Below are 115,343 nucleotides of genomic sequence, written 5' to 3'. Positions count from 1 at the left end.
CTAAAAGACTCTTTCAAAAATGGAGGGATTTCTTATTAGTAAAATAGGATTTGACTTGATAAACCTTGAGGGGAATTTTGAATTTGGATATGAAGATATAAAAAAGATTTCTATGAGATGTAAATTTTCTAACTGTTCACATACAAACGAACCAAACTGCGCGGTTAAAAGAGCTATCTCTGACGGTGCTCTTTCTGAAGAAGTAGTTAACAGTTACTATAGAGATTTTAATGAGGCACATTATGTTTCTAAACAGAAAAATAAAACAAAAGCCATTGATTATATGAAGCAATTGAAGCTTTTTACAAAACCTTAAAATTAAATAAATAGTTGTTATTTCTCATTCCTACTAAATTTAAAATTCTCCCATTATTGTATAACCATAAATTGAACCCATCCTAGATAATTTTTATACTCAAATTTAATTTCACATAAAAAACGTTTTAAACATAAAGTTTAAAACGTTTTTTTATTCAATGCTTTTGATTTTTCAATTCTGTTAAACACTCTTGCACTAAAGTTACCGCTTGACTCATCGCAGCTCCGCCAGCAAATGCTGCTGAAACACCACATGCTTCTAGAATCTCTTTATCCGAACATCCTTGATCAAGACAACCTTTTGTATGATAAATTGTACAATACTCATCTTGCGTTGCTAAACTAATTCCTAATGCAATAAGTTGTTTTTCTCTTTTTGTTAAAGAACCCTCTTGAAAACAAGCTTGCGTGAACGCATTATATGTCTCAGCGATTTCAGGAATTTGATTTGTAAAACTACCTATACCTTCTTTATAATGATGTAGAATATCATTTATCGAACTATGTTGCTCATGTTCCATCTTATTCCCTCCAGTCATATTATCCATACTTATTGTAGTATGTGATGAAATGGAGGCAATATACCTTCTTTTAAATTAAGAATTTTTAGTTAATTTAAGTTATAATTTTAAATTATCATCTACAATAACTTTTTCTTTCAACCTCTTTACTTCTTTCTTCCCAAAATGTTAATCCTTCAATCCCCACATTTTTAGGATTAAATACTGGATCTTTCCCTTCTTTTTTCTGCGTTTCATAATCTTTTAACACTTTTAATGCGGTTTTACTTAAAAGTAAGATTGCGATTAAGTTTAACCATGCCATACTACCGATTCCTAAATCTCCAAGATTCCATAAAAGCGACGCTGATTCAACGCTACCGATGTAAACCATAATTAAAAATCCAAATTTTAAAACTGGTTTTAACCAGCCATATTTCAGTTGACGATCTAAATAAGTAAGTGTCGTTTCAGCGATATAGTAATAAGCGAGTAACGTTGTAAATGCAAAAAAGAAAATCGCAATTGAAATAAATATTGGACCAAACCCTGTTATCACAGTTTCAACTGCTTGTTGTGTATAAATTGGACCAGCTTCCACATTTCCTATGTTTTGTACAATGGCGGTTTTCCCTTCAGGTATAACATTATACATACCTGTTATTAAAATCATAAGAGCTGTCGCTGTACATACGACAATTGTATCGATATATACGGAAAACGCTTGAACTAATCCTTGTTTTGCGGGATGCGATACTTCAGCAGCCGCCGAACTATACGTCGCTTCTCCGACACCAGCAACGTTTGAAAATACAGCGCGTTTTACGCCCCATGCAATAGCTGCACCAACAATTCCACCAAACATTTCATTTACACCAAATGCGCTAGAGAAAATTAAAGCAAACATCCTTGGAATCTCCGTTACATTCGCAATTAATATGATACATGTAACAATTACATAACCAATTGCCATAAATGGAACAAGCATTTGAGAAACGCCAGCAATTCTCTTTACACCACCAAAAATAATTGCTGCTAGTAACATGACTAAAAATATACCAGTTATATATTTGCTAATACCATTAGAGTTTTCAAATCCAACTGCGATACTACTAGATTGAATACCTGGTAATAACACGCCATATGAAAGTGTTACAACTACTGCTACAATGACTGCAAACCATTTCATTTTCAAACCTTTCTCAATGAAATATGGAGTACCGCCGCGATATTCATTCCCTACTTTACTTTTGTATACTTGAGATAATGTTGATTCTACAAACGCGCTCGCTGCCCCTAACAAAGCCATTACCCACATCCAAAATACAGCTCCAGGACCGCCGAAAGCAATTGCTGTCGCTACCCCTGCAATATTACCAATTCCAACTCTTCCTGATAAGGCTAAACAAAATGCCTGAAAAGATGATATTCCCGTCTCTGAACTCTTTCCTTCAAATAATAGTTTAATCATCTCTTTAAAATAACGGATTTGCAAAAAGCGTGTTGCAATCGTGAAATATACGCCTGCCCCTAATGCAAAAACAACTAAACCGATACTCCACACTTGCCCTACTAACCATTCTACTAAATTCTCCATCCAAATCCCCCTTATCATTCTTTGGAAAAGCAATTTTGTATATAAAAAAAACGGACAACTATTATCAAACTTTCTAGTTGTCCGCATCTTTCATTATTTCATCCCTCAATTTTTATCAGTAAAACGCCCTATTACTTTATATTTACCCAAACACTTTTCACTTCTGTATAATTATCAAGCGCATATGAACCTAATTCGCGGCCAATACCAGATTGTTTATATCCACCAAATGGTGTAGCTGCATTTTCCAAGTTATAATCATTAATCCACACTGTTCCTGCTTTTAATTTATTTGCTACTTGATGACCCGTTTTGATATTTTGCGTCCATACACCCGCAGCAAGGCCATAGGATGAGTTGTTCGCTCGTTCAATTACTTCTTCTGTCGAATCAAATGGAAGTACGACAACAACTGGTCCAAATATTTCTTCCTTAACGATTGTCATATTGTCTGTAACATCTGTGAATATAGTTGGCTTAACGAAATAACCTTTTTCAAGCGCACGTTCGCCACCAGCCGCAACTGTAGCACCTTCTTTCTTCCCTTGCTCAATGTAATTTAACACACGCTCTTGTTGTTTCTTAGATACGAGTGGACCCATTTCCGTTCCTTTCTCCATACCTGCTCCAAGTTTTACGTTGTTCGCCATTTTCACAAGTGCATCTACTACAGTTTCATAATGTTTACGATGAACAAATACACGTGATCCTGCGCTACAATTTTGACCGTGATTATACATAATACCTTGGAATGCACCATTTATCGCTTCTTCCAAGTCCGCATCTTCTAAAATGATATTTGGTGATTTTCCGCCAAGCTCTAACGTTACATGCTTAATCATTTCTGCAGATTGACGCATAATATACTTTCCTGTAACAGTAGATCCTGTAAAAGCAACTTTATCAATGTCATGATGATTTACAATTGCAGCCCCTGCTTCAGGACCAAAGCCTGATACAAAGTTTACAACGCCGTTTGGAAATCCAGCCTCTTTAAAGAGTTTCGCTGTATATAGTAAAGATAAAGGCGTTTGCTCTGCTGGCTTTAATACAATCGTACAACCTGTCGCCAGTGCAGCTCCCATTTTCCAAGAAGACATAACAAGCGGAAAATTCCACGGAATAATTTGTCCTACAACACCAACAGGTTCATGTCTCGTATAATTCAAGTAATCTTTTGAAATCGGGATTGTTTGCCCAATAATTTTTGTAGCCCATCCTGCGTAATAACGATAATTTTCTACAGTCGCTGAAATATCATCATCAAGTGCTACTTGATATGGCTTTCCATTATCTAAAGCTTCTAGTTGCGCTAATTCTTCTCTATGTTCTTCAATTAAATCTGCTAATTTATAAATAAGATGCGCTCTTTCAGCAGTAGCCATTTCTGCCCACGGGCCAGATTCAAATGCAGATCTTGCCGCTTTTACTGCAGCATCAATATCCTCTTCTTGCGCTTCACATACGACTGCTAGAACCTCTTCTGTTGCTGGATTGTACGTTTCAAACGTCTTTCCGCCAATAGCAGAAACAAATTCGCCATTAATAAACATTTTAATTTCTTCATTTAAAAACGCTTCCACTTTTGGTTTCAGCTCAATATTTGTCTTTAACATTATGTTCTCCTCCTTATTTAAACAGCTGCATGAGCTGCAATATTTGATAAAATCGTTTGAAGCTTTTGATTTTCTTCTACAGTTAACCCTAGTCTTGGATAGCGAGAAGGTCCTCCCGCTTGCCCATGTAATTCCATAGAACGTTTAACGATTTGAACATATTTCCCTGATCCTTCAAGAAACTCGCAAAGTGGTAAAATAGCATCGTTTATTTCCCACGCCTTTTCTAATTCACCATTTTGAAAATGCTCATACATTTTTGTAACGAGACCGGGAACGATATTTCCTGCTACTGAAACCCATCCCGAGGCACCAACTAAATATGATTCCATAACTAAATCTTCAGAACCACAGAAGACTTGGAAAGCCCCTTCACTTTGTCTTACTAAATCTCTCGCTTTTCGAATATCTCCGCTAGATTCTTTAATATGTGTAACATTTTCACACTCTTTTCCAATACGGAGCATTAGCTCTGTACTCATATCAACACCAGAAGTAAATGGATTATTGTATAACATAATTGGTATATTTACAGAGTTTGAGATTTCTTTAAAATGAAAATAAATCTCCTCTTCCTTCGGTTTACAATAGTAAGAGTTTATAATTAATGCACAATCCGCTCCGTGCGCTTCTGCATGTTTCGTATATTCAATTGTTTCTTTCGTCGTCTCTGCTGCAGTTCCAACAATAACTGGAATACGGCCATCAATTTCTTTCAACACGGTTTCTACCATTTTAAATCGTTCTTCTTTTGATAAACTTACAAATTCTCCTGTACTTCCATTAATGATGATACCTGCAACGTTTTGTTCGATAAAGTAATTTACATTTTGCTTTACCCCATCCCAATTAATTTCCTGAAATTCATCCATCGGTGTTATTAATACTGGAAATGCCCCTTTAATTTTTTGCATATTTATCTCTCCCTATCACATTTTATTTTAATAAGAAACCTGCCGGAAACGGATCCGTAGGGTCTAATAGAAATGTCTGCATCCCTGTAATAAATCCTCTACTTTCAAAACGGAAAATGTATCCTAGTTCCTCCTTCTTCACTTTCTCCACAGTTATAAAACTATTAAATATACTTTCATTTTTAAAAGGTTTATCCGCCATATAATCATTTTTAAATAACGCATGAACATAGGAAACAATAGTAGAAACAAAACCTGGCGAACGTACGATAAAGTTATCTTCATGAAATGTAATCGATTTTATATGGTTCTTTTCTTTTTGCGAAGGATCTACTAAAATAAGCCTTTTTATTAGCGACTGTTTTTGTATAGTCTGTAGTGTAGCTTCTCCCCATCTTTTCAATTCAGAAATGTTTTCCATGCGAATTTCTGGCGAATACAAACCTTTCTCTACAACTGCATATACTTTATCTGCTTGTATGAGAGAATAATTTACATTACCAACCTGTAAATTTTCCTCAATCATATAGCATAGTTTGCTTTCAAACGAAACCGATATAACTTCATCATTCTCTACATACGCATGAACTAAAAATATTCCACATAACGTTTCAATTTTATATTGATTGGACTCTCTCTTTTTTAAATAACCACTTTCGAGTAACATCGTTATTACTGCAACAATGCCTCCATAATGAAGCGGAACCGAACCTTCATGATTAAAAAATAATACAGCTGCATCCACTTCATTATGGATAGATGGAACGACAATACACCCATTCAAACCGATAAAACCACGTGGTTCATTTAATAAAAGCTTCATCTCTTCTGCTAATTCACCTGAAAATTGTTCATTTAATTGCTCCAAACTGTAGTAGTATTTGCATGGTACGTCTTTCATTACACGAAATGCCTCGCCATTTACATGTACGTCTACTGCTGTATACATTTTTTGAATGTTCATTTTATATCCTCCGTTTCATGTTCCATCGGCGGAATTAGCAAAAATCCTTCTTTAAGTGGATCCATTTCATTGTAAAAAAATCTATGCATACCCATAAGCCAAGCTGATCCCGTAATTTTCGTTATGACAGCTTCAATATTTTCAACATGTGTCGTATTCATGACATATCCTTTAAATAAAGAACCAACGATACTCTCATGAATGAACTCTTCACCAATTTCGATTTCTTTCTGAGCGTATAATACAGCTAGCTTCGCAGATGTTCCTGTACCGCATGGAGATCGATCTATTCCGCCTGGTGGTACAACAACTGTATTTTTCACATGCGCACATTCATGAGTAGGATCTGTATAAAATTCAACATGTGTTAATCCTCTTATAAACGAATACTCTGGATGAGTGATTTCAAACTTCTCATTAATTGTGTTTCTTATATGAATCGCCTTATCGATGATTGTAGATGCATTTTCTGGTACTAATTCTAGATCTACTGATTTCGCATCAATAATGGCATAAAAATTCCCTCCATACGCAATATCAGCCTCTATAGTCCCAATGTCTTTCACTTGTACAGTAATATTTTTCAATAAAAAAGCTGGTATGTTACAGAAAGATACTTCTTTTGCTTTTCCATCTTGAACAGCAATATCTACTTCAACTAAGCCAGCCGGTGTATCTAGTTTTAAAGAAGTAATCGGTTCAACTACCGGAATTAAACCTGATTCAACTAACGCTGTACATACACCGATTGTATCGTGACCACACATCGGTAAATATCCACCTGTCTCTATGTATATAACACCTATATCAGCCTCAGGATGACATGGGTCTGTTAATAATGCTCCTGACATTACATCATGACCACGCGGTTCATTCATTAACAATTTTCGAATCCAATCATACTCCTTTTTCATATGTAACATCTTCTCTGCCATCGTCTCTCCAATCAACTTTGGAAGTCCACTAATTAATGTCCTCGTTGGATTCCCACCTGTGTGTGTATCAATCGTCGTAAAGACTCTTTGTGACCTCATCCGTTTAACACCCTTTCTGTAAAACGACTCAAACGAAGTGGTTCAATAGGAATAATTGTCTCTTTTTCATTTAATAACTCTTCAATTACTTTTCCAGTAACTGCTGCAAGACTAATCCCATCACCTTCATGTCCAGCGGCAATGAAATAATTCGGAATATGTTCCACTCGTGAAATAATCGGTAAATGATCTTCTGTCCACGGACGTAAACCAGCGTAAGAACGAATTACCATCATATCTGCCATTTTCGGATAAAAACGAATTGCTCTATTTGCGATACATTTAATGACTTCATTATTTATCCTCGTATGAAATCCTACAAATTCACGACTACTACCAATTAAGAAATTTTGACTTTCAGTAGGCTCAAATACGAGCGCAACCCCGTATTTTTCAGTTAAAGCATCCACCTTTCGTTTTCCGCCAAATTTAGAAATTAAATAACCGAATTCCATTACTTTACGGCATCCTACGTGTTGTTGCCTTGAAGCTACAATAATATGCCCTTTTCTCGGTTCAATTGGTATATTTATATTTAACATCTGACCAATCTTAGGAGCCCACACACCGGCTGCATTTACAACTTGTTGTGCTGTAAAAGTTCCATTCGTAGTTTCTACAACAAATGAACCATCCGTCTCTATTTCCATACTCTTTACTTCCGTCTGCTTAAAAGCTTTTGCGCCAAACTTTTGTGCCTCTGACAGAAGCGAGAAAGCAAGGAGATATGGATTCACAGTTGAATCCGTCGCACATTCTAAACCGCCTAATAAATCATCAGCAAAAAAAGGCGACTCTTCCCTTATATCTTGCCTATCAAGCATTCGAAACGGTAATCCAGCTTCTTGTTGCCGATTTACCCATTGCTGCGCAGCTTCCATCTCTTCGTCTGACTCACATACGAGAATACTTCCTGGTGCCCTATATTCAAATGAATGCTCTAATTCTTCACTTAAATCAGTTACTAATTTTTGACTTACTAAAGACATTTGACTATCAAATCCCGGGTCTTTATCAATGGCCAAAATATTCCCATCACACCGTGAAGACGTCCCGCTGACAAATTCCCCTTTTTCAATGATTGTTACGTCTCTTCCGTATTTTGAAGTGTAATAAGCGATAGAACACCCTATTATTCCACCACCTATAATTAAAACGTCGCAGTGCCTCACAATATACTCCTCCTTTCCTAGCCCTCTCACTTTCTTTTTATGCAATTGACGTGCCAATTCTGTACATATACAATTTTTATAAATAATATTTTTATTTGTAAAAATATTTTAAATTCATAGTAAATAGGTGTATTATTTTTTTATCACTGTCAAAATTTTTATACATAACAGGAGGACATTATGGAATTCTCATTTCCGACTATACAAGAATTTTTGGAAAGCGTTTTAATCAATCATACATGTAGCCTTGATCGCATTAAGAAAATAAACGAAAGGTTTTATTACCTCCCTTCTACTACAGAAGAATATAATTGCGCAATTATTTATGTAGATGACTCATTCACTGCATTAATTGACGCTTTTTCTTATGAATTAGCTGTTATCATCCTTAACGAAAACGATGAGCCGATATGCTGTATAACTTCTCAGCAAATGATTCCATTTCTTTATAAGTCCTACAATGAACTACAGTCATTTTATGACACTGTAATACAAACAACTGACTCTTCTGTTACAGTAATTGATAGTAAAGAATGCGTTCGAACTTGGACAGATGGTGCTGAAAAAATATTTTCAGTCAACCATAATGAGATTATTGGGCAACCGATTACTCGTTTTTTTGATTATAAAGACTTGGAAATTTTACAATCTTTACATGATGGAAAAAGCATAGTCGCTCAGTTCCATCAGCCTCGTCCCGATTTATTCGTATTAATTAATTCAAATCCAGTTTATTGTAATGATGAAATTATAGGAGCAGTCGTTTCAGAAACAGATGTTACAAATCAAGTCGCTTTAAATGAAAAACTATTTAATATGTCACATGAAATGCACCGTTTAGAACAAGAAGTGGCAAAGTATAAAGATGAATCCGATCCATTCCTTGCGATGAATGGAAAAAGTCCTGTTATACAAAGAACGATACAATTAGCTAGAAAAGTTTGTTCGGTGAAATCAACTGTTTTAATACTTGGGGAAAGCGGAGTTGGAAAAGAAGTATTTGCGAAAGCAATTCATGAAGCAAGTGAAGCAGCGAAGGCGCCTTTCATTTCGATTAACTGCGGGGCAATTCCAGAAGCATTATTTGAAAGTGAATTATTCGGTTACGAGCGTGGGGCGTTTTCTGGAGCAAATAGTAAAGGAAAAAAAGGTAAAATTGAACTCGCGCAAGGCGGTACTTTATTTCTTGATGAAATAGGTGAAATGCCACTTGATATGCAAGTAAAACTGTTACGTGTACTGCAAGAGCGAAAGTATTACCGAGTTGGTGGTGAAAAAGAAATTAATATTGATTTCCGTATTATCGCTGCTACAAATCGTGATTTACAAGAAGAAATGAGAAAAGGAACTTTCCGAGAAGATTTATATTACCGCTTAAATGTAGTTAGCTTGCAGATTCCACCGCTGCGCGAAAGACGCGAGGATATTATTGAATTAACCTATTCTTTCTTAAACGATTTTTCAATCAACTATAACAGACCAATTCGTGACTTACCTTCAAGCATTATGCATGAACTGCTTCATTACAATTGGCCAGGTAATATTCGCGAACTTCGAAACGTTGTTGAACGGCTTGTGGTATTCGCAACAGACGGAATTATAAAACAAGAATATTTACCATTTCATACGACTGAAACTTTAGACAACCATACAGCCCATTCCCTATTACTCAGCAACAATAATACAATCCTTTCTTTACAAGAAGAGATGGATGAGCATGAAAAAAAAGTTATTGAAAGGGCTTTACGAATTTTAAATGGGAATAAATTAGAATGCGCAAAACAACTTGGCGTAACAAGGGCTACTTTATATAACCGTTTAAAGAAACTTGGACTTCAATAAAGAAGCAGTATGCACCGATCAGGCATTTACAGATAGCCCTCTCCTCCTCTATATTGGCATGATTTTTGCATATATAATTTGTGAAAACCGAACTAGAGGAGGAATACACATGACAAATAAAAACAACTTAATCGTTTGTCGTTGTGAAGAGGTTACATATGGGCAACTTCAATCGACAATTGCTGAATATAACTGCTCGGCAAGAGAATTAAAACTAAGAACACGTGCTGGCATGGGATTTTGCGGTGGTCGCACATGCAGAATAATGATAGATCGAATGATTGAAAATGCGAATCCTGACGTAACTCTTAATGAACTACCGTTAAAATATCAACCACCAATACGTGCAGTTACTTTTGGATCGGTAGGTGAAAGTAAATGAGTAGAATTACACATCACCCTATTTTAGGTACTTTACAAAGTAGTGAGCGTATTACCTTTCAATTTAACGGTCATCAATACGGAGCATATGAACATGAAACGATAGCTGCTGCCCTGTTAGCAAATGGAATTAGGACAGTAAGAGTTCATGAAGATAGCGGAACACCGCGAGGTATTTATTGTAATATCGGACACTGTTCCGAATGCCGCATGACAGTAAATAATCAAACAAATGTACGCGCATGCTTAACTGTTGTAGAAGAAAACATGGTTGTTGAAAGCGGGAAACAGCATCCGAATATCGTGAGAGAGATGGTGAAAAAACGATGAGTGATGTAATTATTATTGGTGCAGGGCCAGCGGGATTATCTGCTTCTATTTCTTGTGCTCGTTTCGGACTAAAAGTGCTCGTTATTGATGAATTTATGAAGCCGGGCGGGAGATTGTTAGGACAGTTGCATCAAGAGCCTACTGGAGAATGGTGGAACGGAATAAAAGAATCGAAGCGACTTCATGAAGAAGCAGAATCACTTTCAGTACATATCAGGTGCGGTGTTTCGGTCTATAATTTAGATAGAGATGAAAACAATTGGTTTGTACATACTAATATCGGTACGTTAGAAGCACCTTTCGTACTACTTGCTACTGGAGCTGCGGAATATTCTATTCCCCTTCCTGGCTGGACACTTCCAGGAGTGATGTCAATTGGAGCAGCTCAAGTTATGACAAATGTTCATCGCGTGCAAGTTGGAAAAAAAGGAATTATTATTGGTGCTAACATTTTGTCTTTCGCCATTTTAAGTGAATTGCAATTAGCGGGAATTACAGTGGATCATATTGTACTCCCTGAAAAAAGCGAGTTAAGTCAAAAAGCTGGTGAACCTGAAGAAGTTTTAAACTCTCTTTTAAATGCAGCACATCTCGCTCCTTCTGCTATTTTACGAATAGGTAGCCACTTTATGAAATATGATTGGATTCGAAAAGCTGGATTAACATTCTATCCAAACAGCGGAATGAAAATAAACGGAACGCCACTTCACCTTCGGAAAGCAGCTCTTGAAATTATCGGAACAGATCAAGTTGAAGGTGTACGTGTTGCTAATATTGACTCTAAAGGAAATGTTATTAATGGATCAGAGAAAATATATGAAGCAGATTTTGTTTGTATTGCCGGGGGATTATACCCACTTGCCGAACTTGCAGCTGTAGCTGGTTGTCCCTTCCATTACATTTCAGAATTAGGTGGACACGTTCCTCTCCATTCCGAAACAATGGAAACTCCTCTTCCTGGTTTATTTGTAGCTGGCAATATTACAGGCATTGAAAGCGGAAAAATTGCGATGGCGCAAGGAACAGTTGCAGGTCTATCTATTGCTAAATATGCAAGCAAAAAACGTGATATAGTCGACCAACAATTATATCACGCCATTCAAAACGTTCACTCTGTTCGTCAGAAAGCTGCAATTCAGTTTAATCCGATGGTAGATATCGGTAGACGAAAGATGAATGATTTATGGCATAAATTCCAAACAAATGATAAAGATTTCTATAAACAACAAGAAATTATTTAATAAGACTTATTTGTCAAAAAGCTCCCCTTATCAAAAACATAAGGAGAGCTTTTCAAATTATTTCACTTCGATTGTCCAATCACCATCAGCTTGAATAGTGAATATATGTATACCATTTTCTTTTACAGGTACTTTTTTCGTAGTATCGGCAGCACCAATTTCATTAAATATCATGCTATCGTTTAAATCCACTACAAAATTACTTTCACCATTCTTATGTACACCATGCAATTCTTTCAAACCTTTTTCAAGTTTCACAAAAACAACATCAGATCCGTGACCACTAATTGTTCCTGGAGCTGTTACTACTTTATCTATTGGAATAGACTGAGACATATTCACTTTCCAGTGACCATCTGCCATTGGATTAATAAAATATTTTCCACTCTTGTTTAATAAAACTACACGTTTTTCTTTTCCATTACCAATAAAATTCGAAAGTGAACCAGAGTCATTACCTTGTTCATCTTTTAACTCTAGAATTGCATTACTTTCTCCTGTATGTTCTACTTCCGCAATAACAAATCCGGATTTTAACTCAAAAAAATCAGAAGAATTCGCACCATCACCTTCTAACGAAACACTATGATCTTGTGATAATCTCTCCACTGCACTTTTTTCTTTTATCTCTTTAGCTTTCGGGCTAGTTGTTGCTGTTTGCTGTTCAGTATTCTTATCTTTTTTTTCATTCGCTTGTACATCTTTTGTTTGCTCCGTTGAATTACAAGCAGTTAAAGATAAACATACCGCAGCAATTGTTGCTAATAATTTCTTTTTCATAATATCCTCCTATTAACATAAAACATTCTTAATAAGAATAACATATTTTTACCAATTCATCAGTTTATTAAAAATTGAATTTTATCCTAAAATAGGAAACATACTAAAAATAGAAATTAAAATAAAAAACTGCTAGAGCATAAAGCCCTAACAGTCTTATTGTTCATCACTATTAAATTTCGCTAATGCGTAAATACCTTCTTCATCATCTAATTCAAGTTGTAATCTCGCTGCGAATGAATTGACATTATATTCTCTGTCAAGCAATAAGCGTAATGCTTCGATTAAGTTTGCTTGAATTAAAATTTGCTGGCGACCATTTACCTCTACTTCCGCAGAGAAACCGTAGTTATCGTCATACATGAGTTCAACTAACACTTCTTCTGGACCCACTTGTCTTTTTTCAGCTATATATACGCAAAGCGCATTTATTAATTCTTGTTCAGAAATTTTTATTGTTTCCATGCTACTTCATCTGCCTTCTTTTTACGTTGGTCTTTGAAGTATTTAAATGCACGAACTGCTAACATTACGATACCAGCCATTACTAACATATTTACCATAAATGCTAATACAGAACCAAGAGCTCCCATATTTGCAAATAAGCTACCCATTAGTAAACCACCAAGACCACCTAGTAATAAACCTTTCATAAAGCTTCCTTTATTACTTTTTGGTGCTGTGTTTGTTGCTTTCGTTTTTGAATCTGGAGTCGTTTTTTGAGAATTTACATTTGAGTCTTTTTTGTTTAAATCAACTTTTGACTTTTGACCTGAACTTGGTGTAAATGATTTTTTACCAGATTTGTAACTTTTCGCTGCTGCATGATCTACGAACATAAAGCTGCTAGCCCCAAAGATAACCATGAATGCTGTCATTACTGCTACAAGTTTTTTCAACATATTATATCCATTCTCCTTTTATATAGATATATGTGAAATCTATCTTTCTAGTAAATTCAGAATGATAGATTTGTTTTTAAGAACATTTTAAAGGTTCTTATGAACTTATTATATGAACTTTTGTCGAAATATGCAAGTATTATTTACTTTCAACAGTTTGGTGACAAAGGAAAAATTAAGCAAAACAGAATTGACTTTAAATGAAACAAAACATATTATAAGTTCATAAGAACTTTTTATTATTTTGGAGGTGAAAAGATGGAAACATTTCATCTCACACGAAACGAAATGGCTACCCTTCTTCTATCACTAAGAGGATGGAATACGAAAAAGCCTCTCGGTATTTTACAAGAAGCTTGGGCAAAGTCACATAAAAAAGATATTGAAAGCGGACAAAGCGTTACAGCTTTTATTACTACCGCACTTTCACCTATTTTTGAAAAACTGATTAAAATTGACGATACTGATGTCGGTTTTTCTTTAAATGAAATAGTTGCGCTTGGCAATCAGATTGAAAACACAAGTTTCTCTGTAACTGCTATGCAAAACTGGGTGAAACGAGATATAAAAGAAATGATTGGCTCTCCTCAAAAAGGGAAAAAATATTCGATTGAACAAGCAGCCTTACTGTTCATTGTCGAAGATTTAAAAACAGCACTTGATTTTGAATCAATTCGTAAGCTATTACGCCTTATCGTTAATGACCCAGCCGATCGAAGTGATGATTTAATCAATCCTGTTCATTTATATGTAGCATACTCTTCTCTATTTGAAGAACTCAATCAAGGGAATTGCTTACAACTAAATGCAACAGATACAGTTCATACAATTGAAAACATCGTAAAAGAAAAAGCTGATAAAATCGCAAGCAAGTTCGATCAAATTAATAACGAACAACGCGAAGCAATTCGTAACGCTATTATCATTGCGACCCTTTCTGTACATACCGCTTATGTACAAATGTTAGCAAAGCGTTACGTAACAGCAACTTTATTTTTACAGAACTTAGATGTGAAGCCTTAAAAAAACAAGCATCCCCCCGTCATATACCTAGGACAGGGGGATGCTTGTTTTCAATCAATATAAAATACAAAAATCATTTTACATCTAAGTTTCATTATAAAATAACTCTTGATTATGTATTATGTAAAAATCATTACTAACCTAACATTCAACAATGTTCATTTCTTTCTATTAAATTCCTATCAGATTTTCTCGATAAACTTAATTACTTCATCTTTATAATTATATTTGTCATTAATTTCTTGTAATAATTCAATATCATGCGTATGAGTTTTTCCTGTCTCTAACAGCTCACGATATAAATCAATGTAAGGAAGATTTTTATTCATGGCATTTTTATATTCCTTTTCTACATCGTAAAAAACCTTTTTAAACCTCACATCAGTAATCCCTGCCTCATCAATTTCAAGAATTGCATACTGAGCACGCAAGTCAGAGTTTAGCTTATTCCACTTGTAAAAAGGTTGTCCAACTGTTCCTGGGTTAATAATTAATTGATCATTGCTACTATAGCGCAACAATTGATGGTGGGTATGAGCGTAAATCGCAATATCATAATCACGATCAAATAGCCGATCAAACTGTTCCTGATTATTAGTGGGCCACAAATCTCCTCCGTAATTTTTATTTTGTAGATTATGACTAATACTGATTGATAAATCATTAACCTGTTTTGTTATATGTAATGGTAAATTTTTAACATGTTTAATATAGTTTTCATCCAGGTTTTCACATTGATACTGAACTAATCTAGAAACATAAATATCAGTTTCGTTATCAATATCAATATTTTTATTAAGAACGTCAAGAAAACTATCTTCCCAGTTTCCTTGTACATAAGTATCAACGTTAATACTTTCTAATATTTCAAACAAATCATTCGATCCAGGACCAGGCATAATTAAATCTCCTAAAAACCAATAATCAGTCACACCTTCTTTCATAGAATCTTCGATAACTGCTTTTAAAGCAGTTGCATTTCCATGTACATCTGCCAGTACAGCAATTTTATGTTTCATGTATTTTATTCCCTCCTCTAAATTTACGTTTCCATCTCATTCATTTTTTATTTTCGAACCAAATCAAATTGAATAGGCATATTCTTTTTTAGGCAATTTTACTATCTCTTGAATGAAATTTGATTTCTCTAAAATGTCCTCTAACTGCCCCTCACTATGGACGTAAATACCACCTGCATATGAACTGTACGCCTTTTTCTCAGTTATTATCGCTAAATTGTTATTTTCCTTTTTAAAATCACCCTCCACTCCTTTTTGAAATGATAAACTTTTAGTTGGTGAAACATAAAGTTGAATTAAAGATACTATTTCAACATCATCTGATTTTGCAAAGCACTGTATTTCATTTAAAATCATTTCATCTTGTAACGGAAGAAAGTCTTCTACTTCTAACTTCTCTCCTTTATGAAAGAAGTTTTGAAGTCCAGGAGTATAGAACGAAAGATCTTTCTCCTCTATCATTTTAAAAATTGTTTGCAGCAATATGTCTTTTCCTATCACAAACGGGTGGCCAAATCCATTATTGTAAAGCCCTTCTTTCATTTTCATTAATTGTTCAATGAAGGGGATTCCCGATTCTTCAATAACAAGTTTACCGTCAATTAAACGCATGTTAGCAATCAATTCTTCTATCCGTAAACCTTCTAATTCAAGCGATGAGTAATATATATCTCTATTCCAAAAATCTAATTGATCCATTCCTAATGAATTAAATAAGAGCTCATCTATAATTGGAAAAACTCCATCTTCTGTTAAAGCTTTCGTTACATCATCTAATAATCTAGGTGTTTGATTTAAAATCGTACGTATTTCTTCGTCCTCTTGAATGATTCGTACCGTCCACTCACCATGATCTTCACCCGATATTTGCTGAAAACAATGTGAATATGGCCCATGTCCAACATCGTGTAGAAGGGCTACAGTAGATACTAGCTTTCGTTCATATTTCGATAAATGTATGTCACCAATCTCAGTAAGATGTTCTATCACTTTATTTACTAGCACATATACACCTATCGAATGTTCTTCTCTTGTATGTATTGCGTTCTCATGTAAAAAATAAGTATGTCCTTGTTGTTTAATATGCGTCAACCTTTGAAATGCTTTTGTATCTATCAATCGAAGGATATCTCTATCACGAATAGAGATTGGTCCATAAATCGGATCTGTAATATACATACGTTCTCCTCCTATTTTTGTAAATGAAAGACCTATACCATTATACTTAATTTTCAGTCTATTATCATTGATATATGAGAAATTTTTAATAATCTTTTCATTAACCCTTCATAAAAACGCGGCTTATATCCTTTACTATAATACTTATGAGAGACATAAAAGAATTGAAATAGCAATCCCCTATGTAAATAAGGTATAATCTACATATAGTGAACCTTTTACGTAATTAAATAAAAGGTTCTTATACTCAAAAATTCATAAACTAGAAGGTGCAACAATGTTAAGTAGTTTTATTCATTCAGTATTAACGTTTTTTGAAGGATTAGGTTATTGGGGCATTATGCTTGGACTTATGATTGAGATTATCCCAAGTGAAATTGTCCTTGCTTATGCAGGATACTTAGTATTCAATGGAAGTATCTCATTTGTAGGCGCAGTTGTATTCGGTACAATTGGCGGTGTTATTGCCCAAATCTTTATTTATTGGCTTGGACGATACGGCGGACGCCCTATATTAGAACGTTATGGAAAATATATTTTCATACATAAAAAACAAATAGATGCTGCAGAAGATTGGTTTAATCGTTACGGAACTGGCGTCATTTTTACAGCACGCTTCATTCCAGTAGTGCGTCATGCGATTTCAATTCCTGCTGGTATTACAAAAATGCCTTTACTACGTTTCACTACATTAACAGCACTTGCGATTATCCCTTGGTCTATTATTTTCATTTATTTAGGTGAAAAACTAGGTGAAAATTGGGAAAATATTAACGATATTGCTAGTCCTTATGTGAAATCATTCGCAATTGGTGGCGTCGTACTTATACTTTTATACTTCGTTATAAAAAAATGGACAAAAAAGCGTAAAAATCTTGCTTAAGTATATAACAAAAACCGCTATAAATTCATTCGGAGTTATAGCGGTTTTTTATTTATATATGAATTAATCTTCAAGAATTATATAACACCTTTCCATCTACATTTACATGGATAAGCAACCGTTTGATCATTTCTTTCGTATATTATCTCAAAAAGGAGTGATTCCCCTATGCATTGGCAGCAAAAAATACCATACTTAATCAGACGCCCTATCGGTATTTCCTTCATAAATGGGCAAGGAACTTCTGGTGTATTATGTTCAGCTCATGATGGTCAATTATATGTGTATGAATACCTTTATCAATCCCAGTTCGCAATGAAACATTATGATTATAGACAGATTCAAGATATACATGCATTCCCAAATTGTCCTCACCAAAATCCTCTATACTAAAAAAATCGGAACGGCTCATAGCCATTCCGATTTCTATACTTTATTTCTCAGAATTAAATTTATGCACTGCTTCATCAAAATAAATCCAACCTTTCCAGCCCAAATGAATCGTATCTTTTAAGAAATACTTATCATATTCATGACCAGAGAAATCAACTACTGGATATCCTGCTTTCTCAACCTGTTCTCGAACTTTTTTATAATACACTTCACGGCGTTCTTTCGGGAATCCAGTATAATCATACCAAGGCCCATTTACAGGTACAGAAATAAAGAGTGGTTTGACATTTTTCTCTTTAAATAAATCTAAAATAATTTGTAAATCATCATATTCTGGTGATTCATCATATGTTTCATTTGCTCTAAAGTTTTTTAAACCTTTTAGTTTTTTCTTCAGATTATTCTTATGATAATACGGATTTTCAATTCCGAATGTATTTGTAGTAGACTCAGCTTTCCCTTCTTGTTCCGCGTGTTTACGTGCATCTTCCCAAGAAATTGAACGAAGTCCGATATTTGTTTTCTCTTTCATCGGTTCGATTTTAAATAAAGAGTTAAATAAATCTCTATGATCTAAAATATTTCGATGCATATAAGCAAGTGGTTTAGCTAAACCTGCTTTTATGTTATGTTTTGTATCATTATATACAATACCTTCTAATGAATTTTTTAATATATCATCTTCTTGAACAACTTTATAATCTAATAGCCGTTTCGCGATTTGCTTCTTCATTTCTGGATTTATCTCATCATTAAAAATAAAATGATATGCTTGTTGTTTGGAGAAATTATTAGTGAAATCCCCTTGTGAGACACCAGTCTTTGTAAACCATTGTGGTGAAAGAACAAAGACTACTTTTTTACCTTCTAATTCATCCATAGTAGATGTCATATTTAAAATATGAGCTAAGCTTTGTGTACCGCCAGTTCCAATTAAAAACGGTGTAAAACCAGCTGGATTTACTTTGAAATAATTAGACGGATGATATGCATCCATTCGTAAAAATTCTGATGAACCGTACATCGGTAAATACTGTGAATTCTCTAACATTTTTTGCTGTAAGAAAACACTTTGTAATTTCTCTTTTTGTAAAGAAGTTGCCGCATCTTCTACCTTCTTATCACTAATAAGCGATACTAAACTTTTCGATGGGATTAGAATGATAATGAAAAAAAGCACACACGCTAAAATTATAGGACCAAAAGCATGCTTCATTTTCATCTTCTGTCCCTCTTTCTATCGTTATTAAATTGTAACCCTTGTTTTTGACACGTCATCTTTTCTCTCCTTTGTCTCTATACATGTTCCATTCTATTTATCTATTATATACATGTATGTATTTCCTTCCTTGTTCTATTAAGCCCTATATAAATAGCGCAAGAAAATGTTTCCATAGAAACATGTTAATTATACAAGATTCTACATAAATTTCACACTGGAATTTTAGTAATAATTTTATTTTTTAACAATGAAAAAATATATGAAATGTCTAGAATTCTTTGGATGATGTATGGAGTTCAAAATATGATAATAAGCGCCCGCTATGATCAACTTCATGAGTATATATAAACCCGAGCTTTCGTAAAAGTTTTTTCGAGCTCTCATTTGCTACTTTAACTCTAGCAATTATTCTTGTTACATTCAAAGTCTCTATTGCATATTTAATGGAAGCCTCTGCTGCTTCTAATGCATACCCATTCCTCCAATGTTCTGGGTCAAGAAGATACATAATTTCTATTTCACCTGTTTCATCTACCTTTCTTAAACCACAATGTCCTAAAAGCTTTCCTGTTTCACTATTAAATAACAACCATACCCCGAAGTCATACTGTTCCCAATGTAAGATAAGTTGCCCAATATAATCATTTGTTTCTTCCTTCAACATTCCTCTTGATTTAGCCAGCCATTTGCCAACAGTATCTTTTTTTAATATGTTATAAAACTGATCAATATCTTCTACAATTGGTTTCCTCATAAATAATCTTTTTGTATAAATTACTTTCTCTTCTTCAAACATAGACATCATTTTCCCTCCAAATACTGTTTACAGACTAATAAATTATACCATGAACTATTTTTCTAACTTTAAATAAGAAAAAACAGACTATCACATACGTGAAGTCTGTTTCCCCATTCTTTTATTTTTGTAAATCTGCCCATTTTAAACTTGTAGCTGGACCAAATTGATGTACATATAAATCTTTCACATATGGTTTTTGTAAGTAAGATAATCCACGCTGGAATACCGGTGCAATTACTGCATCATCAAGTAGCATTTTTTCAGCATCTTGCATTGCTTTCCAGCGAGCCTTTTCATCATTACCTAATTCTGTTTTAATCTTCTTAATTAATGCATCATATTCTGGATTTGCATATTCTGTATTATTAACACTGCTTCCAGAAAGGAATACTTCTAAGTAAGTCATTGGATCTGGATAATCTGGTAACCAGCGTGATAACGACATTTCATATTCTTTCTTCTTCTCAAGTGCTAATTTTTGCGTATGCGGCTGTAATTTCACATTCACTTTTAATCCTGGTAAGTTTTTCTCAAGCTGCTCTTTAATGTACTCTCCAACTTTTTTAAAGTTTTCTAAGTCATAATTTAATAATTCTAAAGTCACTTCATTTGTACCTGTCTCTTGTTTTGCTTTCTCCCAATATTCCTTCGCCTGTTTTACATTTGTCTTATTAAACTCACCAGACGTACTTCTAAAATCTTTCTTATCTGGGCCCTTTAAAAATCCTTTTGGTACGTAATAGTTCGCTGCAACCGATCCATCATTTAAAAATGAATCTGCGAGTCCCTTCTTATCAAAAACTGTACTTAGCGCAAGACGTGCATTTTTATTTTTAAGAATCGGTACATTTTCATTAAATCGGAAGAAGTACATAACTGGATCTGTATATTGTTTTAGCTCTTTATTATTTTTATATTTATCTACGAATTCTGTAGAAATAACAGCTCTATCAACTTTATCTGTTTCATATAAATTTACCGCAGTTGAAATTTCTTTTACAATTTGATAGTTTACTTCATCTAACTTCACTTCTTTTTTATCCCAATACTTATCGTTTTTCTTCATTGTAAAGCTAGCTTCATGCTTCCACTCTGATAATGTAAACGGTCCATTATATACCGCTTTATTTGCTTCTAATCCATATTTATCACCTTGCTCTTTCGCATATTTTTCGTTAATTGGATAGAAGGATGGTAAAATTAATAATTTCGTAAAATACGGTACAGGATGTTCTAGCTCTACGACGAATGTTTTATCATCCTTCGCTTTTACTCCTAATTCATCTAGACCTAGTTTTTTTTTATTTATCTTCTCAGCATTTTTTACATCGTACGCAATGTATGCATATTGAGAAGCTGTATCTGGATTAATCAATTGCTTCCAAGCGTATACGTAATCATGGGCGGTTACTGGATCTCCGTTAGACCATTTCGCATCACGCAATTGGAATGTATATGTCTTTCCATCTTTACTCACTTCATATTTTTGTGCGCCGGCTTCAATTTCTTCATCATTTTTCGATAGACGAAATAGTCCTTCCATTACGTTATTCAAAACGTTAAACGAGACTGCATCTGTTACTTTCCCTGAATTTAACGACGGAATTTCACCCGTTTCTAGTAACTGTAATACTTTCTTCTCATCTTTCGGCTTTGTTGCAGTTTTTTCTTTTGCGCAGCCAACTAAAAATGAAGAAACTAATAGAGTACTAACTAATGAGTAACGAACAACTTTTTTCATTTAAAAACCCCCTCTATTTTTAAGGTAAGTAACGACGAGCACCAGCGTATTCTTCTATATATCCTGGTGTATTTAGCGGTATAATCTCTACCGATCTTTCAGCTCTTGGTGAGTGAATCATATTGCCATCACCAATATACATTGCGACGTGATGGACACTACCTTTCCCTTGATCATGTGCAAAGAAAATTAAATCTCCCTTTTGTAGATTTTCTTTATCAACTGCAACTCCTGCTCTTGATTGCGGTCCAGAATCTCGCGGAATTGTAATGCCGTGCGATTTATAGATCGTATGCGTGAAGCCAGAGCAATCAAATCCAAAACCACTTGTACCAGCCCATATATACGGTAAACCTAAAAACATTTTCCCTGTGTTAATTAAATCATCGGCCGCCGGAGTTGGAATATCAGTTTGGGATTGGTAAACTGTTCCATCATTTTTTCGTAGCCATGCTTTCTGACCATTTGGCAACAATACACGGTATGAAATTGTGTCTTCACTTAATAGCGGCAGTCTTGTATTATAACTGACTTCAAGTGATTTATGTTTTTCAGAAGGATTTATATATAAAATCGCAGTTGGCTTTGTTATTAACACAAAAGGTTCATTTGTTTTATCTGCAAATTCTTGATTATATGTTAATTGTTTTTCAGGCATCCAGCCCGGATAACCTTCTTCATTTCGGGGTGTTGGCTGTCCATGCACTAATACCTTCACCCATTCGCCTTTCTTATCAATAACAGTTACTTCTTGACCGAGTAACGCTTGTGTTTCTAATTTATTTGCATTTGTTAACCATAGTTTCTCGTCAAGTGTCATTGATTTCGTCCATTTCCATAGATCCACTGGATTTGTTGTACTCGGTGTATCGATTGGCCTTAATGAATCAGGTACTGTCCATAACGTTGCAGCAGATACATCTATAAATGCTTTATTATCCTTCTTTTCTTCAGCATTTGCCGATGTAAACGATGAAAATATAAATAAAGTTGTTAAAAATGCAGTTCCTACTTTTTTCATATATATCCCCCTTAAAAAAATAATTTACTAGTCTCTTTTCCTAAGACTTACTATTCACTGTCGATTGAAGGTTTACCTTTGATCCAGAATAAGTCATTCCTTCTGGCTCTTCCATTAACCAAAGCGGTGCATCAAGATCAAAATAATGTATATTAGGATGTGCTGCCGCTAAATGTGCAACAGCGCTAACGGAAAGTGAAGATTCCATCATGCTTCCCACCATACACTTCACACCAGCCGTTTCTGCGATATCTGCAATACGCCATGCTTCACGTATGCTACCACATTTCATTAATTTAATATTAATTAAGTCTGCGTATCTTCCTTGAACGAGCTTTAATGCATCACTTGCTGAAAATATACTTTCATCGGCCATAATTGGCGTTTGCACACGATCTTTGACGTACTTTAACCCATCCCAATCTTTCGCGTGTACTGGTTGTTCAATAAATTCTATATTTAAATTACGATTTTCCATCTCTTGAATGATAGAGATCGCTTCTTTTGGACTCCAACCTTGATTCGCATCTAAACGTAATGTCGTATTTCTTGGTACCACATTTCGAATTGCCTCAATACGTTCCAAATCTAAATGCGCCTCTTTACCCACTTTAATCTTTAATGTTTGAAATCCTTTTTCTACATGTTTCTTCGCTTCTTTTGCCATTAATACAGGCTCATCCACACTCACTGTAATATCGGTATGAATTTCTTTCTTCCCGCCTAACAAGGCATATAACGGCACATTTTGATATTGGCAATATACATCATATAAAGCGATATCTACCGCTGCTTTCGCACTTGAATTTCCAATACAACTCATTTGAATACCCTGTAGTAACTGCTGAAACTGAATGATATTTTGACCAATTAAACATGAACGCATCGGTCCTAAAATCGCTTCTTCCATTCCGCTGGTGAAATCCCCCGTAATAACTGGCGTTGCGGCTGCAGCCCCCTTACCAATTACTCCTTCGTCTGTATGAATATAAACATCTATACTTTCAATTTCTGTTACAGTACGAAGCGCGGTTTTAAACGGTGTATGCAGTTTTACACGTCTACGATTTACTTTTACATCTGTAATTTTCATTTTGTTCATCCTTTCATTCTCCAATGAAGTGAAATTTTAATCCACCGGAGATTTATACCCACGGATTATTAGGTAAACCCATTGGACATTTACTCTTCTATCACTCTACTTTGTTTTCGTTCACTTTTGATGTAGGACGATAATGTGAAATAAAAAAATCCAGCCATAAGAATGATTCTTACGGCTGGATTTTGTCTATGATTGAGTAGACAAAGCAGCAATCTGATTATATTTTTTCTGTGCATCTTTTAGCGCTACAAGTAACGCTTTTTGAGAAGAACCGAAATATCGGTTCTTTACTTCCATTACTAACGCCGGGTCATTTATATTTTTATGTAGAAATAAATATTTAACAAATTGAGATGTTAATGCAATTGTCGCTGAGCAGTCTACATCTACAATTTCCCCTGTATCCTTAACAAGTATAAATGCTACGAAATAGCTTTTAAACTTTTCAGTAATGGGATTATTTTGAGGTGCTTTCGCATCCCCTACGATATAAATTGTATTTGAAGCGTACACAGCTATCTTCCTTTCTTATACGAGGATAACGGGTTTCTTAATAGTCGTATGAGCGAGGAACTCAACGTTGATTAAAAAATGTATCCGCTTACCTTGTATTATAATATAATTGACAGAATTTTAACAACATTTATTTTAGTGCATATTCCATATTTATGAAAATAGCTTAAACTCTTCATTTCTACAATATGTGATTGTTCCTTGTACCATGACATTCATACATAAAAAACTGCACCCCCAATTGTTAGACGGTGTCTAACAATTGGGGGTGCAGTTCAATGGCTAACTGTTTTTATTACTTTGGCATCACAAATATAGTTTCATTTGACTTAGAAAATTGATACTCTTTTCTCGCTAACTTCAAAATTTCTTCCTCATCGTCTGTTAAATTTTCTATGTTAGTCTTTAAAGAATCTTTATCTTTCTTTAAAGATACTAATCGCTTCTTTTGATCCGTAATCGTATCTTTCTTTTTATCAATTACTTCTTGTTGTTTCGTTAAAATATATTGAACATATAGAGTAGTTGCCGCAATAAAAAGGACCATTAAAATAAGTCGCCTTAACTTCTTTTTATTTATCCTACGCTTGTCACTAGGTTGTGATAATTGCTCTGGTATATTAGGAACATTTACTCGCTCGAGTTTCCTCATTCAAATCCCCCTAACCCATATTTTCCACTACCATCGGCACGTTTTCTTACTAAACTAAATTCTATTCTTATAAAATAAACTCCTTCACAAAAATATCCCATAAATTAACCAATTAAAGATAGCATTCGACGACATTTCCATATTTACACCGATTTTTTTTATACATGCTGCTATAAAATAGTAGTTTCTGTAATTCTTTTTCTACTATTGTAGAAGAGTTTTTTCACACACAAAATTCCTTCCCCACATATCCATGTTATAACATGCTTACAAGGAGGGGGAATATGCATTACCGCACATTAGGTAAAACTGGAATAACTGTTTCTGAAATAGGTTTTGGCGCATGGGCAATCGGTGGTGATGAATGGGGACCTGTTAACGATAAACAATCTATAACCGCTATAAAAAAAGCAATTGAGTGTGGTGTGAATTTTATTGATACTGCGGATGTGTATGGTTTAGGACATAGTGAAAAGTTGGTAGCTACCGCGATTAAAGGACATCGTAATGATATTATCCTATCAACGAAAGGTGGTTTAATCGGACATCACTACGACCCTAATGGAGTTCCTGTATATGATACTCCCGAAAAAATCATCGCCGTATTCGAAACAAGTTTACAACGTCTTCAAACAGATTATATTGATCTTTATTTTTGTCATATTTGGTGGCATAATCGTAGAGAAACAGAAGCATTTCTACGTGCATTTGACATATTAAAACGTGATGGCAAAGTAAGAGCAGTCGGTGTTTCGACTCATGATTTACAATACATTCATCATTTCAATAACAACAACGAAATTGATATCGTACAACTTGATTACAATATATTAAATCGAAAACCAGAAAAAGATATATTACCATTCTTACAAGAGAAAAATCTAGGAGCTGTTATTCGTGGTCCATTAAAAATGGGCATTTTAACTGGAAAATTCACAAATAAAACAATTTTTCCAGATGGAGATTTACGCAAAGATTGGCCAAATGAAACTTGGTTTCAAGAAGACTTACAAACCGTAGAGAAACTTCGGCTGCTCTCAAATAAAAATCAGACCTTAGGGCAACTTGCACTTCGCTATGTACTCTCTCATCCGGCAGTAAGTGTTGTAATTCCTGGTGCAAAAACAGGAACACAAGCACAAGAAAATGCAAATGCATCTGTTCGCCCTATTTTGAGTGATGAAGAGCTTAACTATATTCATTCAATATAAAAAGCCCAATCCGGGCTTTTTAATTTGGCAAACTAATATCATACTCCATTCGCTTCGCTGTGTCCTCCGCAACATGCATACCTAACAAGTTTTTCACAATATGAAATGCCATATTAATTCCAGCTGAAATTCCGGCAGATGTTATAATATGTCCTTCATCTACAAACTTTACATTTTCTATAACTTCAACATTTTGAAACTCATTTTTAAACTTTTCAATACTAGCCCAATGTGTTGTTGCTTTTAAACCTTCCAGTAAACCTGCTTTCGCCAGTAATAGCGCTCCTGTACAAACTGAAGTCATCAGCTTTACTTCTTTCATTTGTTGGCGAATCCATTTTATTACTATTTCATTTTTTATTTCATATTTTCTAGCACCTAGCCCACCCGGAATTATTAAAATATCCACTGGTGGTAAATTTTCAATACTATAATCTGGCTGTACCTTCAATCCATTCCTTGCTGTAATCATTTCCCCATTCTCGCTAACTGTATAAACAGTAAATGTTTTTTCTTCATTCACCTCAGTTACAGAAAAAACTTCAAATGGCCCTGCAAAGTCTAACACTTCTACTTCATTAAATAAAAATATACCAACACTCCATTTATTCATCATAAGTTCACTTCCTGTTTCAAATGATGTAAAAGGTGATTATATCCTTTTTCTAATGCAATATCATACGCTGTTTTTCCATCATTTTTCTTAATCATCTTATTAGCTCCATTTTTAAGGAGCAACATAATTATTTCTTCATTTCCTAATAATGCTGCTTCGTGGAGTCCTGTCCAGCCACCACTTTGCATAATATTTACATCTGATCCTTTTTCAATTAAGAAAGCGACAAGTTCACTTTGCTTGTTCGCAATTGCCGCTTGCAAAGGTGTATTTTCATTTTCGTTTTTTGCTCTACTATGTATATCTGCACCGCTTTCTAAAAGAAAACTCGCTATTTCTTTCTGTCCAAAATAAGCTGCTAAATGAAGTGGTGTCCAGCCATCTTTACTACATTCGTTAACAATACTTGGACTCGCCTTTATAAACTCCACTACTTTTTCCTTATCACCACTTATAACAGCTTGTGCTATTGATTGTAAATGCTCCATAATAATCTCCCATCCTTCAAAATATTTAAGCATCTCCTTCTACATGTTCTATTAATTATTATATTTTCCTTTTAAAACCTTAAGTTTACATAATAATATTATATATCACTTTTTGTGCTTAATGCTGAATAGCAATAATGTTAAAAATACTGCCTTTAAACAATGAAGACCATGATTTCATTAGAGTTACTGAAAAAGCAAGCAAAAAACTATACACATAGTTTTCATCATATTTGTTCAGTTGCATGAACTAAAACAGGTAATGTTTATTCTGCTATTTATGCTTTCAACATATCAAATAATATTATTCCAATAAAAAAACAATCCATTTTAAAAATGGATTGTTTTTTTATTTCTGTTTTATGCGGTTTATTTTATTTTTGTATTTTCAATGATGAAATAATTACATTTACAAAAATGAAACACTACTATCTTAGCCCCTCTTATAGTAAGCTTTTCGTTTAAAAACAAAAATACACTTTCGCCTTACGATTGAAAAAACATATGTAAAAGTTTCTAAAACAGCTGCCTTATCATACTAATCTATAGCAATTCTGTCTTCTTCCCTTACCTGTTTCCTTTAACACATACGATTTTAAAACTAGCGCCGTTAATGAATCTGTTAATGTTTTATATGATAAATTTGATAATGCCAATAGATCGTTCGTATATAACATTCTATGCTTCTCTAATAATAATAGTACTAATCGTTCAGACGGTTTTAATGCCTCATCACTTTCTAGTATAAAGTCTATATTTTTCATTTCTCTAATTATTACTCCTTATATAAAAAATACTTTAGACGGTTATTTAATATAAAAATAATACATAACAAAATTATAAATATATTAAAATAGCACCATCTAAAAACACTATTATACTATAACATAGAAGTAGTGTTTCCCCAAATAGGAAATGCTTTTTTATATCGCTTATAAGATTCTTGCAAACCTACATAATATTTTGTACCATTACCCGCCAAGTTTTCTTCTAATTTCGCTGCTCATCCTGATGTATTTGTAATCAATGAAGTTCTTCTAAATTTATAAACAAATAAAAAACGGTTCGTCTATCATGCCCTAAACATGAATGACAACCGTTTTCCAGCTTCTTCTTAATTAACATGTTCTATCTTAAATATTTCTTGCAATATGCGGCTTACTGTAATGACTTGTTCCACCGCCACCAACTACTACTTTACCGCCTTTTTCGAAAATTAATAATTTACTTGAACCATCTGCAAGAAGCACTATTACTTCAGCATTATTACTTGTTGCTACATAAATTACATAACCACTCTTTGATATACAAGTTTCCCAATTTGAATCAAATTCTGATCTTACTACACGATTTGAATACACTTGATTTTCAATTCTATCTTGTTCTACGTTTTCCAAATTGATTCCTCCCACTTCACTAAAATAGCATTTATAGGAAAATAACAGCCCTATATAAAATAGTAGCCGACTTTAACATAAATAGTATATGTAATTAGTAGGAGAATGCTTGGACAACGAAAACGAAATAGACTTCAAAAATTTCACAATTGAAACTTCTCTTTAATCATTTCCGCTACTTCTTTTGCACTCAAATACGTGTTATTAATTTTTATATACTCTTCTTTTTCAATTTCACCATGAAGAGAGTTTAATCTATGCTTTTTCATCGTTTCTTTCAAATTATTTTCAGACCACTCAATATCTCTTTTTTTTCGGTTTATGTTCTAATCTATTCGGGCTTTTATTTCGTTCTAATCTTTCATCTAATTCCGCTTCCAGCTCTACAAAATACACTGTCCCACCTTTTGATTCAAAAATACTTTCTACATGATGTATATAATCCCAATCCGCTTGGAGGTCAAATGCCCATATATACGTAAAAATCATTCCAGATAAATCACTTTTAGATACTTCTTCAAATATTTCATTACGAAATAAACTTACTAGTCTTTTTGCTTCTTTCGTACTGTAATCAAAAATTGGACTTACTAAATCAATTGTCATGTGGTTATGAAAAAGTTTTAAACCGGTTAATGTTGCTAATTCTTGCCCCACTGTCATTTTTCCAACTGCTTGTGGGCCAAATATTAATATAAGTTTCACTTATTTCCCTCCAATCTTTCTCTATAAACCATTACATAAAATTAAAAATAAGGCAGCCGATTTTAAATCGATTGCCTTTTTTTTATTCATAGTTTTAGTTCTATTCTTTTCGCATAGCTTCAAAAGTAATCATTTGATTTGCATTTGACGGTTCTTTTTCATAATCATATTCAGCAGAGCAAGTAATGTTAGAGAAACCTATACTTTCTAAAAGAAGTTTAAACTCTTCTATTCCATACCAGCGCAGCGCAAAGCGTTGTAGTTCTGTTTGTACTAACTGTCCTTTACTCCACTTTTCATATTTCAAATATGACACAGTAACTTGGTTCAGCCAATCTATTTCAATTGATTTATTTTCTAATGTGATTCCGTCTCCACTCGGCAAAGAGAAAGTCGATGTATGAATTTCCCCAGTCTTCCAGTCATGCGGAAGCATAATATCTACGATTAATCGTCCATCTGGATTAAGATGTTCATAAAAACATTTCAATGCATTTATAGAATCCACACGATTTTCAATTAAACAAAAAGATCCAGTAGGAATGATAATTGCGTCATATTTATGCGGAAGTGAAAATTGTTGCAAGCTTCCTTCATATAAATTAGGATGTAAGCCTCTCTCTTTACAGCGCTTACGGCAAGAATCTAGCATTTCAGGTGAATAATCTATCCCATCCACTTTAAAACCAGCCTCTAGAAGCGGAATGATGACACGTCCTGAACCTACTGCGGCTTCGAGGATTCTTCCTCTACAATCTTTTAAACGTTTTTTGTAATACTCAATATCACCATTTAAAGAATAACCGACTGGTTTTGTGTAATCATACAGTTCTGTACAAAGTGTACTATAAAAGCTAAACATTTATTTTCTCCTCCGTTTTTACGTACGGAAGATTTCAATTCAACTAATCTTCCTGCACCTCTGATTTTAATGATATTTCGAAAGAGCTGACTGTCATAATATATCACTCACTTTCCATAGAATATAATGATATTGTATTACATAACCTTCCAATTTGAAATATAAAAATTAAAAATTCAGACTACAAATTAAAGAGCTTACTTTAGTAAGCTCTTTAGAAAAAATATTTATTTCACAATCGGCAATGTCACTTCACTTAATTTCACTGTAAGTTTCGTGCCAGCTTTCGGTCTAATTGTATAATCATAATCACTTGCAATTAAAACAACTCCGATTTGATGCCCCGCTTTAAATACATAATCATCTGGCTGCATGTCCCATGTAAATGTATAATCTTTGCCCGGTTGAATCGCTGTTGAATTTTCTATACTCTTTAAGTTTTGTGGATCCATCCAGCCTCTCGTTACGATTTCCGGCTTCGCTCCTCCATAGTCAACAAGTAATGCTGTTAAATTTGATACAGATTGATCAATATTTCCTGTAATTGAAATCTTTGGTGTACCACTTATACGCGTATCTTTTTGCAGTACAGGCATTGTATATACTAATCGATTTGCTACTTCTAATTCTGGGTTTGCTACTAATTGGTTTGATTTCATTTGTGCATCATCTAAGAATGAGAAAACTTTATTAGCCGATCCCATACTTAATGGCAAATTGACTAATTTATTACTTAAATACATACGGATTTTTGAAGGTACAGCTGATGGATCTGGCCAATTTTTTATCTTTTGCCACGTTTTATTTTCTCTTTGCACATCAACCATTGGTTCATCCATAATTCCATTTTCAATTCCGTACAACCAATAATCTAACCATTTATTTTGTGTTTGTTGCCAGTTATTACTTGATGTCCCACCATGACCACCTTGATGTAGCCACATTTTACGAGGAACATTATTTTCTCCAAGTGCTTCCCACCATTGCGCGAACTGTTTTGTTTTAACATTCCAATCGTTTAAACCATGAACAACAAATACACTCGCTTTTACATTTTTAGCATCTTTTACATAGTTACGTTTATCCCAAAAATCATTATAATTACCTGTTTTTCTGTCTTGTCCAGCCGTTAACTCTTTTATAACTTGTCCGCAAACTTCAGGGTTTTCCCTTGTCAGTACTGCTTCTGCCATATTATCTGTATCTTCCCCTTGATATCCGCCTGGAGCAATGACTGCACCATTTGCACGATAATAATCATACCAACTACTAATTGCTGCGATTGGAATAATTGTTTTTAAACCTTCGACTCCAGTAGTCGCAACAGCATTTGGTAAAGTACCATTATAGGAAACTCCAGTCATACCTACATTTCCTGTAGACCAATTTGCTTGAACTTCCTCACCCTGTTCTGTAAATGCTTTCGCGCGACCGTTTACCCAATCAATAACAGATTTTGTCCCGAGTATCTCTTGTTCATCTCCAGTTGTAGGGCATCCATCTGATTTTCCAGTACCGATACTTTCGCCTAGAATAACTGCATAACCTCTTGGCACGTAATAGTTCCCATACGAACCAAGATTAACCGCTCCATACGGTTTTCCTTCATACGCATACAATTCTTCATCTACATTATATACAGGAACATCTTTTAATCCAGATCGATATGGACTCATTTCATAAATAACAGGAACTTTCACATTCGGATCTGTCTTTGGACGCATAACTTTTATCGATACTCTGTCTTTCTTACCGTCTCGATCACTATCAACTTCTGTCTCTACATATAAATTTTCGATAATAGCTTCATCGAGAGAATAAATCGGTTTTGTCATCCCATTTTCTAATTCAATTTTCGTACTTTTAGTCTCTTCCTTCTTCTCTGCATGCACATCCATAGTAAAGCTAGGTATAATTGTTGCAGATAGCATTGCTGACAGTGTAATTGCCATTTTCTTTTTACTCAAAATGTTCCCTCCCCTTATTCGTTCTCTTTTACTATATAACAAAATAACTGAAAATTCAGTTTTATTTTATATAAAAGTTGAGAAACTCAAAGATTTCTTATTAAGTAAAATTTAATGCAGGTATGAAAGTATTTTCCCACTTCCTCCTTCTTTATAAAGTGAACCTTTAATCAGCCCTCACCAATTGGGCGTTTACGAGCAGCAGGGCCACTTCTTTGTTTTCGCTGGATTTTGAGGTGGGGTCTTACTGCCCGGCAAATAGCGGGATAAATAGAGAAAAAGACAACCGATATTTCTATCGCTTGCCTTACATTCCATTTATTATTTTTCTAACTCTTTAAAGGTATCTTTCAAGTCTTTATCAGATACCTTTATATCTGCATTTTTAAGCAGATCTCTAGTAACTTGTTGATGGAATTGAGGATCTTGTATACGTTGCTGTTCTAATTCTTTACGAATATTCTCTTTCTCTTCCTCATACGGTTTAAGCTCTTTTTTATCCGTTAGCTTAATAATATGATATCCGAAAGAAGATTTAACAGGTTCACTCAATTGACCAACTTCTAACTTATACGCAGCATCCTCAAATTCTTTCACCATCATACCAGGTCCAAATTCAGATAGTTCCCCACCTTTTTCTTTAGAACCTGGATCCTCTGAATATTGTTTAGCCAATGCCGCGAAATCTTCGCCACTATTTAATTTTTCTTTAATTTCTTTTGCTGTCTTTTCATCTTTTACTAAAATATGGCTAACTTGAAGCTTTGGCTTATAATGATCTTTAATATCTTTTTCCGTTACGGTTGCTTTAATAGCTTTTTCAAAAGCAAAAGTAAGCTTTAATTTCTCTTTCAACTGATCTTCATTTTTCACACCATTAGATTCCATATATGTATTAAAATTATCGCCCATCTTGTCTTTTAATTCTTTTAGTTGTTTCGTTACCTCTTCATCCGTAACTTTATATTTATCATTTAATACTTTTTCTACTACCATTTCAGATAAATTCTGTTTACCGTAGTTTTCTTTTAATTTTTTGTTAAAATCACTTTCTGAAATGCTTCCTGATTTTGTCGTTACAATATTATCTGATGAACCACATGCAGATAAAGATAACGTCATACCCATTAAAATGCTACCAATTACTAATTTCTTTCTTTTCAAATCTGAATACCTCACTTCATTAAATTCAAATATAACTATTTAAATATAACGTTTTCCTGTGAACTTCACGTGAATTTAATGAAAGTAGAACATTTGCTAATTCTCCATTTAATACATCAATTTTGAAAATTATGGTGATTCATCCTGTATCGCTAATCTCTAAAGCTGCAAAAAGGACTAATATTTTCATTAGTCCTTTTTCACATTTATATAAAATTGAATTTCTCTATCTATAGAGGAAACTCCATATTCAAAACCATGCCTTTCTAAAATACTTTTCACTATCGCTAGACCTAATCCTGTACCTGATTTTTCTTTACTACGAGAAGATTCTAGTACATAAAAAGGCTCCCAAATTTTCTCGATATCCTTAATTTTATCCGTAGGAATGCCATTTTTTATTTGGAAATATATACTTTTATTTCTATCTTCTAATGTAATTATTATGTTTTGATTTGCTGTATATTTTATCGCATTAGAAATTAAATTTTGAAACACCATTCTCATTTTATTTAAATCTGCATAAACGATTGTATCGCCCGCATTACAATTTACTTGCAAGTTAATTTCTTTCGAATCCAATTCAATCTGATGCTTATCTAATATACTCTGGACCAGTGGTTCAATGGGGAATTCTTCTTTTTGTAAAATATCTCTTTCTAGTTTAGAAAATCGTAATAGTTCTTCAATTAAGTTTGATATTTGATCTGTTTGTTTAATAATTGTATCTACATAAGTCCCATCATCTAATCCATCTTTAATCCCCATAGAGTATGCTTTTACTAATGCGATCGGTGTCTTTAATTCATGCGTTACATCACCCATAAATTGTTTTAAATGTTCATTACGATCAGTTAAGTCTTGATGTGCTTCATGTAGTTTTTCACTCATGATATTAATACTATTGGCCAACTCTCCTATTTCATCATTCGTTTTCACTTTCGTTCTTTTAAACTGCAAATGTGAAATATCCTGAGCTACATCACTTAGCTCTTTCAGTGGCGTCGTTATTATTTTTGAAAGTATCCACACAAGTAAAATAATAAGAAGAAGCGAGAAACATACGATATATAAGTAAAATGTATTTAACGTATTTATAATTTCATTTGAATTCGCAATAGAAGTCCCAATTAAAATTATCGTATCATCTTTCGCAATATATTTAGCAAAAAAACTCGCTTTTACCTTTCCTTGATCGTACAGTTTATTCGATTGCCCTTCCGTCTTCACTTTCATAACTTCGTCTTTCGTAATCCAAAGCTTATTTAACGTTACTTTCTTTTTCGTAAGTTGCATGCGTAACGCGTCGTTCATAGCATCTTCTGACTGATTAATTGGCGTATACGCAATTGTAACATTATTTTCACTTTCAATTGTATGAATAACATCTTCTAAATCATTGACTGGCGCATTTTGTATTTGAGTTGTAAATTCATTTAAGTTTTCACGTGTTTTATAAATATTATATTTCGGCAGGAGAAAGTTAATTAATAATAAAGAAATTGTAAATATAAGAATAACGGTTAAAGAAATGCTGAGAAATAGTTTTTTCCCAAGTTTATTCACTTTGTTCCTCCAAACTATAACCCAGCCCACGATGCGTCTTAATAATATTTTCTCCAATTTTTTTACGCAGCCTTCTTACATGTGTATCAACCGTTCTCTCTTCTCCAAAATAGTCAAATCCCCATACAATGTCTAACAATTTTTTACGAGTTAAAATAGTTCCTTTATGATTTAAAAAGCATTTTATTAATTCGAGCTCTGTTTTTGTAATTTCTAACTCTATATCATTTTTATATACTTTATTTTTGGCGAAATTTATCTTTACATCTTGTACTTGAATAATATTATCATGCTGAATAAGTTTTTTTGCTCGTGTAATTAGTACTCCTGGATGAAATGGTTTTTTTACGTACTCATCTGCCCCACTTTGAAGCGCTGCTAATTCATCTTCACTTTCACTTTTCGCCGTAAGCATTAATACTTTTGCGCTTGAATTCTTTTTTATTTCCTGACAGACAGTAATACCACTATGTTTCGGCATCATCCAATCCAAAATAGCTAAATCAATTTTTTCATCATAAAATATTTGAAGTGCTTCCTCTCCGTCTTTCGCTAATAATACTTCAAAGCCTTCTTTTTCAAAATAAGCTTTTAAAATCCTTAACATATCTTGTTCGTCATCTGCAATTAAAACTTTCATATTTTTTCCTCCATTGCTTTTAAACAAAAACCAATTGTATCATACAACATCTTTGTTACATGAATGTGACAGAAAAATATTTAAAGCTTTTGAGGGGATAGTAATGGTGAGGTGTTGTACTATGATAAAAAAAATCGGGGTCATTTCTCTTCTTCTATTTCTATTATCAACAAATGCGTTCGCAAATACAAATCAACAAATTGAAGTATTTGATTGTCAAAAAGAAATGGTCATTCAAAAACAATCTTTAGATCCAGTAATCCAAAAAGAAGCAGTTCAATACGCTAAATCAATTACTGGTCCATTTAAAAACTTAAATGTCGTTCCAAAAGATGGCTATATGATAAAAATCCCTTTATCTAAGCCGGTTTCTATTACTAATCAATGGTTACACACTACAATAGACGAAGTACTTATACTACTCCCACTAAAAGAAAAGCCTTATATTATGCTTTATGATGATGAAAATAACCCGCATTTTTATTATGTAAAAGGTAAACCAGGATTATTATTGAAACAAATGAAGGTTAAGTTATAATGTAAGAAAGATCCTACAAATATCATTTGCCGGATCTTTCTTTATCAATTAACAATTTGATTTTCATTTAAAAAATGAATAACCTGTCTTTTATGATGGTTATCATGATCTACAAATTCTTTAATAATATATATAAGAGAATATGGCGTTCCGGTATGAGGACAATGTGATACTCCATTGGCCGTTAAAGGTTTCTTTAGATTTCCAGCAGATAGTAATTTAAGTTCTTTTATGAGTAACTCTCTTTTAGCTTTTGCTTCTTCAAGAAGTTTCATCTTAGATATACCGGATTTAGCATAACTAGATGCTAGTTTATTATATGTATCAAAATCAGGGAACTCCATTCCCTTTCCATCTCTCACTGATGATAATGTCTCACGTAATAGATAGTCATCCCAGTTCATAATATGAGATATTATTTCGCCAATAGTCCATTTTCCCTCTGATATTGGTGCCATCCACAATTCCTCTTTCATACCTTTCAATGTATTTATCCAAATTGAATATTCATTAAAATCATTAATAATTTTATTTTCTCCCATCATCCAATTCTCCATTCTAATATTAGATTCTTATAAATTATAGCATCAATCTACATAAAATAGAACAAAAGTTCTACTGAAGAAGTAAACAATAATTCACTATATCCTTTTATATAAGTTCAAATAATGGCTCACTCTCATATATTTTGTCCCTTTCACAAATCCACTCGAAGTATAAAATTCGTCACCCTGTACTGTATCTGTATTTAAAACAACAATATTAAAATGTTTTTTCGCATCGTTTATAATTCTCACTAATAATAACCTCCCTAATCCTTTCCTTCGGTATTTTTTTGCAATATAAAATCTCCTTATCCTACCAATCTTATTGTTTATTGTATATGGATCCTCATTTAGCCCTCCTATTCCAATTAACTTTTCCCCTTGAAAAATCCCATATAAGCATTCACCAGTTTTATTAAACGTGTTTATTTTATTTTCATATTCACTTATTAGTTTTATTAGGAAATAAAATCCTTCGTCTTTGCTTTCCTGAACAAGATAATCGTGTTCGTATATCATTAAATCTTCAATTTGTTGAATATGTATATCTTTCAAGTAAATCCCCCCTTACTATGAAAATACATAAAAATGCTCTAGAATTATTGATTCTGAGCATTTTTATGATTGTTATCTTATTCAATTCGTAGTATGTGTATTCTTCACTTCAGATGTAAATCGATAATATAGTTGTTTAAGTCTTATTGAACTAAAGCACCTATTTGCTTAAATAAATACATTTATATTTATAATGTCTCTCAAATATAATATCAGTTTATAAATTCACCATTCTTCTCTAGCAGGTATAAGTTAAATTATAATTTGTTAATCGATATGTTTGTGTAACCACTGTTCAAATATCTTTAACTGTTCTTCGGTATGAAAGTAATGTTCACCCGTCTCCATAACTTCTAATTCACAACGATGTTTTTTTGTAAAATAGTTAATAGTTTCAAGTTCACACAGTTCATCCTTAGCTCCGTACATAATATATGTATCTGTATTCCATGTACTAATAGGATGCTCTTTTACATAGCATAAATAATCCCAATATAACTTTTGACCAATAGGTGTCTCTATAGTCATTTCTTTTTGCAAAAGCTCCGGTGTTACATTAAACCATTTCATCATATTTTCAATAATTCGTTCCATATTAACTACTGGTGATAAAAATAATGCCTTTTTTAGCACATCATTTTGATAAGCTAAAAGACTAAAATACGCCCCCATACTACATGCAAATACGTTTATTTCTTTCCAATGTACTTTTCCATAGTTCATAATTATAGATAATTCATTAACACAAAACTGTACTTTACAAGGAGTGTTATCATTTTTTCTTTCTCCATGCTCAGGTAAATCAAAGCTTAATACTTGATAACCTTTTCGATTGGCTTCTTCAGCTAATATTTGAATAACTGCATCTTCCTTATTTGACATATTTCCATGTACTGCAATAAAAACTTTTTCACTCTTCTCTCCCCACAAAACCGCAGGAATATTACTAATTTTAAAATTATTTTTAAGCATACTCCCTCCATAAAATAAGACATATAGGACTTGGAAAAAATGCACACACTTTATTTATCTCTGTACAGCAGGCAGTATCCGCTTTAACTCTATTAAATCATCTATTACTATATCAGCGTGAGCAAGTTCATCTTCTTGCGCAAAATCAAAATTGCACCCAATTGCAAGTAAACCGTTGTCTTTCGCTGCATTTATATCAGATAGCCGGTCACCAACTACCGCTGCCTCTTTTATATCATATTTGTTCATAATACTTTTAACTAAGTCACCTTTATTTAGCGATTGTATTTGTTCAATACTAAACGTTTCTGTCACCCACTTGTCTAAAGCATAATACGTTACGATTGCTCGTAAATATTCTTTCAAACCATTACTAGCAATGTAAATTGAACAATTATTTTCTTTTATATATGTAAATATTTCTTTTACATTTGGATATAAAGCGCCTTTTCCGCTTTTTATGTTTTCAATTAGTCTATCTAAAAAATATGCATCTGTTTGTTCTCTTATTTCAATAGAATGGTCCGGTAATAAAGCTTCCCAAACTTTCGGTAGCGGCACACCCATAATTTCACGGTATTTTTCAATCGGTGTTACCGTATCCCATAATTGAAGTGATCTTAAGTAATCAAAAGTATCATCTAACGATAATTCTAAAATTTTATCTGTTTGAAATAATGTTCCATCCATATCAAAAATTAATGCTTGTAACATTCCTATCTCTCCTTTTGGACTATAGTTTTACCAGATATATTTTTAAGCATCTCAATAATAATTTCTGAGCAATAATTCGCAGCAGTTTTCGCGAAGTCATCATAAGAAACTTGAGCTTCATCATCTGCGCTGTCAGAAATACATCGTATAACAAGAAACGGTATATCATTTATGTAGGCGACATGTCCAATTGCTGCCCCTTCCATTTCTGTACAATGAGGTGCATATTCATCTATTAATTTTGCCTTTAACTTTGAATCTTCAACAAAACATTCACCACTTACAATTCTTCCTTCGTGAGCTTGAATATTTGAACTATTACTGTTACATGCTTTACGTGCTAACTCTATCAATTCCTTACTTGCAATAAACTCCTCTTGAAACGGGAATAATTTTTTCATTTGATTTTTACTTACATCATGATGGGTAACGTTAGTTGAAATAACTAAATCGCCAACTTTTACACCTGGATGTAATCCACCAGCAACGCCCGTATTGATGATAGAGTCTACATTAAATTTATGAATTAATGTTTGCACACATGCAGCAGCATTTACTTTCCCTACACCAGAACGTGTAATAATTACTTCTGTTCCCATGAATTCTCCAATATAAAATGGCATTCCCGCAATTGTCTGTTCTTCTTGTATTACTAGCTTTTTTAAAAGTAAATCTATTTCAATTTGCATTGCTCCGATAATGCCGATTCTGTTCATGTATGTAGTCCCCTTTATTAATTAATCCCTTTAATCCTCTCAGACATAACCGATAATAAAAATTTCGGAAGTACAAGTTGTCGCTTTAATCTTTTCGGCTGTGAGAGTAACCTATACAGCCATTCAGTTCCAGTATCCCTCATTATTTTTGGTGCTCTTTTTACAGTACCAGATATTATATCAATCATACCTCCGATACCAATAGATAGCGGAACGTTTAATGTTTGTATGTTTTCATAGATGAACTCTTCTTGTTTTGGTGAGCCTAGTCCTACGAGTAGTAAATGCGGCTTGAACTGCTTAATTTTCATTTTTATTTCTTCTATTTCTTCACCATTTACAAATCCATGCTGTCCTTTAAATTGTGCTCCTGGGAACTGCTCATTTAATTTTTCTAATGCCTTTTTATTACTTTCTGGCGCAGCTCCAAAAAGAAAGACACGATATTCATTGTCGTTACAATATTTTATTAAATCGTGAGTTAAATCCGCCCCAGTAACACGTTCTTTCAAAGTTCCTTTTAATATTTTCGAGCCAATTATGACACCAATCCCATCCGCTGTTATTAAATCCGCAGATAGTAACATCTTTTTAAACTCCTTTGATTTTTCCGTATTTTCCTTTGCAGACATAACAATTTCAGGATTTGCAGTTACTACAAACCTTGGTTTCCCTTGTTGTTCATGTAGCCAACCTTTTAATAAACTTATAGCTTTTGCATATTCTAAAGTTGAAAAAGGTATACCTTTTATAAACTGCTGATCCACTGTACTCTCCCCTTACATAAGCTGCAAATATTCATCAATGTCTTTAGAAATTTGAATAAAAGCTTTATTCCAAAATTCATAATTTCTTATATCTATTTCAAAATGTTTTTTCATAAGCTCCTCTACTGGAGCCTTTCCTGTTTCTCGTAAGAACTCTTTATATTTCGAATGAAAAGTACTTTTACCTTCTTGAGCTATTTCTAATAAGCTAAAACTTACTAAATATCCAAATGTGTATGGATAATTGTAAAAAGGAATATCTGCTATATAAAATTGAATATATTTCATCCATACAAACGGCTGGTATTCACTTAAAGCTTTTCCATAAGCTTGTTTTTGTGCAATTATAGATAATTTCTCAATTTCATCAGCACTTAAAGGACCCTCTTTACATTTTTCATAAAATGTTTTTTCAAACTGATACGATGCTCGTATTGCCATTACATAATTAAAACTATTTCTTATTTTCCAGCTAAGTAATGACTTTTTCATATCTTTACTATCCGTTGTTTCAATTAGATAATTTAAGAGTACCGTTTCAAAGAAAATAGATGCTGATTCAGCCGTACTCATTGGCAAATAATCATCTAAAAAAGATGTAGATTGTTCAAAACTCATATTATAAAAATGCCAAGCATGTCCTAATTCATGAGCGAGCACTCTTACACTATCTATACTCCCATCATAACGAATGGAAATTCGCGATTCTTTCTCACTGAAAAATGGAGCACAAAACCCACCTGATGGTTTATTCTCTCTCGGTTCAGCATCTACCCAACCACTTTCTATCGCATTACGTGCAAATTCTGCTAATTCTTCATCAATATTCTTACATGCATCATAAACGTTTTGTATTGCTACTGAAAAAGGAATCATGACCTCATTACTTTCCTTTACCGTCATAAGTTCATGCCATGTAATTGAAGATTTTCCTTTCTTATACAAGTTTAAAGCACTTACTAATTTATCAAGGTTTTCTTCTGTCGCATTCCACATTTGGAATAATACAGTTTCTGAAATGCCATTCGCATGAAAAGATTGTGTTAAAATCTCTCTATCTTCTATTTCATTACTCTTTGCATTACGCAATCTCCCTATTTGATTTAATACAGTAGCAAAGATTTCTTTTTCCTTATGTAAAGTACTTGTAAGTAACTCGAATACTTCTAATCTTTCCTTTTCATTATCACTATTCATTGCAATAGTATTTGCTTGTCCAAAGGATAGTTGTTTATTATTGCGCTCTATTTCTATCCTATCCCGTAATTGTATGTACATATTTTCCCACACATTAAGCTCATCTTTTATTAACTTAGTATTATCTGAAGTTTCCACTTCATTATGTTTTATTACTTGCTGTAATTCATTTTTTAGTTCCTTCACTTTCACGGTCAATTTAGTAAGGTCAGATGGTACACTTTCTTCAACTGATCTACAGTACAAATAGTATTCTGCTTTTTCAATAGCTTGTATTAGCTTTGAAAGAACCTCTACATCTTTTGTTACAAAATATTTCTCTTTCAACTCCAAAATCGGAAATAGAATATCCTCATTCGAATACAATCGATTTAAATCCCATCTAGCAATTTCTTGCATTTTTATAGCCACCCCCTATTTTTACAAATAGTTACAGATATTTCTCCCCACACAATTATATATGAAATGGCAAAATTTTGATATCTTCAAATATTTAAATTCCTACAAATACATTCTTATTTATACTCTTTTCTTCTACCATTAAGTATCATTCCACATATAAAAAATACTCCCTCTACAAGAGAGCAATTCATATAGGAAAACTTCAAAGATTTTATCTTCACCAATACCATATCGACCGGTAATCACAGATTAAAGAAAAAAGGATTGATCAAATGATCAATCCTTTACTCTACTTCATTTAAGAAAAATAAAGTTATAACGCCAGGTCCTGTATGTGCTCCGATTGCTGCACCAATTGTATTTACGATAAATACTTCACAACCGAATCTTTCCGTAATTAATAATTTTAATGCTTCCGCTGTTTCTAAGTCATCACCATGAGTGATACCGATTGTTTGATCTTTAAGGTCTTTACCACGCTCTTCCATAATATCAACAATTCGGCTTAATACTTTCTTTTTCCCTCTTACCTTTTCAAGTGGTACAAGTTTTCCTTCTTCCACGTTTAAGATAGGCTTAATGTTTAGTAAACCACCGATAAAACCAGCTACTTTACTTAAACGTCCACCTCTAACAAGGTACTGTAAGTCAGCTACAGTGAAGATGTGCTCCATATGGTTCATTAGAAAAGCGACACGGTTTAAAATATCTTCTTTTGATGCGCCGTCTTTTGCCATTTTAGCAGCTTCTAAAACGACAAGACCTTGACCAAGCGAAGCGCATTTTGTATCAATAATTTCTAAATCTAAATCTGCATATGTTTCTTTTACTTCCTCTTTAATGACAACTGATGATTGATATGTACCAGACAGTTCAGATGAAAAAGCTAAATATATACAAGGATTACCTTCTTTTGCATAAGAAACAAATTTTTCTTGGAAAGTTTCAAGTGAAGGCAATGACGTTCTATAAACAGCGCCTTCTCTCATTTTTTGCAATAATGTAACTGACTCTAATGTTACTCCATCTAAATACTCTGTTTCTGCTTCATCATATACACGGAGTGGAATTAAATCAATATCATATGCTTGCAGCAATTCTACTGGTAAATCCGCCGCACTATCCGTAATGATTTTAACACTCATTTTTAAACCTCTATTCTGTTATAAATATAAAATAATAAAATAAAAATAGTACTTTTAAATTATATACGTAAAACTTAAATGAAGAAAGGAAAACACTTTATATTGTATGCACTATTCTTCAAAACTTGAACTATTAATGAAAATGATTCTATTTTAAACACCTTTTTCTTATTATTTTTCTATAACACGAGTAATTTTATAAGTATTTTGTATCAGCATATTTTAATTCTTTAACTTAATATTATCTTTTCAAATTTATACTGTTTAAAATTGAAAAGCCAAATCCAATAAAGGAAATGGCTTTTCAATTTTCATAAAATAACCAAACTTTATTTTCCATCACATTGTTTGTTTACATTCATACTTTGGTGATGTTGAATATTAGTCCAGTTATGATAAATATTTATAGCCTGTACTATAATTAAAACAGTGAATATTTACCTGTAAGATGCACTATATCTAAAAAAGGTTAAACATTTTATAAAATATTTAATTTTACTAGTAAAGCTAATAAAATTTGGAGAAGAATTTGAACATTTACTGCTATGTCTGTATCTGTAGTCGTAACTGTAACATTTCTAGAATTTCTAATAACAGTTTCTTGTTTATTAATTTGTTTAATAGATGATTTTTGAAACAATTCTTGTGCTACACGGTCAGCTTTTTCACTATCTGCTATAGAAATACTTATTATAACCACGATAGCTGCTTGTAATGCAGCTTGAATAGATAACGCAGCTTTTGTATCTGTAGTCGTAACTTCTACATCTGCTGAATCAACTATTGTAATAGATTCTTCAGAAATTTGGTAAGTTTTACTTTCTTGTGCTGCAGCTTCTGAAACGGTAGCATTTTTAAAAGATGGATGAGGATTTGAGGAGTCTAATGCACTCCACTTTTTATTTTCATCTGAATGACATGTTTTTTTCATACATTCACCCCCTTTCAATCTAAATAATTATTAACTTGTGATTGTATTTCAGAAACAATACTTTTAATTTGCTGCTTTTTTTCTGGCGATAAATTTTTTAGTTTTTCTTCATTTATCCCATGCCTATTAAAAATATCTGAGAGTAAAAGGTCTATAATTATATTCTTTTGATCCTTATCAAACTTAAAGGAAGAAAACTTATTTAAATCATCCATTTACAATATTCACTCCTATCAGTTTTCTATAAAAATTTAGATTAACTACCAGCATTATATGTATTTAAATAAAAAATGCTTGGACAAGTAACTTAATCTTTTATTTTCACGGCTTTTTACTAATAAAATCAAAAAGCTGTCTTCTAATACGAAGACAGCTTTCCTTTACTTCACATATATAAGTTTTATTCACTGTTAAATAATAGGTTCACCTTTGTTATTGTGTAGTTTTCCACACTTAATTTCCCATCAATCTTGAATATTAATTCGGTCATAATGAGAAAGTCCAAGCTTGTACCACATATTACAACAAAAAATATTTACTTAGTGTGAACCCTTATAGCTAAATATAAATATAAATAGGATAGACACTTTATAAAATGTTTAGTTTAACTAGTAACGCTAATAAAATTTGAAGCAGAATTTGAATATTCACTGCAATATCTGTATCAGTAGTTGTTACGGTTACGTTTCTGGAATTTTTAATAAATGTTTTTTGTCTATTAATTTGTTTAATAGATGATTTTTGAAACAATTCTTGTGTTATTTTATCTGCCTTTTCACTATCTGCTATAGCAATACTTACTACAACCACAATAGCTGCTTGTAACGCCGCTTGGATAGATAGTGCAGCTTTTGTATCTGTAGTCGTAACTTGTACATCTGCTGAATCTACTATTTCAATATATTCCTCAGAAACTTGATCGATTTCATCTGTTTGTATAGCTTCTTCTAAAAAATTTGCATTTTTACTAAATGAATAAGAATTCACTGATTCGGAATCCTGTTTTTTTGGTTCAGAACCCCGATTTAATGGATCACGTTTTTTCTTTCTTCTACAAACTTCACAATCACACATAAAATCACCCCTTTTAGTCTAAAAAATTAGCAATATAAAAATATTGGCTAACTACTAGCATTTTATGTATTTTTTTAAAAATTGTTTGGACAAGTAACTGAATTTATATTTTATTTCTAATTCTTTTTTGTAATAACAAAAAGCTGCCTTCTAATAAGAAGACAACCCTCTTTTATTTCACATTTATATAAAAGACCCATACTTAAATACACTTAACTTCATATGATATATTGCATCCTTTCTTTTTAGAATGAGTAGTCGTTACTGAAGGGCACTTTTCGAAGTGCTCTTATCTTTAATCCCCCTCTTTTTCAGGAAGAATTTTTTTTACTAAATCCTAATATGATTTGTATCACTAGGGCTGGCGATTACCACATTTCCTTAATAGCTTCAATGAATACAGTAGCTACTAATTAAAATAACCCTATGATTTTCTCTACACTTAAACAATCGTACGTTACCGAACACATAAACTAATTTTTATTTTGACTATGTAACACTAAATTCACAAGATTATTATCCTATGTTTGGTGAAGCCATGATTTCAATGCCAGCAATCCCACACTTTTAACTAATAACTTAAACAAATGTGCTATCTCAAGGTTCTTTTGATATAGTATCTTATGTTCTATATAATGAAGAGAGCGCTAGTATTCCGAAGGAGGATGTATATGAGTATTCAATTGGCCACATCTAACGATTTAGAATGGATTAATAACCAATATGACTCAATAGGATTTGTACGGAGTGATTTAAAGAGAGATAAAGTTGCAATTATTACATATAACAACGAGTATGCAGGTGTTGGCCGATTAGTCCAAATAGATGAAGATACTTTAGAAATGGGCGGAATTTTTATTCTGCCTCAATTTAGAGGGCTACAATTAGCTGGTGAGCTTGTTTCATTTTTAGTAGAAACTGCAAAAAAATCACAAATACAAAATGTATATTGTCTTCCTTTTGAGGAATTAGAAAACTTTTATAAGAAATATGGATATACTGAAGTCGATACTACGAAAGAAGCAGTCCATCCAATCATTCTAAAAAAATATAATTGGTGTTTGGAGAATTACGATAAACACGTTCTACTCTTCAAATTGTAAATGTAATAAAAAAATATATTCTCAATCGTTTTTCTATCAGTACTCCTAATTGGAGCTAAGGATTAATCAAAGATATTTTATCTCTCCTTTTATAAATGGCTGATTAAAACTCAATGTTCTGTCAATACTATAGGTAACATGATTGTATTTCTCCATTCCCCCTTGGAGAAGAGCAGTTAGCTTTTGCTAGCTGCTCTTTTATTTTTTCAAAAAGTCACATAAATATCTTTAATTCCAAACATTCAAAAGATAAAATATGATAAAATTGTTATGAAGATATTTACCAACTAATAAATACGCCCTAGACTTACGTACTAGGGCGTATTTATTTTTTAGTATGTAACTCCTTCACTCATCTATTATCTACAAAATAAGTATCATATGCCTTATCAAATTCATATCCTAACTTTTCTGCTAGTTTAGCAGCTGTAGTATTCGCTGCGTCCCAGTTTGGATACTTTCCATTTTCTAAGCAATCCAATATAATAGCTGCACTAACTACAGTTGCCAAGCCCTCTCTTCTATGATTGTGATCAGTCGCAACTTCAATTTCAATCCCGTCATTATAAATACTATACGAGGATGCACCGCATACAACTTCTCCGTTATATAAAATGCTATAACCTATACCACGGTTTATATAATCTTCTACCGAATGAAATTGACTTGTAAAATCTTCAGATATCTTATGTAATTTGGGGCTATTTGCGATATGCTCATCTATTCTTCTTAACTCATATTCTTTTGGAAGTGTTGATATAAAAGATTGTAATTTTGAACGATTAAAAACTTCTGGATTTCGTTTGAATTTATAACGTAAAAACTTATCTATTTTTCTTTCATGGAATGTTTCTAAGCGTTGTTTCCACTCTTCACTATTTACGATAACTAAAATTCTTTCTGGAATATTACGTAATAACTCTTCTGTTTCTTTCGTATTTGGGTCTCCAGCGTAAAATGTAAAAATCCCTACCGTAACTTGTGCTACTTTTGGATTTTCAAGGTCATTTACCCAAGCAGTACCCATATGCCCTTGTAAATAAGAAAGTAAAACAACGTTATTGAAATCCTCAAACATAGAAACTAGTTTTTTTCTTGTATGTATATTCGCTTCATATATCATTTACATTCCCGCCTTCTTTAGAATCAACTACTCTTAACATTTTCATGAGCGCTCCATAATTCGTATTCATATACATACCCACCTGTTCATCATAAAAGCAATTGACTATTAAATTAAAACTTCGAATATTTATAAAATATCAGTAAACATAAAATGATTATAACATCTACTAACTATGAAATGATCAACCTATAAAATAAGTCAACAATAAATATATTTCTTACCCGTTAACAAACGGTTTGAAGGACCAACATAATTAATTATGTAACAACCCTCAACAATAGTTTGAGGGTGCATTTAAATACATGTATTATAACTCATTTTTATAAATAAAAGATTCCGTCTCACCGTTCTTATATACTTTAGTCAATTTAACAACTGATTTGTACGTGTTAACGTCATCCTCTATCATTTTTTTATCTCTTCTATTTCGGCATCACCAGTTCCGCCCTCTATTTTTAAACAGTTCGAAATGGCAAGGTATCCGCTTGATGCCAATATAAAAATAAAAATCGTATCAGGAAAATTAATAAATAATAATCCGTAGTTTAAAGGGTCTCCAGCTGGATGTGATAAAAGTAATCGAAAACCTACCAGTTCAGGTACTTGAACAAAATCTCTAGAAACTCTCGGTTCACAACCCACTTACACTCCATCCCTTCTCTATATAGAATTGCTACTACATACATATAGGAAGAAAATAAGAAAAGCTTGGACAATATAACTTTAACGTAACATTATCGTTACCTACTCGTACATTTATATGGAAATCACACCAATTTTGAGTAAGGACACATAATTTTTACTATAAATACATATAACAATTTCATCTTTCATAAAAAAAACGTTATAATGAGGTGTAGCCTCTACGATTACGTTATAAAGGAGATTAAAATTATGGCTAAAATTAAAGTGTACCAAGCAAAAGAAGAAAATATGGATGCAGTAAAAAATATCATTGATGTTGAGGAACAAAACCCAACTGCTGAAAATTTACAAAATCTATATGCGTGTGTATTAGATACTGAAGATATGGCATTGCCTGAATCATATATTGAAGAAGATATCTTAATTGATTCTATTGAAGTTATGGTTAACGCTTCTCAAAGCAAAGTAAGAGACTTAGGCGCATACGATGTAATCGAAGTTCAAAACAAAGGCAAGAAAACGCAAATTTTATTACTTGCAGACGAAGAATACGAAATTATCGAAGGCTAATCTAACACCGTACATACGAAAAAGCTCCTTTCCAATTGGAAAGGAGCTTTTTCATTACGCTTTTGATGTTTCACTCTTTTTATTCATTTGTTCTTTCTTAATTACCATACGCTCATTTCCCATAAAGAAAATGAACATGAATGCTAATCCAGCTGGTACCAATGCCCACATGAATGTTTGAACAATTGAACTAGAAAGAGCGTCAATAATCTTATCTAATATTTGCGGAGGGATTTGAGATCTTGCCGATTCTGATAAAATGGCTCTTGAATCCCCTAATTTTGTATTCATTCCCCCGCTCATCCCTTTAAATGCTTCTTCTAATTGATCTTGGAAACCTGTTCTTTGGATCATTCCGAAGATTGTAATACCTAGTGTCATTCCTAATGAACGAATGAAGTTACTCGTTGAAGTTGCAGATCCACGCTGTTCCATACCGAAGTTATGAATTGAAGCCATACTTAGTACAGAGAATGAGAAACCTACTCCAAATCCGATAATAATCATATAAACCGTTAATAATGCACGACTTGTTTCTGGCGTTAATGTACTTAATAAGAATAATCCGATTAACATAATAACAGCAGAAATAATCATAATGTTTCGGTAGCTCAGCTTAGTCGTTAAAAATCCACCTAACTGCGCTGTTACGACTGATCCTAGCATCATAGGTAAAAGTAATAATCCTGAGTTTGTTGCAGTCCCGCCGTATACACCTTGAATGAATAACGGAATGTAAACAGTTGCTGACATAAATGCAGCACCGTAACATAATGCAATAATTGTACTCATTCCGAATAAGCGCTGCTTAAACATCTCAAATGAAATAATTGGTTCTTCTACTTTTCGTTCAATAAAAATGAATGCGATGATTAAAATAGCGAATCCACCAAATAAACTTAAAATAAAGCTAGAATCCCAATCATATTTTTGTCCGCCTAGTTCAAGCGCAAACATTAAAGAAACTACTGCACCAACTAAAGTAATTGCGCCAAACCAATCAATCTTTTGCTTTCTATGAACGCGTGATTCTTTATAAAAGAATGTAATAAAAATAAGTGCTAAAACGCCAAGTGGTAAGTTAATATAAAATACCCAGTGCCAGCTAATGTAATCGGTAATATATGCGCCAAGTAATGGCCCGAAAATACTAGATAATCCAAATACAGCTCCGAATAAACCACCCATTTTCCCGCGTTTTTCAGGTGGAAAAATATCAAAAACGATAGTAAACGCGATCGGCACTAATGCCCCGCCGCCAATACCTTGAATAGCACGATAAATACCTAACTGTGTAATATTTTCAGCAGTACCACAAAGTGCCGAACCAATCATAAAGACGATTAAACCGAAAATAAAGAATCTCTTTCTACCATACATATCTGATAGCTTACCGAAAATCGGCATGCCTGCCATTTCTGCGACCATATAGGCAGAAACGACCCATACAAAGTTTTCGAGGCCTCCTAAGTCACCAACGATTGTTCCCATCGCCGTTACAACAATGGTATTATCCATCGATGCCATTAAAATACCTAGCAATAAGCCCGCCACAACAAAGCCGAGCTTATTATTCTTCTCAACCATATCTCTTGCTCTCCCTCATACTACTTATATTTGTTTATGTTCTTTTACGACTGCATTACCTTTTTGATTAAAACTAGTATGATATTCTACAACACTAATTTCACATCCAGGACCAATTGTGACGTTGTTGCCTCTTACAACTTCAGCAATCGTATGTTCTAAATAGATATCATCTCCTTCAACAATCGAAGTTTGGAGGTTTCCAGCATGACTAGTAAAAGGAATAAATCTCGCTTTTTTACGAACGGTAATTTTTTTACCACCAATTTCTCTTACCTTACTGCCTTCATAACGAAGTGAGATTTGAATATTTTCAGCATTAAGTAATCCATCACTTTCAAGACCACCAGTTAATGATAAATCTTCTACTTCAATATCTCCCTTTACATTTAAAGCACCTTTTACATCTACGAAATCACCTGAAAACTTTCCTTCAATATTTATCATACCTCTAACTTTTGTTTTTTCAATATGAGCATCACCATGAATTTGTGTATTACCATATACTTTTACATATTCCGCATCTACATTTCCTTGTACTTCGTTATCTCCATACACGACATAGTTTTTCACTTTCACATTACCGTGTACATCACTCGTTCCGTACGTTTTAAACTCATTGCAACTCATATCATTCGTAATTGTTCCTTCACCGCGAATCTTCACTTTATTATAATCTCCGCCTGCTGAATTACCAGAACCATTTACTGTGAGACTATGTGGATGTTCCATACTGATTTCTCCCTTCCGTTAAACCTGCTTAATTTCTTTTACATTTGCATTTTTATCAACAGTAAGAACACCGGTATATTCAATCAGTTCAATCTCACAGTTTGCTCCTACTGTAACATTGTTTCCTCTTACCGTTCTTATGTGAGCATAATCAATATCGATATTGTCACCTTCTAATAGTTCAGCTTCTAACTGCAAGCCAAACACTGTTTTAAATAGTCGACTAAATGTACCTGATCTATGTCTTACTTTAATCGTTTGACCACCAATTTCTTTCGCTCGACATGTACCGTGAATATTTATATTAATTTCATCTGCGCTTAATAAACCACCGATTGTAAATTGTCCTTCTGAAGAAAAAGTATCCACTTCACAATTACCGTCAATTGTAGCTTGACCATTGACTTTAAATTCTTCACCAGTGACATTTCCACCTATCGTACCTTTTCCTGCAATTTTCAAACTGTTTGCTTTTACATTTTGCGTAATTGTTGCTTTTCCATCAATTCGCATCGTTTCAGCTTGAACTGTGCCATCAACTTTACCAGATCCGCTAATTCGTGCACTGCTACTTTTCAAATCGCCAGTAACTGCACCGTAACCGTTACATTCAAATTGCTCACATTCAACATTTCCATTCACAGTTCCTTTTCCGTTTAATTGCACTTTATGAAACTCGCCACCATTCGATGAACCGTAACCATTTATAATCAAATTATCTGTACGCATACTTTCTCCTCCACTACAACAATTTAGTTTTTAATGCTTCGGTATATTTCATAATCGCTTCGCGTAAAACGATTTTGGTGCCTTTTTCAAAAATTAAATCGTCCACGTTTGAAACTAATAAACATGTAGAAATCCCTAACTTTCGGACAATAATTAAGTCACAAGTTTTATGTTTAATTGCTTCATAATTTTCACGTAAAACTTGCAAAACCATTTTTCCTTCTTCTAAACTAATCTCTCCTGATTGCAGTAATTCTTCTAACATGTACACATAAAGAATATCTACAAATTGAAACTCTGCTCTTTTATTCGTTTGTTCTATGAAAAATTGTAAAACTGGTTCTGATGCAATCCCCTTGCATAAAATGTCTTCCTTTGTTAAAAGAATTTCTCTCACACTCGGCGAAAACATGTTTGCTAGTTCATCAAGTGATAAATCCTCTTTCATCGTTTGGATTTTATCGATACGCTCTAATATCTTTTCTTTCGGAAAAAATGTCTCTTGACCTGTAAACGTTGATTTTCGTACAAACCAATCTTCCGGAATTAAATTTTTTCTTTTCCACCTATATAACTGTCCGTATGAAATACCAGTTAGTTCTAATAAATCTTTTTTTGAAATTAAATCTGTACTCAACTGTATAACACTCCTTCCTGATAACAATGTAACATAACACTGTTACGCTGTAAATAGACTTTTATCACAAGTAGCGTAACAATGTGTAAAACAAACCTATTCCTACATACAAAAAAGGCTCTTACACACCTTATGAAAATGTGCAAAAGCCCTTATATATCAAGACTTAAACCAAATATTATAAAAATCAATCCAACCTTGTGAATTAATCATTATATTTTGAACTTTTTCATGTGTACTTACCTCTTGTTTATTACGATATAAAGGAATAATATGAATTTGACGTAACAAAGTATCCTCGATATCGCGTAACAGTGTAACTCTTTTCTCTAATTCTTCTTGTCTAAAATAAGGAGACAACTTTTCATGAAAGTCCATGCTGCTTTGTCCATGAATAAAACTATTTTTTGTAAGAAACATATATAATAGACTATCTTCTATTCGTTCACTGATTGTGGCACTATCATGCATCATATCGGCCTTTTGTATCGTACTTACTTCCAATAGCTCTTCTATATCAAGAAAATTATTTTCTACACGAATCCCATATTTCGCACACTCTTTTTGTATCCACTGTGCATCTTCAACATGATCTCGTCCTGTAAATGTGTAGAGTTGTAGCACTTCATTATGATAAGTACTCCTTTTAATTAAACTTTCTACATCTTCCTCAATCTCTACAATGCTTTCACCTGCTAATATTAGTTTTTTTGCCACTTCTCCACGTTCTCCGCCGAGTTCTTGAACGATTGTATAACCATGAATGATGTTATATAACGCTTTCCGAAATAACTCATCTTGCATTGGTCCTTCTTTCGTAAGATTACATGTTATATATGTCACGTTCGACTCAAGCCGAGACAATTCTTTATTATGTTTTTCTTTATCTTTATACTGCGCCTTTACTAAAACATCGTATGTACCTACACCTTGTTCTACATTCCACAACTCAACACGATCTAAAAAAGGTCTTTCACGAAAATATAAAGGATGTCCTTCTAAAATGAACAGATTTTCATTACTTTTATATAATTGAAAAGGCCCGGTTCCAATTAGCCCTCCTGCTTCATCTTCATTCACGATAGAACACTGTTCTGCACTTAGCATATGTAAAAACATTCGATTTTCTGTATGTAATTGAATTTCGAAAACGTAGTCATCCACTGAACGGATACTTTCAACGTGTTGTAACATCCATGCGTGTGCATTATTTTCCAGCTTTATAAATCGATTCAACGAGTATATAACATCATGTGCAGTAAGTTGTTTTCCATTATGAAAGTGAACTCCTTTTCGTAAGTAAAACGTCCATATTTTTTCAGCGTCATTATATTCCCAGTGAAATGCAAGTCTTGGCTCTATAATGTTTGTATTACCGTCTACATACACGAGTGTGTCGAATATATGTTTTACCATATGGCATTCTGAGCGCATTGTAGCGTATACAGGATCTAATGTGATATCTAAATTCATTTGTACTTGCAACCGGAGTACATCTCTTCTCCCTTCAGATGTCATTTCAACCTTATGACCAAATATTGAATCCACCCAGGAATGATATTCTCCCTTTACTGATGGAAAATGTGAGCTATAGCGTTCCACAAATATACTTCCGCTTTTCACATCCCCTTTTTTCGTTATTTCTTTTCCTCTATCTAAAATTAAAGATATCGGGTGCTTTTGAAATATTAACTTAGACCGATTTCCTCTGCCGCGACCTGGAAACCACTTGATCCAATTTAACTCATCTAATTTTTTTATAATTAACTTACTATTGCGCTCTGTACAAAATAATGTACCAGATATATTTTGCACTGTTACTTCCAATCGTTCTCCCTCTTTTTTTCCTTTTCCATAAGCAATCCATAGTTCAATGTATTGATCTAAAATAAACATCATACTCCCCCTAAAAGGTGAAAAATCCTCCCTATAGTCTCTACCCTTTTTCCAACTCTCCTTTCATCTTATCATTTCAATATAGAAAGGAGGAATTAATATTGAATTATCTCTTACTTCGTTACAATAAACCTATTTTTATTAGATTGTGTGGTGAATTATTAACCCGAACGACTGAATCTATGTTAGCTCTCATTATGATTATTTACGTCAATAAAATGTTAAACGGCAATGTAATAATAACTATGCTAATTTTCGGATTACAGCCACTTTCAGACATTTTATTTACACTTATTGCTGGAGGAATTACTGATAAATATGGCCGAAAAAAGATTATGTTACTCGGATTATTACTACAAGGTGTTGCAATCGGCAGTTTCGTTTTCGCTCAATCTGTTTTTATATTTGCACTGTTATATGTCATTAATGGTATTGGGCGTTCCTTATACATTCCAGCTCAGCGTGCACAAATTGCTGATTTAACAAAACAAGAGCAGCAAGCAGAAATTTTTGCTCTCCTACAAACGATGGGAGCAATTGGATCCGTAGTCGGCCCTTTAATCGGTGCATGTTTTTATAATACTCACCCAGAATATTTATTTATCGTGCAAAGTGTAACCCTTACGATATATGCCGTTGTTGTTTGGACCCAGCTCCCAGAAACCGTTCCACCTATGAGTAAGTCGAAACAAACAGTTGAGGCAAGTTCACCAAAGCAATTTATTTTTAAACACTATGCTATATTCGGTCTTATGGTTTCTACACTTCCTATTAGCTTTTTTTATGCACAAACTGAGACGAATTATCGTATTTTTGCAGAACATGTATTTCCTAATCTCGTATTCATACTCGCATTTATTTCAACATGCAAAGCCATTTTGGAAATCATACTACAAATCTTCCTCGTAAAATGGTCTGAACGATTTTCTATGGCGAAAATCATCCTTATTTCTTACGCCTGCTATACAATAGCTGCAGTTGGCTTTAGTTATTCAACGACGATATTGTCGTTATTCTTCACCTTACTCTTTTTAGTCATTGGAGAAAGTATTGCTCTAAACCACTTGTTACGATTCGTTTCAGAAATTGCACCTCACAATAAACGTGGTTTATATTTTTCAATTTACGGTATACACTGGGATATATCTCGAACGTGCGGACCAGTTATTGGTGCAGTTTTATTAAGTAATTTAAATGGAAGTATGCTGTTTTATATTTGTGCTAGTTTCTTATTAATTGGAGGTATTGTTCAAGCACTGTTTGTTCAAAATTTAGAACGTAAAAAAATCATGAACCAGCCTACACATAATTTATAGGTTACTACTTTTTCAGTAGATCAATATTTCTTGTTGGATGAATATTAAAAAACAAAAGTGAAGTATTTCGCGTATGAAAGTATGTTTTATATGGCAGGAGACGTTCCTTATTTACAACTAAAAACACCTCACTTAAGGAAAGTGAGGTGTTTTTGAAATCACTTAATTTCTTATCCTGCCATTTTATTAATACTATCCTCTGGTGAAAATACAGAAATATGATCTACCTTACCAGTCGATTTTGGAATGACAAATTTCAGCTCATACTGGTTATTTACTTTGTATACATATATTTTATCTTCACCATTCTCTTTAACTGAAGATGGTTTTCCTAATGCTTTTTCAATTTCTTGTAATGTAATCAATTTTAGTTCTGCATGATATGAGCGTACATCAAAAACTTGTGACCCTTTATTAAATCCGAAAACAATATTTTTATTTGTAAAAGTTGCGTACATTCCGTTCCCTGCATATTCGGTTTTATTTGCTTTCCCCCACGCTTTTTCAATTTCTTCAATATCCCCTGTATGGGCTCCAAATGGTACATTAGGTACTTTTCCTTCTTTTGCGAGTTCAAACAAATCTTTAACGTGGTTAATTGATTTTTGATTAAGTGTTCTATTTTTCGAATCTGGGTCAGGCGATGGTTTTGTTGTTTTTTCATTGCTTGGTTTTGCTTCAGGATTTTTCTGTTCTTCTGAAAAATTACTTTGTTCATTTTTATTATTTTCCGAGGTTGGATTTGTTTCCTTTTTTTCGTCTGTCCCTTTACATGCGACTAGCGCAAACATACATGTAAACACCAAAAATAACATAACTATTTTTAAATATATTTTCATCATTTTTACCCCCTATTGCATCTTATTCATTTCGTTAACCAACCCATTACACTACTTTTCAAATTATGTTTGTTCCAAAAAGTCAGTGCTTCACTCTCTCCAAAAGCTTGTACAAAATATATTACAAAAGCTGTTTCTAAAAAGTAACCAAGTCTGTTATATCCGAAGTAACTACCTCTTGATAAACGAAACCATTTTCATCTCCTTATTTAAACCTTCTCTTCTCAATGATAATATCCTCTATCTATAACTTAAAACATGCTCTCACAACAGCTCCTTGAAACAGAAAAAACCAGTAGGAAGTGATTACTCTTTTCCTACTGGTTAAAATAAAATTATACGGTAAATCTTAGCTTCTTAAAAAATGTAGCGATAGTATTTTTTACAGTTTCAAAATTATAAGCAAACGTGTTATCTCCACTTAATGATGAAATACATGTTAAACCTGCAGCTTTAATAAAAGCTTTTACATCTACAAGCATAAAATTAGCCTCCATGAATTTAATTACAATCATTATAACAGGTGTTTTACGATGCTAACATGAAAGTAATAAATAAATTTCTATTATTAATTTATCCCGCTATTTGCCGGGCAGTAAGATCCCCACCTCAAAATTCAGCGGAAACAAAGAAGTTAGGTGGGGGCCCTGCTGTCCGTAAAAGCCCGATTGGTGAGGGCTGATAATCAGTGGGGATGAACACCCCACTGATTAAAGTTTCACTTTATTTAGCTCACAGTACACCATTCCAATGTCATATAAAAAAGCTGCCCAAAAAGGGCAGCTTCAAATATGTATATTACACTTCGATTGATTTACCATCTTCAACAATATGATAAAGTAAATGCGCTAAATGATGAATTGGACCGTATTCTTCCTCTTCCTCATCTGTTTCACCTTGGAACTCAAGATCGTTTAAGTACAGTGCTAAAAATTGATAGTATAGTTTTAAATCAAATCCGTAGCACGCAGTTGGCTCTTCATGATCACCTTCGTATTGTAACATTAAGTATTGATCGTTTCCTTCTGCATCTTCTGCATCAAAGAATACGAAGAATCCAACGTTTGTATCTAAATCAAATAGATGACGAGTGCCTTTTTCTGTTGCTTTGTTAAAGTCCTCTTCACTTAATTTATGTACTGTTGTCGCTTTAGCATTATCTTCTTGATGGAAATTTACTGTGAATGTTTTCAATGCTGACACCTCCTGATTGTATAATACTAGCATAACATATAAAAAGGACTGCTTACAAATGTAAACAGTCCTTACATTCATTTTCGCATTGCTCGTAATAAGAAGCTTACGATGAAAATTAAAATGATCGCACCGATTAAAGCTGGAATAATTGCATATCCGCCAATGACTGGACCAAAACTACCAAGTAATTTCGAACCAACCCAAGAACCGATAATACCAGCAATAATATTACCTATTACACCACCAGGTACGTCCTTTCCAGTAATTAAGCTCGCAAGCCACCCTAATATACCACCGACGATTAAAGACCAAATCATATAATAACCTCCTTTACATTTCACCAATCAAAATATAATTAGAAACAATTGCTTACCATTAGTTATGTGACATTTTTCATAAGTTATTCATGTTGTTCAACTTTAAGATTTTTGAGAATAATACACACAGATTAAACCTTTTTTGAACTAACGATTTATCCGACTTGTTATTACACACATTAAGGACAATCTGGCTTCAATATTGTTCGCATAAACTCTTCTTTAAAAGCTGCATAGTTAAAACCAACAGCAATTCTTTGAATCGGCCGATCATCAAACCTTGTTGGCTCAGCTATTTTTCTAAAGTCTGCTACACTTTGGCCCCTAGTCACATCATTTGTCGTACTAATCCACACTGCCGATTTTTTATATTCGAAAATACTGTCATTTATAAACGAGATAAACGGTAGTAAATCGTGTATAGGACTTCCACCAATACCCGGATATTCTTTTTTATAAAAGTTCTCATAATAAAAATCAATCATTGGTTTAATGAGTTTCGCCTGTCCAGTTCCTTGTTTATCTATTATATTGGCCATTTCAGGTGTTATAAGCGCGCCCTGTGTTACATTTAACGGGTATATGCTAGCGTTTTTCGCATATTTCATAACAATATTTGCTGCAATTGGATCACCATAAAAATTCGCTTCAGATACAGGTGTAACATTACCTGGAAATAGGAAAGCGCCGCCCATTATATAATACGAACAAATACGATCCATTATATTTGGATACAATAAAAATAACGTAGCAAGCGTCGTTAGTCTCCCTGTCGCCACAATTATAATATCTTCTGGACAAGGTTCGATTAATTTGATTAATTCACAAAAATTTTCTCGTTTACAAATTCTCATCTCAGGTGGAATAATAGGACCTAAACCGTGATCCCCGTGGATTTCAGGGAAAAACAAAGGCTCTTCAGCTGTCATCGGTCTACTCGCACCTTCAATAATTTTCACTTGTGTAGCATAGTACCTTTCTAAAAAATAAACATTTTCCGTAACAATATCTCGTGATACATTCCCGTACTCAGCAACAATACCTAGAATATCTAATTTACATGTTTTATTTGCATAAATTAACGCTACGGCGTCATCAATACCAAAGTCTCCAAAAAAGATAATTTTCTTATTAACTATTCTCACCCCTCTTGAGCATAATCTACTATTATTATTATGTGAAAAAGACAAGGCGGTGAAACAGCGCAAACTAAAAAAGCCGCCTATTTATTGGCGACTTCAATCTTTTTATAAGACAAATATGCAAGTACATTTTTACTTGAATCGTATTTCGGGTTATTTCCTTTTCTCGGCTCTCTCATATGTGTCTTTTCAAATCCAGGAATGTCTGGCATTTTCCCCATAAATTCAAGCATTTCTTCCTCAGTACCTTCAATGCGTACACGAATCATTATAACTATTCCTCAATTCTCAGTTTCTCTGTACTAAGTATATCGTACTTCAGAAAGACTGCAACACATTTATCTTTTTAACGTTATACTTTTTTTACATATAAACATAGCCATTTCAGTATAGAACGATTCTACTTTATTATTTTTAAATTGAATATTAAAATATTCCTTCATTTCGTTTGGTGCTTTCATCATACATTCTGTTAATTTTTCACGCTTTTGTAAAGGGACATCCATCATATTACACCACCAGTCAAAATCAAACTTCTTATCAAAAGTAAGACATGACTGCATTTGCAAACCATTTTTTTCTAATAAAGTAAGCCATTCTGTCTTTTTTAGAGCTCGTTCATGACTTGGGTCACGCTTTTTTTCTATAAAATTATAAAATGTATCATATTCATTATTTTCTGGCGAAACATTATCTATTAAGATGAATAATCCATTATCCTCCAACGTACGATTTACTTCATAAATAAATTGAGCCGGACTCGTAAAATGATGGGCTGCAATCCGGCATGTAATTGTATCAAAAAAATGGTCTGCAAATGGTAAATTCTCTGCATTTCCTGCTACAAAAGATACATTTTCATGACCATTCTGCTTTATAAAAACTTTTGCTTTTTCTAACATCTGTTCTGTTAAATCAAGTGCAACTACTTCTTCAAACATAGGTGCTAACATATTTGCCACATGCCCGCCACCAGTAGCAACATCAAGAAGACGATTATTATGACGAGACTCAACTTGTTGAACTACATATTGTAAATCCAGTCCTTTAGCATGTATTTTACTATTTACATATTTATCTGCATTGCTGCCAAACTGTTTTTTCACAAGCTCTTCTTTACTCATATTATCATCTTCTTTCTATTGTTATTTACATATACAACTCATATAATTACTACAATTCTCTTAATGTATTTTCAAATCCTCTTTTCATCTCACTTCTTATCATATTTACCTTTCATTAAAATAATATAATTTCGCATTTTATTATTAAACAAAAAAAAAGCTATGGGAACTTCCCCCTAACCTGAATAAATATTTACTACATTTTTATTTCTTCGTATATATCTATATAATATAAATCCTCTTTCAACTTCATAATAACATCTACTTCGTTATAAGTAGCCTCACGAGCATGTAAACCAAATTGATCCATACCAATCCATATCCACCCAGGTGTAAGATATAAAACATCTATATTAAAATAATCTAACTTAGTAAGCTCCGATGTAATAAATTTATCTTTATTAGCGATTTGTTTATCTATTAAACCGTATTCTTTCCCATTTTCAAATAGCGATATAAATTTCCCTACAATCGGATGTTCACGAACAATAAAATGATATTCTTTTTCCTCTATATTTACCACAATCAAACGAGAAACAGATAAATCAGGCCCTGAATTCGACATATTTGTTTATTCACCTCCTTATATAGGCTTCTTTAATATGATAACAAATGAATATTCAAATTAAGTTAATATAATGTAAAAAATAAAAAAGCTGATTTCCCTTTAGAAATCAGCCTTTATAATTTGATCAACTTTATTCTTTTACAAATTATTATAATGTTTCTTTTTCCTCATCATTTCCAGAAACTAAATTTCCTATAGCATCCGCTGTTACTTCCACTACAAATTCACAAATACCAGCTACAACTTCTCCAATTATTTCATCCATCTTTTTACCCCCTTATTTTATGTAACCTATTTGCATTATAGAAGAAACTGGTAAATATAAACTATCGAAAAAGGTGACATAAACCTTACAGAATTGTAAGCTCTTTCATTCCTTTACTTATCCCCTTTGAAACTCCAAGTATTTTTAGCAGACATATAGGCCATCATAATATGAAGTAAGTAATAATCTAGTGTCAGGAGGCGTTTAATATGTATTACGTAAAATTAATTAAAGGTCAATCTTTCTACGCTTTTGATCATCGTTTCTTAGTGTCTGAAGAAGAAGAGGTTTCAGAGAAAATTTATAATTACTTGCGACGTAATGAATTTTTTGAAGTACGTAAAGAAGAATATTCTGCTTAATTACAAAAAGCATTAAGAAAAATATCATCTTATTGTGATATATTCTTAATGCTTTTATGTGAATTTCTTCTTTTCAATAATTATTGTTGACTCTATTAAATAATCCAGTATTTGTCCAAGCTAATTCTTCACTATTTTCATATTCTAGTATATGAGGAGGTGAAGAATATGACTCATATCATTGATTACCAAGCTACTCAGCCTATAAGTAAAACTGGTGAAACAACTTTTGCAATCCCAGCTTCTCCAAATAAAGCAATTTTAGCAAATTTAAAATTGAGAATTTCAAGTAGAGATTCACGAAATAATCGAGTAGAATTAATCGCTACAATTGGTGTAGAAGGTATAACTGAGACTTCACAAGTTTTATTCCGAATTTTCCGTGATAACATTGAAATTTTTAATGCACAAGTAGGTATTGAATCTACAGATTCTGAACAATTCTACGTACAAACATTTCAAGCTATAGATCAAAACGTTAGCAGTGGAACACACGAATATTCATTAACTGTTGAAAACCTTACTAGTGGTGCAAGCGCAGAAGTTGTTGGCCCATTATCTTTTAGCGCTTTAGCTATTGGACAAGAGCGTAAATGTTGCTAAGTGAATCTAATATTTAATTTTGTACTTGAGAAAAGCGAGGCGTAGTTATACGTTCTTGCTTTTTTATATGTATCCTTACTTTCTATTAGCTTTAATCATAAATTTTTTACGTTTTGATTCACTTATTTCATCAATTAACACATCAAATTTTTGACAAATCAAAAAGATTGAAATCCAATTATGAAACACGTAATATAGACTCTGACTCTAAAAAAGTTCGTATGAAAATAATGCATAAATAAGGAGGTTTTATATACGAGTTTTTCATTTTTAAAAGACGGAGAGGTTTTATGTTATGTGGCGTAATAAAAACGTTTGGATTGTTCTAATTGGGGAGTTTATTGCAGGTCTAGGATTATGGCTTGGTATTCTTGGCAACCTTGAATTTATGCAAAAATATGTCCCTTCTGATTTCATGAAATCAGTTATATTATTTATCGGACTATTAGCCGGTGTTCTAGTTGGACCTATGGCTGGCCGTGTCATCGATCAGTATGAAAAGAAAAAAGTTCTTCTTTACGCTGGGTTTGGTCGAGTTTTAAGTGTTATTTTCATGTTTTTTGCTATTCAATTTGAAAGTATCGCATTTATGATCGCATTTATGGTTGCTCTTCAAATTTCAGCAGCATTTTATTTCCCTGCATTACAATCTGTAATTCCACTCATCGTACGTGAGCATGAGTTATTACAAATGAACGGTGTACATATGAATGTTGGTACAATTGCTCGTATTGCAGGCACTTCACTAGGTGGAATTCTTTTAGTTGTGATGAGTTTACAGTACATGTATGCCTTCTCAATGGCAGCATACGCCTTATTATTCCTCTCGACTTTCTTCCTACAATTCGAAGACAAGAAATCAACAACACCAAGTAAACAAGCTGCAAAAGATAATAGCTTTATGGAAGTATTTCGTATTTTAAAAGGAATTCCTATTGCTTTTACAGCACTTATATTAAGTATCATCCCTCTATTATTTATAGCTGGGTTTAATTTAATGGTTATTAACATTAGCGAAATGCAACATGATCCTACGATTAAAGGGTTCATATATACAATTGAAGGTGTCGCATTTATGTTAGGTGCCTTCGTAATTAAACGTCTATCTGATCATTTCAAACCTGAAAAATTACTATATTTCTTCGCAGTTTGTACTGCTTTTGCACATCTGTCATTGTTCTTTAGCGATATAAAATGGATGGCTCTTACATCATTTGGTTTGTTTGGGTTTAGTGTTGGCTGCTTCTTCCCTATTATGTCGACGATTTTCCAAACGAAAGTGGAAAAAAGTTATCACGGTCGCCTCTTCTCATTCCGTAATATGTTTGAGAGGGTTATGTTCCAAATCGTCTTACTTGGCACAGGCTTCTTCTTAGATACAATTGGGTTACAATATATGGTTCTCATCTTTGGAGTCGTTTCATTATTGATTATTTCTATTTCCCTTTCTAAGCAGAAACATTATGAAAAACAGCATTCGCAATCTGCAAATTTATAAAATAAACAAAGAAGTATGGGTCTAATATTGAATCCATACTTCTTTGTTTTATAATACGCCTATTTATTACGTTTATTGAAATTACCTAAAGGAGTATCCCCCTTTTATTTCGAATAGATTATAAAAAGTACTCTTTATAAAAGGAGTGGTAAAATGTCTGATGGCATCGAAGTATTTATTGTCCTGCTCTTTGCAATTGCTCTGTTTAGCATCCTAAACTTTTTAGCCATTTCCTTATCTGGACATAGTTTTAAAAAAAGAATCGTGGCAGGTTTCATATTTTTACTACTGACTCCCATTATCTTTTTGACTATCGCAACATTTGCTTCTATATTCGATAAAGCAGGATTTGGCGCAGGTACGTTAGCCTTTATGACCGCAAGCGTATATATATTAAATGGAATAGTGATTCTGCTTTCCTCTTTATTTATCCTCAAAAAAGACATAACATAGGCTATAGTACTAGCATGAATCTGACTTTACACTAGATTCATGCTTATTTAATTTCTCCTAAATTTTTATATGAAATTAAATAATTCTTTAAAAAAATTTAAACTTTATTTATTATAATATCCCTATCGTATTCGCACGTTTATTCAAATTTAAAAGAAAGGAGCACAAAATGAAAAAGGTTCTACTTACAATTCCTATACTAATCATCCTACTTAGTGGATGCAGCAATAACGATATATACGGTTCTTGGGAAGTCGTTGACAATAAAAAAGGTGAATGCCCTGTATATTATAAATTTGAAACAGTTGTCAAAAAAGAAAATAAAGAGGAAATTGTGCAAAATTTAGTAGAAATGCAAACAACAAAGAATAAAGACGATTTATATAAAGGCTCATTTGTCAAAAATTCTAATGTATATCACATTGATTATGGTAATTCATTTACATCGGACCAAACTTTAAAAGTTGCCGACGGTACATTAAATGTATACTTTTTGACAGCCGAAAAATTATGCACATATAAAAAGAAATGATTACATTTCAGAGGAGACGCAGAAAATATTTTCTGCGTTATTTCACTTTAGAAATCGTCCGCAAAAATAGCCCTTGTTTTCGTATTCTTTTTTATTCAAAACATGAGAAATATACTTAATAAAAACTAGAAAATATCTTAAGTTATATAAAATGAATCCTATAATAGACATTTCAATTAACACATCTACGCTATTTACATCGTTACTTTTCAAAATAGGCTAATCCTCCCTCTAAATTTGTCAATCGTTTTAATTTTCATAAAAAAATGATAAAATGTAAACATGTGTTTTCAGAATAATTAAAAACGCAGAATGAAAGCACTGTTTTTAGGAGGGGTTTTGATGACTTACACGTTAGCAACTAGAATGAAAGCATTCCAATCTTCTATATTTAGTGAATTAGGAGCCTATAAAAAAGAAAAAATTGCAGCAGGTCATAACATGATTGATTTGAGCATCGGAAATCCTGATATGCCGCCCGCTGATTTTGTAAGAGAAACAATGGTACATACAGCGAGTGAAAAAGAGAGCTATGGGTATACATTATCAGGTATTCAAGAATTTCACGAAGCTGTAACTGAATATTACAACAACACTCATAACGTTTTATTAAATGCGGATAAAGAAGTTTTATTATTAATGGGTTCACAAGACGGGCTCGTTCATTTACCTATGGTTTATGCAAATCCAGGTGATATTATATTAGTTCCTGATCCAGGATATACAGCTTATGAAACAGGTATTCAAATGGCTGGTGCAACATCTTACTACATGCCTTTAAAGAAAGAGAATGATTTCTTACCAGACTTAGAAGTCATCCCTGAAGAAATTGCCGATCAAGCGAAGATGATGATTTTAAACTTCCCAGGGAATCCCGTTCCAGCAATGGCTCATGAAGATTTCTTTAAAGAAGTAATCGCATTCGCGAAAAAGCATAATATTATCGTTGTCCATGATTTTGCTTATGCTGAATTTTATTTCGATGGTAATAAGCCAATTAGCTTTCTCTCTGTACCTGGTGCTAAAGAAGTTGGTGTAGAAATCAATTCTTTGTCAAAAAGTTATAGTTTAGCAGGTAGCCGTATTGGATATATGATTGGAAACGAAGAAATTGTTCGTGCACTTACTCAATTTAAATCTAATACCGATTACGGTGTATTTTTACCAATTCAAAAAGCGGCATCTGTAGCACTAAGAAATGGCGCTGCATTTTGTGAGAAAAACCGCGATATTTATCAAGAACGGAGAGATACTTTAGTCGATGGATTCCGAACATTTGGCTGGAATGTCGATAAGCCAGCTGGTAGTATGTTTGTCTGGGCTGAAATTCCACAAGGATGGACTTCTCTAGACTTCGCTTATGCATTAATGGATCGTGCGAATGTCGTTGTTACACCTGGTCATGCATTTGGACCTCATGGAGAAGGCTTCGTACGTATTGCACTCGTTCAAGATAAAGAAGTGTTGCAACAAGTTGTTGAAAATATTAGAAATAGCGGCATTTTCGTCCTTGAAAAAGTAGATGAATTAGTTAAAAATTAGTTCCCACTCCCCTGCTTAACTTTAGCAGGGGTATTATTAATTGGAGGTACTTTCATATGCATATTAAAGACACGCTTCCCCATCGTTATCCATTTTTAATGATTGATAAAGTAACAAATGTAAAACAAGGTGAATCCGTTACAGGATATAAACTCATTACAAATAACGAATGGTTTATAAATGATAGTCAAAAACATATGCCTCATATGTTAATTGTAGAATCACTTGCCCAGCTTAGTGCATTTGTACATACAAGTGATTCTGAAGGACTAGGATTTCTCTCCTCTTTAGATGGAGTTGAATTCCACGGAAAAGCATATCCCGGTGATAAACTTGATTTACATTATGAGCTAACGCGCAATCGCCGAGGTTTTATTCTTGGTAAAGGTATTGCAACTGTAAACGACCAGCCTATTGTAACTATAGAAAAACTATTAATATATCAAGCAGATTAAAGTGTTCCTTATATCAGTTGGAAATATCTATTCTCAACCAATTAAGTAAATAGGAAAACATATTACGTAGTTAGGAGCAGGAAAATGGAACGTACTATCGGTATCGATGCTGGAGGCACATTAACGAAAATAGCTTATTTTAACGAAAAAAAGCTATTAACTTTTGAAAAATTTTATTCACATGAACAACATAAAATAATAGATTGGATTAAAAACAACAATGGCATAAAACAAATATGTATTACGGGTGGTAAATCGAAACTATTACAGCATCTGCTTACAGGTTCATATAAAATAATAGAGCTAAACGAATTTGAATCTACTCTTGCAGGTGTCCAATACATATTAAAAGAAGAAAAACACACTATAAACAATTTTATTTTAACCAATATCGGTACAGGTACTTCTATCCATTATGTTTATAATGAACAATATATTCGCGCTGGTGGAACCGGAGTTGGCGGTGGGACTATTATGGGACTTTCAAAATTGTTAACAAATATAGATCGTTTTGAAGATGTAATTCCTCTAACAAAAGTAGGATCTAGAAAAGAACTAGATATTACGGTTGGAGATATTTATGGTGGTATTCTCTCACCTATTGATAATAGCTTAACTGCTAGCAATTTTGGTAAAGCCGCTATTTCAGAATCGAAATATAATAGCTCAGACATACTTGCTACTATACAAGGACTTGTCGGTGAAGTCGTTACTGCATTAAGCCTTCAATTCGCTGAAACAAAAAACATTAAACATATTATTTATATTGGTTCGACTTTATGTAATAACGTACAACTTCAACATATTATAAGTAGCTACACCGAATATCAAAATAAAACACCAATCTTTTTACAAGATGGTGGTAATAGCGGTGCAATTGGTGCATTACTTCATGCTACGAAATAAAAAGCTGACTTTTGTCAGCTTTTTAAAAATGGCACTTCAAATTCAATAATTCATTCCCCGTTCTCTTCAATTCGCTCCACGCTTATTCTATCAATCACACAATTTAACTTCCCATGAAAACTAGGAATCTCCTTCACTACTTCAGCAGCTAATTTGGCACTTTCTTTTCTTCCGACTGTTACATGCGGGATGTACGGAATGTCTTCTTTCAAAAATTGTAATAAAGGTCCTGTATACAGCCTATCATGTAGTTCTTCTATTTGTTTTCTTCCTCTATCAACTTCTAAAAACAAATAGTTTCCTACGCTAGTGATACGATTTGCAAACTCAATTTCAATTTTGCCTCCCCCTTTTGATACATTAAAAATATGAGATTTTAATTCATCATTTGAAATATTACTCTTAAACGGGAATACGATTGTTATATGCGGTGGAATTAATCCAAATAAAGGATCATGTTTATGTCTAATGTTCTCTATTTTATCGATGGACATGTTGTTTAGAAAAAGTAAAATTGTACGCATTTTTTTCCCCTCAACTTTTCCTCATTATAATATGTATCATATTCTATGACAGCCTGCCCTTCAACAACTTGTTTTGCTTACCTATAAAAATAAAAAAACTTCTCAAATGAGAAGTTTTCATATAGCATGATTATTATTTTCCCGCCAAACTTTTCTAAACTTATACTTTGAACTGTTCCACCACCGGGTAAATGATTAACAATTGCAACCACATCTGAATTATTACCAACGTATGTCCCAGTATATTTCTTAAAATCATCTGACCTAATATCATATATATCTTTTATTCTTTCTCCATTAGAACAAGCCGCAATGAATAAAAAAATTGTTAGCATAACGATCATGTTATGATGCATATATTTCATTTAGCATCCCCCATTTTTATCGATATTTCGTTAATTACAATATTTACTTTCAAATCCCTTTTAAATATACGCATTTTAATCAAAATTAAAAATTTTCATTTTTTATGTTTACAATTATCCATTAATTGTATATACTTATTAACGTAAGAAAAAAATTCTAAAAGGAGGTCGAAGGAAATGATGAAATTACAATTACATGCATTAACTTTAGCGTTAACTGCACCTGTGTTTTCTGGACAATTAAATATGAATTCGACCACCCTAATGGAGAATTGAAAATCGTACTTTATTTCATTTAATTCATAAATTCGCCACAGGAGGCCGTATACTTTCCTGTGGCTTTTTCACGCCCAGCCATAGGAGAACTGTATCTTCCTGTGGTTTTTTTGCGCGATTTTTTAGTCTCTTACATTATTTTTCTAAGAAAGGAGCAACATTCAATGACTATTAGCGTATTGTTTTTAAGTATTACGATTCAAAGAAATATAATTTCCAAAGATGAAATTCTTCATAATGAGCAAATTGAAAAAGCTATGAATGATGTTAAGGAGCGCCAAGCACTTTACTGTGATCACCTGTAATTCCTTTTCGAAAGGAGGAATTCATTTATGACTTTTCATATTTTCTTTTTTACGACTGTACTTCAAAAAAATAATTTATCTGAAAATGAAATCAATCGTAAACAACAGTTAAAACAACTGACTGATAAAATAACTGACATTAAAAGTTCATACTACACTCAAATGTATTAAAAATATATTTTAAAGGGGTAATATATTCATGAAATTTAAAGCATTCTTTTTAACAATCACTATTCAAAAACGTAAGCTCTCACAGAAAGAGATTTTACGTGAACAACACATTCAAAACATTATGGACGAAGTAAAAGAGCTTCAATCTTCTTATTACACTCGTCTTTTCTAAACCACTTATAAAGGGGTAATTATCCTATGAAATTTAAAGTATTCTTTTTAACCATTACCATTCAAAAAAATAAATTTTCCGAGTCTGAAATGCTTCATGAGCGACAAATTAATCAGGCTATGGATTCTGTAAAAGAAAGACAAAGTCATTACTGTAGTCACCTGTAATTTCTTATTACACTCGTTTTTTCTAAATCACTTATAAAGGGGCAATTATTTTATGAAATTTAAAGTATTCTTTTTAACCATTACCATTCAAAAAAATAAATTTTCTGAGTCTGAAATGCTTCATGAACGACAAATTAATCAGGCTATGGATTCTGTAAAAGAAAGACAAAGTCATTACTGTAGTCATCTGTAATTCCAATTCGAAAGGAGGAATTCACATATGAAGTTTCACCTATTCTTTTTAACGATTACGATTCAAAAAGAAACAATATCTCAAAATGAATTAAAACAAGAAAGACAATATAAACAAGTTATTGATGAAATTCGAGATCGTAGAAGCAAGTACTACACTCACCTTTAATCGTTTAACTATATAGAATTGAAAGGAGTCGATTATGATGATGATAGCACGCTGTAAGGAAATGATTTGGATAGTTCAGAGGGATTCCACATAGTTTTATAGAGCTTATATCACACAAGTTCATCACTGAATTTGATGTATAAAAAATATATAATAAAATCAAATCAACCCGCTTTTAATTATTTTTTATAAACAAAGATACACCACTTAAAAAGAGGTGTATCTTTCTCAGGTTTTACTATTTCCGATTACTTCTCTTCGTCTTAAACAATCTCACTAAGTTCGAAACAACTGTTTTTGTTACTGCATAAACTGGTACTGCTAAAATCATTCCGATGATTCCAGCAAAGTTACCTACCCCTAAAATTAGGATAATAATTGTTAATGGGTGGATGTTTAATTTCGAGCTCATAATACGTGGTGAAATAATATTACTTTCAAACTGTTGTACAATTGTTACGATAATAATTACGTATAAGGCTTGCATCGGAGATACGAACAGTCCTACAATAACAGCTGGTGCTGCTCCGATAAATGGACCTAAGTTAGGAATGATGTTTGTAAATGCTGCAATAATTCCTAAAACGAAAGCGTACGGTAAATCGATAATTAAATAACCGATAAAAGTAAACGCACCTACAAATATACAAACGAGCGCTTGCCCTTGAATATATGCAGATAATGTTTCGTTCGTTTCCTTAATGATACGAAGCCCCTCTTCACGGTAAGACTCTGGTAATAAACTTACCGCTTTTCCTGGAAAGGCATGTCCATCTTTAAACATGTAAAATAAAATGAACGGTACAGTAAATACAACTAATGCAACGTTCGTGATAATACCAAATAAAGCCGTTGCACTCGACGTAATTGTATTTGGTATATCTTTTAAGTATTCAATCGCATTTTTTTCAATTGTTTCAATGGAAACGTAGTTTTGTGTAGATAACCATTCAAACAACCTATGATGTGATAATTCTTGTATGTATACTTTTCCCTCTTTTATGTAGCCTGGCATATTTTTTACTAAGTCCATTAGCTGTTGTGAAATCGTAGGAACAACTACTCCAACGCCAACCGCAGTTAATGTTATGATAAAAAGATATAACAGCAATATCGCTAAATTTCTAGGTACTTTTTTATTCTCCAAAAAGATTAATACAGGATTAAATATGAAGTATAAAAAAAGCGCGATTAAGATTGGGAAAAATAATGTTGATATGAAGATACCAATCGGTTGAAATAAAAATGATATTTTTGTGCAAATAAATATGATTCCTACAACCATTAGCACTTCTAATGTCCAAAAGTGCACTTTTGATTTCAAAAAAATGGCCTCCTTTAAACTAGCACTTCTCTTCATTGTACCAAAATAAGTATGAATTTCACATAATATTTTCCTTTACAATATTCCAAAATACCAATAAATACACTACAATGAGATTACATACAAATTTGCAGGTAAAGGTGATAAAAATGACACAATGCATCATTTGCAGAAAAGATACGAAAGAACTTAGTGAACAATATGTCATTCCAGAAATATTATGTGGATATTATTTCACAAACTCAATTTGTGATACTTGTCATGAACAAATGACAACAAATATTGATCGTCCTTTAATTAGGCATAAATTGAGTCAATTTAAGATTGAACAAATGAAAAGACAAATTGATTCCCCACTCTATACGAATGAGCACGGTGAGGAACTTGCGGCTGCTGAGACTGATGTTGTCGAAGTAAGCGACGAAATTCTTTATTCTAATGCATTAATTATGAAACTATGTAAAAAGCACGATATTTCCTTACATAATGAAATTTGGAAAGAGGAACGTGTAACGAAAGTAGCCAGTTCTATTCAACGTGAATTGCTATTGGATAACCGTAAATATAAAATGAGTATATTAAAAATGGCTTATACATTCGCTGTACAAACAGTTGATGGCTACTTTGAAGATCAAGATGCGATTGATATCTCTACCATTCTCTCAAATGCAGATTTCGTGGAACTAAAAGAAAAAAGCATTGTACGTGATTTAAGCAAAAGTTCTTTATGGAATACGCTAAATACAAGTAGTGAAAATCATTACTTTATTTTACTTAGCGATAAAGACGGTCTGTTTTGCTTCATTCGTTTGTTTGACATTTTTGATGTTGTCGTTCATTTATCAGAAAAAAGATTTGACCTTCCATCACCCATTGTCGGTGTAAATAATGTGAATACACAGAAATTTTATGTCCAAAGTTTAAAACAGTATATGGATGGGCTGTTTAAAGAAAAAGCACCTACTATATAACAGAGACCAGAACATACGGTCTCCTTTCTTGATGAAAAGACACTGTGTTATAATGAGTATGAAAAGAACAATACAATCACATAAACCAATTATAAATTGTATATAAATAAAAAAGACTAGTGTGCGGCTACACACTAGTCCACGTAACTTAGCAGATTGGATTGTTCATTTATCCTATTTGTTTCTTACAAACAAAACAACCCACATTCTATAGGCATAGGTGGGTTGTTATTTTTTGAGCTTGTCTATTAAAACGACGACGAACGTTAACAATGCAACGAGAAACAGTCCACCCTGCAGTAGCAACGCTATTTCACTCACGTATTATCACCCCCCTCCTACTCGGAGAAGTGATAATTGAACAACCAACCGCACCTTAAGTTACCCTTTAATTTTACCATATTTTCTAATAATTTACGATGAAAACCCGCAAGCGAATAACTTGCGGGTTTTTTATCTCGTGTTAACAGGCAGTAAACAAAATGAAGCAATAAATAAGTGAAACTTTATTTCTCACTATTTTTTTAATGCATATGCATCAGCAATCATTTCACCAACAATTTTATTTTCTTCTTTCTTCTCGTCTTTCAATAATGGGAATAACAATTCTGCCACTTCATACGCTTCTTCTAAATGCGGATATCCTGATAAAACAAACGTATCAATTCCTAACGATTCATATTCTTTTATCCTTTCTTCTACTGTATGCGGATCGCCTACAAGTGCAGTACCTGCCCCACCTCTTACAAGTCCGATTCCAGCCCATAAATTAGGGCTTATCTCTAACGACTCTCTCGTACCTTTATTTAAATGGGTCATCCGTTTTTGACCAACCGAATCATATCTTGCAAATGTCTTTTGAGCAAGCTCAATTGTTTCATTATCCACATATTGAATTAAACGTTCTGCCTCTTCCCATGCTTCTTCTTCTGTTTCTCTTACAATTACGTGTAATCTAATGCCAAATCGCACTGTACGCCCCTTCTCTTCTGCAAGTTTTCTTACTTCTTCTATTTTCTCTTTCACTTGCTCTGGCGGCTCTCCCCACGTTAAATATACATCACTATGTTCAGCTGCTACTTCTTTTCCAGCAGCTGACGATCCTCCGAAATATATAGGAGGATATGGCGTTTGAACTGGTGGGAATACAACTTTACTATCTGTAACTTTAATATGTTTTCCTTCTAAAGAGATCGTTTCACCTTGCAATGTCGATTTCCAAACTTTTAAAAATTCATCCGCTGCTTCATATCTTTCATCATGATCAAGATATAATCCATCTCCTTGTAGTTCAACTGGATCTCCTCCAGCTACTACATTAATAAGCAGCCTCCCATGTGAAATTCTATCAAATGTAGATGCCATCCTCGCTGCAACTGTAGGGGACATTAGTCCTGGTCTCACTGCTACTAAAAATTTTAGTTTTTCTGTTTCAGCAGCAAGAGCTGAAGCTAACACCCAAGGGTCTTCACATCCTTGACCAGTTGGAAGTAAAACACCCGTATATCCTAAATAATCAGCTGCCGCAGCAACTTGCTTATAATAACCATATTCAGCTACTCTTCCTCGTTTTGTCGTTCCTAAATATCGACCATCTCCATAAGCCGGAATAAACCATAATAATTCCATACCTTTACACACCCCTTATTTATTTTGAATCGTATACTAACACATTCTATATAAAATTACCCCTAATAATTTATATGTTAATTCCCTGTCTCACCTTTAAAGTTATCTCGCCATCTTAAAAACTTCACTTCTAGTAAACGTACTAGAGAGTCAGAAAACTTCCCAACAAATGCAAATATAATTATGCCGACAAATACGATATCTGTATTTGAAAATTGCCTTGCATCCATAATCATATAGCCAATACCTTCTGTAGACCCCATAAGTTCTGCTACTACTAAACTCACCCACGCAACACCTAACGATAACCTTGCTCCTAGTAAAAGGTTAGGCAATGCAGCTGGTAAAATTAGTTTCGTGATTAATTTTCTTTTACTAAACTCTAACACTCTCGCAACATCAAATAACTTTGAATCCACACCTCTAATACCTAAAAATGCGTTTACGTATAAAGGAAAAAATGCACCATCTGCAATTAATAACACTTTTGATGTTTCACCAAAACCGAACCATAATACGAAAAGCGGCGCAACAGCTAAATGAGGTACAGTTCTTAACATTTGCACAGATGGGTCTAAATATTGCTCACTTCTCGTTGAAAATCCAACAATCGTTCCTAAAATGATTCCTAAGCCCCCACCAATAAAGAAACCAGCCGCAGCCCTGAATACACTAATACTTAAATGGCCGAATAACTCTCCTGTTTTAATAAGCTCTTGGAAAGCTAGAAAAATATCTAATGGTGTTGGTAAAACTGTTTTAGAAACAAGACCGAATACGCCAGCCAACTGCCAAATTATTAATATAATAACCGGTATAGTAATCGCCCTTACTAAAACTTTTACATTTAACTTTCGTACCTTCTTTATGCCATTTTTCTTAATCGTTATACTCGCTGGTTTCATAACAGCTTTCGTATTTTCCACTTTACAAAACCTCTTTTCACTTCGCTTTCAATGCTTTTTCTACGAAAGAATTATCTACAACTTTTTCCGTCTTAATTTCTTTCTTTATAGAACCGAGCTTATATTGAAAATCCGCAGTCTTTTGTTGTTCTGCTATTATTTCCTTAGTTACCGGAACTAAAATTGGTTTGTCGTGATTAAACACTTCTTTTACAATCTCTGCATCTATCTTTTTTACAGAAGTGTATACTTTTATTGCTTCATCTAAGTTAGCATCTTGCCATACACGTGCTTTCTCATAAACTTTGAGGAATTTCTCAACTAATTCTGGATGTTCTTTCGCAAATTTTGTCCTCGTAATTAAAAATTCTGGTGAAGAGACATTTAATGTTTCACCGTCTGCAATCACCTTCGCACCTTTATTTAACGTATGTAATGATATGAAAGGGTCCCAAATCGCCCATGCATCTACTGATCCTGATTCGAATGCAGGCTGCGCTTCATCTGGTTGTAATTGAATGACATTTACATCTTTTGCATCAATACCTTCTTTATCAAGTGCTCGATATAATAAATTAAAGGCACTACTTCCTTTTGCTACTGCAATTTTTTTACCTTTTAAATCTTTTACACTCGCAATCTTACTATCTTTTTGAACGAGAATTCCAGTTCCTTTTCTCGCATAACTTGTATTGGCGATTTCGGTAAATCCAATACCTGCTGCTTGCGCTGAAATGACTGGAGAATTCCCTACTTCACCAAAGTCTAACCGGTTTGATGCGATTGCTTCAAAATAAGGAGGTCCACTTTGGAACTCTGTCCATTTCACTTTAACTCCTTCTTTTTTAAACTCCTCTTCAAACCATCCCTTTTTCTTTGCTAGTAATAGCGGGCTTAATCCTTGCTGTATACCAATTTGTATTGTTACATCTTCTTTCTTACTACTTGCTGTACTTTTTTCACATCCTAATAAACATACTGATATAGCTAAAGCAAAAGAAAGAATTTTAAATTTTTTATACATATAAAATCACCCTTTTCCTATATACTTGTTTGAATCAACCCTCCATATTCAAACTGCTGTAATACTTTCGTTCGAAGTTGTTGGAACGATTGAGAAGTTTTATTTCGCGGATAAGGCAAATTATTTTCAATCACTTTATGTATTTTCCCTGGTTTTGCACTCATAATGATGATTCGGTTTGAAAGATATATCGCTTCGTCTATATCATGTGTAACGAATATCATTGTTGTTTTCTTCTGCTCCCAAATATTTAGCAATACTTCTTGTAAATGACTTCGAGTAAAAGCATCCAGCGCTCCAAAAGGTTCATCAAGTAATAATACATTCGGATCTCTTAATAACGCTCTCGCTATCGCAACACGTTGTGACATCCCGCCTGAAATCTCTTTCGGATACGATTTTTCAAAGCCATCTAACCGAACGATTTCAACCCATTCTCTCACCTTATCTTTCACATACTTATCTTTTAACGACAAATCTGCCGCTATATTTTCTTCAACTGTTAACCATGGAAAAAGCCTATGTTCTTGAAAAATAAAACCTTGTTTCTTACTCGGTTTTAAGATAGGATCCCCGTCAATAACAACTTCCCCTTCAAAATCATTATCTAGACCGGCAACAATTTTTAGTAATGTACTTTTTCCGCACCCACTCGGACCAATTACTGTAACAAAATCCCCTTTCTCTAATTGAAAATTAATATTCTCTAATACTTGAACAGTACCAGTTTGTTTCAAAAAATATTTTGATACCCCATCAATTGAAACAGTCATTTCTTCTCCTCCTTAAAATGATTCATATAAATGAACAGATTCAGTATTTGTGCAATAAAAAAAACCAAAGGCATTTTATCAACAGATAAAATGCCTTTGGTTTCTCCAATCAGCAATACGTTATGGAATTAAGTACACATTATACAAATATTTCCGATAAGTCAACTAGGTTTTATCAAAACATACATATGATTCGTTTGAATATTTTTACTGTTGTTTATTTGAACGATATCATTTACTTACTATTTTTTCTGATTTTTAATCCACTGTAACCAATAAGAAAACTCACACGCTAAATGCATTTGATGGGATTTAATAACTAAGCGACGAAATTTCTACAAAAAAAAGAGTAATTTCAAGAAATATGCTACTAACCTTAGATTTATTAAAAAAGTTAGATCATATAACTTGAGACTACTCATTCCCATTCAAAATATTTATGTAATTAAATTTTATTTCCTCTGCACCCTGGCTGTCTCCAAAACTATTGGTGGCAGCTCTTTTTGAATGATTTCTTTTAATCCATAAAGAGCTTTCCTCACGTAACCACCTTCGAAATTCCCTAATGGTTCTGGTAATTCATCTTCATCCAATATGAAGTATTCTCCATTTGGAAGTACCATAATATCGATGATTAAATCTTCAAAGGAAACCACTTCATCTTTTATTTGTGTGTTTTTTACAATATTAAAATAGGAACCTAAATACTTTCCTTTTATATCTCTCCATACGTATAAATTGTACGGACGATCTTTCCAGTAATATGCGATTGTATAACTTCCTTTTGGGATTGTTAACTTAGTATCATTTGCAGTCATTGTAAATGAATACTGCACCTCGTGAAATAAAACGATACTTTGTGATTGCTTTTCAAGTAATAAGCAATTGTGATCTACTATTGTTGAGTTATACCGGATTTTTCTTTCTATAATTTCAATTTTCGATGTAAGTAACTTATTCATTATTTTGTTTCCCCTTATGCTAGTTCTATCCTCAATTATATCCATTTATGTAGTGATAAAGAAGTGCATAGTTTTTTATATAATGATTTATAAAAGTATATAATAAAAACTCCTTCTTATTTAGAAAGAGTTTTTCACTATCCATGTTTCATATTTTTTCACTTCTAACGGAAGCTCATTTGTTTTTATGTAACTAACAGCACTATTACTCATGTTTTAACTTTTCCTTAACCGCATCATAAAATTTTCGTTCTTCATCAACATTTAAGTAAACACGACTTACTGTTTTAGAAAAGCCGTATAACAACTGCGCTTTCACTGGCTCTTTTAATGTTATTTCAAAAGTAGCAGGTTCTTTTATGAACTCCATAACAGTTGCATCCAATACCTGTTTCCTTTCTTTTGCCGTTAGCAATTCACCCTTGTAGAACGCAATATTATCAATTTGTGTAAATGGCATAACAATTTTCTTTCCTAATCCGATTTGAATGACTACTTGTTCTTCTGTTACGACAAGGGGATTTTTGCGCATCGCTTGTATTTCAGCTATAAAATAAATCATCGCGTATACATTTAAAATAAGTAAAATCCATGCTATTACTGGATTCCACTGATGTAGTAAATAATGAAAACCAATGCTTTCAATTATTGTTGCATGAATAATCATGATATACACACCTATAGCACCAGTCTTTTTATGATATGAGTATACAGATTTACCTGTTGGTACTTTTTCACGCCACGATAAAAACGCATAATAGATTAACTTACACTCTGTTAGAATGACATCTACTAACTTACTTCTTTTCATAGTAGCGTCAAACGCTGCATCAATTGCATAAGAAAAGGAATAATTTTCTCTTCTATATTCTTTATATTTTTTTATTATTTTAGGAAGCACTCTAACAATTTTATAGAGAAGGAATAATTCTAGACCTACAAATGCAATTTCAGCCGCAACAATAATATAAGAGATGAATGAAAAAGCTTGTAAATAGTCACTTGGAATAATAAATCTTGCAAAAATATAACCAGCTATTACAACAGGAACTATATACGTTAACGAGTATCTTTTTCGAATAATGAAGAAATACGTGATGATTGGAATGACAAACATGCAATCTAATAATGACCCAAGCACAACTTCTTTCGGCGCAACTGGTACAATTGGAAGGGCATACAATAAATAGTTTGGTAGCATAATTAAAAAGACGAGTCCAATCCAAACACCTTTTCGCCTTCGTGATAGTGTAACCTCCATACGTTCACTCCTTTATTTAAAAACCTCATTTAAATGGTCTTTATAAAATGAAATGGCACGTTCAAATTCTTTTACTTCCTCTACTTTCACGACAGTTTCAAGTAATAATTTCATCGCTGATTCGTGATCGTTTACGTTATATTTTGCTAATGATAAAAATACTTTCATCGGAGCGTTCTCTGGGAATTTTTTCACCCCAGCTTCTAATACTGTAATTGCCTTTTCATATTCCCCTATACAACGATATGTACTTCCTAAACCAATATAAGCACCGCAAAGCGATTCGCCATCAAGTCCATTTGCGATTGCCTGCTCATAATACGGAACTGCTTCTGTTTCTAGCCCCATTACATCATGTATCCACGCACACTGATACAGTACTTCTGCATCCTTTGTAAAGTTTGTTAATCCTATAAGCATCTCTTTAGACTGCGCATATTTCTTTTCGTTTCTAAGTTTAATAGCTTGCTTTAATAAATGTTCCATAGAATCCACTCCTCACCAATTATTCTGTGTATAGCTCTTGATTGGTATACGCTTCACATTCGTGTAAAAGTAAAATTCCCACCAATTAAAGTTTCGCTTACTTATTACTATGCGGATTCATTCTCATCTAAAAACTTAATTTTAAAAAGCAGTGACACGATTACATAATAACTCTAAGCTTTTGACAATTTCTTTCGCTGTTTCATCTTTCCCATTACACAACTTCCCTTTACCATCCTGTCCAATTACATAATGCACAGCTCCGCGCGAATATAAAGAATGTGGTGAATTCGCAATCATTACATTCGCCCTTGCTTCTTTCATTCTATTTTTTGCTCTTTCAAACAGTTCTTCTTCATTTAAATCACTTTCAAGTTTAAAACCAACAAGTACTGTTTCTGGGTCCCATTCTTTTATTTGTTTTAATACTTTTGGAGCCTTTTGAAAGTGAATAATCGGTGCTATATCACTTGAAATTTTTCCGTTCATATTAAGAACATTACCATCTTGATCACAAATTTTCTCCACAATCCAATCTGATCCAGCCGCTGCCATAATGACTGCATCAATCTTTTCATGTGATATGATACTTTTCATTTTATCTTGTAAATCAACGATTCCTTCAAATAGATGTAATTCTAACCCTCTATGTACATCACTCGGTTTCTCCGCAAAATAACCGTGTAAATATATAACATGTGCCCCTTTAGCTAGAAGTTCTTCTGCAATTATCCTTCCGATTGTACCTTTGGCCATATTCGTATGCCCGCGTACTTGATCCCATTTTTCTAGACAACCACCGCTCGTAATTAATACCTTTTTCCCCTTCATTGTAACCATCCCTTACTAATTTTTCTTACGAAACCATTCTGTTCCAAAATCAACTATATCACGCTGTTTCATTAGACGACACATTGCATTCCCTATCTTCCCATTTTTTACAGTTCCTTTTCGCTCAAACTCCACACCAATTTCTACAAACTTCTCAGATTCGTAATCCATTTCAAAAAACTCTTTCCACACTCTTTCACCGTTTTCTATAATAGGTGCTCCTACTTGTATTAACTCACATGCACCAGAACGCACCTCGGATAAATGAACAGACGTATTGGAATCATATCCAACACCAATTAATAATACGTACCCGTCTAAATCATATATTTTTCTTAATGGAGATTCTTCTCCAAAGCTCATTGATAACGAATGGTTCATTGTTATTTCTACTGCATGTTTTCCCCATGCAGCAAAACTTCCTAACGGATGATTACTACGTACTACATTCGGATATGTACGAAAACATTCAACTATTTCACCCATTCCCCTTGTTGGGGTTATACGTGAATCAAATGCTGGGACGTTATCTCGGATAATTTGCCACCAGTCTTCCGGTACAGGTGGTCTTGACCAATGTTTCGGATCGGACAAATCCGAAGATTGCGTTGGCATTATTATCGTTCCTTCTTCCGTAACAACTTTCATTAATGCTTCTACTACAGCAACCGCACCACCAGATATCCACCCGATAGAACTTAGTGATGAATGAACGATAATTGTCATTCCTTTTTCGACTCCTAATGCTTTTAAATCTTTTGTTATTGTTTCGATTGTATTTGGAAATTGTGTACTTGCTACTATTTCATTCATTTTCATATTGGTTCCCCCACTAGCTACGTAAATTTAAACTTTTATATAAATATATTATCATATTTTTCTTAATTTTTAACTTAATCATTTTTCATATCTATAAAAAATGGTAATATTATTACACAAAAAAATTTTTAAATTATAATATTCAGATTTAAAACACAAAAAGAAAGTGAAGATTTTACATCCAACCATAAAAAGCTGTTTTATACATAGACGAAAGAGCTCATCACAAATGATGAGCTCTTTGTTTACTTTATCCTTCAATTGTAACCCCAGTAAACATTGATAAGTTTCCCGTTATTTTCTCACCTACACGTAAAAATAAGCCTGCTGCTCTTCCGCTTATACAGTGAGAGCCAATTAATAGTTTACCAGTATATGGACCATCCCATGTGTCAATGGTATAGTCAGGCATTTCTATGTATTGCTGGTATATCTTCCTTTGTTCAAAGTAATACTCTGTTTTATCTTCAGCTAATAATTCATCATTTTCGTATATAGATACTCCGCCACCTTCACGACCAAATACAGGTTTGGAAACGTATGATTCATGTCTTTCTAGAAATCGCTTATTTGAAAAATATGTTGGTAGAAAGTATTTATAAATAATGTCTTGCTCTTCTTCTGTAAAGAAAACACTTTCTTCATAAAGCTTCCAAATTAGTGCGAGTACACTTTTGTTTTGCATAACAAATGCGGCTGGCGGATTAATAATTTTCACTCTTTCTTGCGCAATATGATCTAAAAATTGTAAACCAATCCTTTTTCCATTCTTATCAACGTCCGTTACTAAATACTCTATTGGATACAGTCTATATAAATATTTTATTTTTTCTCCACTCGGCGTATATATACCATCTTCCGCAACGACAATGTCTTGTATTCCTACATAGTCCGTTGACTGATTTAAGCAATACGTTCTTAAAAACTGAACCGTTTGACTATCTTCATCGTGCCAATCATAACTAGTAAAATATATCGTCTCTTCAGGGCCTATATGATAGTCATGTTTAATTTGTTCCCATGCCTGCACAATATGCTCTTCTATATGGTTTGGGTGATTTACATCATGATAACGGCATAACACTTCATTTGCGACAGACGGTTCTAAATAGCCTGTTGGCGTATCACAATTTACTTCTATTAATTTTATATCGTCACCATTTACGATAAAATCAAACCTTGTAAAATATGAAAATAAACCATTATGTTTCATTCTCGCCATTTCCCACGCTTCAGCTGGGAATCCAAGTTTTTGAAAATCTTCTGTCGTATTTACAATATATTGATACGTTCTATATAACACATACATGATTTCTTCTGTCGCTTTTGAGATAGCAGTATAAGTTTTTGCTGGCATGCGATACATCCCTGTTGCCATATATTGATTCCATTCTTCATTCTCTAACAGACTAGGCCAAGTGAAACCATTCCTACTAGCCTCTTCTGCAAGTGAAAACCATACTTTCATATACTCTTCTTGCTCTCGTTCTGTATACATTACTCCATTACCCTTTCGTTTTAGGATCCTGCTGGCGCTTTTGCGTTTCCAATTCCACTTGAACCAGAGTTTACTTTCGGTGTTTGCGTAGTAGATGATTTTGGCGTATTTGTATCTGGTGTTACTTTATTGGATGGATTTGGCTGCTGTTTATTTAAATCTACTTTATTGGAAGTATTATTGTTACCGTTAGAACCACCAGTATAACCACCGCTACTACCGCCACCTGTTCTACGCTCATCTTTTTCACGATATGGAATAACATTATTTGCATACGGTTTCTTCATTAAATTTGGTTTTGCTGTATAATTCATATTTGAAGTTCTACTCGCTAATAAATATCCTGCTACAAATGGAAGTATCGGTAAATGAGAGTTTTCATGATAAGATGAAAATGACGGATTATTTTCCTTGCATAACTCATCTTTCTCTACATTTTCATTGGTTGGGGCTTTATCATCACAATTTAATGTTTCTTGTTCATTTCTTTGTTTTGCACCATCTGTTTTAACAGCTGTACTTTCTTGCTGAGCAGTTTCTTCTTCATAATCACCACAACCTGTTAATAAAAAAGATGACACCCCTATTGAAGTAGCTATTTTTATAAACTTACTTTTCTCCATTCTCACGTGTTATACACCTATCTTCTTTTATCTATATTTTTCCAGATACCTATATTATATAATGAAATTATTATTTTTTTCAAACTATATTCAATATGTACAATTATATATTTTCATGCTATTTTTCCATGTAACAATGAAATCTTTCTATCCCTGGATATTTTTCTCCTAAACTTTTAACTTGAAAACCAATTCTTTTATAAAATTCTACCGCCCCATCGTCTGTCTCCGCTTCTATATAAGTCAATTGGTATACTCTTACAATCTCTTTAATCATTTGTAGTGCAATTCCTTTTTGACGATAATCTGGAGCCACTGCTATATGACATATTCGTGCTTTAGTTTCTCCGATTATTTCAATACCTAGACAAGCTTTTTCTTCATATTTGTACAAAGTCCCTTTATTACTTTGATAAAATATTATTGCCTTCTTTAAGCTTATTTCATTTGGACCGACGGCATATTGTAGCACATTTAATATTGAATCTTTTTCAATTTGTTCAACGCGATGTATATTCATACTTTCATCCCTTTCTATGAAAAAAAGACTAACTCTTAATAAAAAGAGCTAATCTCATTACGCCGTTATTTTTTCTTCTTTTTTTACAACGACAGCCACATAACTATGAAGTATCATTCCAATAATAACGAGACTCATACCAATCCAAGATAATGATGACGGAATTGGTGCAGATAACCAGATCAGCTCTCCTACTAGCGCAAATAAAACTTCACCAGACTGCGTCGCTTCCACTGTTGCTAATTTTTGCGGATCATCTTTCACAAGATCTGTTGCAAAGAAAAATAATACTGTCGCGATTAACCCAGAGCTAACTGCTACAATAAAACATTGAAAAACTTGGCTACTTGACGGTAATCCGCCTGTTGATACTTCGTAACCAGATAATAAAAACCAAAATGGTAAACTTGCTAATGTCATACCGAGTACTCGCTGAAATACATCTAATTCCCCTTTACAAACTTGCATCATTTTTCTATTTCCAAGAGGATACGCAAATGCTGCAATAAGTACAGGAACTACACATAAAACGGTTTCACGAATACCTAATGAAGAAGCATGTTCTGCTTGCATGAGAACAACACCGAATAAAATAATGCCCGACATAACTAATTCCTTCATCGGAAGTTTTTTATGTAGTGGATCCACCGCAAAAAATGGTGTTAACAAAATCCCTGCAACGATTGTAATTTGCCATGTTGATGCAACAAGCCAACCTGGTCCGAACGCTCCAGCAAAACTAAGCGGTGCATAAAAGAGACCAAATCCAACGATACTCCACACTAACCATTCTTTCGGATTGTTTTTCATATATTGAAAGAGTTGCTTTAAGTTCCCTCTATACATAACAATAAGTAATAGCATTGGAACCATAAAATAATACCGTAATGATGCACTCCAAATCCAGCTTCCACCTTCTAAGTCCATTGCCCTGTTTAAAACAAAAGTAAAGGCAAAGAAAAATGATGCCAGTATCCCTATAACAATTGCTTTCATTGTAAAACCCCTTGTATTTAATTTTTTATCTCTATGACATATATTTTAGTATACGCGATGAAAAATCTACATACAAACTTACATTTCACTTTGGGATGATGAAGGAATTGTAGTAGATTTACATGGGAATAAAGTGCATTGGTATGAAATCGAGGCCATTACATATCAAAATTTTCAAGGGTCAAAATCTACTTTAATCTCGACCCACTATACTCACCATGAAAATATACACATCCGCTATAAAAGATGGCTACCAACTATTGCACATTCAATTTACTGGTTTTCTATTGAGAAACCAAAAGATTATCATAAAAATTTAATGATAGCTTGGGAAGAAAAGCGAACGAATAAAAACAAACGCCTCCTTTAATTATTATTTAGGGGCGTTCGTTCATTCAAAAATTAAAGAATATGTAGTTTATATTCTCTGTATAATTTCTTCAATCGATTTATATGGGCTTGATGATACCGATTATGATCTGCTATATGCCATATTCCCCATCTTATTGTCGCAGTTTCCCCTTTTTCATACAAAACTTCCCGCATTAAATCAGTTTCTGTTAGTGTCATACATTCTTCATAAAACAATTTTTGCACTGCTTCATAATCTTGCATTAACTCTTGCAATGTGTTTTTTCTTAAGCTTGGTAATTCTCCTACTTCATTTAACATAGGACCATATTTATTTTCAAATGCTGGCGGAACATCTTCTCCCTTGAAACGATACACCCAATGTAAATCAACAACTGCTAAATGCTGAAGTAACTGCCCAATACTATTTTCATTATTTTCAGACCCTTTATAGGATAGTTCGTTCTCTTCAGTACCTTCGACTAACCTTTGCAATCTATTAAACGTATCAGCAACCGTCGCATACAAAATCGCTACTTGAGGGTCCATATTTCTTTCTAAATAGAGATCTTTCATACAAAACTTCCTCTCTTAAAAGAACAACACCATATGTTCATCATCACTATACACACCATTCATTTTTATAGCCCTTTTTTCAATTCCGTACGTTTTAAATCCCATTGATTCATATAAGCGTTTTGCTGGTTCGTTCGTTGACACAACCCCTAAATTCAATTGCTCTAGCTTCATCTCTTTTGCCCTTTCAATTGCTTTACGTATTAAAGCACGTGCAAGACCACTTCTTCGATTTTCAGTATCTACATACATTGCAACGATATGTCCTTTATGCTTATATGCGTCTTTTTCTTCTGTTAATAAAGTAACAACCCCAACTAAACGATTTTCATTATTAAAAGCACCAAATGTAAAACTACTATTGGATGAAAGATTACTAGCAACTCGTTCAAGAGGGTTTTCTTGACGTACTGCTTCTTCATAAGTCGTTATAAATGCTTCTGGATTTACTTGTAATGCTTGTAAACGTAACTCCCAATATTGTTTTGCATCCGCTTTTGTAAGTAATCGAATCATTTTATCTTCCCCTTTTTAATTTACATAATATTTTTATAGGCTACTTTTTTGATTCATACTCTTCTTTTAATATACTGTAACGATTGCGATGAATGAACTTCCCCTGTCTCAATCGATCATTTCTCATTAACCCTTCGCATACAAATCCGGCACTTTCATAACTCTTTTTAGCTTTTATATTATCTTCATCTACACGTAACCAAATTTTCTCCAATTCAAACTGAGAAAAACCTATTTGTAACATGCTGTTTAGAGCTGCCATTCCAAATCCTTTACCCCAATAGTCTTTATTTCCAATCGCAATTCCTAGTTCAGCATTTTTATTTGTTTTATCAAAATTTTTAAGGTCTACCCATCCAATATGTATACCTGCCTCAGTAACGATTGCCCTTTGTTCATAACCATTTTTTCGGCTTATACAAGCTTCAATCCAGTTTCTCGTATCTCCACGAGTGAACGGAGGATATCGATCTGGTACAACTAAATGGTTTATTACATCTCTATCTAATGACCATTGATAGCGATCTTCTACATCATCTAGTGTCAATTCTCTTAATTGAACATATGGTACATTCATTTTTCTCGCCCCTTTTTATTTACCAATAGAAAATCCTTCGAACACTCTTCCACCATACTGTTCTAACGTCTTTTCTATAAAATGAATTAATTCATTTTTCTCTCCCGTTTTATAAAAATGATCAAAAGCGGCTACAAATTTGTTTGCATATTGCTCATCATATCTTCTTAGCACTCTAATAAACCATTTTGAACTCCCAAGCCACTTACCATTTACTCTTAATACATATTCATGTACTAAATCCGCTAATAAATTAGCGATAAACAATTCTTCTTCTCTTTTTGTTGCACCAATAAAGTCATCTAAAGTATCCGTAATAAAATATCGCTTCTGCTTAATCGTTTCTTCGGTCCATTTAGCTGGTCCTTTATGTAGTAAATCATTCGCTTCTTTTTTTAATTTCTCAACAATTTCCTTTTCCCCTTTTAATGCAATCCCTTCCGAAACTAATTGTGGTAACGACGGTCTCCCTCGATCACAATCCATTTTGAAAAAGGTTTTATATGTTTCAAAATTATGAACAAACACCTCAACAGGCCATCCATTACTATAGAAAGATTCCCTATAGCAAGAAGTTAAACTTTGGTCAACTATTACAATATCAAGGTCAGATGTTTTTGTCGCTTCTCCTCGTGCAACGCTTCCGCCGAGTAAAGCTACATCACAATTCGGAAATTGTGATATAATTATGTTTTGTGCTGCTTCAATTGGTTTCATAACTGTTCCTCTTTTCTTATTTCACTTTCTTTTTTCAGCTCTTTCTCTCGCTTTTTTTATATAGCTTTCTGCATCTGGTGTTTTACATGACGTTGCACCGTGATCAACCTCTACTTTTCCAATTTCACGTGCAATTTCAATCGCTTGTCGCTCTAAGTCTTCATTACGAATTCCTATTGCGATTAAAGCACTATTCATCGCTTCTTTTTTTCTATTTTTTTCATTATGTATATTTTCTTTAATCTCTTCTAAGTACGGAGAGAAGAAATCATCATGTAACGTTTTATTTTTAATCGCTATATTTGCTAATAAAGACCAGCCAGCTCTTCCAATCCATTCATCATTAGACTTTGTCCACTCTTCCATTCTTTCTATTGCAATTGGCGAAGTACATATAGATTTCATAAGAACATCCATCAAACAGTAATAATCAACATCCTGAATCAAACTATTAAGCTGTTCTGTCGTTATTTTTTTCGGGTCTAAAATATAAGTTGCTAATGTCATTGCGTCCATATTTTTCGTTTCCCACAATCCAACTGCTAAATCATGATCTTTTTTTATCTTCTTTTTTAACAATTTTAAATTCGCAAAACTAACTCCAAATAACGGCTCTTTCGCTCCGTGGTTTTTATACGTTTTTCGATTTTGTTCTGTTCCATATTCCTCTAGTTGCTGCATTACTTCCTCAAGTAACATATACCCACCTCTTTATCTTTTATGTTGACTGTATATATGTATGTACGATATATTCTACATTACTTTTTGGTTTTCCTATATTTATTTTGAAAGTACGGTATGTGAAATTTCTAAACATCGCACAGCTACACCATCAAAAAACTGTATGTTTAACATGTACAGTTTTTTGATGGTAACAATTTTCCGTAGAATAAAATATTTTGTTTTTCGTCCGCTTCTTGTAAATATTTATTAATCATTCCAAGTGCTGCCCTATCCTTAATTGATCCTGTAGGGTTATGCCATTCACATTTAGCATAGATAGAAAGGTTCTTCGTTTCTTCGCATTCTAATTTAATGAGAGGTGTATTCCCGACATTTTTAGAAAACTCATACAAATGTTTTAATGTCATACTTCTATACCTCCTGCATAAATGATATTGATTACATTTATTCTTAACCAAAATACTTTCTACATTTTAATAATTCTCTCAATAAGATTTTCTTATATAAAAATCCCTACAAACGCTGTAGGGATTTATGTCTAAATCATTTTGCTACACTCTATTTCATATGAAAATAGTTTCCTTATTCAGATGCATTCATAAGCACAATTCTCCAACCATCTGGATCCTCTATTGTGGTTCCTTTCTCTATCCAATACGGGTTTTCTGGTTCCACCTCATGATAGCCCATATTACTTAATCGATTCACTATCTTTTCGATTTTATCTTTATTAGGCATATAAAAAACTAGTAAATTATCTTTTGTCGGTGCCGGACATGGACTTCCATTAACATGTGTAGTAAACTCCAAATGATACTCTTCATCTGGTAATCCAAACATAACCCCGTCATATCCTTCATGATTGTGAAATTCCCCTATACGTTTTAGTCCTAATCCTGTTTCATAAAAACTGATCACTTCTTCAAATTTATCTGTTGGTCTTGCAATTCTAAATTGAACCCAATTCTTCATGCAATTCTCCTCCTTTTCATTTTTCAAAGCTTTATAGTAATTAGTATAAGTTACATATATTCCCTTTAACATCCCTCATTAGTGTGAGCTTCCTAAGTTGAAAGACCTATTAGTTAATAAACAATAGGACTTTAGTATAAATTGCTATTTTGCATTGTTTCTAATGTTATCCATGACTGCCCAATTTGATTAACATATGGCCTTTCCTGATTACAAATTTTTACAGCGAGAAGGTGCTTCTTCATTTTCGGAATACTGTACTTCACATGTAGTGCCAATATAATTATTCATATTCCCGCTCCTTTTTTCATGTAATTGTTTCTTTATCAATATTTTAATAAAAATCAAAATATTCGAATCAATATTTGGAACGAAAACGAAGTGATACGAAAGTATGATTTGGTGATTGAAAGTTTAAATAATAAAGTTTCAATTCATTCTATTTTTCAAAACTGCAATTGATATAAAATCTTGCATACTTTTGAGTAAACTTTTTTACACTTGTAAAAAAGTTTTTTTGCATTTCCCTACCTATAATTGCTAATATAGTAGAGTAGAACTTTTATAGAGAGAAGGAAAATTATGCACAATGGAATTCGAATGACAACTTTAGTAAAAAGGGCTATGTTAGTTTGTGCGGGGGTATTATTCACATACGAAGTGGCTTTTGGATCAGTACATACTGCTCTAGCTAGTACAGAGGATGAAGCAAAATCTGTTCAACTTGTAAGTGAGATTCAAACATCTCTTGCTCCGAAAGAAGCTCCAAAACATTATAACGGGCAAGTTAGAAAAGTCGCTTATTTAACATTTGATGACGGTCCTGGAAAATACACAGCTGAGCTTTTAGATATGTTAAAGAAAGAAAATGCAAAAGCAACATTCTTCCTAATTGGTTCAAACGTAAAAGCTTTCCCTGATCTTGTAAAACGCGAAGATGCTGAAGGCCACTACGTTGGGATGCACAGTATGACTCATAACTACAAGAAACTTTACACTGAAGGTCATTACGTAGATGAAATGAAGGAAGACCAAGGCTTAATCGCTGGTGTTTTAGGTAAATCACCAGTATTAACTCGTCCATCTTACGGCTCTATGCCAGGATTAAACGAAGCTCTTCGCAACAAAGTTGTAGAAAATGGCTTAAAAGTTTGGGATTGGACAATTGATTCTTTAGACTGGAAATATAACAAAATGCAAGTTGATGCTGCATCTGCTAAAATTGTAGAAAACGTGTTACATGGTGCTACAAATCCAACAGAAGTTATCCTTATGCATGATATTCATCCACAATCAGTAAAAGCAGTTCCTGGAATTATTAAAGGACTGAAAGAAAAAGGATATGAATTAGAAGCATATAATGAGAACGAACACTTCCCATTAAACTTCTGGCATGATAATCGTATGTAATGAAAAGACTTGATTCCCTCTAGTAGGTTATCAAGTCTTTTTTATCGTTTTTAGAATTTCCTTATAGAGAAAACCTATACACGCTTGCACCATATCAATAGTATACGTCCCTTTCCTTTTATCAAATAAATTTAACTTTGAAATATCACATGCTATCTTTAACCTAGTTTAAATAAGTAGATGTTATATAATCGTATTTATAGTGCAAACTGAAGAAGCTTGGAATCAATTTAAGAAAGAAACGTGATAAGTAAAAAACTACAAAAGCGACTTATCCAAAATAAAAACATACAGTCAAAAAAGAATTGAATATACAATTTCAATCCTTTTTTTATATTATCAACACTTTAGCACATATTACTCTTAAGGAGTGATATGTATATGGATTTTCTTTCATCTGAATATTTGTCTGCCTTGCTTGCCATTATTGTAATCGATTTAGTGTTAGCCGGAGATAACGCCATTGTAATTGGATTAGCAGCAAGAAGATTACCGAAAGACCAACAAAAGAAAGTTATCATTTGGGGAACCATTGGAGCAATCGCTATTAGGGCCCTCGCTACCTTAGTTGTCGTTTGGTTATTAAAAATACCTGGATTACTCCTAATTGGTGGTGTACTTCTTATTTGGATCGCTTACAAGCTGATCGCTGAGGGCAAAAACCATGATATTAAAGCCGAAGAAGGATTTTGGTCTGCTATTAAAACCATTATTATTGCTGATGCGTTAATGGGCATTGATAATGTACTCGCTGTTGCAGGAGCTGCCCATGGTAACTTTTCTTTAGTAATCATCGGACTATTAGTGTCTATTCCAGTAGTCGTATGGGGCAGTACATTAATTTTAAAATGGGTGGATCGTTTTCCTGTCATCATTACGATCGGAGCAGCCGTTTTAGCTTATACTGCCGCGAAAATGATTGTAGATGAGAAGTGGTTCGCTGGATTTTTCGAAAGTAACCCTTTCGTTAAATGGGCATTTATCATTATTATCATCGTCGGTGTAGTTTTCTTCGGAAATGCAAAACAAAAAGCAACAGCTGGTTCTGTCTCATAATGATGGTATATTTACAAATAAAAGGCGCTATTCATATGAATAGCGCCTTTTATTATTTAGCTTCCCCTTCCGGAGTCGTTTTTACCTTTGTTTTGTTTTTATCACGGTTGTTATAGTTATACTTCGAACGATCTACTGGAGTGAATCCTTCCGGTGTGTAGAATCGTAATAAGTCACCATTTACGACTTGGTCAGAGTATTTTAGTGAGTTTTGAACCATTTGTTCATTTTTCTTTATTTCATCTGTAAATTCTACAGGTTTTCCAGTAGTTGTATCATAGTATTTGCCGTTTAGTGCAGTAACTGTTGGGCTTACGTAGTTACCGTTACGGAACGCAACGACTTGTTTATGATCTGGTGATAATAAATCAGAACCGAATTGAACATAATTCTTTGTATCTGTACCTAGTAAGTGTAATAGCGTTGGAAGAACGTCAATTTCACCACCATATTGATGTTGTACGCCACCTTTCACTCCTGGTACACGAACGATTAATGGTACACGTTGTAACTGTGCATTTTCAAATGAGTTCATTTCTTTACCCATTACTTTTGACATTGCTGCGTTATGATTATCTGAAATGCCGTAATGGTCTCCGTACATAACAATAATTGAGTTATCATATAAACCAGATTGTTTCAAGTAATCGATGAAGCCTTTTACAGATTCGTCTAAATAGCGTGCTGTTTGGAAGTACGTATCTACTGATGAATCACCTGTTGTTGCTGGTTCAATCGTTGCTTCTGCCTTATCGATTGGATAAGGGAAATGGTTCGATAACGTAATAAACTTCGTATAGAACGGTTGTTTCAACGTTTGTAATAACGGAATAGATTCATTAAAGAACGGTTTATCTTTTAATCCGTAGTTTACTACGTCTTTTTCATTCATATCGTAGTATGACGCATCAAAGAATTTATTAAAACCAAATGATTTATAAATATCATCACGGTTCCAGAATGTTTTGTAGTTACCGTGGAATACTGCTGATGTGTATCCTTGTTGTCCTAAAATAGCTGGTGCTGATTGATACGTATTATGAGATTTCGTTGTAAAGACAGAACCTTGCGGTAAACCAAACATTGAATTCTCTAACATAAACTCCGCATCAGATGTTTTCCCTTGTCCTGTTTGATGGAAGAAGTTATCAAAATAAAGTGTATTCGCATCTTTTGTAAATGAGTTTAAGAACGGTGTAACTTCTTGACCATTTAATTTGTAATCAATTAAGAAGTTTTGGAATGACTCTAAATGAATGTAAATTACGTTCATTCCCTTTCCTTTACCGAAATACTCAGGATTTGGACTTGCATAAGTTGATGTTAAATAATTTCGTACTTCTGTCATATTATCACCATCAGCTAATGCTCGTTCTGTCGATGCTTTCGCACTTTGAATTCCATCATAAATTGTGTAGTTGTATGCACCTAAATATTTCACAATATAATTACGGTCAAACGTTCTTGTTAATAATTCAGGACGGTCAGACTCTGCAAGACCTAAGTTAACACTGAATAATAAAATACCTACTACAAATACTAGAGATAATTTATGCTTCGCAACACGAATTGGTTTTGGATTTGCAAATTTTGTTGCGACTAACACAATTAATATAATCGTGTCTAAGAAGTATAATGGATCATAAAGATGTAGCAATGCAAGAATACTACCACCTAAATCTCCAAAGTTATTCGTTTGTGTTAATGTCGGGAACGTAATAAAGTCACTGAAAAAGCGATAGTATACTACGTTTGCGTATAAAAGGATCGACAATAACAAATTAATGATAATTAACCAAATATAAGATCGTTTCCCTTTTGCAAATAATGCTAGTCCTAAAAATAGAACTGCTGAACTAAGCGGGTTAAAAAACAGCAAGAATTTTTGGATTGTGTTTGAAATTCCTAAATTGAATTCTGTTACATAAGCTGCATATGTTTTGAGCCACAATAAAATAACGGCAAACAGAAAGAATCCAAAATGATTGCTTAACACACTTTTGCTCTTTAATAAGAACTGTTTCATTTCTCCACCTCTTTTGATCATCCAAGGCTTATTTTTTTATAAGTCTGTCTCTCTATTCAAATTTTCTTCTTCAAATAGATTATCTTTATTTAACTATATGAAGAATATTAGTAATTATAATTTGAAGCTAGTATTTATTCAACTATTTCTTTCTAGACATTTTGACCTTGGTTTCTATTTAACAAAATAAATTTGTAACATTTCCTGTTTTCTCCCAAGATTCATCCACTAATTATGACACCCCATACTATATACCTTTATAAACTCATTCGCAAACTATTCTATCTCCAAATTTGGTACATATTTCACATGACAAAATAATACGATTTGATTATATTACTCCACTTACATTTCCCTTCTTCAACTAACTCTTTAAATCTTAAAGTCATTACATCCCTTCCATACATGAAAGAATTCTCCTGTTCATTAATATTATATTTGAATAATTATTCATTTGACCGACCAGCGATGTTACGTTTTCTCGACAAAAAAACTCGCTCTAAAAAGAACGAGTTTTTTCATTATATATTATTGACCTTTGTACATTGCATCTACTTGTTTTTGAAGTTCCTCATTTTCTAAGAACTCATCATAAGTAGCCTCTTTATCGATTACACCGTTTGGTGTTACTTCGATAATGCGGTTTGCAATTGTTTGCACGAACTGATGGTCATGAGATGTGAATAAGATTGTACCTTTGAATGCAATTAAACCGTTGTTTAATGCTGTAATTGACTCAAGGTCTAAGTGGTTCGTTGGATCGTCAAGTGTGATTACGTTCGCACCACTTAACATCATTTTAGATAACATACAACGAACTTTTTCGCCTCCAGATAATACAGAAACGTTCTTCTTAACTTCTTCACCTGAGAATAACATACGGCCTAAGAAACCACGTAAGAAGCTTTCAGACTCATCTTGTGGAGAGAATTGACGTAACCATTCAACTAAGTTGTAATCACTGTTCTCAAAGTACTTAGAGTTATCTCTTGGGAAGTAAGATTGAGAGGTTGTAACACCCCATTTGAATGAACCGCTATCCGGCTCCATTTCACCCATAAGAATTTTAAATAATGTTGTCATCGCAATATCGTTACGGCCGATAAATGCAACTTTATCACCTTTATTTAAAGTGAAGTACACATTATCTAACACTTTTTCACCATCAATTGTTTTAGAAAGACCTTCAACAGTTAATAAGTCATTTCCTACTTCACGCTCAGGTGTGAAGCCAACGAATGGGTAACGACGTGATGACGGTCTAATATCATCTAATGTAATTTTGTCTAATAATTTTTTACGAGAAGTTGCTTGTTTCGCTTTAGAAGCGTTTGAACTAAAGCGTGCAATGAAGTTTTGTAACTCTTTTACTTTCTCTTCTTTTTTCTTATTAGCATCTTGTGTTAATTTTAAAGCTAATTGGCTTGACTCATACCAGAAGTCATAGTTACCAACATAAAGTTGAATTTTACCGAAATCAAGGTCAGCCATGTGCGTACATACTTTATTTAAGAAGTGACGGTCATGGGATACTACGATAACTGTGTTTTCAAAGTTCATTAAGAAGTTTTCTAACCATTGAATCGCTTTTAAGTCCAAGTGGTTGGTAGGCTCATCTAATAATAGAATGTCAGGTTGACCGAATAAAGCTTGAGCAAGTAATACTTTTACTTTCTCTGCCCCAGTTAATTCTGACAATTTCTTATCATGAAGGTCTTCACCAATACCTAAACCTTTAAGAAGAATTGCAGCTTCTGACTCAGCTTCCCAACCGTTAAGCTCAGCGAACTCACCTTCAAGTTCAGCAGCGCGCATTCCATCTTCATCACTAAAGTCTTCTTTCATGTAAATAGCATTTTTCTCTTGCATTACTTTGTAAAGTTGCGTGTGACCCATAATTACTGTTTCTAATACTGGGAACTCTTCATATTCGAAGTGATTCTGTTTTAATACTGCTAGACGCTCACCTGGCGTAATATGTATGTCACCTGTTGATGGTTCAATTTCTCCAGATAAAATCTTTAGGAATGTAGATTTACCAGCACCGTTTGCTCCGATTAAACCATAGCAGTTACCTGGCGTGAATTTTATGTTAACATCTTCAAATAATTTGCGATCCGCGAAACGCAAACTAACGTTACTTACTGTAATCATTTGTGTCCTCCTACTAATACCGCTTATTTCAGCGTTTTCTCACCGATTGTCTTAAAAAATCGCATATTACGACTCAATTATTGTAGACTATAGCTATTATATAGTAGAAGCTGGATGAATAGCAACGGTTGATTACCTTTCTACAATGAAATCGGATAGTTTTTGTCCATTCCCCTAGCTATTGTATGTATATCATCGACCTCTTTCTCATATAACCTTTCACTGCTCATTCTGTAATATATCGGATTCATTTTCATCTGAAATATTATATACCGAAAAAACTGTAGAGAAATCATTCCCTACAGTCTCTTCTTATTTCGTATTTATTATTTTCTCTTTGTAACTCTTCATTTTACTCGTTAACCCTATTAACGCCGGTAGTAATATCGGCATCACAATTAAAGCTAATAGAAGAAGTGCAACACCAACTACTGACGCAACTTGTATAAGTGTTAATACACCTGATGGAATTAATGCTGCAAATGTCCCGCCTAAAATTAGCGCAGCTGATAATACAACTCCTCCTATATGACGAGATGCAGTTACAATTTTCGTTACCGAATCCCCTTCTATCTCGTTATAGCGCATCATTACGAAAATACTATAATCCACTCCTAAAGCGACAATCATAATGAAGCTAAAGAATGGAACATTCCAGCTTAATGACTCTACATGTAATACATGTGCACTAATTTGTTCGCTTATACCGAGTGATGCAAAGTACGCCAATAGTAATGAGCCAATAATAAATATTGTGTTTAGTAATGAGCGTGTAATTACGATTAATACAATCGCAATGCCAATCAACATAATCGTAGCTGTACGTAAGAAATCTTGCCCCGTTACTTCTTTTAAATCAACGTTTCTAGCTGTTGTTCCGCCAATTGCTGTTTTCGCATCATGTAATTCCGTTCCCTTTACAGTGCCATCGATTGTTTTATTGATTTCTTGAATAATTGGCATCGCTTCTTTTGAATACGGATTTACATCTAAAATGATAGTCATTTTAGCAATTTTTCTATCCTGTGACATGTACGTGTTCAATGCTTTTTGGAAATCTTCTCCCTCTAACACTTCTTTTGGAATATAAAACTTCTCAGAGCTTTTCGATTCATTGAGCTCCCCTAAATATTTCTGTGCGTCATGCAGGCCATTACTTACTTTTCCAAGCCCTTCTGTACTTTTAGATAAACCGGATTGTAATTGGCCCATCTTTTCCTGCAGGTCTTTAAGGCCCGTTAAAAGTTGTCCCTGCCCATCGTTTATTTTCGTTAATCCAGATTGTAACTCAACTGATTTATTTGCAATTTTTTTTGAACCTGAAGAACCTTCATTTAATCCATTTTTAAGATCGGCTGCTCCCTTTTGTAACTTATTAACTCCATTGCTCATTTCTTTTAAGCCGTTATCCACTTTCAGTAACGATTGATTCGCTTCTTTAAATGAACTCATCGCCGTTTTGTGCTGCGTTGCTAATTGATTTAATTCATTTGAAAGTACGCTTAATTTTCTTTGAGCCTCTTTAGCAATTCCTATCGTTTGTTGTATGTTTGGATCATTCGCTAATTCTGGTTTCGTTTGAACGAAATTGGTCATTAACATTTCAATTTGTTCATATCCCTTTTTCGCACCATCAATCGCTTGAGAAATACTTCCGAAGTATTGATCGTAAGAGTTTAAACCTTTTTCTAACTGTGCATAACCAGCATGCAGCTGCAACGTTGCATTAGATAGAACATTTATATTTTCGTTTACTGAAGCTAAACCACTCTCAATTTGCTGTGCTCCTTGTGCACCGTCGTTTATGCCATTTGATAATTGATGTAAAGCTGTTCCTAATGCTGATACCCCGTTTTTCGCCTCGTTCGTTCCATCAATTAATTTTTGAACATTCGCAAGACTATTTGAATCACTACTTCCCATTTTATTTTTCGCATCTGTTAATCCATCATTAATTTCCTTTATGCCACCATCGGCATCCCCTAATCCTGTATTCAATTCTCCCGCTTGCTTATTTAAATATAATTCTTTTATCTTCTCACCAGTTGGACGTGTTGGTGCATATACTTCTGACACACCTTTAACTTTCGAAATTTTATCAGTTAATTCGTCTAAAATTTGTAGAGAAGTTCCTTCATCCAGCTTTTTATCAGATTGAATGACTAATGTACTCGGTGAAGAGAAACCAGGCGGAAAATGATCCTCTATTACGTTAATACCCATCTTGGATTCATACTTATTATCCACTTCAAATAAATCATTGTAATTAAGTGTATTAGAGTATTTTAATACGAAAGGAATCGATATTACGAATACGATAATTAAAGCGACAAATGGCCTTGCTACTGAGTTTTTCGCAAAGAATCCCCATAAGCGACTATCCTCATGACCTTTAAATGTTTTAACTGGATAAAACATTCCTTTTCCTAAAAGCACCATGAAAAATGGATTTAAAGTCGTTAATACGAGTAATAATACTAAAACACCAATTGCTACCGCTGAAGTAGATTGATATAATTTAAAACTTGCTAAAGCAAGTGATGCAAAACCAATTAGCACCGCTATTCCGCTATATAATACAGTTTTACCTGCTGATTTGAATGTTTCTTTCGTAGCTAAAAATGCATTTTCTTGTTTACTTAATTCTTCTTTAAACCTCGTATATAATAAAATGTTATAATCTGTTCCTACCCCAAACAGGACGACGACTACGAACACTTGTGTAAAGTTTGAGAATGGAAAATTAAATTGATCTACAAGCTGGGCAATAATCCCCATTGAAACTAAATACGATATACCAACTGTAAGAAGAGAAACAATTGGAACAACTGGTGAACGGAATACGAGGATTAATACTACAAGAATGAAAATGATTGAAATAACTTCTGTCTTTTTCACTCCCTCTTGAGAGGATTTAAGAAAATCACCCGCTATTAAGTCACTTCCTGTTAAATGCGTTTTTACCCCTTTCGTTTGCACTTTTTCATGAAGATTATTTGAAACTTTTGATATTTCACCATGTTTTTTATCTATCGATATTTGCGTTAAAATAGTCGTATTATCTTTAGAAACTAATTGTTTCTCCAAGTCTTTATTGTCTAAATGTGAAACAACTTCCTTAATTCCTAATTGCTCTTTTTCATTTTGCAGGGCGTTGATTGTTTTTGTTATTTCCTTTTTTTGTTCATCTGTTAAAGCTGCCTTATTGCCACTATTAAAAACGGCTATAATTTCATACTTTTCAACCCCTTCTTTATCCATCTCTTTCATCATCTTGTCAGCAATACTGCTTTGCTTTGTATTAGGGATTGTAATTTTCCCTTTTTCTTTCACTAATTGATCCATATTAGGCATCGTTACGACCATTGTAATAGTAATAACTATCCATAATAGAAAAGATAAACTTCTCCAACTTTTTAACTTGCTCATTTGAATCATCTCCCGTTTTGAAAGTTTCACGTTAACAACGGAATGAACGTTCATTCCCATTATTCTATTACGTTATTTTGTAAATTCTATCAAACTAGTCTTTCCGGAATGAATGTTCATTCCCTTAGTTACACAAATATCCTTTCCTACTCTCATTTTTTTAAATCTAGTTAGGAATGAATATTCATTCCAGCCCTTGTAAAGCTATAGAATCAAATGATTCTAATAGCATTCCAAGAGCTTTCTTCTAATTCTTTTACTAACTCTTTCGAGTATTCTAATTGCCCTGTTGCAATTACTTTCGTTAATGTTTCTAACGGTTGATATACAATAATAATTAAAGCAATGGGAGGCAATGGACGAAGAAAACCTTTTGCGATTCCATCTTCAATAATATTCATAAAGAAGCCTATAAAATCATCAAATATTTTCTTGCTCTGTTCGTCAAGAAAATAACTATCGCAGTGAGAATTTGTAAATAAAAAAGCATCCACATTGTTTCTCGCAAATTCAAATAAACGGTTGTACGTATGACTAAACTGTTCACGAATATTTGCTTCAACAGGAAAATCCGTTTTTATCATTTCAGAAAGCTGTAACATGCTTTTTGAAAATAATGAGTTAACAAGTGCCTCTTTATTGGCAAAATAGCGATAAATAGTACCCGCACCGACATTTGCTTTTTCAGCGATCATTGGAATTGTCGTACCATCGTAACCACGCTCTGCAAAAAGTTGCATCGCAGCATCAAAAATATCCTCTTGTTTGTTTTTAGCCATTTTTTCCACCTCTATTTTCAGGAATGAAAATTCATTCCGTTTTTAATTATAAATTACATGGATTAAAAGTCAAGTGCGTGACAAAGTATAGTTACGTTTTAGTGAAAAATTATATCAACGATTATTAGAATATATCAGCGATTTTCAGAATATATCGGCGCATCTCCAATTATATCAGCGATTTTCAGGATATATCTACTTGCCGACAACCAAAGAGAAAGCTGTCCCAAAAATTGTTTTTGGGCAGCCCGATTTTCTATTGAAAACTTAAAAGAAATCATAAATAAATGCTTCTCGTACCGGAACTATTTTCTCAAACGCTTGTATTTCCTCTTCACTTCCGCTAATTAATTCTAATTCATTCAGTTGTAACGGACGTTTATAGCCGAACATTATTGTAGATAACTCGTTTATATCCAGTTTGATGCCTTTATCTATTGTTTCCTCTTTTATTATTGTTATTTCATGATTTGCAAACCTCACTGATACGTTATTCCACGGTGCAAATGAATCTGTAATATGTAAAATTAGTTCTTGTTGTACATTGTTCCAGTTTAATTCATATTGTTTAAAGAACTGCTCCACATCTACAATTCTTCCCATAAAATATGGTTTTATTTCTGTCTTCACGCGCGGCTCTTGCAATGAATATAATAACGGTTCGCTTTCACTTACTGTCATTTCAATTTCTTTAATCATAGAATCATGCTGACAAATAAAGTTCCACAGACCATTTCGTGCTTCATTATGCAGTGGTACAAATTCTTCTACTGTCATTTTATAGTTTTCTATTTTGTATAACATGTAACCTGCTGCCTTTTTATTTTCATCATAGTAAATCGCTAATGTTAAATCATCATAAACCGCTTGTAACCACCAGTTCTTCTCTCGAACTAACATACATGAAAAACGTTCTGCAAATGCTTCATAGAGCTTCTCGACTTCTTCTGGATGATTTTCTTTATTAAAACGTTTCACAGTACCATTTACTTGTTTTTTCATCACTAAATCGCTCTTACTTATATGACATTTGAGTAGATTCGCACAAAGTTCCCAGCCGTATTTACGATAAAATGAAACAGCAAATGGATGTAACATAGAGACTGTATAGCCATCTTTTTTCATTGTTTGAAGTGAATGTTGAAGTAGCTCTTTTACATACCCACTTCTTCTGTACTCTGGATACGTCGCTACTCCTGCAACGCCACCCATTTTAAATTTTTCTTTACCTATGTAAATATGAAACGGAATGAAGTGTAGTTTTGCAGCTAAGTCTTCCCCTTCCATAATGCCGTATATTTCATGACTTTCCTTCATCTTTGTAAGTTGCTGCTGTAATCGTTCCTCATCTACTTTATATTGAAAAGCGTATTCTGATAAACGTAATGCTTCTCTGAACTTATCTTCTTTTAATTGTATGACATTCATATAATTCTCCTCCATTCCCTGTTTGAATTGTATCATAATTCTTACTATTATAGTTCGGTAAGTGAAACTACAAGGACGTTTTAACAAAAAAGCAGATACATCACGTATCTGCTTTCCATCCTTTTTATTTAGCTAACTTTTGAAGTTCGTCAAAGAATGTAGGATATGATACACCTACTGCTTCTGCATCTTCAATAATTGTTTTTCCTTCTGCCAAACAGCCAGCAATTGCAAGCATCATTCCGATACGGTGATCACCATAACTATTTACTGTATTGCCTTTTAGAGCTGATTTTCCGTAAATGATCATACCGTCATCAGTTGCTTCTATGCGAGCTCCTAGTTTCGTTAATTCAGCAACGACTGTATCAATACGGTTTGTTTCTTTTACTTTTAATTCGTGTGCATCTTTAATTACTGTAATTCCTTCTGCTTGCGTTGCCGCTAATGCGATTACAGGAATCTCATCGATTAATCTAGGGATAATATCTCCGCCAATTTCAATTCCTTTTAATGAAGATGTTTCGATTGTAATATTTGCAGCTGGTTCTGATGCCTCTTCGTTAATTAGATCTACAGTGAACGTAGCACCCATTTTTTCTAAAACATCAATAATACCTGTACGGGTTGGATTCATTCCTACATTTTGTAATACTAGTTTACTATTTGGGATGATTGCACCTGCTACTAAGAAAAACGCTGCTGATGATACGTCACCTGGCACTTGAATGTCTGTTGCTGTTAATTTTTGTCCACCTGACAGCTTCACTGTTTTCCCTTCGCGAGTTACTTTAACACCAAATGCTTCGAGCATTCTTTCCGTATGGTCGCGTGAAATATGTGGTTCTGTAACAGCTGTTACACCTTCTGCACGAAGACCTGCAAGTAAAATAGCCGACTTTACTTGTGCACTTGCAACAGGAGAAATATATTCAATTGCTTTTAAATCGCCGCCACGTATTGTTAACGGTGTAAATGTTCCTTCTTCTCGGCCGTCTATGTTTGCGCCCATTTGTTTTAATGGGTTTGTTACACGCTTCATCGGTCTTTTTGCGATAGATTCATCACCTTGTACGCAAGAGAAAAATGGTGTGTTAGCTAATATACCTGACATTAATCGGATTGTTGTACCAGAATTACCAACATCTAATACAGCTTTCGGTTCTTGTAAACCTTCTAATCCTTTACCAACTACAGTAACCTCATCACCGTTTTGCGTAATTTCTACTCCCATTTCTTTAAAACATGAAATCGTACTTAAACAGTCTGCACCGGGCAAGAAACCTTTAATTATTGTTTTCCCTTCTGCAATAGAACCGAACATAACAGCACGGTGTGAAATGGATTTATCACCTGGGATTGTAATATTGCCATTCAATCCGTTATTAACAGGTTGTATTGTTCTTTCTTTCACGTTTTTCACCTTCTCATTTAAATTGTTTCATAAGTTTGGTATTCTTCTTCTCCAAGCGCTAGCTTTGCTTTCATACGATCTTCTTCCCTTTGGAAGCTAATACGTAATACCCCAAGCAGTCCTTCACGCGCTTCTAATATTTGCAAGTTCGTAATACTAATTTCCTCGCGCGCTAAAATACTCGTAATATGAGCCAATGCCCCCACCTTATCTAATACATCGACGTATAAGTCGTGATAGGCAGGAATTGCCCCTCTCTTTCTTACTGGTAAAGAATCACGGTATTCTTTCGCATCTGCAAAATAGTTTTGAATCTCGCCTGCATCTCCGGTAGAAACTGTTTTATATAAATCTTCCATTTCAGAGATCCACTCTTTTAATAATACCATTAAATGCTCTCGATTTTGCTTTACAATATCACTCCACATTTTTGGACTACTAGATGCGATACGTGTAATGTCTTTGAAACCTCCAGCAGCTAGTTGATGAATGAGCGGATTATCTCCTGCATGTTTCTCAACTTGCTTTACTAAACCTGCTGCGATAAGGTGCGGAAAATGACTAACGATCCCTGTTACATAATCATGTTCTTCCGTATTTAAAACAAGAAAATGTGACCCTGTTCCTTTTAACCATACTTTAAGGTCTTCCACTTGTTTATTTGGCACGTGATTCATCGGTGTTAAAATGTAAAATGCATTTTCAAATAAATGTGCCTTTGCACTTTCAACTCCCGTTTTATGAGAACCCGCCATCGGATGTCCACCAATGAAAGAAACATCCTTTGAAAATAAAGCTTCCGCTTCGTTCATAATAGACCCTTTTGTACTACCAACATCAGTCACTATAACATCTTCTCGTAAACGGAATGACGCAAGTTTGTGTAATAGCTTCTTCGTTTCTTCAACTGGAGAAGCAAAAACAATTAAATGTGCCTCTTCACATGCACGCTGTAAATCAACTCCTATTTCATCTACTACGTGTAATTCTTTTGCACGCTCTACTTGCTCTTTAAATATATCGTACCCTGTTATCGTTACATCGTGCTCTTTCTTAATTGCTAATGCGAGAGAGCCTCCTATTAAACCTGTTCCAATTAATACTACCTTTTTACGCATTTGCCTCATCTCGAGACTTATTTTTTTTATTTTCAAAGTGTTGTTTTAACACTGAAATCACCCCTTCATTTTGCTCCCTTGTTCCAACTGTAATACGGACACCATTCGGGAACGGACGAATAATAAATCCTGCATGTGCACAAGCTTCATAAATCTCTCCAGCATTATCTACCGGTAAGAAGATGAAATTAGTTTGTGACGAATAAAATGGTATACCGTTTTCCTTACAGAAACTCTCGTATTGCTGTAATCCTTCTGTATTCATGTGAACTATTTCTTTAATAAACTCGTCATCACCAAAAGCAATCGTCGCTGCTTTTTGCGCTAATGAAGATACGTTAAATGGTAAACGTACGACATTTAATTTCTCAATTAGCTCTTCCTGTCCGATCGCATATCCAACGCGGAAAGAAGCTAATCCGTATGCTTTAGAAAACGTTCTAAGTACAAGAATGTTTTTATGTTTTTCTAAAAGCGGTAATGTCTCAGGGAAATCTTTTGCTGTTACGTATTCATAGTACGCTTCATCAATGACAATTAACGTATTTTCACTAATGCCTTCAATAAATTGAGTTAATTTTTGCTCATTCACATATGTGCCCGTCGGGTTGTTTGGATTACAAATCCATACGATTTTCGTATTATTATTTACCGCTGACGAAATTTCGTCTAAATCGTATACACCTTTATTTAAAGGAATTTCTTTCACTTCACACCCTTCAATAATCGCATGATGGCGGTACTGCGGGAATGTTGCACCTGCTGTTACAATGTTATCTCCCGCTCGTAATACGGCGCGGCTTATCATTTGAATGATTTCATCTAAACCACTACCACAAAGTACTTGTTCCATTTGCACATGCAACTTATCTGCGATTGTTTGACGGAGCGTTGTAGCACCTCCGTCAGGATATAAAGCATGTTCCAACCAAGAGTTTTGCAACTCTTCTAAAACTCTTGGTGAACAACCGAATGGATTTTCATTCGATGCTAATTTCACAAACGAATGATCTCCGTACACTTCTTTCATTTGTTCTGGTGATTTACCTGGTTTATATGGTTGTAATGATGATAGTTGATCTTTTACTTGCACGTTAAACCCACCTTTTTATTAAAATTCTTTTGCGTAGTTATTGTGTTGCATAATGTTTTGTTTTAATAATTCCATACGATCTTTTCCGAATTGTTCGACTAGTGCATCTGCAAGTTCCCATGCCACAACAGATTCAGCTACTACACCCGCTGCTGGTACTGCGCAACTATCAGATCTTTCAATACTCGCTTGGAATGCTTCTTTCGTATCAATATCAACGCTTGCTAACGGTTTGTATAAAGTAGGAATTGGCTTCATCACGCCTCTTACGATAATTGGCATACCTGTTGTCATACCGCCTTCTAAACCGCCGGCATTATTCGTTTTTCTCGTGTATCCTTTTTCTTCATCCCACAGAATTTCATCATGCACTTTGCTTCCTGGTTGTCGTGCCGCTTCAAAACCTACGCCGATTTCAGCACCTTTAAATGCATTTATACTCATAATTGCACCAGCAAGTTTTGCATCTAATTTACGATCGTAATGAACGTAACTACCAACGCCAATCGGCATACCTTCTGCAATGACTTCCACAATACCACCGATTGAATCTCCACTACTTTTTGCGTTGTCAATCGCATTCATCATTTCTTGCTCTACTTCTTTATCTAAACATCGAACTGGTGAGTTTTCAGTAATTGTTTGAATTTCTTCAATTGATAAGTTTGAAATATGTTTTGCTTTTACTCCACCAATTTCAAGAACATGTCCTGCAATTCCCACGCCTAATTCGCTTAAAATTTGTTTTGCAACTGCACCAGCAGCTACACGAACTGTCGTTTCTCTTGCAGATGACCGCTCTAATACGTTTCTTATATCACGATGACCATATTTAATTGCTCCATTTAAATCTGCATGTCCGGGACGTGGTTTTGTAATTGTACGTTTCATGTCTTTACTTTCTTTTTCCGAAATTGGCTCTGCACCCATTACTTTCGTCCAATGTTTGAAATCATCATTTTTTACAATTAACGTAATCGGTGATCCAAGTGTCATCCCGTGACGAACACCACTTACAATTTCAACTGTATCTGTTTCAATTTGCATACGTCTTCCGCGTCCATGACCTTTTTGTCTTCTTAATAATTCTTTATTAATATGTTCCGCCGTAAGTGTCAAACCTGCTGGTACACCTTCTAAAATAACTGTTAACTGCGGTCCATGTGATTCTCCAGCTGTAATGTATCTCATTTCTCTTGCCCCTTTACTATTTTTTTGTACAAAAAAGTCCCTACTGAGCGCTCAGTAGGGACGATGTTTATCGCGGTACCACCCTAGTTGTAGACTTCTTTCGTCTACCTCTCTTCTTCTTTAACGATCGTTCGACCGTCTTACCCTCCAAAAGTTGTCGGGAAAGATGCTCCAAGGCTGTAATTCATGCTTACCTTTGTACTGATTCACACCGACCATCAGCTCTCTTTAACAGTGAGATAAGCACTACTGTTTCCTCTTCAATGCATATATGATATGGAATTAAGATAATTTATTTTTGAAACCTTTTAACTCATCCATGAATCTATGGAATTCTGGAATGTCCATTTGTTGTGCAGAATCTGATAATGCAACTGCTGGATCTGGATGAACTTCAGCCATTACTGCATCTGCGCCAATTGCAAGTGCCGCTTTCGCTGTTGGTAATAATAAATCTCTGCGTCCAGTTGAATGTGTTACATCAACGATAACTGGTAAATGTGTTTCTTTCTTTAAAATTGGTACTGCAGAAATGTCTAATGTGTTACGTGTTGCTCTTTCGTATGTGCGGATACCGCGCTCACAAAGAATAATTTGATCGTTACCTTGCGCAATGATGTATTCCGCTGCGTTAATGAACTCATCAATTGTTGCTGCTAATCCACGTTTTAATAATACTGGTTTGTTAACTTTACCTACAGCTCGTAATAAATCGAAGTTTTGCATGTTACGTGCGCCAACTTGAATTACATCAACGTAGTCTAATGCCATTTCAACATCGTTCGGATTTAAAATTTCACTAATAATTGCTAAGTCAAACTCGTCTGCTACTTGACGTAAAATTTGAAGTCCTTCTACTCCTAAACCTTGGAAATCATATGGAGAAGTTCTCGGTTTGAATGCACCACCGCGCATTAATTTTAAGCCTTGGTCTTTCATCGCTTGCCCTACTTGACGAACTTGTTCTAAACTTTCTACTGCACAAGGTCCCATGATGAACGTTTGTGTTCCGTTTCCAATCAATTCACCTTTTACATCAACAATTGTATTTTCTTGTTTCTTTTTACGTGATACTAGTAACGCTTTACGGTTATCATCTTCTTGTAACTCTAAGCTTGCTTTGAAAATCGTTTTGAAAATATGTTGAACTGTTGATGTTTCGAATGGTCCTTCGTTATGCTCTGCAATCATATCAAGTACTTCACGCTCACGTACTGGATCAAAGCGTTTCGTGCCTTGTACTTGCTTTTGCTCTCCAATTTTTTGAACAATTTCACCACGTTTGTTTAAAAGGTGTAATAGTTGTAAGTTAATTTCATCTACCTGTTTACGTAATTGATCTAATTCATGATTTGCCATTTGGAAATCCTCCTCTAATGTTTTAAAAGTATAGTAAGAGAATAAAAAATTCTCTATTTTCTGAACTGACTAATTATACAAATTTATAGTGGAATCGATACCTCTTCTTATTTTAAACTAATAATTCGTACAAAGACATGAACTACTAGTTAAAAACCCACTTTTTTGTACAAAAAAGCCCTACTGATTCAATCAGTAGGGACGATATTTATCGCGGTACCACCCTAGTTGTAGACTTCTTTCGTCTACCTCTCTTCATTGTTAACGATCAATTGACCGTCTTTCCCTTCATAAAGACAATACTATCTTTACTACGAAAAAGATGCTCCAGGACTGTAATTCGCTCTTGTTTATGTACTGGTTTGCACCAACCACCAGCTCTCTGTTACAGGGAAACAACAACTACTGCTTTTCCTTTCAATGCATGACTATTTAATTTTCAAGTTGAACCACTAAAATACAAAAAGTCCCTACTGAATAAATCAGTAGGGACGATATTTATCGCGGTACCACCCTAGTTGTAGACTAACTTTCCGTCTACCTCTCTTCACTGTTAACGATCAATTGACCGCTTTTTCCTCATAAAGACAAACTATCTTTATTACGAAAAAGATGCTCCAAGACTGTAATTCATGATTATCCCTGTACTGGTTCACACCAACCACCAGCTCTCTGTTACAGTAAGACTAACCACTACTGTGATCTCTTCATTGCACTTTGTTTATTCAAATGTTTTTGAAATTGAATAAGTATGATTCGTATTATAGAACGCTTTTCAAAACACTGTCAACAACTTTTTATATATTTTTTAAAATTCCACTTTCGTCCTATAATTCTTTTTGTAAATCACCCATTACAATTCCTATGCGAATTATTTCATTTTCTAGTAAATGTAAAACATATTCCTCTACTTCATACTGAACTAATAATTCTTTTATTTGTATGATTTCTTTTTCAAATAAAACGGCTTCGTGACATGTTTGTAGTAAAATAAAAAACACATTTGCAAACATTTCTTTATGCGCTTTCATACTTTCTTTTTTATGAAGCATTTCAATCAATAACTGCTTCATTTCCTCACCTGTACATTTACCATGTACACTTGAAAATGCACGAGACATAATACATAATCCTTTTTCTAATATTTCATCCATGTATAAAATAATACGTAAAAGCATCACATATTCTCTTGCAGTTATCTCACCCATTTTTGGTCGTTCTCGCAAAAATACACTGAGCCAAGCTGTCCAAAATTTTTGTTGTTCTTTTACACTTAATGTTTTGACGTAATAGCATAAAAACTGCATAAACTTAATTTTATTTTCTTCATTTTCTATTATGAGTAACGGGTATAACCAATCTGTTTTTTGCTCCCAATATAGTACACATTTAATAAATACAAAGCTAAGCCACTTCAAGAAAGCTTCTCTCGTATGCGGATGTAATACTTCCAAATGTTCTATCGCATACTTAATAAATCGCTTCATTTCTGTAAATAAAGGTAAATTTATTTGCGTGTAACATAAGCCGGCCCATGCATATTCCGTAATCTCATTTTGTTTTTTTAAATCTAAGTATGGTAACAAATATTTTCGGCACCATTGTTTTTCAATATGATATAGAAATGTAATATCTGCTATTAAACGAGCAAACATAAAGTTTGTTCGTTCCGAATTAACTCTTACTTGTTCTTCAAATAAAAATAAATATTCATATACATTACGATCGTATAAATGATCATATGATAACAACTTTAATAATACAGCCGTCATTTTTCCAACTGGATGCTGAATTGATTCATTATAAAAATCTTGTTTCCCAAGCTTAAAGTCTGTATCACTCTTCATAACTTGAGGAAACACTGAAAAAGCAAATCGTTTTACAACACGTATACTATTCTCTTCTAACTCTTCTAGTCGATTACTAATTTCATATAGAAAACTACTAATTAACCAATGAAAAGCAGTATTTCTAACAAATTTCTGCAATAGCGGAATAATTTTTTGGATTTGCTCATTTGTCATTCCTCGATTATTTCGCCATTCTCTAATACAAACAAACCATACTTCATTACTTATTTCTTGCACTCCTACTAATTGGTATGCAAATGAAATACTCCACTCTGTGTTTAATTTACATGCTTTTGATAACATCTCTAAAAAATGGCGTTGTTCAAAAACACCATCTTGCGAAAATTGCTGAACTTGCTTCATAATTTCAACATCTTTCAGCTGCAATAATCCGTCAGCAGTTACATTACAAGTAATGCTTTCTGCTGTATCTTCTTTCTTTTGTACACTGTATCGTTCAGAATGAAAATGAGGATGCTTTTGCTTCATTAACTCATACCCATTTGCCGTAGATGGGCTATTCGAATCATACTTGAATAATAAGTCTAATACGAGACATGCATCAAATACCCTCTCTTCTGTAAGATGCTTTATTACAGTTCGAGTGACTTCTTCTTTTGTTTTTTCTAAACAATGTGCATAATGCCTTTTTAAAAGTTGAAAAACTTCGTGTTTATAAGTGAAATCTAAAAGAAGTCCTTCATGTAACAACCATTTCATTTTGTCATCTACACGAACAAAAATATTTTTATTCATCGCATCAATTGCAATTCGCTTTTGAAGTACACTATTTGCTTCTATCATTTCTGTAATATAATAATCCGCTTTTTTCTCATTGTTTTCGCATAAATAAGTTAGACACTCTTTTACAATTCGTATTAAAAATGCAAGATCATTTTGATGAAACTCTTTCTCTACATTTTCCTTATTTCTTTTTTTCAGTGCCGTTTGTCTTAACGACAACATTCTCAATTTTTCTAATCCGATCATCATAATTGGAACAGCATAATAAGCGATATATGGCCTCATCTTTTCGTTCCAAATTTGCTCCACATGAGAAAATGTAGATACTGGTAAGCGACTCGATTCCTCGAGTTCTATTGATTCTTGCGTATCATTTCCCCATTTTCTTACACGTTTCAACTTCAGTTTTCCGTCTAAAATAAAAGTTAGTAACAATAAGGCAATTTCTTTATGCTCAGGAAAAGAACATTTTTGCAGTAACTTAGAAATCTTTTCTATAGAGCTACTATCTTTTTCAGCTGTTTCTAATAAAAGGAGTGTCCACCTTGCAAACAACAGCGGGTCCATCTTACTCTTCGTTTCGTTTAAGTAGTTACAAATTGTTCTCCATAATAACGGTGATATTTTAGAATAGTTTTTATAAATTAATTGAAATAATTCTTTCTGATGACTAAAAAGAAATTGTTCCACTAACCATTCTGCAAGTAATTCATCTACTTCATTATAGTTTGGCGTAAGCATAAACAAATTTTGTAATTTACCTTCTGCTTCTAACCATTCGACCCATTCATAATCATGAGCAAATTCCACAAAGTAACGTACTGTTTCAATTTTTTTAATCGATTGCTTTATGTATGATAATTGTTCCTGTTCTACTGACGGGGGAACCGTTACAATATCCCGAATACGCATTATTTTCGTAATATAATTATCACCCATTAATTCAGCCCAGCGTTTTACCGCTTTTACGAGGGATTGATGATTATTCACCTTATTCGGATACACAATTGGTCTTATCCCTAAATGTTCCCAGTGGTACGTATTTTCTCCTTGTGCGACAAAAGCAAATCGTCTTGTACTTGGTGGTAAACCAGTTGCTAAATATTTCATTACTGGGTCATTATGACTATATCCAATGAATAAAACGGTGTAATTTGAGAATAGATCAACTAAAAATCTTCTCGCCCACCCTTCCGTTAAGTAAGCCCTTCCAAAATCACCATCTGTTAAAATTAAAGCCTCTTTCTCCTGTTCTACATTACCATGTATGTAAGCAAGACCTTTAAAAGCTCTCCCAGTCGGTAAAGCTGGAGCGTAATAAACATTAATATCTCTATTTATTTCTTTAATTGCTGTTGTAAAATGTTGATCAAAATTTGTTGTTACAATGCGGATATCTGTATCTAAAGGAAATAGCCTTGGAATTGCATAATGCAATGGATTCGGTTTTGATTTCTCTATATGAACAAGATCTCTTGCGACTTGATGTACATCTTTTGTTTTCGCAATTTTACCAAGATAATAATCATGTGGTTCTGTTATTTCACGTTTTTCGACATATAACGTTTTTGCAATTTCATCAACTAAATCATCAAAATTCGGTAAGTTTGATTTCCCTTTCATAGAAACTCCCGCTCCAACAAATAATACTAACTTTCCTTGCTCAAGGTGATCAATTAACTCATCTGGAATTTCTACTTCTGAAGTAATCCACATCCTGGATTCCCCCTTACCTAAAAATGTCATACACTCTCATTTTACTATAACATTTTTTCATTGTTTTTATAATATTTAGACTAAATTCCGAACATGAAAAAGTTTTATGTAAATAAATCCGTTACAATGTATGAACTCCAGAATTTATTGAAAAACTATGTATAAATCGGAGGTGTAAATTTTGAATGATTTCACAGTAGTGCTTATCAAGTTTATATCGTGCATTATCGCATTTAGCATTGGGCTTGCTTTATTTTTCCCTGCAACGTTTGTTCAAATTATTTCATTCAGTCTCTTTGTTACAATCGTATCCTACATGTTCGTTGATAAAATCATTTTAAATCGAATTGGCAATACTGGTGCCATTATGTCGGATTTCTTATTAACATATTTAAGCGTATGGATTTTCGGTAATATTTTATTAGACAACTATATGCAAATTGCATGGGGCAGTATCCTTTCTGCCATCGTCTTCACTTTATCTGAAGTAATCGTTCATCGCTTCTCTAACTCTCATACAAGGCACAACAATGATAACATTCGTATTAATCGCCGCTTTGCATATGGTACAGAGTTTGCTGAAGAACAAAATATATTGGATAAAGATAAAAAAAAGTAACGTTTTAATGCAGGAGCGCCCTTTTTAATTATGTGGTGCTCCTTTTTTGTATTTTTTCATTATGGTACGTGAAATTATACAAGTGATTATTTCAAAATACCTACCTACTAACAATATTTGACGCTATTTTTTCTAATGAAAACTGCCTCTTATTTAGAGGCAGCCACTTTTAAGTCTTTTACTTCAACAACATCCGCAAACGCTCCCAATACTGCGTTATGATGTTTCACAATATCTTCAGCACGTAACACTTCTGTATTAAATGTACTATGTGCATCACTCACTAACGTTACTTTATATCCTTCACTACATGCTCTGCGCGTTGTCGTATCTACACAATACTCTGTTTGCATTCCCGAAAGAATAACGTGTTCAATTCCTTTCTCTTGTAACACTTCGCTTAAGTTTGTATTATGGAATGAATCTGGAGTCGTCTTTTCAACTATATTATCTCCTTCTTGCGGAGCGATGGCCGCATGGATTCGCCATCCATCCGTACCTTTTTCTAACGGATGGTCTTTAGGACCGTTATGTCGGATATAAATAACTGGAATATCATTTGAACGACATTCCCTAATAAGCTCTTGCAGTGTTTGTAAAAACTTTCCCCCATTATGTACTGGCATTCCAGCTGTATACATACCCGCTTGCACATCAATTACGATTAATGCTTTTTTCATTTCACACATCCCCCTTTGTTTGTATAAGCCATTATTATTGTTTATATTCCATCATCCAACAATCTTCTAATTTCCCCTCATGCAACTCATGTTCCTTTAAAATCTTTACTTTTTTAAATCCACTTTTTTCATAACACTTTATTGCCCGTTCATTATTTACTTTCGGATCCATTGCAATTGCTTCTGCTCCCATTTCACCCATAATATATGTAATTGCTGCCTGAACGAGTTTTGTTCCAATTCCCTTTCCCCAATAGGCTGGTTCACCGATAAATTGGTCCATACCCCATACATTTTGTGATTCTTTATAGCCATATAACGCTTTCCACTCTGAATCCACTGGATACATTTGTATGTAACCAATCGGAATGGTATCAAATTCTATTAAACATCTTTTTTCATTACTGTTTGGACTATGTATAAAATGATCAAGCACCTTTTCTACAGATTGCGGATTATCTCGTCCTTCGTAATACCGCAGGACTGCTGGGTCCGTTAACCATTTAGAAATGATAGATGCATCATCTTCCATTACGTATCTAATCAATAAACCTTCTTTTTGAAAAAGCATATTATACCTCTATTATTCCTTTATATTTTTTCTTGCTGTTACATCTTTCATTGCACCTACTAATGCATATGGTAGTAATGTAATCGCAAAAAATGCTGTAAATACGTTAAATTGCGGGATTGTATAGAGTGTGAACCATTCAGTGAAAAATTGAGAATTTAATATTCTATTAAAAAACTCTCCGCCTGGCCTAAAGTTTGGTACCCACCTAGTTATTTCACACAAAATAAACAGTAACTGAACAATAAAAAATGCCCCTAGATAACGAAACCAAGTCCGTTTCCATATAGGTTGTGCATTTTTTAATATATCCCCCATCTTACCCCCTCCTTAAATATCCATCATATTGATTATACACTTTCCTTACTTTATTTGTTAAAATTTTCTATATAATTAATGCTGTTTGGGGGGAATACATTATGTCTAATCCTATATTTACATCCACTTTAATCATTCTTAGAGGAAACTCCGCAAGTGGTAAAACAACGATTGCAAAACAACTACAAGAACATTTCGGACAAGGGACACTTTTAGTATCACAGGATATTGTACGTAGAGATATGCTTAGAGTACACGACACAATGGGTAATTTATCACATGATTTACTATTTGAAATTACGAAGTACGGAAAAGGAAAATGTGAATTTGTTATTTTAGAAGGTATATTGAACAGTCATAGGTATGGTGAGATGTTAAAAGAATTAATTCGTTATTTTGATGAAAATGCATTTGCATATTACTTTGATTTATCATTAGAGGAAACTATTAGACGACATAACACAAGGGACAAACGACACGAATTTGGTGAAGATTCCCTACAAAAATGGTATAATCCGCACGATACTATTAAGGTTGCCAGAGAAACTATTTTTACAGATAACTTTACGCAAAAAGATATATTTGATGCAATTCTTAATGATGTTGCGATCAAAAAACAAGCCTAACATAATATGTTAGGCTTGTTATGTATTTTGTATTTCAGTTTTTATAATTGAACAATCTATACATAAATAATAGTATATATTCATTTCCCCAAACTGGAAATTAACTACTGAAATAAGTCCACGTTCCTCAATATCTTGAGTAATTGTAGCAACATATTTCATCTCTTTCGCACAAGTTGGACACGCCAAATCCTTTGGAAGATCATCATATAACGGTACCCCTAATAATCTACATACATATTCAGAACCGAACAAGTCAAAAGCTTCCCAGTAACTATCTTCATCTGTAGGTATATCTTCATTTTTCATATTTATAAGCTTTACCGTTGTTTTTGGTAATGAAGCTGGTAACTTAATTACAGATTTAGTAATAAGCCATTTAAAAAACCTATTATCCTTCTACTAAGAAAATAAAAGCCAGCCTCAATAAAGAGAACTGACTTCTATTTGGATAATTATTGTTATTATAAAATTTTCACTTTAACAGTTTGTCTTCCCCAATTCATAGCTTTACTTTTTGAACCCATTAAAACATCAATACGATTACCTTTAATTGCACTTCCAGTATCACCAGCGATAGCTTCTCCATAACCTTCTACCCATACTTTAGATCCTAATGGGATTACTTTCGGATCAACTGCGATAATTCTCATATTCGGATTTGCCGTTAAATCATGCCCCATCGCAGTTAAAACGCGTCCACCATATGTACCATTTTCACTTGGATCAGCAGTATACGCTGTCGCTACTACCGTTAATTCACGTTTAGCAGACTGTATGTTGTTTTTAGATGCTTCTTTCGCTCTCTCTTCTTCTTTAGCTTTTGCTTCTTCTCTTGCTCTCTCTTCTTCTTTAGCTTTTGCTATTTCTCTTGCTTTCTCTTCTTCTTTAGCTTTTGCTATTTCTCTTGCTTTCTCTTCTTCTTTAGCTTTTGCTATTTCTCTTGCTTTCT

Annotated in this window: 122 protein-coding genes, 7 pseudogenes and 3 other annotated features; of the genes and pseudogenes, 32 read left to right on the top strand and 97 right to left on the bottom strand. The window is 33.6% G+C overall.

Annotation, left to right across the window (positions count from 1 at the left end; all coding sequences use genetic code 11):
* The first annotated feature begins 19 nt into the window (after positions 1-19).
* Positions 20-316, top strand: coding sequence for a hypothetical protein (locus ACTFR8_RS00645; protein ID WP_000398281.1), 297 nt, complete (start codon positions 20-22; stop codon positions 314-316).
* A 157-nt stretch (positions 317-473) separates the two neighbouring features.
* On the opposite strand, the gene ACTFR8_RS00640 is transcribed toward ACTFR8_RS00645, so the two are convergent.
* The 7 genes from ACTFR8_RS00640 to ACTFR8_RS00610 form a co-directional block, all read right to left on the bottom strand.
* Positions 474-866 (bottom strand): carboxymuconolactone decarboxylase family protein, encoded by a 393-nt coding sequence (locus tag ACTFR8_RS00640; protein ID WP_002005224.1) that lies wholly within the window; start codon positions 864-866, stop codon positions 474-476.
* Between the two features lie 88 nt (positions 867-954).
* Positions 955-2,415, bottom strand: a complete 1,461-nt coding sequence (locus tag ACTFR8_RS00635) for an alanine/glycine:cation symporter family protein (protein ID WP_002005223.1) — start codon at positions 2,413-2,415, stop codon at positions 955-957.
* Between the two features lie 131 nt (positions 2,416-2,546).
* A complete protein-coding gene (locus ACTFR8_RS00630) occupies positions 2,547-4,031 on the bottom strand; it encodes an aldehyde dehydrogenase family protein (RefSeq protein WP_000920983.1) in 1,485 nt (494 codons plus the stop codon).
* 17 nt (positions 4,032-4,048) lie between these two features.
* Positions 4,049-4,945 carry a 4-hydroxy-tetrahydrodipicolinate synthase gene (gene dapA / locus ACTFR8_RS00625; RefSeq protein WP_044584547.1) on the bottom strand — a complete coding sequence of 299 codons (897 nt, stop codon included), beginning with the start codon at positions 4,943-4,945 and terminating at the stop codon, positions 4,049-4,051.
* A 22-nt stretch (positions 4,946-4,967) separates the two neighbouring features.
* The gene (locus tag ACTFR8_RS00620) at positions 4,968-5,909 is read right to left on the bottom strand and encodes a proline racemase family protein (protein ID WP_100618866.1); all 942 of its coding nucleotides are present in this window, start codon (positions 5,907-5,909) and stop codon (positions 4,968-4,970) included.
* A complete protein-coding gene (locus tag ACTFR8_RS00615) occupies positions 5,906-6,943 on the bottom strand; it encodes a proline racemase family protein (RefSeq protein ID WP_001257540.1) in 1,038 nt (345 codons plus the stop codon). The genes ACTFR8_RS00620 and ACTFR8_RS00615 overlap by 4 nt, the downstream gene beginning before the upstream one ends.
* A complete protein-coding gene (locus ACTFR8_RS00610) occupies positions 6,940-8,115 on the bottom strand; it encodes an NAD(P)/FAD-dependent oxidoreductase (protein ID WP_044584549.1) in 1,176 nt (391 codons plus the stop codon). Before ACTFR8_RS00610 ends, ACTFR8_RS00615 begins: the two co-directional genes overlap by 4 nt.
* Positions 8,116-8,295: 180 nt before the next feature.
* Here ACTFR8_RS00610 and ACTFR8_RS00605 point away from each other — a divergent pair, with 180 nt between their 5' ends.
* The 4 genes from ACTFR8_RS00605 to ACTFR8_RS00590 all read left to right on the top strand — a co-directional run bounded on the left by ACTFR8_RS00605 (position 8,296) and on the right by ACTFR8_RS00590 (position 11,909).
* Positions 8,296-9,957, top strand: coding sequence for a sigma-54 interaction domain-containing protein (locus tag ACTFR8_RS00605; RefSeq protein ID WP_000395824.1), 1,662 nt, complete (start codon positions 8,296-8,298; stop codon positions 9,955-9,957).
* A 109-nt stretch (positions 9,958-10,066) separates the two neighbouring features.
* Complete coding sequence (locus ACTFR8_RS00600) at positions 10,067-10,339, top strand: (2Fe-2S)-binding protein (protein WP_000182619.1); 273 nt, start codon at positions 10,067-10,069, stop codon at positions 10,337-10,339.
* Positions 10,336-10,668: a (2Fe-2S)-binding protein gene (locus ACTFR8_RS00595; protein WP_000087070.1), complete on the top strand. Its 333-nt coding sequence runs from the start codon at positions 10,336-10,338 to the stop codon at positions 10,666-10,668. Before ACTFR8_RS00600 ends, ACTFR8_RS00595 begins: the two co-directional genes overlap by 4 nt.
* Positions 10,665-11,909, top strand: coding sequence for an NAD(P)/FAD-dependent oxidoreductase (locus tag ACTFR8_RS00590; protein WP_001286104.1), 1,245 nt, complete (start codon positions 10,665-10,667; stop codon positions 11,907-11,909). Before ACTFR8_RS00595 ends, ACTFR8_RS00590 begins: the two co-directional genes overlap by 4 nt.
* Positions 11,910-11,966: 57 nt before the next feature.
* Here ACTFR8_RS00590 and ACTFR8_RS00585 read toward each other — a convergent pair whose 3' ends face one another.
* The 3 genes from ACTFR8_RS00585 to ACTFR8_RS00575 form a co-directional block, all read right to left on the bottom strand.
* Positions 11,967-12,689 (bottom strand): hypothetical protein, encoded by a 723-nt coding sequence (locus ACTFR8_RS00585; protein ID WP_000727976.1) that lies wholly within the window; start codon positions 12,687-12,689, stop codon positions 11,967-11,969.
* 156 nt (positions 12,690-12,845) lie between these two features.
* Positions 12,846-13,154: a YxcD family protein gene (locus ACTFR8_RS00580; RefSeq protein WP_000447766.1), complete on the bottom strand. Its 309-nt coding sequence runs from the start codon at positions 13,152-13,154 to the stop codon at positions 12,846-12,848.
* Complete coding sequence (locus ACTFR8_RS00575; RefSeq protein ID WP_000914478.1) at positions 13,142-13,591, bottom strand: hypothetical protein; 450 nt, start codon at positions 13,589-13,591, stop codon at positions 13,142-13,144. The genes ACTFR8_RS00580 and ACTFR8_RS00575 overlap by 13 nt, the downstream gene beginning before the upstream one ends.
* A gap of 258 nt (positions 13,592-13,849) precedes the next feature.
* Between ACTFR8_RS00575 and ACTFR8_RS00570 the strand changes: the two genes are divergently transcribed.
* On the top strand, positions 13,850-14,614 hold the full coding sequence (locus ACTFR8_RS00570) for a DUF1836 domain-containing protein (protein WP_000447231.1): 765 nt from the start codon (positions 13,850-13,852) through the stop codon (positions 14,612-14,614).
* Positions 14,615-14,796: 182 nt separating this feature from the next.
* Here ACTFR8_RS00570 and ACTFR8_RS00565 read toward each other — a convergent pair whose 3' ends face one another.
* Together ACTFR8_RS00565 and ACTFR8_RS00560 are read right to left on the bottom strand one after the other, a co-directional pair.
* A complete protein-coding gene (locus ACTFR8_RS00565; RefSeq protein WP_070184072.1) occupies positions 14,797-15,633 on the bottom strand; it encodes a metallophosphoesterase family protein in 837 nt (278 codons plus the stop codon).
* A gap of 63 nt (positions 15,634-15,696) precedes the next feature.
* Positions 15,697-16,812 carry an HD domain-containing protein gene (locus ACTFR8_RS00560; protein ID WP_252209582.1) on the bottom strand — a complete coding sequence of 372 codons (1,116 nt, stop codon included), beginning with the start codon at positions 16,810-16,812 and terminating at the stop codon, positions 15,697-15,699.
* A 277-nt stretch (positions 16,813-17,089) separates the two neighbouring features.
* Between ACTFR8_RS00560 and ACTFR8_RS00555 the strand changes: the two genes are divergently transcribed.
* Positions 17,090-17,695 carry a DedA family protein gene (locus tag ACTFR8_RS00555; RefSeq protein WP_000952916.1) on the top strand — a complete coding sequence of 202 codons (606 nt, stop codon included), beginning with the start codon at positions 17,090-17,092 and terminating at the stop codon, positions 17,693-17,695.
* A 168-nt stretch (positions 17,696-17,863) separates the two neighbouring features.
* Complete coding sequence (locus ACTFR8_RS00550) at positions 17,864-18,088, top strand: hypothetical protein (protein WP_000558699.1); 225 nt, start codon at positions 17,864-17,866, stop codon at positions 18,086-18,088.
* Positions 18,089-18,128: 40 nt separating this feature from the next.
* Here ACTFR8_RS00550 and dltD read toward each other — a convergent pair whose 3' ends face one another.
* The 7 genes from dltD to ACTFR8_RS00515 all read right to left on the bottom strand — a co-directional run bounded on the left by dltD (position 18,129) and on the right by ACTFR8_RS00515 (position 25,138).
* Positions 18,129-19,310: a D-alanyl-lipoteichoic acid biosynthesis protein DltD gene (dltD, locus tag ACTFR8_RS00545; RefSeq protein ID WP_000782299.1), complete on the bottom strand. Its 1,182-nt coding sequence runs from the start codon at positions 19,308-19,310 to the stop codon at positions 18,129-18,131.
* 268 nt (positions 19,311-19,578) lie between these two features.
* Positions 19,579-20,112, bottom strand: coding sequence for a GNAT family N-acetyltransferase (locus ACTFR8_RS00540; RefSeq protein ID WP_144607983.1), 534 nt, complete (start codon positions 20,110-20,112; stop codon positions 19,579-19,581).
* Positions 20,113-20,227: 115 nt separating this feature from the next.
* Positions 20,228-21,850, bottom strand: coding sequence for a peptide ABC transporter substrate-binding protein (locus ACTFR8_RS00535; RefSeq protein ID WP_252209583.1), 1,623 nt, complete (start codon positions 21,848-21,850; stop codon positions 20,228-20,230).
* A 19-nt stretch (positions 21,851-21,869) separates the two neighbouring features.
* The gene (locus tag ACTFR8_RS00530) at positions 21,870-22,871 is read right to left on the bottom strand and encodes a C40 family peptidase (RefSeq protein WP_065845353.1); all 1,002 of its coding nucleotides are present in this window, start codon (positions 22,869-22,871) and stop codon (positions 21,870-21,872) included.
* Between the two features lie 40 nt (positions 22,872-22,911).
* On the bottom strand, positions 22,912-23,973 hold the full coding sequence (locus ACTFR8_RS00525) for a dipeptide epimerase (protein ID WP_070861460.1): 1,062 nt from the start codon (positions 23,971-23,973) through the stop codon (positions 22,912-22,914).
* Positions 23,974-24,159: 186 nt separating this feature from the next.
* Positions 24,160-24,486, bottom strand: coding sequence for a DUF3870 domain-containing protein (locus ACTFR8_RS00520; protein ID WP_050821895.1), 327 nt, complete (start codon positions 24,484-24,486; stop codon positions 24,160-24,162).
* A gap of 295 nt (positions 24,487-24,781) precedes the next feature.
* Positions 24,782-25,138 carry an FtsB family cell division protein gene (locus tag ACTFR8_RS00515; protein WP_001228372.1) on the bottom strand — a complete coding sequence of 119 codons (357 nt, stop codon included), beginning with the start codon at positions 25,136-25,138 and terminating at the stop codon, positions 24,782-24,784.
* Between the two features lie 284 nt (positions 25,139-25,422).
* Here ACTFR8_RS00515 and ACTFR8_RS00510 point away from each other — a divergent pair, with 284 nt between their 5' ends.
* Entirely contained in the window at positions 25,423-26,349 is a 927-nt protein-coding gene (locus tag ACTFR8_RS00510) for an aldo/keto reductase (protein WP_000559359.1), read from the top strand.
* A gap of 19 nt (positions 26,350-26,368) precedes the next feature.
* Here ACTFR8_RS00510 and ACTFR8_RS00505 read toward each other — a convergent pair whose 3' ends face one another.
* The 10 genes and pseudogenes from ACTFR8_RS00505 to ACTFR8_RS00460 all read right to left on the bottom strand — a co-directional run bounded on the left by ACTFR8_RS00505 (position 26,369) and on the right by ACTFR8_RS00460 (position 35,754).
* A complete protein-coding gene (locus tag ACTFR8_RS00505) occupies positions 26,369-26,965 on the bottom strand; it encodes a DJ-1/PfpI family protein (RefSeq protein WP_000981430.1) in 597 nt (198 codons plus the stop codon).
* Entirely contained in the window at positions 26,962-27,453 is a 492-nt protein-coding gene (locus ACTFR8_RS00500; RefSeq protein ID WP_000400674.1) for an ankyrin repeat domain-containing protein, read from the bottom strand. The genes ACTFR8_RS00505 and ACTFR8_RS00500 overlap by 4 nt, the downstream gene beginning before the upstream one ends.
* A 533-nt stretch (positions 27,454-27,986) precedes the next feature.
* Positions 27,987-28,217: a hypothetical protein gene (locus ACTFR8_RS00495; protein ID WP_000789031.1), complete on the bottom strand. Its 231-nt coding sequence runs from the start codon at positions 28,215-28,217 to the stop codon at positions 27,987-27,989.
* A gap of 369 nt (positions 28,218-28,586) precedes the next feature.
* Positions 28,587-28,850 (bottom strand): hypothetical protein, encoded by a 264-nt coding sequence (locus ACTFR8_RS00490; protein WP_000432429.1) that lies wholly within the window; start codon positions 28,848-28,850, stop codon positions 28,587-28,589.
* 143 nt (positions 28,851-28,993) lie between these two features.
* A pseudogene (locus ACTFR8_RS00485) lies at positions 28,994-29,555 on the bottom strand (AAA family ATPase).
* Positions 29,556-29,655: 100 nt separating this feature from the next.
* On the bottom strand, positions 29,656-30,417 hold the full coding sequence (locus ACTFR8_RS00480) for a class I SAM-dependent methyltransferase (RefSeq protein ID WP_050821897.1): 762 nt from the start codon (positions 30,415-30,417) through the stop codon (positions 29,656-29,658).
* A gap of 227 nt (positions 30,418-30,644) precedes the next feature.
* Complete coding sequence (locus ACTFR8_RS00475) at positions 30,645-32,384, bottom strand: Xaa-Pro dipeptidyl-peptidase (RefSeq protein WP_050821898.1); 1,740 nt, start codon at positions 32,382-32,384, stop codon at positions 30,645-30,647.
* Positions 32,385-32,705: 321 nt separating this feature from the next.
* On the bottom strand, positions 32,706-33,548 hold the full coding sequence (locus ACTFR8_RS00470) for a peptidylprolyl isomerase PrsA (RefSeq protein ID WP_001987511.1): 843 nt from the start codon (positions 33,546-33,548) through the stop codon (positions 32,706-32,708).
* Positions 33,549-33,737: 189 nt separating this feature from the next.
* The gene (locus ACTFR8_RS00465; RefSeq protein ID WP_144607978.1) at positions 33,738-35,114 is read right to left on the bottom strand and encodes a sensor histidine kinase; all 1,377 of its coding nucleotides are present in this window, start codon (positions 35,112-35,114) and stop codon (positions 33,738-33,740) included.
* Positions 35,107-35,754 (bottom strand): response regulator transcription factor, encoded by a 648-nt coding sequence (locus ACTFR8_RS00460; protein ID WP_252209584.1) that lies wholly within the window; start codon positions 35,752-35,754, stop codon positions 35,107-35,109. Before ACTFR8_RS00460 ends, ACTFR8_RS00465 begins: the two co-directional genes overlap by 8 nt.
* 121 nt (positions 35,755-35,875) lie before the next feature.
* Here ACTFR8_RS00460 and ACTFR8_RS00455 point away from each other — a divergent pair, with 121 nt between their 5' ends.
* Positions 35,876-36,292 (top strand): hypothetical protein, encoded by a 417-nt coding sequence (locus ACTFR8_RS00455; RefSeq protein WP_000591770.1) that lies wholly within the window; start codon positions 35,876-35,878, stop codon positions 36,290-36,292.
* A gap of 44 nt (positions 36,293-36,336) precedes the next feature.
* On the opposite strand, the gene ACTFR8_RS00450 is transcribed toward ACTFR8_RS00455, so the two are convergent.
* The 11 genes from ACTFR8_RS00450 to ACTFR8_RS00400 form a co-directional block, all read right to left on the bottom strand.
* Positions 36,337-36,834, bottom strand: a complete 498-nt coding sequence (locus ACTFR8_RS00450) for a DinB family protein (RefSeq protein ID WP_000504407.1) — start codon at positions 36,832-36,834, stop codon at positions 36,337-36,339.
* Positions 36,835-36,933: 99 nt separating this feature from the next.
* Positions 36,934-37,392 (bottom strand): GNAT family N-acetyltransferase, encoded by a 459-nt coding sequence (locus ACTFR8_RS00445; protein ID WP_000651658.1) that lies wholly within the window; start codon positions 37,390-37,392, stop codon positions 36,934-36,936.
* Between the two features lie 267 nt (positions 37,393-37,659).
* Positions 37,660-38,364: an alpha/beta hydrolase gene (locus ACTFR8_RS00440; protein WP_000916869.1), complete on the bottom strand. Its 705-nt coding sequence runs from the start codon at positions 38,362-38,364 to the stop codon at positions 37,660-37,662.
* 54 nt (positions 38,365-38,418) lie between these two features.
* Positions 38,419-39,078, bottom strand: coding sequence for an HAD hydrolase-like protein (locus ACTFR8_RS00435; protein ID WP_044584558.1), 660 nt, complete (start codon positions 39,076-39,078; stop codon positions 38,419-38,421).
* A gap of 2 nt (positions 39,079-39,080) precedes the next feature.
* Positions 39,081-39,794: a 5'-methylthioadenosine/adenosylhomocysteine nucleosidase gene (locus ACTFR8_RS00430; RefSeq protein WP_001079732.1), complete on the bottom strand. Its 714-nt coding sequence runs from the start codon at positions 39,792-39,794 to the stop codon at positions 39,081-39,083.
* A gap of 17 nt (positions 39,795-39,811) precedes the next feature.
* Complete coding sequence (locus ACTFR8_RS00425) at positions 39,812-40,561, bottom strand: WecB/TagA/CpsF family glycosyltransferase (protein WP_000372662.1); 750 nt, start codon at positions 40,559-40,561, stop codon at positions 39,812-39,814.
* Between the two features lie 12 nt (positions 40,562-40,573).
* Entirely contained in the window at positions 40,574-42,157 is a 1,584-nt protein-coding gene (locus ACTFR8_RS00420) for a M3 family metallopeptidase (RefSeq protein ID WP_252209585.1), read from the bottom strand.
* A gap of 287 nt (positions 42,158-42,444) precedes the next feature.
* Positions 42,445-43,305, bottom strand: a complete 861-nt coding sequence (locus ACTFR8_RS00415) for a DegV family protein (RefSeq protein WP_063245530.1) — start codon at positions 43,303-43,305, stop codon at positions 42,445-42,447.
* Between the two features lie 478 nt (positions 43,306-43,783).
* Entirely contained in the window at positions 43,784-44,236 is a 453-nt protein-coding gene (locus tag ACTFR8_RS00410; protein ID WP_000750485.1) for a spore coat protein, read from the bottom strand.
* Positions 44,237-44,250: 14 nt separating this feature from the next.
* Positions 44,251-44,451, bottom strand: coding sequence for a spore coat protein W (locus tag ACTFR8_RS00405; RefSeq protein ID WP_000342253.1), 201 nt, complete (start codon positions 44,449-44,451; stop codon positions 44,251-44,253).
* A gap of 373 nt (positions 44,452-44,824) precedes the next feature.
* Positions 44,825-45,310 carry a spore coat protein gene (locus ACTFR8_RS00400; protein WP_098875571.1) on the bottom strand — a complete coding sequence of 162 codons (486 nt, stop codon included), beginning with the start codon at positions 45,308-45,310 and terminating at the stop codon, positions 44,825-44,827.
* Positions 45,311-45,981: 671 nt separating this feature from the next.
* On the opposite strand from ACTFR8_RS00400, the gene ACTFR8_RS00395 reads away from it, so the two are divergent.
* Positions 45,982-46,413, top strand: a complete 432-nt coding sequence (locus ACTFR8_RS00395) for a GNAT family N-acetyltransferase (RefSeq protein ID WP_000027151.1) — start codon at positions 45,982-45,984, stop codon at positions 46,411-46,413.
* 352 nt (positions 46,414-46,765) lie between these two features.
* Here the strand turns inward: ACTFR8_RS00395 and ACTFR8_RS00390 are convergent, their stop codons facing one another.
* Entirely contained in the window at positions 46,766-47,536 is a 771-nt protein-coding gene (locus ACTFR8_RS00390) for a GNAT family N-acetyltransferase (RefSeq protein ID WP_000638730.1), read from the bottom strand.
* A gap of 310 nt (positions 47,537-47,846) precedes the next feature.
* A pseudogene (locus ACTFR8_RS00385) lies at positions 47,847-48,172 on the bottom strand (BC_2878 family exosporium-associated protein); the annotation flags it as partial.
* A gap of 261 nt (positions 48,173-48,433) precedes the next feature.
* Here ACTFR8_RS00385 and ACTFR8_RS00380 point away from each other — a divergent pair.
* Positions 48,434-48,754: a hypothetical protein gene (locus ACTFR8_RS00380; RefSeq protein WP_001062727.1), complete on the top strand. Its 321-nt coding sequence runs from the start codon at positions 48,434-48,436 to the stop codon at positions 48,752-48,754.
* 54 nt (positions 48,755-48,808) lie between these two features.
* Here ACTFR8_RS00380 and ACTFR8_RS00375 read toward each other — a convergent pair whose 3' ends face one another.
* The 5 genes from ACTFR8_RS00375 to ACTFR8_RS00355 form a co-directional block, all read right to left on the bottom strand.
* Entirely contained in the window at positions 48,809-50,341 is a 1,533-nt protein-coding gene (locus ACTFR8_RS00375) for an MDR family MFS transporter (protein ID WP_000229637.1), read from the bottom strand.
* A gap of 24 nt (positions 50,342-50,365) precedes the next feature.
* Complete coding sequence (locus ACTFR8_RS00370) at positions 50,366-51,073, bottom strand: polymer-forming cytoskeletal protein (RefSeq protein WP_098537174.1); 708 nt, start codon at positions 51,071-51,073, stop codon at positions 50,366-50,368.
* 18 nt (positions 51,074-51,091) lie between these two features.
* The gene (locus tag ACTFR8_RS00365; protein ID WP_001258385.1) at positions 51,092-51,802 is read right to left on the bottom strand and encodes a bactofilin family protein; all 711 of its coding nucleotides are present in this window, start codon (positions 51,800-51,802) and stop codon (positions 51,092-51,094) included.
* Between the two features lie 13 nt (positions 51,803-51,815).
* Positions 51,816-52,439, bottom strand: coding sequence for a YhbD family protein (locus tag ACTFR8_RS00360; RefSeq protein WP_000102238.1), 624 nt, complete (start codon positions 52,437-52,439; stop codon positions 51,816-51,818).
* Between the two features lie 159 nt (positions 52,440-52,598).
* A complete protein-coding gene (locus tag ACTFR8_RS00355; protein ID WP_000470198.1) occupies positions 52,599-54,335 on the bottom strand; it encodes an SgrR family transcriptional regulator in 1,737 nt (578 codons plus the stop codon).
* Positions 54,336-54,436: 101 nt separating this feature from the next.
* Here ACTFR8_RS00355 and ACTFR8_RS00350 point away from each other — a divergent pair, with 101 nt between their 5' ends.
* The gene (locus ACTFR8_RS00350; RefSeq protein WP_119781653.1) at positions 54,437-55,651 is read left to right on the top strand and encodes an MDR family MFS transporter; all 1,215 of its coding nucleotides are present in this window, start codon (positions 54,437-54,439) and stop codon (positions 55,649-55,651) included.
* Positions 55,652-55,821: 170 nt separating this feature from the next.
* Here ACTFR8_RS00350 and ACTFR8_RS00345 read toward each other — a convergent pair whose 3' ends face one another.
* From ACTFR8_RS00345 to ACTFR8_RS00305, 9 genes and pseudogenes are all read right to left on the bottom strand, one after another.
* A complete protein-coding gene (locus ACTFR8_RS00345) occupies positions 55,822-56,493 on the bottom strand; it encodes a YjgB family protein (RefSeq protein WP_002098287.1) in 672 nt (223 codons plus the stop codon).
* Positions 56,494-56,516: 23 nt separating this feature from the next.
* A pseudogene (locus tag ACTFR8_RS00340) lies at positions 56,517-56,687 on the bottom strand (aminopeptidase); the annotation flags it as partial.
* A gap of 138 nt (positions 56,688-56,825) precedes the next feature.
* A complete protein-coding gene (locus ACTFR8_RS00335) occupies positions 56,826-56,972 on the bottom strand; it encodes a hypothetical protein (protein WP_000959548.1) in 147 nt (48 codons plus the stop codon).
* 316 nt (positions 56,973-57,288) lie between these two features.
* Positions 57,289-57,684 carry a hypothetical protein gene (locus ACTFR8_RS00330; RefSeq protein WP_000847587.1) on the bottom strand — a complete coding sequence of 132 codons (396 nt, stop codon included), beginning with the start codon at positions 57,682-57,684 and terminating at the stop codon, positions 57,289-57,291.
* Between the two features lie 77 nt (positions 57,685-57,761).
* Complete coding sequence (locus ACTFR8_RS00325) at positions 57,762-58,004, bottom strand: GlsB/YeaQ/YmgE family stress response membrane protein (RefSeq protein WP_000638306.1); 243 nt, start codon at positions 58,002-58,004, stop codon at positions 57,762-57,764.
* A 179-nt stretch (positions 58,005-58,183) separates the two neighbouring features.
* Positions 58,184-59,149: a nucleoside hydrolase gene (locus ACTFR8_RS00320; protein WP_001223681.1), complete on the bottom strand. Its 966-nt coding sequence runs from the start codon at positions 59,147-59,149 to the stop codon at positions 58,184-58,186.
* A 77-nt stretch (positions 59,150-59,226) separates the two neighbouring features.
* A complete protein-coding gene (locus ACTFR8_RS00315; protein ID WP_000621885.1) occupies positions 59,227-59,415 on the bottom strand; it encodes a DUF3970 family protein in 189 nt (62 codons plus the stop codon).
* A gap of 69 nt (positions 59,416-59,484) precedes the next feature.
* On the bottom strand, positions 59,485-60,270 hold the full coding sequence (locus ACTFR8_RS00310) for a class I SAM-dependent methyltransferase (RefSeq protein WP_000031303.1): 786 nt from the start codon (positions 60,268-60,270) through the stop codon (positions 59,485-59,487).
* Positions 60,271-60,466: 196 nt separating this feature from the next.
* Entirely contained in the window at positions 60,467-60,835 is a 369-nt protein-coding gene (locus ACTFR8_RS00305) for a hypothetical protein (RefSeq protein ID WP_000071478.1), read from the bottom strand.
* Positions 60,836-61,312: 477 nt separating this feature from the next.
* Here ACTFR8_RS00305 and ACTFR8_RS00300 point away from each other — a divergent pair, with 477 nt between their 5' ends.
* From ACTFR8_RS00300 to coaW, 8 genes are all read left to right on the top strand, one after another.
* Positions 61,313-61,465 (top strand): YqbF domain-containing protein, encoded by a 153-nt coding sequence (locus tag ACTFR8_RS00300; protein ID WP_000291905.1) that lies wholly within the window; start codon positions 61,313-61,315, stop codon positions 61,463-61,465.
* A gap of 168 nt (positions 61,466-61,633) precedes the next feature.
* Positions 61,634-62,068: an exosporium protein ExsC gene (exsC, locus tag ACTFR8_RS00295; RefSeq protein ID WP_000148797.1), complete on the top strand. Its 435-nt coding sequence runs from the start codon at positions 61,634-61,636 to the stop codon at positions 62,066-62,068.
* A 295-nt stretch (positions 62,069-62,363) separates the two neighbouring features.
* The gene (locus tag ACTFR8_RS00290) at positions 62,364-63,566 is read left to right on the top strand and encodes an MFS transporter (protein ID WP_000269261.1); all 1,203 of its coding nucleotides are present in this window, start codon (positions 62,364-62,366) and stop codon (positions 63,564-63,566) included.
* Between the two features lie 153 nt (positions 63,567-63,719).
* On the top strand, positions 63,720-64,019 hold the full coding sequence (locus ACTFR8_RS00285; RefSeq protein ID WP_001279464.1) for a hypothetical protein: 300 nt from the start codon (positions 63,720-63,722) through the stop codon (positions 64,017-64,019).
* A gap of 169 nt (positions 64,020-64,188) precedes the next feature.
* Positions 64,189-64,551, top strand: coding sequence for a hypothetical protein (locus tag ACTFR8_RS00280; protein WP_000757017.1), 363 nt, complete (start codon positions 64,189-64,191; stop codon positions 64,549-64,551).
* A 342-nt stretch (positions 64,552-64,893) separates the two neighbouring features.
* A complete protein-coding gene (locus ACTFR8_RS00275) occupies positions 64,894-66,093 on the top strand; it encodes an LL-diaminopimelate aminotransferase (RefSeq protein ID WP_000222700.1) in 1,200 nt (399 codons plus the stop codon).
* Between the two features lie 56 nt (positions 66,094-66,149).
* Positions 66,150-66,548: a 3-hydroxyacyl-ACP dehydratase FabZ family protein gene (locus ACTFR8_RS00270; protein WP_000547659.1), complete on the top strand. Its 399-nt coding sequence runs from the start codon at positions 66,150-66,152 to the stop codon at positions 66,546-66,548.
* A gap of 84 nt (positions 66,549-66,632) precedes the next feature.
* Positions 66,633-67,454, top strand: coding sequence for a type II pantothenate kinase (gene coaW / locus ACTFR8_RS00265; protein WP_119781649.1), 822 nt, complete (start codon positions 66,633-66,635; stop codon positions 67,452-67,454).
* 50 nt (positions 67,455-67,504) lie between these two features.
* On the opposite strand, the gene ACTFR8_RS00260 is transcribed toward coaW, so the two are convergent.
* Together ACTFR8_RS00260 and ACTFR8_RS00255 are read right to left on the bottom strand one after the other, a co-directional pair.
* A complete protein-coding gene (locus tag ACTFR8_RS00260; protein WP_252209586.1) occupies positions 67,505-67,978 on the bottom strand; it encodes a 2'-5' RNA ligase family protein in 474 nt (157 codons plus the stop codon).
* 134 nt (positions 67,979-68,112) lie between these two features.
* Positions 68,113-68,343, bottom strand: a pseudogene (locus ACTFR8_RS00255) (DUF4825 domain-containing protein); the annotation flags it as partial.
* A 440-nt stretch (positions 68,344-68,783) separates the two neighbouring features.
* Between ACTFR8_RS00255 and ACTFR8_RS00250 the strand changes: the two are divergent.
* Genes ACTFR8_RS00250 through ACTFR8_RS00225 form a run of 6 tightly spaced genes read left to right on the top strand, consistent with a single transcriptional unit; the run spans position 68,784 to position 69,795 of the window.
* Positions 68,784-68,924, top strand: a complete 141-nt coding sequence (locus ACTFR8_RS00250) for a YrzI family small protein (RefSeq protein ID WP_000156176.1) — start codon at positions 68,784-68,786, stop codon at positions 68,922-68,924.
* Between the two features lie 27 nt (positions 68,925-68,951).
* The gene (locus tag ACTFR8_RS00245; RefSeq protein ID WP_000142715.1) at positions 68,952-69,095 is read left to right on the top strand and encodes a YrzI family small protein; all 144 of its coding nucleotides are present in this window, start codon (positions 68,952-68,954) and stop codon (positions 69,093-69,095) included.
* 28 nt (positions 69,096-69,123) lie between these two features.
* Positions 69,124-69,267, top strand: coding sequence for a YrzI family small protein (locus ACTFR8_RS00240; protein ID WP_000668961.1), 144 nt, complete (start codon positions 69,124-69,126; stop codon positions 69,265-69,267).
* Between the two features lie 26 nt (positions 69,268-69,293).
* Positions 69,294-69,434 carry a YrzI family small protein gene (locus tag ACTFR8_RS00235; RefSeq protein WP_000669805.1) on the top strand — a complete coding sequence of 47 codons (141 nt, stop codon included), beginning with the start codon at positions 69,294-69,296 and terminating at the stop codon, positions 69,432-69,434.
* Positions 69,435-69,486: 52 nt separating this feature from the next.
* Positions 69,487-69,627, top strand: coding sequence for a YrzI family small protein (locus ACTFR8_RS00230; RefSeq protein WP_000669805.1), 141 nt, complete (start codon positions 69,487-69,489; stop codon positions 69,625-69,627).
* Between the two features lie 27 nt (positions 69,628-69,654).
* Positions 69,655-69,795, top strand: coding sequence for a YrzI family small protein (locus ACTFR8_RS00225; RefSeq protein ID WP_000668497.1), 141 nt, complete (start codon positions 69,655-69,657; stop codon positions 69,793-69,795).
* A gap of 238 nt (positions 69,796-70,033) precedes the next feature.
* Here the strand turns inward: ACTFR8_RS00225 and ACTFR8_RS00220 are convergent, their stop codons facing one another.
* Positions 70,034-71,119, bottom strand: coding sequence for an AI-2E family transporter (locus tag ACTFR8_RS00220; protein WP_000837892.1), 1,086 nt, complete (start codon positions 71,117-71,119; stop codon positions 70,034-70,036).
* A 149-nt stretch (positions 71,120-71,268) separates the two neighbouring features.
* Here ACTFR8_RS00220 and ACTFR8_RS00215 point away from each other — a divergent pair, with 149 nt between their 5' ends.
* On the top strand, positions 71,269-72,090 hold the full coding sequence (locus tag ACTFR8_RS00215; protein WP_000189710.1) for an HNH endonuclease: 822 nt from the start codon (positions 71,269-71,271) through the stop codon (positions 72,088-72,090).
* A gap of 228 nt (positions 72,091-72,318) precedes the next feature.
* Here the strand turns inward: ACTFR8_RS00215 and ACTFR8_RS00210 are convergent, their stop codons facing one another.
* From ACTFR8_RS00210 to ACTFR8_RS00105, 22 genes and pseudogenes are all read right to left on the bottom strand, one after another.
* Entirely contained in the window at positions 72,319-72,411 is a 93-nt protein-coding gene (locus ACTFR8_RS00210) for a putative holin-like toxin (protein WP_001289320.1), read from the bottom strand.
* 195 nt (positions 72,412-72,606) lie between these two features.
* Complete coding sequence (gene ssuD / locus ACTFR8_RS00205) at positions 72,607-73,719, bottom strand: FMNH2-dependent alkanesulfonate monooxygenase (protein WP_440026825.1); 1,113 nt, start codon at positions 73,717-73,719, stop codon at positions 72,607-72,609.
* A 77-nt stretch (positions 73,720-73,796) separates the two neighbouring features.
* Entirely contained in the window at positions 73,797-74,645 is an 849-nt protein-coding gene (locus ACTFR8_RS00200; RefSeq protein WP_000432134.1) for an ABC transporter permease, read from the bottom strand.
* Positions 74,646-74,661: 16 nt separating this feature from the next.
* A complete protein-coding gene (locus tag ACTFR8_RS00195) occupies positions 74,662-75,648 on the bottom strand; it encodes an aliphatic sulfonate ABC transporter substrate-binding protein (RefSeq protein WP_000276906.1) in 987 nt (328 codons plus the stop codon).
* A 17-nt stretch (positions 75,649-75,665) separates the two neighbouring features.
* The gene (locus tag ACTFR8_RS00190; protein ID WP_002005342.1) at positions 75,666-76,421 is read right to left on the bottom strand and encodes an ABC transporter ATP-binding protein; all 756 of its coding nucleotides are present in this window, start codon (positions 76,419-76,421) and stop codon (positions 75,666-75,668) included.
* 452 nt (positions 76,422-76,873) lie between these two features.
* Positions 76,874-77,383, bottom strand: coding sequence for a DUF402 domain-containing protein (locus ACTFR8_RS00185; protein ID WP_001037878.1), 510 nt, complete (start codon positions 77,381-77,383; stop codon positions 76,874-76,876).
* Between the two features lie 205 nt (positions 77,384-77,588).
* Positions 77,589-78,644: a hypothetical protein gene (locus tag ACTFR8_RS00180; protein ID WP_000454145.1), complete on the bottom strand. Its 1,056-nt coding sequence runs from the start codon at positions 78,642-78,644 to the stop codon at positions 77,589-77,591.
* Positions 78,645-78,656: 12 nt separating this feature from the next.
* Positions 78,657-79,130 carry a tetratricopeptide repeat protein gene (locus ACTFR8_RS00175; RefSeq protein ID WP_000400636.1) on the bottom strand — a complete coding sequence of 158 codons (474 nt, stop codon included), beginning with the start codon at positions 79,128-79,130 and terminating at the stop codon, positions 78,657-78,659.
* 141 nt (positions 79,131-79,271) lie between these two features.
* Positions 79,272-79,961, bottom strand: a complete 690-nt coding sequence (locus tag ACTFR8_RS00170) for a phosphopantothenoylcysteine decarboxylase domain-containing protein (RefSeq protein WP_000676722.1) — start codon at positions 79,959-79,961, stop codon at positions 79,272-79,274.
* Between the two features lie 15 nt (positions 79,962-79,976).
* The gene (locus ACTFR8_RS00165; RefSeq protein WP_000783343.1) at positions 79,977-80,780 is read right to left on the bottom strand and encodes an aminoglycoside N(3)-acetyltransferase; all 804 of its coding nucleotides are present in this window, start codon (positions 80,778-80,780) and stop codon (positions 79,977-79,979) included.
* Between the two features lie 250 nt (positions 80,781-81,030).
* Entirely contained in the window at positions 81,031-82,278 is a 1,248-nt protein-coding gene (locus ACTFR8_RS00160) for a glutathionylspermidine synthase family protein (protein WP_000287883.1), read from the bottom strand.
* Between the two features lie 20 nt (positions 82,279-82,298).
* On the bottom strand, positions 82,299-82,907 hold the full coding sequence (locus ACTFR8_RS00155) for a hypothetical protein (RefSeq protein WP_001242222.1): 609 nt from the start codon (positions 82,905-82,907) through the stop codon (positions 82,299-82,301).
* A gap of 112 nt (positions 82,908-83,019) precedes the next feature.
* Positions 83,020-83,421: a GNAT family N-acetyltransferase gene (locus tag ACTFR8_RS00150; RefSeq protein ID WP_001020845.1), complete on the bottom strand. Its 402-nt coding sequence runs from the start codon at positions 83,419-83,421 to the stop codon at positions 83,020-83,022.
* A gap of 57 nt (positions 83,422-83,478) precedes the next feature.
* Positions 83,479-84,417 (bottom strand): DMT family transporter, encoded by a 939-nt coding sequence (locus tag ACTFR8_RS00145; protein WP_000644587.1) that lies wholly within the window; start codon positions 84,415-84,417, stop codon positions 83,479-83,481.
* 402 nt (positions 84,418-84,819) lie between these two features.
* On the bottom strand, positions 84,820-85,344 hold the full coding sequence (locus ACTFR8_RS00140) for a DinB family protein (RefSeq protein WP_000654220.1): 525 nt from the start codon (positions 85,342-85,344) through the stop codon (positions 84,820-84,822).
* A 15-nt stretch (positions 85,345-85,359) separates the two neighbouring features.
* A complete protein-coding gene (locus ACTFR8_RS00135) occupies positions 85,360-85,860 on the bottom strand; it encodes a GNAT family N-acetyltransferase (protein WP_025966101.1) in 501 nt (166 codons plus the stop codon).
* Positions 85,861-85,900: 40 nt separating this feature from the next.
* A complete protein-coding gene (locus ACTFR8_RS00130; RefSeq protein ID WP_098537162.1) occupies positions 85,901-86,437 on the bottom strand; it encodes a GNAT family N-acetyltransferase in 537 nt (178 codons plus the stop codon).
* Positions 86,438-86,452: 15 nt separating this feature from the next.
* Positions 86,453-87,154 (bottom strand): nucleotidyltransferase domain-containing protein, encoded by a 702-nt coding sequence (locus ACTFR8_RS00125; RefSeq protein WP_025966099.1) that lies wholly within the window; start codon positions 87,152-87,154, stop codon positions 86,453-86,455.
* Positions 87,155-87,175: 21 nt separating this feature from the next.
* Positions 87,176-87,853: a DNA alkylation repair protein gene (locus tag ACTFR8_RS00120; RefSeq protein ID WP_098299692.1), complete on the bottom strand. Its 678-nt coding sequence runs from the start codon at positions 87,851-87,853 to the stop codon at positions 87,176-87,178.
* A gap of 152 nt (positions 87,854-88,005) precedes the next feature.
* Positions 88,006-88,245: pseudogene (locus tag ACTFR8_RS00115) on the bottom strand (pyridoxal-phosphate dependent enzyme); the annotation flags it as partial.
* Positions 88,246-88,420: 175 nt separating this feature from the next.
* Positions 88,421-88,810, bottom strand: coding sequence for a VOC family protein (locus tag ACTFR8_RS00110; protein ID WP_000800671.1), 390 nt, complete (start codon positions 88,808-88,810; stop codon positions 88,421-88,423).
* Positions 88,811-88,944: 134 nt separating this feature from the next.
* Positions 88,945-89,101, bottom strand: a pseudogene (locus ACTFR8_RS00105) (hydrolase); the annotation flags it as partial.
* A 291-nt stretch (positions 89,102-89,392) separates the two neighbouring features.
* Here ACTFR8_RS00105 and ACTFR8_RS00100 point away from each other — a divergent pair.
* Positions 89,393-90,220, top strand: coding sequence for a peptidoglycan-N-acetylglucosamine deacetylase (locus ACTFR8_RS00100; RefSeq protein WP_000551452.1), 828 nt, complete (start codon positions 89,393-89,395; stop codon positions 90,218-90,220).
* A gap of 381 nt (positions 90,221-90,601) precedes the next feature.
* A complete protein-coding gene (locus tag ACTFR8_RS00095; RefSeq protein ID WP_119781647.1) occupies positions 90,602-91,276 on the top strand; it encodes a TerC family protein in 675 nt (224 codons plus the stop codon).
* A gap of 52 nt (positions 91,277-91,328) precedes the next feature.
* Here the strand turns inward: ACTFR8_RS00095 and ACTFR8_RS00090 are convergent, their stop codons facing one another.
* The 11 genes from ACTFR8_RS00090 to ACTFR8_RS00040 form a co-directional block, all read right to left on the bottom strand.
* Complete coding sequence (locus ACTFR8_RS00090; protein ID WP_000808774.1) at positions 91,329-93,302, bottom strand: LTA synthase family protein; 1,974 nt, start codon at positions 93,300-93,302, stop codon at positions 91,329-91,331.
* 528 nt (positions 93,303-93,830) lie between these two features.
* Positions 93,831-95,456 (bottom strand): ABC-F family ATP-binding cassette domain-containing protein, encoded by a 1,626-nt coding sequence (locus tag ACTFR8_RS00085; protein ID WP_000633864.1) that lies wholly within the window; start codon positions 95,454-95,456, stop codon positions 93,831-93,833.
* 312 nt (positions 95,457-95,768) lie between these two features.
* Complete coding sequence (locus ACTFR8_RS00080) at positions 95,769-98,885, bottom strand: MMPL family transporter (protein ID WP_252209588.1); 3,117 nt, start codon at positions 98,883-98,885, stop codon at positions 95,769-95,771.
* 212 nt (positions 98,886-99,097) lie between these two features.
* Positions 99,098-99,664, bottom strand: coding sequence for a TetR/AcrR family transcriptional regulator (locus ACTFR8_RS00075; RefSeq protein ID WP_001107305.1), 567 nt, complete (start codon positions 99,662-99,664; stop codon positions 99,098-99,100).
* Between the two features lie 267 nt (positions 99,665-99,931).
* Positions 99,932-101,092 carry a GNAT family N-acetyltransferase gene (locus ACTFR8_RS00070; protein ID WP_119781643.1) on the bottom strand — a complete coding sequence of 387 codons (1,161 nt, stop codon included), beginning with the start codon at positions 101,090-101,092 and terminating at the stop codon, positions 99,932-99,934.
* Between the two features lie 124 nt (positions 101,093-101,216).
* The gene (gene aroA, locus ACTFR8_RS00065; protein ID WP_030026099.1) at positions 101,217-102,506 is read right to left on the bottom strand and encodes a 3-phosphoshikimate 1-carboxyvinyltransferase; all 1,290 of its coding nucleotides are present in this window, start codon (positions 102,504-102,506) and stop codon (positions 101,217-101,219) included.
* Between the two features lie 17 nt (positions 102,507-102,523).
* Positions 102,524-103,624, bottom strand: coding sequence for a prephenate dehydrogenase (gene tyrA, locus ACTFR8_RS00060; protein ID WP_001228131.1), 1,101 nt, complete (start codon positions 103,622-103,624; stop codon positions 102,524-102,526).
* Complete coding sequence (gene hisC, locus ACTFR8_RS00055) at positions 103,617-104,717, bottom strand: histidinol-phosphate transaminase (RefSeq protein WP_001197276.1); 1,101 nt, start codon at positions 104,715-104,717, stop codon at positions 103,617-103,619. The genes tyrA and hisC overlap by 8 nt, the downstream gene beginning before the upstream one ends.
* 18 nt (positions 104,718-104,735) lie before the next feature.
* Positions 104,736-105,908, bottom strand: a complete 1,173-nt coding sequence (gene aroC / locus ACTFR8_RS00050) for a chorismate synthase (RefSeq protein WP_001269428.1) — start codon at positions 105,906-105,908, stop codon at positions 104,736-104,738.
* A gap of 53 nt (positions 105,909-105,961) precedes the next feature.
* Positions 105,962-106,181: a binding site (T-box leader), on the bottom strand.
* A 9-nt stretch (positions 106,182-106,190) separates the two neighbouring features.
* Positions 106,191-107,267: a bifunctional 3-deoxy-7-phosphoheptulonate synthase/chorismate mutase gene (locus ACTFR8_RS00045; protein WP_001273575.1), complete on the bottom strand. Its 1,077-nt coding sequence runs from the start codon at positions 107,265-107,267 to the stop codon at positions 106,191-106,193.
* A gap of 194 nt (positions 107,268-107,461) precedes the next feature.
* Positions 107,462-107,697 (bottom strand) — a binding site (T-box leader).
* A gap of 54 nt (positions 107,698-107,751) precedes the next feature.
* Positions 107,752-107,987 (bottom strand) — a binding site (T-box leader).
* Positions 107,988-108,094: 107 nt separating this feature from the next.
* On the bottom strand, positions 108,095-111,577 hold the full coding sequence (locus ACTFR8_RS00040) for a DUF4020 domain-containing protein (protein ID WP_252209589.1): 3,483 nt from the start codon (positions 111,575-111,577) through the stop codon (positions 108,095-108,097).
* A gap of 181 nt (positions 111,578-111,758) precedes the next feature.
* Here ACTFR8_RS00040 and ACTFR8_RS00035 point away from each other — a divergent pair, with 181 nt between their 5' ends.
* Positions 111,759-112,196 carry a YndM family protein gene (locus ACTFR8_RS00035; protein ID WP_000997702.1) on the top strand — a complete coding sequence of 146 codons (438 nt, stop codon included), beginning with the start codon at positions 111,759-111,761 and terminating at the stop codon, positions 112,194-112,196.
* Between the two features lie 149 nt (positions 112,197-112,345).
* On the opposite strand, the gene ACTFR8_RS00030 is transcribed toward ACTFR8_RS00035, so the two are convergent.
* Genes ACTFR8_RS00030 through ACTFR8_RS00020 form a run of 3 tightly spaced genes read right to left on the bottom strand, consistent with a single transcriptional unit; the run spans position 112,346 to position 113,765 of the window.
* The gene (locus tag ACTFR8_RS00030) at positions 112,346-112,876 is read right to left on the bottom strand and encodes a cysteine hydrolase family protein (protein ID WP_000709543.1); all 531 of its coding nucleotides are present in this window, start codon (positions 112,874-112,876) and stop codon (positions 112,346-112,348) included.
* Positions 112,877-112,910: 34 nt separating this feature from the next.
* Positions 112,911-113,447: a GNAT family N-acetyltransferase gene (locus ACTFR8_RS00025; RefSeq protein ID WP_000898772.1), complete on the bottom strand. Its 537-nt coding sequence runs from the start codon at positions 113,445-113,447 to the stop codon at positions 112,911-112,913.
* A gap of 12 nt (positions 113,448-113,459) precedes the next feature.
* Entirely contained in the window at positions 113,460-113,765 is a 306-nt protein-coding gene (locus tag ACTFR8_RS00020) for a YfzA family protein (RefSeq protein WP_000502343.1), read from the bottom strand.
* 101 nt (positions 113,766-113,866) lie between these two features.
* Here ACTFR8_RS00020 and ACTFR8_RS00015 point away from each other — a divergent pair, with 101 nt between their 5' ends.
* Positions 113,867-114,391 (top strand): kinase, encoded by a 525-nt coding sequence (locus ACTFR8_RS00015; protein WP_000070079.1) that lies wholly within the window; start codon positions 113,867-113,869, stop codon positions 114,389-114,391.
* An 18-nt stretch (positions 114,392-114,409) separates the two neighbouring features.
* Here the strand turns inward: ACTFR8_RS00015 and ACTFR8_RS00010 are convergent.
* Together ACTFR8_RS00010 and ACTFR8_RS00005 are read right to left on the bottom strand one after the other, a co-directional pair.
* A pseudogene (locus ACTFR8_RS00010) lies at positions 114,410-114,745 on the bottom strand (hypothetical protein); the annotation flags it as partial.
* A 110-nt stretch (positions 114,746-114,855) separates the two neighbouring features.
* Positions 114,856-115,343, bottom strand: a 488-nt coding sequence (locus tag ACTFR8_RS00005) for a 3D domain-containing protein (protein WP_440026818.1), incomplete at its 5' end; no start/stop codon positions are given.

Origin of the sequence: Bacillus cereus group sp. MYBK15-3, assembly GCF_051916765.1 — a bacterium.
In the GTDB taxonomy this organism is placed as follows: Bacteria; Bacillota; Bacilli; order Bacillales; family Bacillaceae_G; genus Bacillus_A; species Bacillus_A cereus.
Note: the sequence above shows the minus strand (reverse complement) of the source record. Positions and strands in the feature narration are given on the sequence as shown.

What these genes read in the sequence shown, in the direction of transcription:
- ACTFR8_RS00645 (WP_000398281.1), top strand. Translation starts at nt 20, where the DNA reads ATGGAGGGATTTCTTATTAGTAAAATAGGATTTGACTTGATAAACCTT.
- ACTFR8_RS00640 (WP_002005224.1), bottom strand. Translation starts at nt 866, where the DNA reads ATGGATAATATGACTGGAGGGAATAAGATGGAACATGAGCAACATAGT.
- ACTFR8_RS00635 (WP_002005223.1), bottom strand. Translation starts at nt 2,415, where the DNA reads ATGGAGAATTTAGTAGAATGGTTAGTAGGGCAAGTGTGGAGTATCGGT.
- ACTFR8_RS00630 (WP_000920983.1), bottom strand. Translation starts at nt 4,031, where the DNA reads ATGTTAAAGACAAATATTGAGCTGAAACCAAAAGTGGAAGCGTTTTTA.
- dapA (WP_044584547.1), bottom strand. Translation starts at nt 4,945, where the DNA reads ATGCAAAAAATTAAAGGGGCATTTCCAGTATTAATAACACCGATGGAT.
- ACTFR8_RS00620 (WP_100618866.1), bottom strand. Translation starts at nt 5,909, where the DNA reads ATGAACATTCAAAAAATGTATACAGCAGTAGACGTACATGTAAATGGC.
- ACTFR8_RS00615 (WP_001257540.1), bottom strand. Translation starts at nt 6,943, where the DNA reads ATGAGGTCACAAAGAGTCTTTACGACGATTGATACACACACAGGTGGG.
- ACTFR8_RS00605 (WP_000395824.1), top strand. Translation starts at nt 8,296, where the DNA reads ATGGAATTCTCATTTCCGACTATACAAGAATTTTTGGAAAGCGTTTTA.
- ACTFR8_RS00600 (WP_000182619.1), top strand. Translation starts at nt 10,067, where the DNA reads ATGACAAATAAAAACAACTTAATCGTTTGTCGTTGTGAAGAGGTTACA.
- ACTFR8_RS00595 (WP_000087070.1), top strand. Translation starts at nt 10,336, where the DNA reads ATGAGTAGAATTACACATCACCCTATTTTAGGTACTTTACAAAGTAGT.
- ACTFR8_RS00590 (WP_001286104.1), top strand. Translation starts at nt 10,665, where the DNA reads ATGAGTGATGTAATTATTATTGGTGCAGGGCCAGCGGGATTATCTGCT.
- ACTFR8_RS00585 (WP_000727976.1), bottom strand. Translation starts at nt 12,689, where the DNA reads ATGAAAAAGAAATTATTAGCAACAATTGCTGCGGTATGTTTATCTTTA.
- ACTFR8_RS00580 (WP_000447766.1), bottom strand. Translation starts at nt 13,154, where the DNA reads ATGGAAACAATAAAAATTTCTGAACAAGAATTAATAAATGCGCTTTGC.
- ACTFR8_RS00575 (WP_000914478.1), bottom strand. Translation starts at nt 13,591, where the DNA reads ATGTTGAAAAAACTTGTAGCAGTAATGACAGCATTCATGGTTATCTTT.
- ACTFR8_RS00570 (WP_000447231.1), top strand. Translation starts at nt 13,850, where the DNA reads ATGGAAACATTTCATCTCACACGAAACGAAATGGCTACCCTTCTTCTA.
- ACTFR8_RS00565 (WP_070184072.1), bottom strand. Translation starts at nt 15,633, where the DNA reads ATGAAACATAAAATTGCTGTACTGGCAGATGTACATGGAAATGCAACT.
- ACTFR8_RS00560 (WP_252209582.1), bottom strand. Translation starts at nt 16,812, where the DNA reads ATGTATATTACAGATCCGATTTATGGACCAATCTCTATTCGTGATAGA.
- ACTFR8_RS00555 (WP_000952916.1), top strand. Translation starts at nt 17,090, where the DNA reads ATGTTAAGTAGTTTTATTCATTCAGTATTAACGTTTTTTGAAGGATTA.
- ACTFR8_RS00550 (WP_000558699.1), top strand. Translation starts at nt 17,864, where the DNA reads ATGCATTGGCAGCAAAAAATACCATACTTAATCAGACGCCCTATCGGT.
- dltD (WP_000782299.1), bottom strand. Translation starts at nt 19,310, where the DNA reads ATGAAAATGAAGCATGCTTTTGGTCCTATAATTTTAGCGTGTGTGCTT.
- ACTFR8_RS00540 (WP_144607983.1), bottom strand. Translation starts at nt 20,112, where the DNA reads ATGTCTATGTTTGAAGAAGAGAAAGTAATTTATACAAAAAGATTATTT.
- ACTFR8_RS00535 (WP_252209583.1), bottom strand. Translation starts at nt 21,850, where the DNA reads ATGAAAAAAGTTGTTCGTTACTCATTAGTTAGTACTCTATTAGTTTCT.
- ACTFR8_RS00530 (WP_065845353.1), bottom strand. Translation starts at nt 22,871, where the DNA reads ATGAAAAAAGTAGGAACTGCATTTTTAACAACTTTATTTATATTTTCA.
- ACTFR8_RS00525 (WP_070861460.1), bottom strand. Translation starts at nt 23,973, where the DNA reads ATGAACAAAATGAAAATTACAGATGTAAAAGTAAATCGTAGACGTGTA.
- ACTFR8_RS00515 (WP_001228372.1), bottom strand. Translation starts at nt 25,138, where the DNA reads ATGAGGAAACTCGAGCGAGTAAATGTTCCTAATATACCAGAGCAATTA.
- ACTFR8_RS00510 (WP_000559359.1), top strand. Translation starts at nt 25,423, where the DNA reads ATGCATTACCGCACATTAGGTAAAACTGGAATAACTGTTTCTGAAATA.
- ACTFR8_RS00505 (WP_000981430.1), bottom strand. Translation starts at nt 26,965, where the DNA reads ATGATGAATAAATGGAGTGTTGGTATATTTTTATTTAATGAAGTAGAA.
- ACTFR8_RS00500 (WP_000400674.1), bottom strand. Translation starts at nt 27,453, where the DNA reads ATGGAGCATTTACAATCAATAGCACAAGCTGTTATAAGTGGTGATAAG.
- ACTFR8_RS00495 (WP_000789031.1), bottom strand. Translation starts at nt 28,217, where the DNA reads ATGAAAAATATAGACTTTATACTAGAAAGTGATGAGGCATTAAAACCG.
- ACTFR8_RS00480 (WP_050821897.1), bottom strand. Translation starts at nt 30,417, where the DNA reads ATGTTTAGCTTTTATAGTACACTTTGTACAGAACTGTATGATTACACA.
- ACTFR8_RS00460 (WP_252209584.1), bottom strand. Translation starts at nt 35,754, where the DNA reads ATGAAAGTTTTAATTGCAGATGACGAACAAGATATGTTAAGGATTTTA.
- ACTFR8_RS00455 (WP_000591770.1), top strand. Translation starts at nt 35,876, where the DNA reads ATGATAAAAAAAATCGGGGTCATTTCTCTTCTTCTATTTCTATTATCA.
- ACTFR8_RS00450 (WP_000504407.1), bottom strand. Translation starts at nt 36,834, where the DNA reads ATGGGAGAAAATAAAATTATTAATGATTTTAATGAATATTCAATTTGG.
- ACTFR8_RS00440 (WP_000916869.1), bottom strand. Translation starts at nt 38,364, where the DNA reads ATGCTTAAAAATAATTTTAAAATTAGTAATATTCCTGCGGTTTTGTGG.
- ACTFR8_RS00435 (WP_044584558.1), bottom strand. Translation starts at nt 39,078, where the DNA reads ATGTTACAAGCATTAATTTTTGATATGGATGGAACATTATTTCAAACA.
- ACTFR8_RS00430 (WP_001079732.1), bottom strand. Translation starts at nt 39,794, where the DNA reads ATGAACAGAATCGGCATTATCGGAGCAATGCAAATTGAAATAGATTTA.
- ACTFR8_RS00420 (WP_252209585.1), bottom strand. Translation starts at nt 42,157, where the DNA reads ATGCAAGAAATTGCTAGATGGGATTTAAATCGATTGTATTCGAATGAG.
- ACTFR8_RS00415 (WP_063245530.1), bottom strand. Translation starts at nt 43,305, where the DNA reads ATGAGTGTTAAAATCATTACGGATAGTGCGGCGGATTTACCAGTAGAA.
- ACTFR8_RS00410 (WP_000750485.1), bottom strand. Translation starts at nt 44,236, where the DNA reads ATGAAAAAAACATGTCATTCAGATGAAAATAAAAAGTGGAGTGCATTA.
- ACTFR8_RS00405 (WP_000342253.1), bottom strand. Translation starts at nt 44,451, where the DNA reads ATGGATGATTTAAATAAGTTTTCTTCCTTTAAGTTTGATAAGGATCAA.
- ACTFR8_RS00400 (WP_098875571.1), bottom strand. Translation starts at nt 45,310, where the DNA reads ATGTGTGATTGTGAAGTTTGTAGAAGAAAGAAAAAACGTGATCCATTA.
- ACTFR8_RS00395 (WP_000027151.1), top strand. Translation starts at nt 45,982, where the DNA reads ATGAGTATTCAATTGGCCACATCTAACGATTTAGAATGGATTAATAAC.
- ACTFR8_RS00390 (WP_000638730.1), bottom strand. Translation starts at nt 47,536, where the DNA reads ATGATATATGAAGCGAATATACATACAAGAAAAAAACTAGTTTCTATG.
- ACTFR8_RS00380 (WP_001062727.1), top strand. Translation starts at nt 48,434, where the DNA reads ATGGCTAAAATTAAAGTGTACCAAGCAAAAGAAGAAAATATGGATGCA.
- ACTFR8_RS00375 (WP_000229637.1), bottom strand. Translation starts at nt 50,341, where the DNA reads ATGGTTGAGAAGAATAATAAGCTCGGCTTTGTTGTGGCGGGCTTATTG.
- ACTFR8_RS00370 (WP_098537174.1), bottom strand. Translation starts at nt 51,073, where the DNA reads ATGGAACATCCACATAGTCTCACAGTAAATGGTTCTGGTAATTCAGCA.
- ACTFR8_RS00365 (WP_001258385.1), bottom strand. Translation starts at nt 51,802, where the DNA reads ATGCGTACAGATAATTTGATTATAAATGGTTACGGTTCATCGAATGGT.
- ACTFR8_RS00355 (WP_000470198.1), bottom strand. Translation starts at nt 54,335, where the DNA reads ATGTTTATTTTAGATCAATACATTGAACTATGGATTGCTTATGGAAAA.
- ACTFR8_RS00345 (WP_002098287.1), bottom strand. Translation starts at nt 56,493, where the DNA reads ATGATGAAAATATATTTAAAAATAGTTATGTTATTTTTGGTGTTTACA.
- ACTFR8_RS00335 (WP_000959548.1), bottom strand. Translation starts at nt 56,972, where the DNA reads ATGCTTGTAGATGTAAAAGCTTTTATTAAAGCTGCAGGTTTAACATGT.
- ACTFR8_RS00325 (WP_000638306.1), bottom strand. Translation starts at nt 58,004, where the DNA reads ATGATTTGGTCTTTAATCGTCGGTGGTATATTAGGGTGGCTTGCGAGC.
- ACTFR8_RS00315 (WP_000621885.1), bottom strand. Translation starts at nt 59,415, where the DNA reads ATGATTCGTGTACGCATTGAAGGTACTGAGGAAGAAATGCTTGAATTT.
- ACTFR8_RS00310 (WP_000031303.1), bottom strand. Translation starts at nt 60,270, where the DNA reads ATGAGTAAAGAAGAGCTTGTGAAAAAACAGTTTGGCAGCAATGCAGAT.
- ACTFR8_RS00305 (WP_000071478.1), bottom strand. Translation starts at nt 60,835, where the DNA reads ATGTCGAATTCAGGGCCTGATTTATCTGTTTCTCGTTTGATTGTGGTA.
- ACTFR8_RS00300 (WP_000291905.1), top strand. Translation starts at nt 61,313, where the DNA reads ATGTATTACGTAAAATTAATTAAAGGTCAATCTTTCTACGCTTTTGAT.
- exsC (WP_000148797.1), top strand. Translation starts at nt 61,634, where the DNA reads ATGACTCATATCATTGATTACCAAGCTACTCAGCCTATAAGTAAAACT.
- ACTFR8_RS00290 (WP_000269261.1), top strand. Translation starts at nt 62,364, where the DNA reads ATGTGGCGTAATAAAAACGTTTGGATTGTTCTAATTGGGGAGTTTATT.
- ACTFR8_RS00285 (WP_001279464.1), top strand. Translation starts at nt 63,720, where the DNA reads ATGTCTGATGGCATCGAAGTATTTATTGTCCTGCTCTTTGCAATTGCT.
- ACTFR8_RS00280 (WP_000757017.1), top strand. Translation starts at nt 64,189, where the DNA reads ATGAAAAAGGTTCTACTTACAATTCCTATACTAATCATCCTACTTAGT.
- ACTFR8_RS00275 (WP_000222700.1), top strand. Translation starts at nt 64,894, where the DNA reads ATGACTTACACGTTAGCAACTAGAATGAAAGCATTCCAATCTTCTATA.
- ACTFR8_RS00270 (WP_000547659.1), top strand. Translation starts at nt 66,150, where the DNA reads ATGCATATTAAAGACACGCTTCCCCATCGTTATCCATTTTTAATGATT.
- coaW (WP_119781649.1), top strand. Translation starts at nt 66,633, where the DNA reads ATGGAACGTACTATCGGTATCGATGCTGGAGGCACATTAACGAAAATA.
- ACTFR8_RS00260 (WP_252209586.1), bottom strand. Translation starts at nt 67,978, where the DNA reads ATGCGTACAATTTTACTTTTTCTAAACAACATGTCCATCGATAAAATA.
- ACTFR8_RS00250 (WP_000156176.1), top strand. Translation starts at nt 68,784, where the DNA reads ATGACTATTAGCGTATTGTTTTTAAGTATTACGATTCAAAGAAATATA.
- ACTFR8_RS00245 (WP_000142715.1), top strand. Translation starts at nt 68,952, where the DNA reads ATGACTTTTCATATTTTCTTTTTTACGACTGTACTTCAAAAAAATAAT.
- ACTFR8_RS00240 (WP_000668961.1), top strand. Translation starts at nt 69,124, where the DNA reads ATGAAATTTAAAGCATTCTTTTTAACAATCACTATTCAAAAACGTAAG.
- ACTFR8_RS00235 (WP_000669805.1), top strand. Translation starts at nt 69,294, where the DNA reads ATGAAATTTAAAGTATTCTTTTTAACCATTACCATTCAAAAAAATAAA.
- ACTFR8_RS00230 (WP_000669805.1), top strand. Translation starts at nt 69,487, where the DNA reads ATGAAATTTAAAGTATTCTTTTTAACCATTACCATTCAAAAAAATAAA.
- ACTFR8_RS00225 (WP_000668497.1), top strand. Translation starts at nt 69,655, where the DNA reads ATGAAGTTTCACCTATTCTTTTTAACGATTACGATTCAAAAAGAAACA.
- ACTFR8_RS00215 (WP_000189710.1), top strand. Translation starts at nt 71,269, where the DNA reads ATGACACAATGCATCATTTGCAGAAAAGATACGAAAGAACTTAGTGAA.
- ssuD (WP_440026825.1), bottom strand. Translation starts at nt 73,719, where the DNA reads ATGGAATTATTATGGTTTATTCCGGCTTATGGAGATGGTCGATATTTA.
- ACTFR8_RS00195 (WP_000276906.1), bottom strand. Translation starts at nt 75,648, where the DNA reads ATGTATAAAAAATTTAAAATTCTTTCTTTTGCTTTAGCTATATCAGTA.
- ACTFR8_RS00190 (WP_002005342.1), bottom strand. Translation starts at nt 76,421, where the DNA reads ATGACTGTTTCAATTGATGGGGTATCAAAATATTTTTTGAAACAAACT.
- ACTFR8_RS00185 (WP_001037878.1), bottom strand. Translation starts at nt 77,383, where the DNA reads ATGAATAAGTTACTTACATCGAAAATTGAAATTATAGAAAGAAAAATC.
- ACTFR8_RS00180 (WP_000454145.1), bottom strand. Translation starts at nt 78,644, where the DNA reads ATGGAGGTTACACTATCACGAAGGCGAAAAGGTGTTTGGATTGGACTC.
- ACTFR8_RS00175 (WP_000400636.1), bottom strand. Translation starts at nt 79,130, where the DNA reads ATGGAACATTTATTAAAGCAAGCTATTAAACTTAGAAACGAAAAGAAA.
- ACTFR8_RS00170 (WP_000676722.1), bottom strand. Translation starts at nt 79,961, where the DNA reads ATGAAGGGGAAAAAGGTATTAATTACGAGCGGTGGTTGTCTAGAAAAA.
- ACTFR8_RS00165 (WP_000783343.1), bottom strand. Translation starts at nt 80,780, where the DNA reads ATGAAAATGAATGAAATAGTAGCAAGTACACAATTTCCAAATACAATC.
- ACTFR8_RS00160 (WP_000287883.1), bottom strand. Translation starts at nt 82,278, where the DNA reads ATGTATACAGAACGAGAGCAAGAAGAGTATATGAAAGTATGGTTTTCA.
- ACTFR8_RS00150 (WP_001020845.1), bottom strand. Translation starts at nt 83,421, where the DNA reads ATGAATATACATCGCGTTGAACAAATTGAAAAAGATTCAATATTAAAT.
- ACTFR8_RS00145 (WP_000644587.1), bottom strand. Translation starts at nt 84,417, where the DNA reads ATGAAAGCAATTGTTATAGGGATACTGGCATCATTTTTCTTTGCCTTT.
- ACTFR8_RS00140 (WP_000654220.1), bottom strand. Translation starts at nt 85,344, where the DNA reads ATGAAAGATCTCTATTTAGAAAGAAATATGGACCCTCAAGTAGCGATT.
- ACTFR8_RS00135 (WP_025966101.1), bottom strand. Translation starts at nt 85,860, where the DNA reads ATGATTCGATTACTTACAAAAGCGGATGCAAAACAATATTGGGAGTTA.
- ACTFR8_RS00130 (WP_098537162.1), bottom strand. Translation starts at nt 86,437, where the DNA reads ATGAATGTACCATATGTTCAATTAAGAGAATTGACACTAGATGATGTA.
- ACTFR8_RS00125 (WP_025966099.1), bottom strand. Translation starts at nt 87,154, where the DNA reads ATGAAACCAATTGAAGCAGCACAAAACATAATTATATCACAATTTCCG.
- ACTFR8_RS00120 (WP_098299692.1), bottom strand. Translation starts at nt 87,853, where the DNA reads ATGTTACTTGAGGAAGTAATGCAGCAACTAGAGGAATATGGAACAGAA.
- ACTFR8_RS00110 (WP_000800671.1), bottom strand. Translation starts at nt 88,810, where the DNA reads ATGAAGAATTGGGTTCAATTTAGAATTGCAAGACCAACAGATAAATTT.
- ACTFR8_RS00100 (WP_000551452.1), top strand. Translation starts at nt 89,393, where the DNA reads ATGCACAATGGAATTCGAATGACAACTTTAGTAAAAAGGGCTATGTTA.
- ACTFR8_RS00095 (WP_119781647.1), top strand. Translation starts at nt 90,602, where the DNA reads ATGGATTTTCTTTCATCTGAATATTTGTCTGCCTTGCTTGCCATTATT.
- ACTFR8_RS00090 (WP_000808774.1), bottom strand. Translation starts at nt 93,302, where the DNA reads ATGAAACAGTTCTTATTAAAGAGCAAAAGTGTGTTAAGCAATCATTTT.
- ACTFR8_RS00085 (WP_000633864.1), bottom strand. Translation starts at nt 95,456, where the DNA reads ATGATTACAGTAAGTAACGTTAGTTTGCGTTTCGCGGATCGCAAATTA.
- ACTFR8_RS00080 (WP_252209588.1), bottom strand. Translation starts at nt 98,885, where the DNA reads ATGAGCAAGTTAAAAAGTTGGAGAAGTTTATCTTTTCTATTATGGATA.
- ACTFR8_RS00075 (WP_001107305.1), bottom strand. Translation starts at nt 99,664, where the DNA reads ATGGCTAAAAACAAACAAGAGGATATTTTTGATGCTGCGATGCAACTT.
- ACTFR8_RS00070 (WP_119781643.1), bottom strand. Translation starts at nt 101,092, where the DNA reads ATGAATGTCATACAATTAAAAGAAGATAAGTTCAGAGAAGCATTACGT.
- tyrA (WP_001228131.1), bottom strand. Translation starts at nt 103,624, where the DNA reads ATGCGTAAAAAGGTAGTATTAATTGGAACAGGTTTAATAGGAGGCTCT.
- aroC (WP_001269428.1), bottom strand. Translation starts at nt 105,908, where the DNA reads ATGAGATACATTACAGCTGGAGAATCACATGGACCGCAGTTAACAGTT.
- ACTFR8_RS00045 (WP_001273575.1), bottom strand. Translation starts at nt 107,267, where the DNA reads ATGGCAAATCATGAATTAGATCAATTACGTAAACAGGTAGATGAAATT.
- ACTFR8_RS00040 (WP_252209589.1), bottom strand. Translation starts at nt 111,577, where the DNA reads ATGTGGATTACTTCAGAAGTAGAAATTCCAGATGAGTTAATTGATCAC.
- ACTFR8_RS00030 (WP_000709543.1), bottom strand. Translation starts at nt 112,876, where the DNA reads ATGAAAAAAGCATTAATCGTAATTGATGTGCAAGCGGGTATGTATACA.
- ACTFR8_RS00025 (WP_000898772.1), bottom strand. Translation starts at nt 113,447, where the DNA reads ATGCTTTTTCAAAAAGAAGGTTTATTGATTAGATACGTAATGGAAGAT.
- ACTFR8_RS00020 (WP_000502343.1), bottom strand. Translation starts at nt 113,765, where the DNA reads ATGGGGGATATATTAAAAAATGCACAACCTATATGGAAACGGACTTGG.
- ACTFR8_RS00015 (WP_000070079.1), top strand. Translation starts at nt 113,867, where the DNA reads ATGTCTAATCCTATATTTACATCCACTTTAATCATTCTTAGAGGAAAC.